Annotated in this window: 89 protein-coding genes and 1 tRNA gene (1 of these 90 only partly in view); 35 read left to right on the top strand and 55 right to left on the bottom strand. The window is 59.3% G+C overall.

Annotated elements, in window-relative coordinates; all coding sequences use genetic code 11:
- On the top strand, positions 1–446 hold the final stretch of the coding sequence (locus GGR28_RS17750; RefSeq protein WP_183497172.1) for a hypothetical protein. The gene continues 1,222 nt to the left of window position 1, outside the view; only the last 446 of its 1,668 coding nucleotides appear in the window; its start codon lies beyond the left edge, outside the window; its stop codon occupies positions 444–446.
- A 1-nt stretch (position 447) separates the two neighbouring features.
- Here the strand turns inward: GGR28_RS17750 and GGR28_RS17745 are convergent, their stop codons facing one another.
- The 4 genes from GGR28_RS17745 to GGR28_RS17730 form a co-directional block, all read right to left on the bottom strand.
- Entirely contained in the window at positions 448–1,173 is a 726-nt protein-coding gene (locus GGR28_RS17745) for a DoxX family protein (RefSeq protein ID WP_183497171.1), read from the bottom strand.
- Between the two features lie 101 nt (positions 1,174–1,274).
- Positions 1,275–3,113: an arylsulfatase gene (locus GGR28_RS17740; RefSeq protein ID WP_183497170.1), complete on the bottom strand. Its 1,839-nt coding sequence runs from the start codon at positions 3,111–3,113 to the stop codon at positions 1,275–1,277.
- Between the two features lie 185 nt (positions 3,114–3,298).
- Positions 3,299–4,150 (bottom strand): phosphatase PAP2 family protein, encoded by an 852-nt coding sequence (locus GGR28_RS17735; RefSeq protein ID WP_183497169.1) that lies wholly within the window; start codon positions 4,148–4,150, stop codon positions 3,299–3,301.
- A 209-nt stretch (positions 4,151–4,359) separates the two neighbouring features.
- Positions 4,360–5,727: a Gfo/Idh/MocA family protein gene (locus GGR28_RS17730; RefSeq protein ID WP_183497168.1), complete on the bottom strand. Its 1,368-nt coding sequence runs from the start codon at positions 5,725–5,727 to the stop codon at positions 4,360–4,362.
- Between the two features lie 272 nt (positions 5,728–5,999).
- Between GGR28_RS17730 and GGR28_RS17725 the strand changes: the two genes are divergently transcribed.
- Both GGR28_RS17725 and GGR28_RS17720 read left to right on the top strand, forming a co-directional pair.
- Positions 6,000–7,043, top strand: coding sequence for an alpha/beta fold hydrolase (locus tag GGR28_RS17725; RefSeq protein ID WP_183497167.1), 1,044 nt, complete (start codon positions 6,000–6,002; stop codon positions 7,041–7,043).
- Positions 7,044–7,210: 167 nt separating this feature from the next.
- Entirely contained in the window at positions 7,211–8,101 is an 891-nt protein-coding gene (locus tag GGR28_RS17720; protein WP_183497166.1) for a hypothetical protein, read from the top strand.
- A gap of 4 nt (positions 8,102–8,105) precedes the next feature.
- On the opposite strand, the gene GGR28_RS17715 is transcribed toward GGR28_RS17720, so the two are convergent.
- From GGR28_RS17715 to GGR28_RS17695, 5 genes are all read right to left on the bottom strand, one after another.
- A complete protein-coding gene (locus GGR28_RS17715; RefSeq protein ID WP_183497165.1) occupies positions 8,106–10,715 on the bottom strand; it encodes a CHAT domain-containing protein in 2,610 nt (869 codons plus the stop codon).
- A 232-nt stretch (positions 10,716–10,947) separates the two neighbouring features.
- Positions 10,948–11,967, bottom strand: a complete 1,020-nt coding sequence (locus GGR28_RS17710) for an SGNH/GDSL hydrolase family protein (RefSeq protein WP_183497164.1) — start codon at positions 11,965–11,967, stop codon at positions 10,948–10,950.
- Positions 11,968–11,976: 9 nt separating this feature from the next.
- Complete coding sequence (locus tag GGR28_RS17705) at positions 11,977–13,113, bottom strand: trypsin-like peptidase domain-containing protein (protein WP_183497163.1); 1,137 nt, start codon at positions 13,111–13,113, stop codon at positions 11,977–11,979.
- Between the two features lie 6 nt (positions 13,114–13,119).
- Positions 13,120–14,280 carry a hypothetical protein gene (locus GGR28_RS17700; RefSeq protein ID WP_183497162.1) on the bottom strand — a complete coding sequence of 387 codons (1,161 nt, stop codon included), beginning with the start codon at positions 14,278–14,280 and terminating at the stop codon, positions 13,120–13,122.
- A 7-nt stretch (positions 14,281–14,287) separates the two neighbouring features.
- Positions 14,288–15,043: a hypothetical protein gene (locus GGR28_RS17695; RefSeq protein ID WP_183497161.1), complete on the bottom strand. Its 756-nt coding sequence runs from the start codon at positions 15,041–15,043 to the stop codon at positions 14,288–14,290.
- A 267-nt stretch (positions 15,044–15,310) separates the two neighbouring features.
- Here GGR28_RS17695 and hflX point away from each other — a divergent pair, with 267 nt between their 5' ends.
- The 3 genes from hflX to GGR28_RS17680 all read left to right on the top strand — a co-directional run bounded on the left by hflX (position 15,311) and on the right by GGR28_RS17680 (position 18,784).
- Positions 15,311–16,522, top strand: coding sequence for a GTPase HflX (hflX, locus tag GGR28_RS17690; RefSeq protein WP_183497160.1), 1,212 nt, complete (start codon positions 15,311–15,313; stop codon positions 16,520–16,522).
- Positions 16,523–16,694: 172 nt separating this feature from the next.
- On the top strand, positions 16,695–17,816 hold the full coding sequence (locus GGR28_RS17685) for an aminopeptidase (RefSeq protein ID WP_183497159.1): 1,122 nt from the start codon (positions 16,695–16,697) through the stop codon (positions 17,814–17,816).
- Between the two features lie 176 nt (positions 17,817–17,992).
- The gene (locus GGR28_RS17680; protein WP_183497158.1) at positions 17,993–18,784 is read left to right on the top strand and encodes a hypothetical protein; all 792 of its coding nucleotides are present in this window, start codon (positions 17,993–17,995) and stop codon (positions 18,782–18,784) included.
- Between the two features lie 22 nt (positions 18,785–18,806).
- On the opposite strand, the gene GGR28_RS17675 is transcribed toward GGR28_RS17680, so the two are convergent.
- Positions 18,807–20,021 carry a Pycsar system effector family protein gene (locus tag GGR28_RS17675; RefSeq protein ID WP_183497157.1) on the bottom strand — a complete coding sequence of 405 codons (1,215 nt, stop codon included), beginning with the start codon at positions 20,019–20,021 and terminating at the stop codon, positions 18,807–18,809.
- A 118-nt stretch (positions 20,022–20,139) separates the two neighbouring features.
- On the opposite strand from GGR28_RS17675, the gene GGR28_RS17670 reads away from it, so the two are divergent.
- The gene (locus GGR28_RS17670) at positions 20,140–21,681 is read left to right on the top strand and encodes a hypothetical protein (RefSeq protein WP_183497156.1); all 1,542 of its coding nucleotides are present in this window, start codon (positions 20,140–20,142) and stop codon (positions 21,679–21,681) included.
- Positions 21,682–21,684: 3 nt separating this feature from the next.
- Complete coding sequence (locus tag GGR28_RS17665) at positions 21,685–23,055, top strand: DUF5723 family protein (RefSeq protein WP_183497155.1); 1,371 nt, start codon at positions 21,685–21,687, stop codon at positions 23,053–23,055.
- Here the strand turns inward: GGR28_RS17665 and mscL are convergent.
- The 6 genes from mscL to GGR28_RS18915 all read right to left on the bottom strand — a co-directional run bounded on the left by mscL (position 22,994) and on the right by GGR28_RS18915 (position 29,379).
- Positions 22,994–23,452, bottom strand: coding sequence for a large conductance mechanosensitive channel protein MscL (mscL, locus tag GGR28_RS17660; RefSeq protein WP_183497154.1), 459 nt, complete (start codon positions 23,450–23,452; stop codon positions 22,994–22,996). The genes GGR28_RS17665 and mscL overlap by 62 nt on opposite strands.
- A gap of 12 nt (positions 23,453–23,464) precedes the next feature.
- Positions 23,465–24,442: a hypothetical protein gene (locus GGR28_RS17655; RefSeq protein WP_183497153.1), complete on the bottom strand. Its 978-nt coding sequence runs from the start codon at positions 24,440–24,442 to the stop codon at positions 23,465–23,467.
- Positions 24,442–26,172 carry a BatD family protein gene (locus GGR28_RS17650; protein ID WP_183497152.1) on the bottom strand — a complete coding sequence of 577 codons (1,731 nt, stop codon included), beginning with the start codon at positions 26,170–26,172 and terminating at the stop codon, positions 24,442–24,444. The genes GGR28_RS17655 and GGR28_RS17650 overlap by 1 nt, the downstream gene beginning before the upstream one ends.
- The gene (locus GGR28_RS17645; RefSeq protein ID WP_183497151.1) at positions 26,172–26,957 is read right to left on the bottom strand and encodes a tetratricopeptide repeat protein; all 786 of its coding nucleotides are present in this window, start codon (positions 26,955–26,957) and stop codon (positions 26,172–26,174) included. The genes GGR28_RS17650 and GGR28_RS17645 overlap by 1 nt, the downstream gene beginning before the upstream one ends.
- A gap of 56 nt (positions 26,958–27,013) precedes the next feature.
- Positions 27,014–27,778, bottom strand: coding sequence for an alpha/beta fold hydrolase (locus GGR28_RS17640; protein WP_183497150.1), 765 nt, complete (start codon positions 27,776–27,778; stop codon positions 27,014–27,016).
- A gap of 209 nt (positions 27,779–27,987) precedes the next feature.
- Positions 27,988–29,379, bottom strand: coding sequence for a mechanosensitive ion channel family protein (locus GGR28_RS18915; RefSeq protein ID WP_221233935.1), 1,392 nt, complete (start codon positions 29,377–29,379; stop codon positions 27,988–27,990).
- 84 nt (positions 29,380–29,463) lie between these two features.
- On the opposite strand from GGR28_RS18915, the gene ade reads away from it, so the two are divergent.
- Positions 29,464–31,107 carry an adenine deaminase gene (gene ade / locus GGR28_RS17630; protein ID WP_183497149.1) on the top strand — a complete coding sequence of 548 codons (1,644 nt, stop codon included), beginning with the start codon at positions 29,464–29,466 and terminating at the stop codon, positions 31,105–31,107.
- A gap of 92 nt (positions 31,108–31,199) precedes the next feature.
- Here the strand turns inward: ade and GGR28_RS17625 are convergent, their stop codons facing one another.
- From GGR28_RS17625 to GGR28_RS17605, 5 genes are all read right to left on the bottom strand, one after another.
- The gene (locus GGR28_RS17625; RefSeq protein ID WP_221233934.1) at positions 31,200–32,303 is read right to left on the bottom strand and encodes an alpha/beta hydrolase; all 1,104 of its coding nucleotides are present in this window, start codon (positions 32,301–32,303) and stop codon (positions 31,200–31,202) included.
- A 74-nt stretch (positions 32,304–32,377) separates the two neighbouring features.
- The gene (locus GGR28_RS17620) at positions 32,378–33,508 is read right to left on the bottom strand and encodes a cupin domain-containing carboxymuconolactone decarboxylase family protein (protein ID WP_183497148.1); all 1,131 of its coding nucleotides are present in this window, start codon (positions 33,506–33,508) and stop codon (positions 32,378–32,380) included.
- 72 nt (positions 33,509–33,580) lie between these two features.
- Positions 33,581–34,489: a helix-turn-helix domain-containing protein gene (locus GGR28_RS17615; RefSeq protein ID WP_183497147.1), complete on the bottom strand. Its 909-nt coding sequence runs from the start codon at positions 34,487–34,489 to the stop codon at positions 33,581–33,583.
- Between the two features lie 543 nt (positions 34,490–35,032).
- Positions 35,033–35,809, bottom strand: coding sequence for a hypothetical protein (locus tag GGR28_RS17610; RefSeq protein WP_183497146.1), 777 nt, complete (start codon positions 35,807–35,809; stop codon positions 35,033–35,035).
- Between the two features lie 552 nt (positions 35,810–36,361).
- Positions 36,362–36,439 (bottom strand) — tRNA-Val (locus tag GGR28_RS17605).
- A gap of 98 nt (positions 36,440–36,537) precedes the next feature.
- On the opposite strand from GGR28_RS17605, the gene GGR28_RS17600 reads away from it, so the two are divergent.
- The 3 genes from GGR28_RS17600 to GGR28_RS17590 all read left to right on the top strand — a co-directional run bounded on the left by GGR28_RS17600 (position 36,538) and on the right by GGR28_RS17590 (position 39,955).
- Positions 36,538–38,610, top strand: coding sequence for a TonB-dependent receptor (locus GGR28_RS17600; protein ID WP_183497145.1), 2,073 nt, complete (start codon positions 36,538–36,540; stop codon positions 38,608–38,610).
- Between the two features lie 82 nt (positions 38,611–38,692).
- On the top strand, positions 38,693–39,178 hold the full coding sequence (locus GGR28_RS17595; protein ID WP_183497144.1) for a hypothetical protein: 486 nt from the start codon (positions 38,693–38,695) through the stop codon (positions 39,176–39,178).
- A gap of 3 nt (positions 39,179–39,181) precedes the next feature.
- Entirely contained in the window at positions 39,182–39,955 is a 774-nt protein-coding gene (locus GGR28_RS17590) for an SDR family NAD(P)-dependent oxidoreductase (protein ID WP_183497143.1), read from the top strand.
- Positions 39,956–39,980: 25 nt separating this feature from the next.
- On the opposite strand, the gene lptB is transcribed toward GGR28_RS17590, so the two are convergent.
- Both lptB and GGR28_RS17580 read right to left on the bottom strand, forming a co-directional pair.
- On the bottom strand, positions 39,981–40,721 hold the full coding sequence (gene lptB, locus GGR28_RS17585; RefSeq protein WP_183497142.1) for an LPS export ABC transporter ATP-binding protein: 741 nt from the start codon (positions 40,719–40,721) through the stop codon (positions 39,981–39,983).
- Positions 40,722–40,730: 9 nt separating this feature from the next.
- On the bottom strand, positions 40,731–41,876 hold the full coding sequence (locus GGR28_RS17580; protein ID WP_183497141.1) for a S1C family serine protease: 1,146 nt from the start codon (positions 41,874–41,876) through the stop codon (positions 40,731–40,733).
- A gap of 107 nt (positions 41,877–41,983) precedes the next feature.
- Here GGR28_RS17580 and GGR28_RS17575 point away from each other — a divergent pair, with 107 nt between their 5' ends.
- Positions 41,984–42,571, top strand: a complete 588-nt coding sequence (locus GGR28_RS17575; RefSeq protein WP_183497140.1) for a hypothetical protein — start codon at positions 41,984–41,986, stop codon at positions 42,569–42,571.
- On the opposite strand, the gene GGR28_RS17570 is transcribed toward GGR28_RS17575, so the two are convergent.
- The 7 genes from GGR28_RS17570 to GGR28_RS17540 form a co-directional block, all read right to left on the bottom strand.
- Entirely contained in the window at positions 42,568–43,950 is a 1,383-nt protein-coding gene (locus GGR28_RS17570) for a glycosyl hydrolase 53 family protein (RefSeq protein WP_183497139.1), read from the bottom strand. The genes GGR28_RS17575 and GGR28_RS17570 overlap by 4 nt on opposite strands.
- A 36-nt stretch (positions 43,951–43,986) precedes the next feature.
- Positions 43,987–45,666, bottom strand: a complete 1,680-nt coding sequence (locus tag GGR28_RS17565; RefSeq protein ID WP_183497138.1) for an FG-GAP-like repeat-containing protein — start codon at positions 45,664–45,666, stop codon at positions 43,987–43,989.
- Positions 45,667–45,729: 63 nt separating this feature from the next.
- Positions 45,730–47,601, bottom strand: coding sequence for a SusF/SusE family outer membrane protein (locus GGR28_RS17560; RefSeq protein WP_183497137.1), 1,872 nt, complete (start codon positions 47,599–47,601; stop codon positions 45,730–45,732).
- 12 nt (positions 47,602–47,613) lie between these two features.
- A complete protein-coding gene (locus tag GGR28_RS17555) occupies positions 47,614–49,182 on the bottom strand; it encodes a RagB/SusD family nutrient uptake outer membrane protein (protein WP_183497136.1) in 1,569 nt (522 codons plus the stop codon).
- A 49-nt stretch (positions 49,183–49,231) separates the two neighbouring features.
- A complete protein-coding gene (locus GGR28_RS17550; RefSeq protein WP_183497135.1) occupies positions 49,232–52,198 on the bottom strand; it encodes a SusC/RagA family TonB-linked outer membrane protein in 2,967 nt (988 codons plus the stop codon).
- A 176-nt stretch (positions 52,199–52,374) separates the two neighbouring features.
- Complete coding sequence (locus tag GGR28_RS17545) at positions 52,375–54,342, bottom strand: stage II sporulation protein M (RefSeq protein ID WP_183497134.1); 1,968 nt, start codon at positions 54,340–54,342, stop codon at positions 52,375–52,377.
- 10 nt (positions 54,343–54,352) lie between these two features.
- A complete protein-coding gene (locus GGR28_RS17540; protein ID WP_183497133.1) occupies positions 54,353–54,991 on the bottom strand; it encodes a hypothetical protein in 639 nt (212 codons plus the stop codon).
- 163 nt (positions 54,992–55,154) lie between these two features.
- Here GGR28_RS17540 and GGR28_RS17535 point away from each other — a divergent pair, with 163 nt between their 5' ends.
- The 5 genes from GGR28_RS17535 to GGR28_RS17515 are packed head-to-tail and all read left to right on the top strand — an operon-like array spanning position 55,155 to position 59,885.
- Positions 55,155–55,388: a FeoA family protein gene (locus GGR28_RS17535; protein ID WP_183497132.1), complete on the top strand. Its 234-nt coding sequence runs from the start codon at positions 55,155–55,157 to the stop codon at positions 55,386–55,388.
- Positions 55,370–57,505 (top strand): ferrous iron transport protein B, encoded by a 2,136-nt coding sequence (gene feoB / locus GGR28_RS17530; RefSeq protein WP_183497131.1) that lies wholly within the window; start codon positions 55,370–55,372, stop codon positions 57,503–57,505. The genes GGR28_RS17535 and feoB overlap by 19 nt, the downstream gene beginning before the upstream one ends.
- 49 nt (positions 57,506–57,554) lie before the next feature.
- Entirely contained in the window at positions 57,555–58,412 is an 858-nt protein-coding gene (locus GGR28_RS17525) for a DUF4271 domain-containing protein (RefSeq protein WP_183497130.1), read from the top strand.
- Between the two features lie 42 nt (positions 58,413–58,454).
- Positions 58,455–59,234, top strand: coding sequence for a uroporphyrinogen-III synthase (locus GGR28_RS17520; RefSeq protein WP_183497129.1), 780 nt, complete (start codon positions 58,455–58,457; stop codon positions 59,232–59,234).
- Positions 59,235–59,885 carry an NUDIX hydrolase gene (locus GGR28_RS17515; protein ID WP_183497128.1) on the top strand — a complete coding sequence of 217 codons (651 nt, stop codon included), beginning with the start codon at positions 59,235–59,237 and terminating at the stop codon, positions 59,883–59,885.
- Positions 59,886–60,205: 320 nt separating this feature from the next.
- Here the strand turns inward: GGR28_RS17515 and GGR28_RS17510 are convergent, their stop codons facing one another.
- From GGR28_RS17510 to GGR28_RS17495, 4 genes are all read right to left on the bottom strand, one after another.
- On the bottom strand, positions 60,206–60,421 hold the full coding sequence (locus GGR28_RS17510; protein ID WP_183497127.1) for a hypothetical protein: 216 nt from the start codon (positions 60,419–60,421) through the stop codon (positions 60,206–60,208).
- 351 nt (positions 60,422–60,772) lie between these two features.
- Positions 60,773–61,462, bottom strand: a complete 690-nt coding sequence (locus tag GGR28_RS17505) for a rhomboid family intramembrane serine protease (protein ID WP_183497126.1) — start codon at positions 61,460–61,462, stop codon at positions 60,773–60,775.
- Positions 61,463–61,524: 62 nt separating this feature from the next.
- Positions 61,525–61,911 (bottom strand): hypothetical protein, encoded by a 387-nt coding sequence (locus tag GGR28_RS17500; protein WP_183497125.1) that lies wholly within the window; start codon positions 61,909–61,911, stop codon positions 61,525–61,527.
- Between the two features lie 14 nt (positions 61,912–61,925).
- Positions 61,926–63,380 carry a hypothetical protein gene (locus tag GGR28_RS17495; protein WP_183497124.1) on the bottom strand — a complete coding sequence of 485 codons (1,455 nt, stop codon included), beginning with the start codon at positions 63,378–63,380 and terminating at the stop codon, positions 61,926–61,928.
- 174 nt (positions 63,381–63,554) lie between these two features.
- On the opposite strand from GGR28_RS17495, the gene GGR28_RS17490 reads away from it, so the two are divergent.
- The 7 genes from GGR28_RS17490 (at position 63,555) to GGR28_RS17460 (ending at position 74,884) form a co-directional block, all read left to right on the top strand.
- Positions 63,555–64,430 carry a hypothetical protein gene (locus GGR28_RS17490; protein ID WP_183497123.1) on the top strand — a complete coding sequence of 292 codons (876 nt, stop codon included), beginning with the start codon at positions 63,555–63,557 and terminating at the stop codon, positions 64,428–64,430.
- A 94-nt stretch (positions 64,431–64,524) separates the two neighbouring features.
- Positions 64,525–67,032 carry a TonB-dependent receptor domain-containing protein gene (locus tag GGR28_RS17485; protein WP_183497122.1) on the top strand — a complete coding sequence of 836 codons (2,508 nt, stop codon included), beginning with the start codon at positions 64,525–64,527 and terminating at the stop codon, positions 67,030–67,032.
- 657 nt (positions 67,033–67,689) lie between these two features.
- Positions 67,690–70,236: a M14 metallopeptidase family protein gene (locus GGR28_RS17480; protein WP_183497121.1), complete on the top strand. Its 2,547-nt coding sequence runs from the start codon at positions 67,690–67,692 to the stop codon at positions 70,234–70,236.
- 78 nt (positions 70,237–70,314) lie between these two features.
- Positions 70,315–72,801, top strand: coding sequence for a transglycosylase domain-containing protein (locus tag GGR28_RS17475; RefSeq protein WP_183497120.1), 2,487 nt, complete (start codon positions 70,315–70,317; stop codon positions 72,799–72,801).
- Between the two features lie 55 nt (positions 72,802–72,856).
- The gene (locus tag GGR28_RS17470; protein ID WP_183497119.1) at positions 72,857–73,513 is read left to right on the top strand and encodes a DUF1440 domain-containing protein; all 657 of its coding nucleotides are present in this window, start codon (positions 72,857–72,859) and stop codon (positions 73,511–73,513) included.
- Positions 73,514–73,540: 27 nt separating this feature from the next.
- The gene (gene rsmI / locus GGR28_RS17465; RefSeq protein ID WP_183497118.1) at positions 73,541–74,206 is read left to right on the top strand and encodes a 16S rRNA (cytidine(1402)-2'-O)-methyltransferase; all 666 of its coding nucleotides are present in this window, start codon (positions 73,541–73,543) and stop codon (positions 74,204–74,206) included.
- A 54-nt stretch (positions 74,207–74,260) separates the two neighbouring features.
- Positions 74,261–74,884 carry a hypothetical protein gene (locus tag GGR28_RS17460; RefSeq protein ID WP_183497117.1) on the top strand — a complete coding sequence of 208 codons (624 nt, stop codon included), beginning with the start codon at positions 74,261–74,263 and terminating at the stop codon, positions 74,882–74,884.
- An 879-nt stretch (positions 74,885–75,763) separates the two neighbouring features.
- Here the strand turns inward: GGR28_RS17460 and hemB are convergent.
- On the bottom strand, positions 75,764–76,762 hold the full coding sequence (gene hemB / locus GGR28_RS17455; RefSeq protein ID WP_183497116.1) for a porphobilinogen synthase: 999 nt from the start codon (positions 76,760–76,762) through the stop codon (positions 75,764–75,766).
- 55 nt (positions 76,763–76,817) lie between these two features.
- A complete protein-coding gene (locus tag GGR28_RS17450) occupies positions 76,818–79,073 on the bottom strand; it encodes a hypothetical protein (RefSeq protein ID WP_183497115.1) in 2,256 nt (751 codons plus the stop codon).
- Positions 79,074–79,274: 201 nt separating this feature from the next.
- On the opposite strand from GGR28_RS17450, the gene GGR28_RS17445 reads away from it, so the two are divergent.
- Together GGR28_RS17445 and GGR28_RS17440 are read left to right on the top strand one after the other, a co-directional pair.
- Positions 79,275–81,488 carry a patatin-like phospholipase family protein gene (locus tag GGR28_RS17445; protein ID WP_183497114.1) on the top strand — a complete coding sequence of 738 codons (2,214 nt, stop codon included), beginning with the start codon at positions 79,275–79,277 and terminating at the stop codon, positions 81,486–81,488.
- An 18-nt stretch (positions 81,489–81,506) separates the two neighbouring features.
- Entirely contained in the window at positions 81,507–82,328 is an 822-nt protein-coding gene (locus GGR28_RS17440; RefSeq protein ID WP_183497113.1) for an SDR family NAD(P)-dependent oxidoreductase, read from the top strand.
- Here the strand turns inward: GGR28_RS17440 and GGR28_RS17435 are convergent.
- The 11 genes from GGR28_RS17435 to GGR28_RS17385 form a co-directional block, all read right to left on the bottom strand.
- Positions 82,325–83,014: an endonuclease III domain-containing protein gene (locus GGR28_RS17435; RefSeq protein WP_183497112.1), complete on the bottom strand. Its 690-nt coding sequence runs from the start codon at positions 83,012–83,014 to the stop codon at positions 82,325–82,327. The two genes, GGR28_RS17440 and GGR28_RS17435, sit on opposite strands and share 4 nt — an antisense overlap.
- A gap of 34 nt (positions 83,015–83,048) precedes the next feature.
- Positions 83,049–85,298: a M56 family metallopeptidase gene (locus GGR28_RS17430; RefSeq protein WP_183497111.1), complete on the bottom strand. Its 2,250-nt coding sequence runs from the start codon at positions 85,296–85,298 to the stop codon at positions 83,049–83,051.
- Positions 85,295–85,657 (bottom strand): BlaI/MecI/CopY family transcriptional regulator, encoded by a 363-nt coding sequence (locus GGR28_RS17425; RefSeq protein ID WP_183497110.1) that lies wholly within the window; start codon positions 85,655–85,657, stop codon positions 85,295–85,297. Before GGR28_RS17425 ends, GGR28_RS17430 begins: the two co-directional genes overlap by 4 nt.
- A gap of 73 nt (positions 85,658–85,730) precedes the next feature.
- Positions 85,731–87,005, bottom strand: a complete 1,275-nt coding sequence (locus tag GGR28_RS17420; RefSeq protein WP_183497109.1) for a sensor histidine kinase — start codon at positions 87,003–87,005, stop codon at positions 85,731–85,733.
- A gap of 31 nt (positions 87,006–87,036) precedes the next feature.
- A complete protein-coding gene (locus GGR28_RS17415; protein ID WP_319936746.1) occupies positions 87,037–88,359 on the bottom strand; it encodes a sigma-54-dependent transcriptional regulator in 1,323 nt (440 codons plus the stop codon).
- A gap of 91 nt (positions 88,360–88,450) precedes the next feature.
- Positions 88,451–89,632 carry an ABC transporter permease gene (locus GGR28_RS17410; RefSeq protein ID WP_183497108.1) on the bottom strand — a complete coding sequence of 394 codons (1,182 nt, stop codon included), beginning with the start codon at positions 89,630–89,632 and terminating at the stop codon, positions 88,451–88,453.
- A gap of 11 nt (positions 89,633–89,643) precedes the next feature.
- Complete coding sequence (locus tag GGR28_RS17405; RefSeq protein ID WP_183497107.1) at positions 89,644–90,972, bottom strand: ABC transporter permease; 1,329 nt, start codon at positions 90,970–90,972, stop codon at positions 89,644–89,646.
- A gap of 40 nt (positions 90,973–91,012) precedes the next feature.
- Positions 91,013–91,678, bottom strand: coding sequence for an ABC transporter ATP-binding protein (locus GGR28_RS17400; protein WP_183497106.1), 666 nt, complete (start codon positions 91,676–91,678; stop codon positions 91,013–91,015).
- Between the two features lie 101 nt (positions 91,679–91,779).
- Positions 91,780–93,282 carry a TolC family protein gene (locus GGR28_RS17395; RefSeq protein WP_183497105.1) on the bottom strand — a complete coding sequence of 501 codons (1,503 nt, stop codon included), beginning with the start codon at positions 93,280–93,282 and terminating at the stop codon, positions 91,780–91,782.
- Positions 93,279–94,550, bottom strand: coding sequence for an efflux RND transporter periplasmic adaptor subunit (locus tag GGR28_RS17390; protein WP_246416821.1), 1,272 nt, complete (start codon positions 94,548–94,550; stop codon positions 93,279–93,281). Before GGR28_RS17390 ends, GGR28_RS17395 begins: the two co-directional genes overlap by 4 nt.
- Positions 94,551–94,664: 114 nt before the next feature.
- The gene (locus GGR28_RS17385) at positions 94,665–95,027 is read right to left on the bottom strand and encodes a DUF2237 family protein (RefSeq protein WP_183497104.1); all 363 of its coding nucleotides are present in this window, start codon (positions 95,025–95,027) and stop codon (positions 94,665–94,667) included.
- Positions 95,028–95,148: 121 nt separating this feature from the next.
- On the opposite strand from GGR28_RS17385, the gene GGR28_RS17380 reads away from it, so the two are divergent.
- Complete coding sequence (locus tag GGR28_RS17380) at positions 95,149–96,915, top strand: ABC transporter ATP-binding protein (protein ID WP_183497103.1); 1,767 nt, start codon at positions 95,149–95,151, stop codon at positions 96,913–96,915.
- 77 nt (positions 96,916–96,992) lie between these two features.
- Positions 96,993–98,942 (top strand): SulP family inorganic anion transporter, encoded by a 1,950-nt coding sequence (locus GGR28_RS17375; protein ID WP_183497102.1) that lies wholly within the window; start codon positions 96,993–96,995, stop codon positions 98,940–98,942.
- Positions 98,943–99,136: 194 nt separating this feature from the next.
- On the opposite strand, the gene GGR28_RS17370 is transcribed toward GGR28_RS17375, so the two are convergent.
- From GGR28_RS17370 to GGR28_RS17335, 8 genes are all read right to left on the bottom strand, one after another.
- Complete coding sequence (locus tag GGR28_RS17370) at positions 99,137–100,786, bottom strand: S41 family peptidase (protein WP_221233933.1); 1,650 nt, start codon at positions 100,784–100,786, stop codon at positions 99,137–99,139.
- A gap of 78 nt (positions 100,787–100,864) precedes the next feature.
- Entirely contained in the window at positions 100,865–101,473 is a 609-nt protein-coding gene (locus GGR28_RS17365; RefSeq protein ID WP_183497101.1) for a flavin reductase family protein, read from the bottom strand.
- A 178-nt stretch (positions 101,474–101,651) separates the two neighbouring features.
- A complete protein-coding gene (locus GGR28_RS17360; RefSeq protein ID WP_183497100.1) occupies positions 101,652–102,485 on the bottom strand; it encodes an SDR family oxidoreductase in 834 nt (277 codons plus the stop codon).
- Positions 102,486–102,580: 95 nt separating this feature from the next.
- Positions 102,581–103,420 carry an SDR family oxidoreductase gene (locus GGR28_RS17355; protein ID WP_183497099.1) on the bottom strand — a complete coding sequence of 280 codons (840 nt, stop codon included), beginning with the start codon at positions 103,418–103,420 and terminating at the stop codon, positions 102,581–102,583.
- Positions 103,421–103,501: 81 nt separating this feature from the next.
- Positions 103,502–104,887 carry a DUF819 family protein gene (locus GGR28_RS17350; RefSeq protein ID WP_183497098.1) on the bottom strand — a complete coding sequence of 462 codons (1,386 nt, stop codon included), beginning with the start codon at positions 104,885–104,887 and terminating at the stop codon, positions 103,502–103,504.
- A 143-nt stretch (positions 104,888–105,030) separates the two neighbouring features.
- Entirely contained in the window at positions 105,031–106,671 is a 1,641-nt protein-coding gene (locus GGR28_RS17345; RefSeq protein ID WP_183497097.1) for an NAD+ synthase, read from the bottom strand.
- Between the two features lie 346 nt (positions 106,672–107,017).
- On the bottom strand, positions 107,018–107,884 hold the full coding sequence (locus tag GGR28_RS17340; RefSeq protein ID WP_183497096.1) for a DUF58 domain-containing protein: 867 nt from the start codon (positions 107,882–107,884) through the stop codon (positions 107,018–107,020).
- 140 nt (positions 107,885–108,024) lie between these two features.
- Complete coding sequence (locus GGR28_RS17335) at positions 108,025–108,507, bottom strand: hypothetical protein (protein WP_183497095.1); 483 nt, start codon at positions 108,505–108,507, stop codon at positions 108,025–108,027.
- A gap of 742 nt (positions 108,508–109,249) precedes the next feature.
- Here GGR28_RS17335 and GGR28_RS17330 point away from each other — a divergent pair.
- From GGR28_RS17330 to GGR28_RS17305, 6 genes are all read left to right on the top strand, one after another.
- Positions 109,250–110,008 carry a DUF6090 family protein gene (locus GGR28_RS17330; RefSeq protein ID WP_183497094.1) on the top strand — a complete coding sequence of 253 codons (759 nt, stop codon included), beginning with the start codon at positions 109,250–109,252 and terminating at the stop codon, positions 110,006–110,008.
- Between the two features lie 84 nt (positions 110,009–110,092).
- Entirely contained in the window at positions 110,093–110,473 is a 381-nt protein-coding gene (locus tag GGR28_RS17325; protein WP_183497093.1) for a DUF2200 domain-containing protein, read from the top strand.
- Between the two features lie 438 nt (positions 110,474–110,911).
- Complete coding sequence (locus GGR28_RS17320) at positions 110,912–111,523, top strand: YceI family protein (protein ID WP_183497092.1); 612 nt, start codon at positions 110,912–110,914, stop codon at positions 111,521–111,523.
- Between the two features lie 32 nt (positions 111,524–111,555).
- Positions 111,556–112,827: a hypothetical protein gene (locus tag GGR28_RS17315; RefSeq protein WP_183497091.1), complete on the top strand. Its 1,272-nt coding sequence runs from the start codon at positions 111,556–111,558 to the stop codon at positions 112,825–112,827.
- A 248-nt stretch (positions 112,828–113,075) separates the two neighbouring features.
- Positions 113,076–113,849, top strand: a complete 774-nt coding sequence (locus tag GGR28_RS17310) for a hypothetical protein (RefSeq protein ID WP_221233932.1) — start codon at positions 113,076–113,078, stop codon at positions 113,847–113,849.
- 35 nt (positions 113,850–113,884) lie between these two features.
- Positions 113,885–115,102 carry a DUF3500 domain-containing protein gene (locus GGR28_RS17305; RefSeq protein WP_183497090.1) on the top strand — a complete coding sequence of 406 codons (1,218 nt, stop codon included), beginning with the start codon at positions 113,885–113,887 and terminating at the stop codon, positions 115,100–115,102.
- Positions 115,103–115,343 lie beyond the last annotated feature (241 nt).

Here is a 115,343-nt window from a genome sequence, read left to right as displayed (position 1 = left end):
TTGCCGACTACCGCGACAACGTCGATCCCAGTATGGAGGCTATCCTGGATTACGGCGGTGAGATTGCCATCCTCGACCCCATGGCCTACTTGACCGAGCTGTTCGAGGCGGGAAAGATAGAAGAGTTGACTATCGAAGCACGCCGCCTTGCTGAAGATCCCCATTACCGCTACTATTCCTTCGAGCGCAAGTTCGACCGGGCCGGCTACAGCCTGCTCGGGCAGGGACAAATGGACGCCGCCCTGTTCGTTTTTTCCCTCAACACCGATTTGTTTCCGGACTCCTCCAACGCCTGGCTCAGTCTCGCAGACGCTTACCGGAAGGCCGGTAACGCAGAAAAGGCTGTCAGTTGCTACGAGAAAGTCATCACGATGGACCCCGCAGGAGTGGCTGGCGAAAAGGCACGTTCGAAGCTGTCGGAGCTAAGGAGTAAATCAGGTGAGTAGCTTACCCTGGCTTCAACCCTTTCTCGTACGCATCCATGCATTCGCCCAGTGAGCGACCCTCCGTATGGATACAGTCGCAAAAGGTGAGGCAATACTGCGCGTCAACCGTACGGTCACACTGGGCCCGGCAGTCATCGAGCCGATTCATCGGCATTAGGGCGTAATTCAGAGTTGCGAAGACCGTAGCCACTACCGAAAACACGGCGATCACCACCGCAGCCACGAAACGAACCGGAAAGCGGTAAGTCTGCTCTTCCCGGGGGGGCACCAGGGCAGCAGCCGCAGCATAATTCCACGGAAAAATCAGGCGGATCTTATGGTAATCCCAGCACAGGAGGTACAGGTTAGCCAGCAACATAAGCGGTGCCGTGAGCATTGACCCCTGAAAGCGCACGGAAAGCGACAGCACCAGAATATTTAAAATGATCGGCAGGTAGATGAAGGCTCCGAGCAGCGCTGTCCGGGGGATCAGCAAGAGTACCGCCGCCGTCACCTGCATCACCCCGACGAAGGTGTAGTAATAGCCCGTAAGGAAAAAGGCGTCGAGGAAGTGGCCCAGCGGGTGATTCACCGTCAGATCGGTAAACCGTTCCCCCAAAATTTTTACCATGCCCGAAGGAATGAAGCCGGCCGCTAAAGCAATGCGGTTGAATACGGCAAAGAAGTGTAGCCACCGATTTTGCCTTACCCGGTAGTGCAACCGGTCGAGTCGTTCCGCTAATCTCATAGCCGTAAAGGTATAGCACGGCTAATTTAAAAAGAACTTTATTTTATAAAGTTATGAAGTAAAACAGGATGGCGGCGGCGCGCGGGAGCAATGAAGGTTACTTAATTCTCCACCCTTTCTACGTAGACGTAGAATGCATTGGTACGTTGCCCACCGGCCAGGTCGAAGTACGCCAGTAGCTCCGTTTCACCAGCGGCTACGTCGGCTTCTATCGTAGCAGCGGGTGAAGATTGGTCCACATCGGTCGTATAAGTCCGTTCCCCAATCTTTAGGTATGCCTTCTCGATATTCAGGGCGTTTCCGTTTATCCGGGCATCCGTGTATGCTGTGGGGGGTATGCTGTCGTGAATGGCGGCTCCGAGTGCTAGTCCACTTTCTACCGGCCAGCGGTGCAGCCTGAAACGATACTTGCCCTTCTCGGTGAATTTCACGGCGTAAGGGCCGGGACCGGTCGGCTCACCCCGACGGATCAGCGTCTGGTTCCACGCAGAATATCCCTCATTAATGCGCGCATCGTGAGTGGTAATTACGTCCGTTCCTTCCCTTCCGAGTTCAATCACCGAGAGCTTGGTTTCCGCGATTACGTTTGTCCACCAGCTGTCGTAGAAATCGTTCATGCGTTGCACGCGGTCGGGATAGGCAGTGGCTACGTCGGTCGATTGCCCGGGATCCTCGCTCACTTCGTAAAGTTCCTTTCCGTTGATGAGGCGCCAGTCGCCTTCCATAACACAACTGTTCTTTCCTTTTTCCGGCCAGGGGACGCGCTGGGTATCGGTGACCAGAAGCCGGTCCGGAGCTTCGTTGTTTCCTAGTAGGTACCCGCTGATGTCGGTACCGTCCATAACCTTTGTGGACTGGTACGTTTGTCCCGTGAGGGAGACCAGGGTCGGCAGCACATCGACGTGTGCGGTAAGGGCGGGAAGCTCCCGGGCGTCGGTTAGCCCCCCAGCGGGCCACCGAACGATGAAGGGAACCCGGTGGCCTCCCTCGTACTCACTGCCCTTCGTGCCCCGCATTTCGGCGTTGTAGCCTATGACCTGATCGGTCCGCTTATTCACTTGGTAACCGGCTGCGGTACCGTTATCGGTAGTGAAAATCACGATGGTGTTGTCGGCGATACCTAGTTCGTCCAGTTGTCGCAGCAGACGGGCAAAATTGTCGTCGATGTTGGTGATCATGCCGTAGAACCGCTTTTGGGTATCGGTGATCCGATCCTCATCCGCATAGCGGTTGTAATAGGCTTCGGGTACGTTGTAGGGACTATGGGGAGCGTTCAGGCTCAGATAGCAGAGGAAGGGCTCGTCCTTTTCGTCCGAGATAAACTGTATCGCCTCGTCGAACCACACATCGGTGCAGTAGCCGGATTGTTGTTCCGGGGTGCCGTTACGGAAGTAGGTGTCGTCGAAATAATCGTTGTTCCAGTAGTCAGGCGTCTGTCCTACCCCGCCGCCGCCGTGGTAGAAGGCTACGTCAAAACCACGATCTTGGGGCAGGAAGGGATGGTTATCGCCTAAGTGCCACTTGCCAAACATACCGGTGGCATAGCCCCTTGCCCGGAATACGTCGGCCAGCGTCGTTTCGTCCTCGTTGAGCATGGACGCACCCAGGATGGTGTGCCAGACGCCGTTGCGGTTACAATTTCGGCCGGTAAGGAGGCCGGCCCGGGTGGGGGCGCAGGTGGTTCCGACGTGGTAGTTGGTCAGACTGACCGATTCCATTGCAAAGCGATCGATCGCAGGCGTCTGGATGATCGGGTTGCCGGTGTGGCCCAGATCGCCGTAGCCCTGGTCGTCGGTAATGACGATGATGACGTTGGGCTTATCCGGCTGGCTGGCTTGGCCGGTAGGCTTCTTAGCGCAGGTAGAGACAAAAAGAAGGAGAAGCAAAACGGCGAACGCGCTAAAGCTTGCGGACGGCGACCTCGAGGAAGGGATGAGCATGGGTTGAAATTACATTTATAGTTCACCCAAAGTAAGGATACCGGATAGTCCCAGGAATTGAATAACCATATACGGCAGGGAAAGTGTCAGATGTAGCGTACGGTAACCCGGTAGCCCCCCCCCCGGTCCACCATTTCGAATCGCCGACCGGGTGACCCGGTCCGACGGCTTAAGCGGTCGGACGGCTAAAACGTGAGAGTAACACCGGCCACACCCGCGTCGCCCGTAAAGCCCCCACTAAGACCCAGGGAAGAACGGTGCTTTTCTTGCCAGCGTTTATGGATGTGGGGGGTTAGGACGCCAACTGCCGCGCCGATACCGAATCCGACCAATGTATCGGAGGGGAAGTGACGGAGGGCACGTACGCGTTGTACTGCTACATAAAGGGGAGGTATGCTGGCTGCGCCGTAGAGAAGGGCACGCTGGCCGCCGGTCCAGTGGGGGTGGTAGTCGGAAAGCACCTTGGCCACGAAAAAGGTGCCCGTGGCGGTAGTACTGACGTGGCCGCTAAAGAAGCCATTCAGGTCCTTGCCGGGGGCGCTGCCGTCGTCGAACGAATCCGGGTAGTAGGCGGAAGGTCGCGCGCGATCGATCACGCTCGGACCGATCGGCGTAGCAGCGTACAGCAAGCCGTTCAGAGCCTGGGCCTGGACGTACATCGTAGTGATGTCAAACCAGTCTTTGCGTATAGTGGGGTGCAGAAACAGGGCGAAGGGAAGTCCGATTCCCGCATAGAAACCTATGTCGCTGGCTCCGCTCGCCCCGGATATCCGGTTGGTGTTGTCCGGGAATATCCACCGGTCGTAACCCGGGACGTCCCCGCGATCCAGGGCATTGGCGTCAAATCGATCCTTTCCATTGATCTTTTGAAAAGCGTAGATCGTCACTCCTAGTCCTACTGCTGCGGCACCGAGTTCCGGCAGCGGCTTCACCCGGTAAATTTTCTCGGTGGGCTCATCTCCTCCGGAACTGGGTTGCGCGAAGGCGGTCAGCGACAGTAAAAACAGTGCGATAAAGAGGAAAAAGTAACGTGCCATAGGTTCGGGGTTCTTGCCCAGGTACTACCCCGTCCAAACTAGATATGTTTAATTGCAATACGGGAGACTTCAACAGCCGCAACGAACAGGTTCCGACCCGCTACTTACCTCCGCTATCCGCACCGATACAGGGCAATGCCGTCGGGCGCAAATCGGTTGTTCAGGACTTCATCACGCTGAAGGTATACGGCATCGGTCAGCGGGAACGATCACTTCATGCCCACCGGATCCCAGTCCACTACCCTACGCTCGAAGTAGCTTACGTTAGCGAGCAGAGAGGGGGCGGCGGCGCGGAAGCCAAATGCTCCGTCCTCTACGACCTGGCCATCGTTACGAATAGCTTCGAACCAGTTGGCAAAGTGGTGAACGTGCTCGCTGTACCCTTCCGGACTGCGGTAGCTCCACTCCGCGGGGCCGACCACCGCCGGCGGAAGCAAAGGATATTCGGAGCGGTACCACTCCTCAAATTCCTTACGGGTAGCTTCGGGAAAGGTCGTATACGTATCCCAACCGCCGTAGCCGGGGGCCGCGGAAAGGGTTTTGCGCCGTAGGGTGAGACTGTTGCCCCCAACCTCCAGGCTACCTTCGGTACCGACAAAGCGAATCCGCGAACCGCCGCCGCCGCCGTCTACGAAATTGACGCGCAACTGCATGTTAAACGCCGGATGCCCCTCCTGCTCGCCGTAGTCGCAATTGGCGATAAAGACGTCGGGGACGTCCCGGCCATCCTTCCAGTAGCGAAGTCCTCCAGTAGCATAGATGCGCTCTGGACCTAGGGAATCAAGTATCCGGTGAGAACCGGAAAAAAGGTGAACGAAGAGATCGCCCGCTACGCCCGTCCCGTAGTCTTGGTAATTACGCCAGCGGAAGAAGCGCTCGGCATCGAAGGGACGGTCACCGGTATCCTTGAGGAAGGTCTCCCAATCCACGGTGGCGGGCGAGGCATCCCGCGGGATCGAGTACTGCCAGGCCCCAAGGGCACTAAAGCGATCGTTGAAGGTTTCGACCAGGACGAGCTGACCAAGGTCCCCGCGGCGGTAGATTTCCCGGGCCTGCTCGGTCAGGATGGAACTTACCCGCTGGCTGCCTACGATCAAGATGCCCGGATTGCGGCGTTCCGCAGCGAGTACCGCCTGTCCTTCATCAATCCGCTGCACCAACGGCTTTTCGCAGTACACGTGCTTTCCGGCGTCGAGCGCCTCAATAGTAATGGTATCGTGCCAGTGGTCGGGCGTTGCTACAATTACGGCATCTACGTCGGTGCGGGCTAATACTTCCCGATAATCGCGGGTAAGAAAAATATCGGAGCCGTACACTTCCCTCGCCCGCTCCAGGTGGCCGGTGTAGAGATCGCAACCGGCGACCAGCTTAACTCCCGGATGCTGGAGGGCCGCCGCTAGGTCGCCAAACCCCTGAATCCCCAGCCCGATACAGGCCAGGTTGATTTGCTCGTTCGCTCCAAACGACACCCGCGGATTTGCCAGGGTGTGGGCCGCCGCTGATTCAGAGAGCAGTGGGCCGGCAAGCAATCCAGCCGAGAGTTGACGTAGGAAATGGCGGCGGGAGCGGGAGGACATAAGCTGGGAAGTTTTTTGACTGATCGTCCCGCAAGTAACGTCACTGTACCGAAACCCGCCGTACTAAAGCACCAATCACGCTGATAATCCGGCGGCAGAGCGCAGGAGCAATCAACACCCCGTCCACCCTTTCAAATCGCCGACCGGGTCACCCCGTCCGACCGCTTAAGCCGTCGGACGGGTAAGACCGGTGCAACCGCCGCCCGGATCGCTCGTCCATTTAACTAAACCAAAATGACGGTACCAGCGCGTGCCCTGCTAAACACCCTAAAATGATTCGATCTCTACCCCTCCTCGCATTATTCTCCTGTTTCCTGCTTCCCACTACCCCACTTGCCGCCCAGTCCACCACCGCCCCGGAACAGTGGTACAACTTTACTGACGACGGCCACCAAATGTTTGTCTACGAGGTGGGCCAGGGTCCGGATACCATCGTGGTCCTGCACGGCGGGTGGGGGGCCGAGCACAGCTACCTGCTGGAGCCTCTCGCTCCGCTGGCCGACCGTTACCGCCTTGTTTTTTATGACCAACGCGGCTCCTTGCGTTCCCCCGCCCCCGATTCCACCATTCGCATCGACCGGCTGGTGGAAGACCTCGATGACCTGCGCCGCTCCCTCCAGCTGGCACAACTCACGCTGGTTACCCACTCGATGGGTGCTGCCCTGGCGTATGCTTACCTGGCCAAATACCCCGAGCGAGTGCGCGCATTGGTCATGAGTGGAGCGGTACACCCCGTACCGTTCAAAAGCGTGCCGGATATGGAGTACGTCCGCGAGGTGTGGCCCCAAGCGGACTCGCTGGAACTGGCCGAAACAAGCAATGAGGTTTACAAGAGCATGCGAATTCGGGCCGTAGAGCAAATGCGCGCCGAAGGAATGGTTCCCGATTCCCTGGCCGATGCGGACCCACTGACCACCTTCCGCACCCTATTTGCCGGCAGTACCGACCGCGAATACACCCGCCGCTGGCGCATCTTCTTTACGGCCGTCAACTCCTGCGACGTCGGCAACTGGCGAAATACGAAAGGAGGCATGGCCTTCTACAGTCAGGCCGTCGCCGACGCCATCCTGGCCGACACCGCCTATGCCGACCAACAAGCCGGTTTCTGGCCCGCCCTGAAAAATTTTGCCGGCCCCGTCCGCGTCATTTACGGCACGTGCGACTACGTCGACCCCGGGGCCGCCATCTGGCAGCGCACCGTTGCCCACCTCAACGACGGGGAGCTGTATGTCGTGGAGGGCGCCGGCCACGGGATTTGGAGCAGCCATGCAAAGGAATATGCGCGAGTGATAAGGGAGGCTTTAGGGGATTTCTAAACATAGAAATCAATGTTATTGAGTGGTGTTGATTGCTCCTGCGCCCCCGCCCAAAGTCAAGCAACGCATGCGAAAATCCGTTGGAGGCGGGTTACCTTAAAGGGGCGGGAGTACTAACCTTTTCGGGGGAGGTCAATTATTTTACCACTGAGAGAACACTTGACACCATGGACGATAGTTCACCCCCCGCCGCTACGGAGATCGATAAGCGCGAAACCTTTACGCTTACCAAACCCGTTAACCCCGGACTTCCCATCGATCACTCCGCATTGGAAGAGCTGCACCTGGGGCCCATTCCCTGCATAAGGGTGCGCGCGGCACCCAACCAGGATTTAGACCCCACCCAGAAGCCCGGCACCGAGCGGGTATTCAACGGTAGAATGACCGTGATCAACCTGCCGAAGGGATTCTCCCGCATCGATTCACTCGCCTGGAATGAGGACATGCAGTCCCACTACGGCAAGAAACAGGCCGACGGCAAGCTCGTGCACACCCCCCTGGTAACGGGAGCGCAACACTCCCACTTCTTTTTCTGGCTCTACGACCTGCAACACGGTCCCGCGGACGAAGCGGACAAATTCTCGACGGCCGCCCCAGACTTCTGCCACCATGCCAGAGAGGACGATCCGCCAGGAATTGTGTTCTGGGACGGAAGGGACAATGCCTGCGATCGCATGTTTATAGTGGATTCGGCCGATACCGTAGAGTCGGGTCCGGTCGGTGTACCCTTCGTGTGCGCTTACGATTATTACCCGAATACCGTTTATAAAACGGAACTGCGGGATTTGCTGCGGGACAAGTATTTTCGGAGAATTCCATCATCCGGAAACGGTGAACCGACCAAAGAAGAGGTCGAACGGCGTTCCGAAGCCCCCCTCAAGATGTTGGCAACCGTAATCCCCGGGCGGGGCATCGTATGGCTCCCCCTCGTGGAGGGAAAAGAAAATAAGGCTGCATACGACAAGCTGACTGGCGGAGGCACGGTAGTCATCTACCGCCTGCAGTTTCTGGACGGGCCGAATATCCTGATCGGAAAGTTGGACGACACCCCCTGGTAAGCTCCTACCCCACCACCAATCCCGCCCAGGCCCCCGGCCAGACCCACCGGTCCCCCTTATCCCCTCGGGCAAAGGCACGTTGTGCCCGGGCAAGCGCCCCCGCCGGTGCGCAGCCGTCGAACATGTGTTCGTAGAATGCTTCGATCACACCCGCCGTAGCTGCCGCGGGTACATCGTACAGCGAAGCGACGACATCCGGTACGCCGGCTCGGTGAAAGCTGCGCCGCAGGCTGTACGTGCCTTCCCAGCGTTGCGCTACTCCGCGGGAAGTGGAGCAGGCGGCCAGCACCACCAGTCGGGCCGGCAGTACCTGCCGGCCAATGGCGATCCCATCGAGGCTGTCTGAAGTATTGAGGTATAAGTAGTTGTCGAGGAGGCGGTTTGCACTGCTGCTCGCGTGTACACCGAGGTGCAGCCAGTCGTAGTCGGCGGCGTCCGCTAGAAAGGTGGTACTCGTGCATTCCTCCGCCTGATAGTGTCTTCCGGACGGGCTCGTGCCCTTCAGGACCATTTCCGCAGTGATACCCAAATAGCCCCGCAGATCGGGGTGCGTCCACGCACCGACCACGGCCTGCCGCGGAGACAAACGGCGCTCCCTCAACCTGGTGTACTGCTGCTCGGCCCGCCAGCCGTCGATGTACCGGATATCGTGTTTGCGGACGAGGTAGGGAAGGGCGTGGTACGCATTCGCCGGTCCGGAATTTCTCGCGTCGATCAGTGCGGCGAAAGGCAACCCAACCAGGCTAGCGCTGGGCGATAGGATCAACTCCTTCCGTTTTGCCAGGAGTTGGGACACCGGTCCGAGCAGCGACTGGTAGAGGGAAAAGGACAATCGCACGTACTCCTCGACCGCCGGTACGCGCTGGTGATCCGCCAGGGTGGTGGTGAACACCGCCACTGAATCTTTTAGCGGGGGTAGGGGGAGCAGGTATACGGCACTCGTATCCCGATCGGCGTAAAGCACGTAGACCGTACTGTCCGTCTCGGCAAACTCCAGCAGCGCCTGATTGGTCGTTAGTTGGTGTCGGGCGTCAGCCAGGGTAGGAATGGATCCGTCTACCGTTGCGCGCTGCGCGGCCGCCGACGCTAAGACCGCCAGTTGCTGACTTAGGGCGTCGCGCTGCTTACGCAGCCGCGCGAAGCGCTCCGCTTCATATGGGGAAAGGTCCATCTTCGCCGAATAGGTTTCCCGAATTCGCTGCATGTCCTCTTCCAGTGCACGCAGTCGTCCGGCTGGGCCACGCCTGTCTTCGTCAAGGGAAACCCCCACGGCTTCCACTAATTCCCGCGTGAGCAGGATGGATTTTCCGAGTTCTATGGTCCTGAAGATGGCGTTATGGTACTCCGCCGGCAACTTAATACGGCCACCAATACGCTCGCTTACATCCAGCGCAGAGGCGATCAGCCGGTCACCCAGCACGATGTTCTTGTTTAGTACCGACTGCTCGTTCATTCCACGAAATGACTGCTCGTACTGCTCGACGGAACGAAGGGCCAGGGCAAAGGCTAGCTCAGCGTGTTCGGGCGCATCCGAGCTATTGTACCACTGATGGAGCAGTTCCGCCGTGCCGCTGATGAAATGAATGCAGCTTCCGCGACGGTCGCACTGGTAGAATTCATCCGGACTTTCGGGAATAACCCCTTCCGGACAGCAGCTTCTGCGCACCATATCGTCAATCAGATATCGAAGGGCCTCGTGGTACTCCCCCCGATATGTACTGGAGGTGCCGAGCACGTAGCGTGCCTCCGAAGTGCGCTTGGCCAGAAACAAGGGCTCGTGTTCGAGCACCCGACGGTAGTAGTATTCGCTGCTGTCCTTGCGGTCGCTCCGTCGGTACCAGAAGGCAAGGACACGGTCGGTGAAGCCGAAATCGGGTGAACCGGCCTGAATGTTTTGTCGGAGCGTATCCACTAACTTTTCAATTAACGGATCGTTGGACCGGTCGCGGGCGAGCAAAAGAATATGCTGTTCCCGCGCGTAATTTTCCCAGGGCGACCGCAGGTATGCCAGCAGATTTATAGCCTCCCGGTACCGTTCGCTACTCAGGTCCCAGACTGCGTCCCCCTGCCCGGAGTCCCTGGCAAACGAGTCGCCGTGTTTCTTGATGGCCCTCGCTTCGATGGTGAGCAACAATCCGTAAAGCAGCGACCGTTCGTGCCCCGCCCGCACCAATAACTGTCGTCCTAAGCGGGTATGTAGTTGCATGTCTATCCAAGTCCAGTCTTCCCAACCGTTGTAGGCATGGCAGAGCAGTTGGCGGGCCCGGAGGGTATCGGGTGAACGTTCGGTAAGTAGCGATTCCGCCCGCCGTGTGTAGTAATCCACCGAGTCCACAAACACGAAGTGCTGGAAGTGAAGCTGTGCCAGATACTGGTACACCTCCGCCCGCGCATCGTTGGCTACGGAATCCTGGTGTCGGTCCACCAGCGTGCGCAACCGTCGGGCACGGTCCAGTGCGGACGAAAGCTGCATCGTCCGGTAATCCGCCCTTACGCTGTCCATACCCACTTTTAGGTACTTCGCGGTGGCGGTATCCGGGGCGGGCGGGGTAGGATCTTTGCACCCAATGAGGCACAATCCCAACAGGAAGATCACGTAGTATAGGGATTGCATATTCGAGCGCTTATTCGAATATAGCACCTTTTGCGGCGGCGCGCAGGAGCAGGCAACTTCAATTTAACGATGTTTTCCTCCGCGACGTCGGCAACATCTTGTTGGCTGAGCACTACTTGTTTGATACATCCTATTCGGGGCATTTCGGCCGTCCTGTTCGGGGTCGATCTGAGCTACCCACCACCCCCGTCCACCAGTTCAATCCGCCGACCGGGTCCCCCCGTCCGACGCCTTAAGCGGTCGGACGGGGGGATGCCGGGACAAGGATTTCGTCCAGCTTAGTGATAAATTTATCGGCAACCAGGCGGAAGCCGTGATCGTTGGGGTGGATCTCATCGTGCCAGAAGCGCTCGTCCTGGGGGACCGTGCCCCGCAGGTTGATGAAGTGCACGTTTTCGTAAGGTGCGCTAAGGTCCTCAAGGGATTGGTTGAACCGGTCCATAATAGTGCGGATGAGCGCCTTGCGATCTTTGTCGAGCTTGAGACCGCCGGTGGTGATCATCGGTTTGCCGATCCACTTGCCGTCGGTTCGCGGCATGATGTAATCGTAGCCGTGGAGCACGACCTGCAGGGAGGGAAAATTCTTGGTCAGTACCTCCAGAATACCTTCGTAGTAAGTCTTGATCACTTTGATCTCCGTAAGCCAGGTTGTTTTCAAGAAGGATTGGATATCGTCCGCACTCCCCTTGCGTACCATGCTGGGAAATACTTCGAAAAAATCGTTGCCTCCCCCGCTGAGAATAAAGGCCTGCGGCTGATGCTCCTCGATGGCCTCGATGTACTCGCTCAGGTGAAAGATGTTGCGGATGACATCGCCGGCCCCGCCCAGACTCTTCACGGCATAACGGGAATCTTCGATCAGGTAGTCGACCACGTCCTTCACCTCCTTCGAGATGGTAATGCCAAGGCGTTTCAGTCGGGGATACTGAAACCAGGAATCTCCCTCCGTTACGATCACGATTCGATCCGCCTCTCCCCGCCGCTGATCAAAGAGCCGGTCGCGGTCCCGCCGGGCGAGGGAATTGGCCTTATTAAGCAGCTTCTCCACGATGTTGATGAGGGGTGCGCCCTCCGTGACTCCTTCGGTACCCGCAGCCCCTGCTTCAATTACCTGAACGTGGCTCTTCAATCGGTATTCCCCGGTGAAGGGTCCGGTGGGGAGATATTCGAAGTAGTTGTTCAGGGCTTCCGCCTGCGTATTGCTGTCCTCCAGCAGGGCTTCCAGTTCCTGGATGGTGATCGGGTTCTTCATGGCCGGGAATTATTGGGGGAGTGAGAAATTGTAGCGCTTAAGGTCTTCCAGGATATACTTGATCCGTATTCCCCGGTTAGACGGTGCGATGGTACCCGTATCGTTGATCTGTAGTCCGCCTTCGAAGGACTGTTCGTTTCTTCCGGCGTGGTGCAGGGCTACGACCTTCCAGTGTTTGTTGAACACCGGCGAGCCGCTGGACCCCTCCTGGGTATCGGTAGTGTAGAATAAGTACTTGCCCCATATACTGATGATGTTATCCGGCAGGGCCATTTTCATGTACTTCCCCAGGGGGTGCTGAATGACCGTCACCTTCTCGTCCACCTGAGGGTCGAAGAAGGTTTCCAGTTGTACGTGGCCCCAGTCGGAGAGGGGGTTATCGTTGGTGTCGGCAACCTTGACCAGCGTGTAGTCGAGTTCGTTCTTCTGGCTGGTGATGAATACGGCGGAGGGGTCGAGGCGGTAGTACGTCTGCTGGAGCACGTTGTTATGTATATCCGTCTTGTAATTGAAGACCACCCTGGTATTAGCGGCCGTATCGCGATCGGGGATGACGTGGTGGTTGGTCATCAGTAATCCTCCCTTCAGCAGGAATCCGGTTCCACTGGCTCCCGCCGCGGTCTCGATCTTGCATACCGTCTTGGACTGTTCCATCGCCCCCTGCACCCAGCTTATGATATCGATCAGATCGTCGCCCTTCACAATCTTCTCCAGTCCCTCGCGATTTGGGACGAGAATGTCGTACGCTGCATGTCCCCCGGATTGTGGCGCGTCGGGCAGGGTCACGGGTTGAGACCCACCGATCACCGACCGGCTGCGCTTCGGGGGTTTCAACTTTTCCACCGATCGCGCGAGGGTGACGGCCGAGATAAGGGGCTCCTTTTCCTCTACTTCGGTAAATAGCCGGGGCAGTTCTTCCCGCTCCGGGTATTCCTGTATCGCGATCTGTACGATGTCCCTGACCTTGCTCCGTTTATTCGCCTCCTTCAGGATGTTGTGCCAGTTTACCTGGGCTTTATCGCTGAAGGCGATGGACCCGGAAGGTATGCCCGCCATGTCCACCAGCATCTTGCCCTCCTCCTTTTCCGGATAAAGCTCGGTGAGGGTTCCCCTCAGTTCGGTAAGTTTTGTGCTCCAGCTTGTCATATCGCTTTATTTGGTTAATCCGTACTTGGCCAAAATGTCCACCAGGACATCTTCTTTATCGTCCTTGATCACCCTATCCAGGAAGTTTGCCGATTCATCGAATACCCGCCGCCCGCCGTACCAGGAGTTTACGCGGATGTCGATATCGTCTGACACGGTTTTCAGGTCATCGATATCGAGGAAATTGTCAATAAATATTTTGATCTCATCGAGGGTGCGCTGATTGAATCGTTCGTGCTTTATCCGCTCCACCAGGAGATTGAGGTGGGAACCGGCGGCGGCGTTCTCCCTTCTCAATTCCTCCGGCGATTGAAACAGGACGTCGTTCTCATCCAGGAGCGGATTGTTGACGAAGGGCTCGATGAGGTAGTGGCCGTGACGTCCTTTCATATACCGGTATTCTCCGAGAAACGCCCTGATCTGGTTACGGAAGTCGGGGTCCGAGGAATCGACCGTAACGAAAACGAAGTCGTAAAAAAGGGAGCCTTCCAACTCGTACTCCATAATGGTGAACGGGTGGTAGATCGTCGGGTAAGTATTCCCATTTATCCTGAGCTGGTCCGGATGATCGATAACCAGGTATCCCTTGGGTATTCCGCGCATCGAGAAGAAGCGTTTGGCCCAGGAAGCATCCATTTTTTTCCAGTACGCATGCAGTAGTTCTATTCGCTTACCCTCCCCCAATTTATGGTGCTGCCAAACCTCCTCGTGAACGAGCACGGGTATGCCCACCGAAGCGTTGTTCGAGGTGCTAACGCTGGCAATGCGCCAGTTCTCCAGCGTGGGCGGAATCTGTAGGGTCCCGATTCCGCCGAGGATCTTCTGCGACTTACCGGGCGGGCTGTAGTGGGTCCACCGATCGGTGACATATTCCTTGTGGACGTCCAGCAGCTTTTTGAAGTGCTGGGCCTGGGGGTGAAAATAGAGTCCGGGAACCCGGGCTACGTGCTCGGACAGGGTGACATCTTCCAGCGTAAACTGCTTGTCCCACGTCCCCTCAATATCATTCAGGACAACGTTCCAGAAATGCTCGTCCGAATAGGCACCCACGGCGTACCGCGAGGAGTCGTTCGCGGTGTGGGAACAGTCGTTTACCACGTCGCTCAGGGCGTAGTTTTCCAGGGTTTCGATCACGCGGGCGGTGGTGTAGGCGGTTTGCAGGGACATGATCGGCCTAGTTTGGATTCAGTAATTGGCCCAGCATGGTGACGAGCTTTTGCTTGACTTGCTGCTCGTTGTCCGTCAGCAGCTTGAGTACCTTGCCGGTATTGACCATGGCGGGATTGGTTTCCACAATTGTCATACTCGCTCCGATCAAACAATGGTTCCTTTCCAGCGGGATGGGGGACGAGTAGAGATTCCATTCCGAAAGGTCGTTGTCCGTGAAGCTCACCGACTGCACCGTCACTGGCTGCAGGGGATATTCGATCAGCTCGGTTCCCTGCAGGAAGTTCAGGGTCAGCTGAATGGTGTAGTCAAACACATCGCTCCAGTCGCTGGGCTTGGCGTGGGAATAGTTCAGGTTGATGAGGGCGAGTTGGTAGGCGAAGGTGCCGGTTCCGCGGATGAACACCGGCTCAAAGTGAATGCGCAGGGCTTCCGTTTTTTTATTTTCCGGATAAATAAAGCTGGCGTAGGTGATTTTCGGTACACGGTAGCTTCCCGCTTCCAGGTTGGTTGCCCGTTGGTGGGTTTCGTGTACGAAGCGTTCCTGCCGTTTGCGTAGTTGATCCTGGAGAAACCGATATCCTAAGGCGACGCCTCCCTCAATGGCCGCCGCCGGGATAACGAACGATTCTTCCTCCGGATCGTCGTGCGGAATAACGATCGTGGAATTTTCGAATACGATCTTGCTGAAGGCTTTGCGGAAAGTGATCTGCTCTCCGGTAGGGCGATACGCTACAAATCGGTTGTCGGCCTGGAAGAACATCAGATTTTCCGGTTTGAGTGAAACCGTCGTTCCGCCATACGGGCAGACCAAGGCTCAGGGGGTGATAGATTTTCAATATAGGACTTACAACATCAATGTGCCAGCCATTCCGCTTCGCTTTATCCCGAATTTTCTACTTACCCGGTAATGCACCGAAAAAACGGGCCGTTACGCCGTTCGGGAATGAATGATGTAAGGTCCGTGCCTGCTCCCGCGCGCCGCCGCCAAACGAAACTTCCCCCGCCGCCCGCCGGTTACCTACCTTATATGGCAAACGAATGGAACGTCGGGCAGAAGGAGTCCGGACTAAAGGAAGAGACGGAGTACGCGGTCGTAGTGGGCGTAGTACAGCGCGGGCAAACCGAAGAACAGGTCACGGAATACCTGGACGAGCTGGAGTTTTTGGCGGAGACCGCAGGAGCAAAGACCGTCAAACGCTTCGTGCAGAAGCTCGACCATCCCGATAATCGCACCTTCGTGGGAAGCGGTAAGGCGAAGGAAATCGCCGACTACGTAGACCAGCACGAAGACGTATCGATGGTGATCTTCGACGACGACCTCAGCGGCAAGCAGGTGAACATCCTGGAAGAAGAGATGAAGGTGAAGATCATCGACCGCTCGACCCTTATCCTGGACATTTTCGCCCGCCGCGCCCAGTCGGCCCAGGCCAAAACCCAGGTCGAACTGGCCCAGATGCAGTACCTCCTGCCCCGACTGCGTGGCCTGTGGACTCACCTTGAGCGGCAGCGTGGTGGTATCGGCATGCGGGGACCCGGTGAAACGGAGATCGAAACCGACCGCCGGATCGTGCGCGACAAGATCAGCAAACTCAAAAAGGACCTCGCGAAGATCGACAAGCAGGCCGAAACCCGCCGCAAGGGCCGCGATGCCATGGTGCGCGTAGCGCTGGTGGGGTACACGAACGTGGGCAAGTCGACCCTCATGAACCTGCTCACCAAGAGCGACGTATTCGCCGAGAACAAGCTCTTTGCTACCCTCGACACCACGGTGCGTAAGGTAGCCTACGAAGGCATTCCCTTCCTGCTCACCGATACGGTCGGCTTCATCCGTAAGTTGCCGCATCACCTGATCGAGTCGTTCCGCTCCACCCTCGACGAGGTAAAGGAGAGCGACATTCTCCTGCACGTGGTCGACGTAGCCCACCCGCAGTACGACGACCAGATCCGCACCGTACAGACCCTGCTGAAGGAAATGAATTGCCAGGACAAGCCGACCCTGCTCGTCTTCAACAAGATCGACCTCTTCCGCGAACGCAACTACGACATGTACCTCGACCAGGACGGCCGGGAAGAAGTAGAGACCGACCTCACCAAGGGCCTACAGGCGGAGTTCGGACAGGAAGCCCTGCTCCTCAGCGCAGAGACCAAGGAAAACCTGGATGTCCTCCGACAGCGGCTTACCGAACTGGTTAAGGAGGAGTATCAACAGACGTACCCGTACGTGGCTAAGCAGTGGTAGCTAACGGTTCGTTAGTCGTGGAGTTCGTTAGTCGTTTAGTCGCTTGGTGAGTTGCTGGAGGGGATGTTCGTGGTGATTTATGGCAGGAGTAGTTACTAATTGCCATATTTGATATCCAATAGCTCCCCCTAACCGACTAACGCACTAACGCATTAACCGACTAAAGAACCAAATGCCTACCCCCCACCCCGACTACCTCTCCCGCTACGCCCACCTCCTCGTCAACTACTGCGTAAACCTCCAACCGGGCGAGCGGCTTTTCGTGAGTTCGACCACGCTGGCTGAACCCCTCATAACCGCCATCTACCGGGAGGCGCTGAAGGCCGGGGGACACTGCGAGTTTTCCCTTAGCACCCGCGGAAGAAGTGAGGCCCTCAGGGAATACGGCAGCCCCGATCAATTCGCTTACGTGCCCACGCTGTACGAACGGGCGATGAATGAATTTGAGGCCTACATCAATGTAATGGGCCCCTTCGACCTGCGCCAGCCGCCGGCGGCACCCGAGCTGGAGGCGGCGCGGCGGGAAGCCCTTCGCCCGCTCCACGATACCTACTTTGCCCGTACCGCCGACCGCCGGCTGAAGCGCAGTATGTGCATCTACCCCACCCCGGCGCTGGCCCGGGAAGCGGGTATGACGGAGGAAGAGTACACCGACTTCGTTTTTCGGGCCTGCAAGTTGGACCAGGACGATCCGCGCGCCGCCTGGCTGGATGTGCGCGAACGGCAACAGGCGATCGTAGATCACCTCAACGGCTGCACCACCTTCCGTTACGTCAACGACCGTAGCGACATTTCCTTTACCACCAACGGCCGCAGGTGGATCAACAGCGACGGGCAGACGAATATGCCCAGCGGAGAGGTGTACACCAGCCCGGAAGAGGATAGCGTCAACGGCACCATCTATTTCGATTACCCCGCCATCCGCAACGGGGAGGAGGTCAGGGGCGTAACCCTGGAGGTGAAGGACGGCGAGATTCAGAGCTGGAAGGCGGAAAGCGGCCAGAAGACCCTCGACGAGACCTTCGAAATCGAGGGGACCCGTCGCTTCGGGGAGGCGGCCATCGGCACGAATTACGACATCGATCGCTTCAGCAAGCAGATCCTCTTCGACGAGAAGATCGGCGGTACCGTACACATGGCCATCGGTCAGAGCTACGCCCAGGCCGGTGGAAAGAACGAGAGCTCCGTACATTGGGACATGATCGCGAATATGCGCGATGGCGGAAAAGTCTACGCCGATGACCAAATTATTTACGAAAATGGGCGTTTCCTGATCGATCGATTAGGTAAATAGCGTTCGGAACTTATCTTAAGCGATAGATTCCCTTTTGTTGCGGGTGCGCAGGTCCCGTGAGAATGGGCGAGTGCCGGGTTCACTCAACCTAAAAAGCGTTATCTTTGATACTGGCTTGCTTTTGAATTCTGTTCTGCATACCGAAACCCCATTTTACACTGCATTAACCTTGAGCCGTGAACGAGAACATCGCATTTTTAGAACTTAAGTACGGGAATATTTACGGCGGATATCCAAACTTTTACGCGATCAGCGAGATAGCACTGCTGGTCTTCGAACGCGGGTCGAACAAGATCTTCCTCGAAAGCTGGATCAACCAGGCTAACGTCGATATCGTAGACGTTTACGCCGAAACTGACGATCTGGGCCACACGGTGCGCCGGGTGCGGGAAGTACTCAACATGCGCACCAATCGCCGCTACCCCTACCACGACGACTTTCGGCTCAGCGAGCACGACCTCCAGTTTGCCTTCCGCAACCTACGCTCCACCAAGAACGCTATCCGCAATTTTCTTAACAAGAACCTGCACAAGTACCGCTTCCAGGACATGATCGTGTTCGACGGCCGCCGCGACATCTTTCTCTGTGAGCGCAGTGGCGTCCGCTTCGATTACACCAACATCATCGACATTCAGAAGGACCTGAACCGGGAAACCGACTACCTCTTCAGCCTCAATAAGTTGGCGAAGGTGATCAATTTCAACACCGACCGTTCTTACCTCCGCTCCAACAACCTGGAGTACTGGCTGCACCCCATCGCCGCCCGCCAGATCATTCCCGGTACCGCCGCCTTCGATGCCGCCCGCCTGCTGATGGTTTTCAATGAATACACGATGTGCCACGATGATTTCCTCATCAAAGCCGCCATTCTGCTCAATAAGGTCAGTAAGCGTAAAGAAGAGGAAAAAGCCGCTCAGCTCGAAGCAGAGGAAGAAACCCAGGATCAGGAAAACGGAAATCAGGAATAAGCTCCGTTTAGTAAGGCGATGCCTATCGGAAGAAAACGATCGCAATAACCAACAGGGTGCTCACGGCCAGTCCGATCAGAAATATGGTGTACGCAATCCGCAACAGACCGTACTTGCGGTCGATGGTGCTGCCCAACCCGTGTAGATCGCTCAGCAAGTTGCCGTAAAGGGCGTCGGGCTCCAGGAGGGTGGTCTCCATCCGTCGGATAAACTCCTCCCGGTCGAGATTGCTCACCGTGCCGTAAAAGGCCAGGTTGTCTTCCTCCCCCTGTCGGCGATTGGGCCGGGAAGCCAGCAGGGCGTAAACGAGACTTACGAGAGCGCAGGCAATAAAAATCACTACCGGCAGCAGGATTTCGGGTCGCGACTGCGCCCAGTTGCGGTAGCTCACAAAAGTGATCAGGGCACCGATCAGCAGGGCATTCACGCTGACCATGATGGCGGCCTTCTGGTCGGCCATCTGCTTGAGCTGGATCAGGTTGCGAAAGACGGTGCGGAAATAAGTCTGGGTCGCCTGCCGCGTTGGTCCGTCCTCGATGCCACTCAGGCTGTGTCTTACGTTCTCCCCGTCCGTTTCTTCGAGGGGCCGGCGCGGCTCCTTCTTTTCCAGGCGATCGACTAGCTTCTGCAGGTCCAGCAGCACGGCACTGTGGGTGTGCTGGTAGCGCCGGCGCAGTTCTCCATCGCGAAAGCGTGCCTGTCGCAGTTCGTTGAGGTAGTGCGAGAGGGCATCGGTCCGGTTCATGCTGCGGCGGGGTCCGAGCCCGGTATCCAGGGCGTAGCGGTTTTCTAGCCAGGTAAGCTCGGCTCCTTCTGAACCGCTGAGTAGTCGCTGGGCCAGTTGGGCATCGTAGAGCACGTCGGCTACTTCGGCACGCAGGCCGGAACTGCCCTCCGGCAAAACGGTGGTCAGCGTTAATTGCAGGTTCAGGTAGTCGGGGCCCGTCCAGTCGCGAAATTCCTGAGCAACCGCGTTCCAGCCCCGTAACTCACTGCCGGGACCCCAGTAGCGGCAGGCTTCGAGTAGGGCGACGGTGCGGGCCAGGTGGGGCAGATCGGGGGAAACACCCGGTCGGCGCAGGGCGATTTCCAGCGAATGTGCGGCCAGCGACAAGGCCCAGCTGTCGTTATGCAATACGAGGGAGCGGGGCAGACGTTCATAGGAGGTCAGCATGAACCGCTCCGCCTGGTCGGCCAGGTGGCTGAGGTGGAGTGCGCTGAATCGTCCAGTGGTCATGAAGCTGGTTTAAGGTTTGGCCGGGTGATTTGATCGAAGGTAACCTCACCCGAATGGAATGCCAAACGAACCCGACTTATTATCCAAATCCCCGGGACCCCAAAGAATCTACCTGCGTATGCGCGAAATTATACTCCTTTTTCTCTGTTGCGCTCTCTTTTCCGGCTGCGCCGACGGACTGGAAGTCATCCTCCAACCGGACGGGGTGCGCCACCGCGCCGAGTACGCCGTACCACTGGTCGACAGCCGCACCACCCTGGGTGACCTGGTGGGGCAGGTAGACGATCGGGTGAGACTGACCGTCGACCCCGATGGCCTGCTCCGCTTCATTTACTCCGATACGGTACCGGCCGTGACGAGTGAATCGGTATTCTCGGAACTGGAACTGCTGGGACGGGGCATCCCCCTGTCGATCACGCAACGGCGACAGGCCCTTGCCTTCCCGCTACCCCGTGAGATTGCACTCGACGAACTGCGCGTAAAGGGTGGACAATTCACTTACAGCCTGCCCAATATCCACGACCAACCGGTGCGAATCGAATTGAGGATTCCGAACGCCACCCGCAACGGAGGGCCACTGCGCGTCACGGGCCTGCTGCCCGCCTACAGCGGTAGTGGTGATCCGCCCACCCTCAGCAATACCGATGACCCACTGGATATTTCCGGTTACGCATTCGATTTTTCTGCCGATTCGCTGGTGATCGAATATTCCGTCGATGACCTGGGCGGCAACCCCCTGGATCCCGCAAAGAACACGATCGCCGTGCTCACCAATCTCGAATTTTCGTACCTCGAAGGCTACTTCGGCCGGTCGCCCTACCCCGGCATCAGCGACGTACTGGAGATCGATTTTTTCGAACACTACCTGAGCGGAGAGGTCGCCTTTGTTGACCCGCTGATCCGCATCAATGTGCGCAACGGCTTCGGAATACCCTCCCGTGCTGTGGTAGATGAGCTGTACATCATCACGGCCGACGGCGAACGCGTAGAGGTCACCGGTGAGGTGGTGACCGATGGCTTCCCCTTCAATTATCCCAGAACGGAGGGTGGCAATGCCTACACCACCTATCTGGTCGACAAAAACAACAGCAACGTACTCCAATTGCTGGGCACGAAACCCGTAGCCCTCCACTACCGCATCGGTGCCCTCCTGAACCCTGATGCCGACCCCGACGTAGTGGGCTACCTTGCTGACACCAGTACCTACTCAGCTACCCTGGACGTGGAACTACCGCTGTACGGATCAGCGCGGGACTTTCAGGTTCGCGACACCTTCCCCATCAACCTGGGTGAGAGCTACGGTGAGGTGACGGAAGTTTCCTTTCGCATTACCACCGACAACGAACTGCCCTTTGACCTTTCACTCACCGGCATCTTCGTCGATTCTCTGGGCAACGCCCTCGCGGACCTTACCGATGGTGAGCTACTCGTCGTCGAGGCCAGTGCGGTGGATGCCGGGGGAAATTCTACCGAAGTAAAACAAACCACCAGCGACGTGACGTTTACCGGAGCGCAACTGGAACAACTACGCCGCGCGAACCGATTGCTCCTCAACACCACATTTGCGACGACCGACAACGGCACCGAGAACGTCCGAGTCACCAACGAACAGGAGCTCCGGGTGCGCATCGGGGCCCGGCTGACCGTAAACAACCAATAGCTCATGGGACGATCATTCTACCTCTCCGGAAGTACCCTGGTGGCTCTGCTGGTCTTATCCGCAAGTGTACTGCACGCACAGAACCTCACCGCTCCCCTACTTTCGGGCAGCTGGCAGTCGACCTACCACAACCCGGCCATGGTACATTTTCTGCCCACGGGCACGACGGTAGGCCTCCCCGGTCTAGCGAACGACCTACGGCTGGAAAACTTACAGTATCGAGACATCTTCGCCCGGGAAAACGGACAACGCATTCTCCAACTCGATTCCTGGTCGCTCCTCGCCAACGAGGAAAACGGTGTACAGGACGTGTACTCCATCGAGACGCTGGGACTGGCCGTACGGACCGGCCGATTTGGTCTGAGTGGGTACCACCGCCTGCGGGTTCAGGGCGACGCGGCTTACCCCAAATCGCTCGTCGACCTGTTCGCCCTTGGAAATGTGCCCTTCATCGGCAGGACGGTAGACATCGCGCCCCGCGGAGAAGTGGTGAGTTTTCAGGAGCTTGGTCTGGGATTGAGCTACGCCGTATCCGACAAGGTGGCCATCGCGGGTAGGGTGAAGTACCTGGCCGGAGTCTCGAGTATCCAGATCGGCGAAGGCAGCAGCCTCGACCTCACAACGGACGCAGCCAACTTCGGCTTAACCCTGGAGCAGGACCTGGCGCTAAATACCGTCCGCGCCATCAGCTACGAACAACTTAATCGTATCGGACTGATCTACAACCCCAGCCGGCTTCATTCCGAAGATCTATTTACTTCCAATAACGGAATGGCCTTCGACCTTGGTGTAGCGGTCAACCTCGACCGGTTGCGGCTCAACGCATCCGCCACCGACCTGGGGGCCGCGATCGACTGGCAGGAGAACATCACCGGCCTACGCTTTCGTGGTAGCCGAACCTTCAGCGGGCTTGATTTACTGAACGACCTCCTGCGCGATTCCGTCTCCTTCGAAGAGGCGGTCGATAGCCTCACCCTGACGTTTGAACCGGAGCAAACCGGCACGGCTTACCGTTCCGAGATCGGCGCATCGTACTACCTGGGGGGTGAATACGACGTGACGGACCGCTTTACGGCCGGAGCCATGGTGGTGCTCGAAAACCGGCTGGGCGACACCGTCCCCGCTTTCGCACTGGTGGGCCGGTACACGGTACTGGACTGGCTCCGTCTGGGCGTCAACCTCAATCACCGAACGGGCATACGCACCAATATCGGTCTACACCTTTACGCCAGTCCGGGGCGCTTCAGGCTCTTCGCATCTTCCGATAAATTCATTACCCTGATCTCTACCGGCAACAGCGCCCTGGCGGGAATCAGGCTGGGGGCCGCTCTGATGCTGGGACCGACCCGTTCATCTTCATCATTTCTTCCTTGATGTCGGTCAGCAACTGAATATCCTTAGGCGTCGGTACGGTTTTGTTCCCTGTATCTTCGGCCTTGTCGCGGAGGGAGTTGATGAACCGAATCACGACGAATAGCGTAAAGGCGATGATGAGAAAATCGATCATGGCCTCCAGAAAAAGCCCGTAGCCGATCACGGCACCCGGATCGACCACCTCACCGGCATCGTTCGTGACCGGCTCCTTAAGTACCCACTGTAGGTCGGCCAACTCAATACCCGCGGTGAGGTAACCGAGGGGCGGAGTGATGATCTGTTTTACCAGTACGTCGACGATCTTATTGAAGGCCGCCCCGATGACTACCCCGACCGCCAGGTCGATCATGTTACCCTTGACGGCAAACTTCTTGAATTCTTGAAAAAGTCCAGCCATGTAAAGCGCTAATTAATCGGTTATCGCCACGGTAAGTAAGATCAGCGCCGCGGCAAAATATAAAAGGTGATAAAACTCGGCCCGTGCCGGGGGCTGCCTGCCTATCCAAAGTCCCAGCAACAAGCCCAACGGCGGTACCACGACCTGAACATCGGCCACCCGCAACCCCACCGCGCAAACCGCTACCGGAAGGGAAAACAGCAGTACCCAGTACAGAAACGACACGTTTTTGCTGCCCTCGATGTTCAGCATCAGGCGCGATCGGTTGCTGGTCATAACCACGATCAAAAGGGGCAGGACCAGCATACCGGCTCCCAAAAGATCATACGGGCCGGCGGGCACCACCCGCCCGAAGTTGAAGCCCGCCAGCTGGCTTTCGTAAAATACCCGAAGGTCGCCGATCAGGTAAGCCGTTGTGGCCGCCAGAACATAGGCGAGTAAGGTGCCGACCAGCAACTGAGAAATGGTGCGCAGGTTGGTCGTACCCAAGATGCTGATGCCCACGATAAAGGCAAGAATGAAAATCAGGTAACTCGGATGCAGGAGGGAAGCCAGCCCCAGCCAGAATCCGGCATTGAACCGCGCCACCTCGTTGGCCCTTCCTTTGTACGTACCGCCCAGACTCCCCACGGCCAGCATCAGAAATAAGTGACTGAATTGCAGAGGATCGAAGTAGTGAAATGCCGGAGAAAGCCCCCACAACAGCACCACACACACGCCGGGAAACTGAGTCACCGTACGGGAAATTCTGAATCGATCCGCAAAGTTGTTCGCCACAATCCCCGTCACCGCAATCAGCAAGGGCGGAACGAGTATCGGCAGCAAACCACCGGTTCCCACCACGGTCCGCAGCAAGCCACCGTAGTAGCTGTCCGGCCCGCTCTCCACCGGCTCACCCCCCAGAACGAAAAGGGGCAATTGCAGCACCAGCGCGTAGACGAACAGCAGCAGGCTCGCGTAAGATTGGTTCGTACGAAAGAGAGATAACATCATTTCAGTTGCCGCTCCGTCTCGGTGATTAGTTCGACCGCCGTTGCGTAGGTGTCCTCAAGATCAGCGGCTGAATCCTGCCCCGCATACAGCGCCATTTCGCACCGCCCCAGGAGCAGATCGTAGCGCTCGGTGAGTCCGGCATCCGCCCCGCGCTCGGCCAGTACCTGGCGAATAGTGCCGCGACTCAGGTCGGCCACGCGCAGGGAAAAACGGTCGCGCAGGTAAGTAAGCAGTGCGCCCTCTACGGCATCGTAAAAGGGGCGCGGCTCCCGTTTTTCTAAATGCACTTTGGCGTCCCGCAGGCGGGCCGCAGCCACCCGCCCCGCCCGCTCCCGCAGCACGATCGCCGGATCTCGGGAGTCGCGGTGAGTGCGGTAACGGGTGAACCCGATTACCCCCCCACCGATCAGCAGCGGCAGGAGCACCAACCCCCAGAAGAGCGGCGGGGATGCCGGGTCATCGTCGTACCGCCGACCGGGTGTTAGGGGCGGGGCGGGGCGCAGGGCGAGGACTTCTTCCTCCGCTACGGCAGCCGTGTCAATGGTGTAGGTTTTCTGTCCGCTTCCCCCCTCTACCGCTACGGTAAAGGTCTTGGGAGTAAGGGACACGTACTGCTGGCTGTCGGTATCAAAGTACGTCAGCGTGGGGGCAATTTCGAACGTACCGCCCCGCTTTGGTACCAGCTGGTACTCGAAGGTCTTGCGGCCGAACATTCCCGAGGGGCTGTCCAGGAATTCCTCCCGCGTTACTCGTGGGTCGTAAATGTTCCAGTTCTGTCCGTCAACGGGTACGGGTGCCTCCAGTCGCTGCACGTCACCCTGCCCCGTTACCTGCATTACGATCTGGAGGGCATCGTCGGTCGTCATCTTGTTGCGGTCGAGCTGTACGTCGACCTGGTAGGAGCCCACCCCACCACTGAAGTCGGTCGGCCGGGGTTGCGGGAGCTCGCTTACCTCGATGTACACCGTATCGGAGTTCACGGGAATTTGCTCCGTGAAGCGGCGGGAAAAACTGCTGTTGCTGCGCATCCGCACGGCACCGATGACCATGCGGTAAGGATCGATGGCGAGGGTACCGCTCTTGATGGGGAAAAGGGCCAGACTGGCGAGCGTCCGGCGTTGGTATTCGCGCCCGTTCTCGATCACGTTTGCCGGGGCGGCATCGAAGCGGCGGCGGGGCCGGGCGAAGAAGCCGTCCAGGTCCGGCTCCCGCACCATATTGCGGGAGATGGGATTGACCGATGCGTAAAGGTTGAGGTTCAGTATGATCTGCTGCCCTACGTAGGCGCGGTCGGTGGACACTTCGGCGCGCAAGAAATTCTCCGGTGCCGCACCGATGGCGTCGGCATCGGCCTCCAGCACCACTACCTTTTCGGCGTTGGCCCGGTAGGTTCGCCCGGCAGCCCGAACGGTCGCCGGACCCACGGTGAGCGTACCCGTCCGCTTCGGTTGCAGCATCCACGAAAAGGTCATCTGGCTCGTTGCCACCCCGTTCAGGATGGTCGTGCCGATGGAGCGGTTCGGCCCCTGCAGTACCTCGAAGTCGCTGAAGTCGGGAGGAGTAAGTTGCTCTCCCTGGGCATTGCGCAAGGTCAGGTTGTACGCCACGGTACTGTTGAGCAGCATCCGCTCCTTGCTCAGCTCCGCGGTGAAGGTGATGTCCTGGTGTTGGGCACCCAGCACGGCAAGCCACAGCAACAGCGGTATGGTCAACAGCTTCCCCCTCATCACCAATCTTTGCTTCCCGTACAGCCCTCCCGGTTACCCTGCCGCAGGCGACTGAGGGTTCGTTTCTCCTCCTCGGCGGCAATCCCGAGTTGGCGTTCGGCTTCCTCCTGGCTCATTTGCGGATTGCCGTCGGGGTTCGCATCGGGCTGGCCACCACTTTCGTTGCGGGTTTCTTCCCCCGTTTGCTCCTGCGGTTCCCCGTCCTGCGGCGGTTGGTCGCTGGGTTGTTGCTGCCCGCCTTCGCTCCCCTCCCCGTCCTGTTGCTGCTGCTGTTGTTGCTGTCCGTCCTGCTCCTGTTCCTGACCCTCCTGGTCTTGGTCCTGTTGCTGCTGTTGCTGTTGTTGTTGCACCTCCCGGATCGCCTTGGTGAGGTTGTACTTCGTTTCCTGATCGTCGGGGTTGATCCGCAGGCTTTGTTTGTACGCCTCCACGGCTTGCTGGTAATCTTCCTGGCGGTAGTAGCTGTCGCCCAGGTTGCGGTAAGCGCGGGAGCGCACGTCGGGGTCGTCGGCCAGACCGGCAGCTTCCTCGTAGCGTTTGGCGGCCTCGGCGTATTCCCCGTTTTCGTAGAGGGCGTTGCCGAGGTTATAGTTGCCCTTCGCACTGTTCTCCTCGCCGATCGCGGCGCTGTATTCTTTCTCGGCCTGAGTATAGTTTTTATCCCGGTATGCCTGGTCTCCCCGGCGCAGGGCCCGGTGGCTGGACTGGCCGTTCAGGCTTTCCATTAGGGCGGGTGCGCAGGAGCAGAGCACTACGAGAAGAGCAAGGTAAATACGGTGACGCATCGGGGGCCAAGTTACGGGATTAACACGTAGCGGCGACTTCGGTCGCCACGCTGCCGCTACTTAAGAAAGCCACGCACCAGTTCCTCTAACTCCCGGGGCCGTTCTGCGTGCACCCAGTGGCCTGCTCCCTCCACCGTCGCCAGTTTGGCCCCCGGAAAGAAGTCCAGAATGCCCGGCCAGTCGTCGTCGGTTACGTAGCCGCTCTTCCCCCCACGGATGAAGAGGGCCGGCCCGGTAAAGCTTTGCCCCATCGTCCCAACCGGTGCGATCAGGTTCTCGTAGTCCCGGTCGAGCACGGCCAGGTTCATCCGCCAGCGGAAGCCGGCCTCGTCGGCACGGGCCAGGTTCTTCAGCAGGAACATCCTCACCCCCGCATCTTCCATATGGGGCTTCATCCGTTCGTCCGCATCGCGCCGGTCCTCGAGGGTCGCCGGATCGAGCGCATGTAGGGCTGCAAACACATCGGCATGACCGTGTCCGTACTGCCGGGGCGCCATATCCACCACCACCAGTTTAGTGACCAAGGTAGGGTAAGACAGTGCAGCCTGCATCGCTACTTTCCCCCCCATACTGTGGCCCAGCATGTAACACGCATCGATACCCTGCCCCTCCAAAAACTCGGCTACGTCATGCGCCATCAGCGGGTAGGTCATCTCGTCGGCGTGGGGCGAACGGCCGTGGTTGCGTAGGTCGACCAGAACCACGGTAAAGTGCTCGGCCCACTTGCGCGCCAGCGTCTGCCAGTTATCGAGATTCCCGAACAGCCCGTGTAAAATGACGAGCGGCGGCCCGGACCCGAAGGTTTTATGGTTGAGTTGCATACTATAAGGTCGAGGCGTCACACGCCGAGTAATCTAATCAGGCAGTTGTACACCCTAAGCCTATCCAGGGTTCACGAATCTCGTTGCCGATACCGCACCCCATGATGATGCAGGCAATCCGTGGTTAAAAAACCAGCGCCGCGTTTTACTATCGCCGCCGGAGGCAGCTTTGTGCTTTCGCCCCGATAGCTATCGAGGGAGGCAGCCTCCTACAGCTTTTCCTTGCCACTCCGAATCCACAAATCCCGCTGCGGGAAAGGAATCTCCACGCCCTTCTCCCGGAATGCCTTATCGATCGCAAAACGCACGTCGCTCTTCACGTCCTCGATCCGCAGCAGATCGCGCGACCAAAACAGCACCTCAAAATTAAGACTGGAGTCGCCAAATTCCAGAAAGCGTACGATGGGTTTGGGCGTCTGCAGGATGCGCGGATGATCGGCCGTTACCTGCTGTAGTATCTCCTTGACCAGCTCGGTATCCGACCCGTAGGCTACCCCCACCCCCACGTGAAACCGGGCCTTGCGCTCGACGTGGCTCCAGTTCACGACGTTCTCGCCGATAAGTTTGGAGTTGGGAACGAAGATGATGATGTCATCCCGGGTTTCGATGGTCGCCGTACGCGCACCAATCTTGCGCACCGTCCCCACCTGGTGGTCGGTGATCTCCACCACGTCGCCCACCATCACCCCCCGCTCAAACAGAATGATGATGCCGCAAATGAGGTCGTTGAAGGTCTGCTGCAGCCCAATGCCGATGCCAACCAGGAGCGCCGCCGCACCGGTCCAGAGCACCAGCAGGTTGAAGCCCGCCGCCTGCAACACCAGCAGCACGCCCACCACGTAAACGAAGTAGGTGATCAGGCGATTGATGGCATACTGGCTACCTACGTCCACCTTAGACCGGCGGTAGTACGTGCCCAGTATGAGGTTGGTAATCGTCATCAGTAGCAAGCGCAGGAAGAGGAAGATGCCGATGGCGAAAACAATGTTGCCTACCGTGATGGTACTCACCCCCGCGTCGCCGGGATCGTTGAACCAGTAGAGGACGTAGCTCCCCAACCCGGTATCGCGCAGCACCACCAGTATCGCCAGCGTGTACATAAAGGGCCGCACGGCGCGGAACCGGTCGGCAGCCGCCTGCTCGTTGGTAAGCGACTGGGCCGTTGCCGTATTCGATAGGTGCATGCGGTGGTAGCGCTGCACGAGCAACTCCTCGATGAGAATGTCGAGAACGTTCGCTACGATAAAGGCCAGCAGCGCTTTGACAATGGTACTGATCCGCACGGTGAGGTACACCGGCGGCCCGTCCTCCGTAGACGCCTGCTGAATGGCCTCGTCGATGAAGGTGATGTCGATATCGAGGATGCGCAGCACGGCAATAATGAGCAGACTGACCAGCGAAAACCGGACCACCGCACGCACCCGGGTACGGTTTTTCTCCGAAACGTTCTCACGGCCGTAATACCAGGGAAGCGTTTGCCGGAGCACGATGAATTGTGCACCCAGCAGCACGAAAGTCGCTACTGCAATCAGCAGCAACTGATAGCCACTCACGCTAAAGCCGTTGTAGTCCAGCAAAATTATCTCCCGAAGTCTGTTCATTCCTTTCTGACTAACCCGACTTTACCCGCCGGGTTTGCAACCCCCGCCCCGGCAATCCGTTCCGCTGTCAAAAGCTGAAGGAGTATGCAGGAGATCAAGGGACGCTACGTCGACATCGACGCCCGCGAAATTTACGGCGCGGTAGTGACAATCAACGAAGCCGGCCGCATCGAACGTATCGACCGCGACCCCGAACGCGACCGCCGGGGATGGTTCATCCTACCCGGCTTCATCGACGCCCACGTCCACATCGAGTCGAGCATGCTCCTGCCCGTCGAGTTTGCTAAGCTCGCCGCCGTACACGGTACCATCGCCACCGTGAGCGACCCCCACGAGATCGCCAACGTAATGGGGATGGCCGGCGTGGAGTACATGATCGACAACGCCCGCCACACCCCGCTTTCCATCAATTTCGGCGCGCCCTCCTGCGTACCGGCCACTTCGGCGGAAACCGCGGGTGCCGTGCTCAATAGCCAGAGCGTAGCGGATCTGGTGAAACGCCCCGAGATTCTCTACCTCAGCGAAGTGATGAACTACCCCGGAGTACTCCACGGCGACCCCGAACTACTGGCCAAGATCGCAGCGACCCAGGCGGTCGGCAAACCGATCGACGGCCACGCCCCCGGACTGCGCGGCTCCGAAGCCGCCGCTTACGCCGCCGCCGGCATCACCACCGACCACGAGTGCACCACCGCCGCCGAAGCGCGTGACAAACTGGCCGCCGGCATGAAGATCCTCATCCGCGAGGGCAGCGCCGCCCGTAACTACGCCGCCCTGGAAGAACTCATCGACGAGTTTCCCGACCGCCTCATGTTCTGCACCGATGACAGTCACCCCGACGATCTCATGGCCGGTCACATTAACCGACTGGTGATCCGGGCGGTCCGGGGAGGGCACGACGTGTTCGACGTACTCCGCATCGCCTGCCGCAATCCGGTCGACCACTACGGCCTCAACATTGGAAAGCTACAAGTCGGGGACCGGGCCGATTTTATCCAGGTCGACGACCTCCGCCATTTCGGCATCATGGCCACCTGGGTCAACGGACAAAAGATCGCCGAAGCCGGTGCTCACCTGATGTCCGACTACCGCCCGGAACCCATCAACCACTTCAACTGCAGCCCCAAAAAGCCGGAAGACTTCCTGGCGGCACCGGGCCCCGCGGGCGGAAAGATTCGCGTCATCGAAGTCACCGACGGCGAGATCACGACCGGCTCCCTGGAATTGACGCCCGTCCTCGATGACAATGGCCGCCCGGTCTCCGCCCCGGAGCGCGACCTGCTGAAGATCGTCGTGGTCAACCGCTATCACGATGCACCGCCCGCCATCGGCTTCGTCACGGGCATGAAACTACAGCGCGGTGCCATCGCCAGCAGCGTCGCCCACGACAGCCACAACATCGTAGCGGTGGGCATCGACGACGAAGCCATCTGCCGCATGGTGAATGCCGTCATCGCGGAAAAGGGCGGCATTGCCGCGGGCCGCCACGAGTACCTCGAAGTCCTTTCCCTCCCCGTCGCCGGCATTATGAGCCTAGATACCGGTCCCCGGGTCGCCGCCCGCTACGGTGAGATCAGCGGCTTCGTGCGCCGCAAGCTGCGCTGCGGCCTGGAAGCCCCCTTCATGACCCTCTCTTTCCTGGCCCTCCTCGTCATCCCCAAACTCAAGCTCAGCGACCGAGGCCTCTTCGACGGCGAGCGGTTTCAGGCGGTGGATCTGTGGGTGTAGTCGTCGGCCGACCGAGGCACGACGCTCGTCCGCCGACTAGGGGTAGGGAAAAGTCAATTTTAAATTTTCAATTTAAAATTGCCGACGAGTACCTAATCCAGCCCTTTCTCCTTCAACCAGTTACTCAGCAATTCCGCTACCGCCAAATTATTTAGATCCGACATGGGAAAGTGGGTGTTTCCCGTCAGCCCCACCTCCGGGAGGTGAACGAGGGTGACGTCTCCGCCGCGCCGGTTTACGACGTCGCGCCAGGCCTTTGCCATGGTGAGGGAGGCGCGCCACTGGTCCTGTCCCGGATTTTCGACCGGCTGGTTGGGAATGTTGTCGCCGTAATAGATCACGATCGGGATCTCCGTGAGTCGCCGAAACTCCTCTAGCGACACCGCACTCGCCCGCAGGGCACCCCTCACATAAGGAATGGGCTCCGGCACCTCCCCTTCGGGAAACACGAAGCCGCTGCCCGGCTCGTAGGATGCGATGGCCATAATGTTGTCGTTCTTCAGGGCGGTCAGCCAGCCCATCCCCCCGCTGTGCGAATGGGTGACGAGTATTCCCGGTCCGATCGTGTCGAAGAGAGCCGACACCGCCTTGGTGTTCAGTTCAATGTTCAGCGGGCCCGTATCCGGAGTCATCTGGCGGTAGAACTGATCCAGTGCCGCGGGTTCGGGGGAGAACTGTACACCTGGGTAAAGCTCCGAACCAACCCCCAAGCGGAAAATGCCGAACCACAACTGGTCGTTCGTTGCCGCGCTGATGGTGGTCGGCTCCGTACTGCGCCCCGCCTGGCCGCGTCGGGGCTGGTCCAGGAGATATACCGGATACCGCTGGCGCAAGAAAATATTTTGAAAGCCCTCCCGGCCATCGGGCGTCGTCTGCCACGTCTTCATGGACTGCCCGTACCCGTGCCAGAACACCAGCGGCAGAGGCCGTGCATCCACCGGGATTTGGTAGAATACGAACGCATGATCGCCGTGGAGCGTCTGTCCGGCAGTACTCTGATCGGCAGGACTGAACGCTCCATCAGCAATGGAATCGAAGGTACCCGGAGTCGAAATGACCGTACCCCCCGCCGTAAAACTGCCCTGACGCTCCAGCACGATCACATTCTCCCTGCTAATAACGCAGGACGATAGCGCGAAGGCTACACACAACGCGAGCAACACTTGCCGGAAATAAGAACTGGTGAATTGCATCATTTCAAATTTTGCTGTGGCCCCCGTCCGACGGCTCGCAGCGCAGCGAAGGCCGTCGGACGGGTATGCCAAAATGTTTACTGCTCAGAAACTCCGTCCAGCACCCGCTCCGCCCGCACTCCAGCTTCCGACCCGACGCTCGCACTTACCGCCCGCAGCACCTTCCGCAATTGGCTCTCCGTGATGCTCAGGTTCATCGCAATGCCCAAATGGCCCCGCAGCATCGGCTCTACTCCGGCCAGACTCGCCAGCGCACTGATGGTGACGATCTCCCGCTCTTGGTACGTAAGCACGTCACGCTCGAAGATATCGGCGAAGAGGTGCTCCTTCAAAAATACGTCAATGGCGGGAGCAAAGTCACCGTAATCCGAGCGCCCTTCGAGCGAGCGGCCGATCAGTTCTTCCAGTACGGCCTTACCACGGTCGTACTTCGGCATTGTGGTGTCGATGTTGCTCGCTTCCCGTCCGACCTCGTCGGTGATTCCCCATTGTTCGCGGTTTTCCACGGCGGCCATTAGGGTACGGATGCCCTGAATGCTGCGGGGAAAGCCGGTGTAGGCGTAGAGGTGAATGAGCACTTCCTTACACTCATTGACCGTCATTCCGGCATCGAGGGCATCGCCCAGGGCGGACTGCAGCCGCTCCAGGTCGCCGATCGCGGTAAGGGAGGCAATGGTGGCGATGTGGCGGTAACGGGTTTCAATAGCCTGCGCCTCGCTTAATTCTTCCCGTTCTACCGGGATGCCGAGGCGGTACTCCTCGTCGGTGACGGGTGCCCCCCAGATCACCCGGCCGTCGGGGTGCTCTTTGGTCATTGCCAACTGTACGAACCAGTGGTCGTTGGCGGCCCCGTGCCAGTGGTCGATGTTGGGCGGGCACTGTACGGTCTGCCCCTTGCGCAACACGCGAACCGCCTCCCCGCGCTGCTGGTAGTAGCCTACCCCATCAAGCACCAGCAGCGACTGTCCGGCGGGGTGGCTGTGCCAGTTGCTGCGCGACTTAGGCTCGAAGGTCACGTTCCCCACGGCCACGGGCCGGTCGCCATCCTCCACCGTCAGTAAGCGTTCCACCCAAGCCGTACCGGTAAAGTTGCCGCCGCTGATCCGCTGCCCAAGGGGGAACACGGAATCGACGGTGTCGCTCGGCACCTGAGCGCGCAGGCAGGCGCAGCACGTGATGAAGGATAAAGTGAGAAGGAATTTTAGCATAGCTGTACAGTATTAAAGGGCCCGCTTTTATGAAATTTCACCGCACCTGCGGCCCCGCCCGCGAAAAAGCAGTTATCCCGCTCGGTAAGCTGAAGGCGTTTGCCCCACGTGTTGTTTGAACAACCGACTGAAGTGCTGGGGGTACTTGAAGCCCAGCTCGTAGGCGATCTCACTGACCGATTTGTCCGGGTTGAAGGCCTTAATTTTGGCCAGGTCGATGATCTTTCCCTGGATGTATTCCTGGGCCGTTTTGCCGGTTTCCTTTTTGATCAGGTCGCCGAAGTAGTTGGCGGAAAGGTGAAGCTCCTCGGCGAAATAGGCTACCGTGGGCAGGCCGAATTCACGGGGTTTATCGGTGGCGTAATAATCATTCAACAGGCCCTCAAATTTTTCCAGAATGCCCAGCTTTACGGTGTCGCGGGTGATGAACTGGCGGTCGTAAAAGCGTTCGCTGTAGCCCAGGAACAGGTCGATGGTAGAGGCGATCAGCTTCTTGCTGTGCTTATCTACGTTCTGCTGCAGCTCATACTGGATCTTGGCAAGGCAGTCCAGTACGATTCCCCGCTCCCGCTTCGAAAGGTGGAGGGCTTCGTGGGAGCGATAGCCGAAGAAACTGTAGCGCGACATATTCGCGGCCAACGGGGTACCCACCAGAAAGTCGGGGTGGAAAACCAGGGCGTGCCCGCTCGGCTGGTAAACTTCTCCGTCGGATTCGATGTCCACCACCTGCCCGGGAGCGACGAACACGAGGGTACCTTCCTGGTAGTCGTAGTAGTTCCGACCGTACTTTAGGTCGCCGCACTTCACCTGCTTCAGGAAGATGGCGTAAATGCCGAAGTGCAGGCGCACCGTCCCCTCTTCTCCCCACGAACGCGGATTGGCCCGCGAAAAGTCGATCACGCTGATGAGCGGGTGCAGCGTCTCGTGGTTGTTGAGGTCGTTGTAATCACTCACGTAATCAAAGCGGTGGATGCGTGACATGGGGGGCGGATTTACTAATTGATCAGTACGCACATTTCGGCGGGGACGCAGGAGCGGGGTCCATTGGAAAAAGAAGCAGTGCGCTGTACATACAAAGGTCGGGGAGAAAAGTCGCTATGCACCTACCTGGATTACGGGTTGGTAGCCCAGGTTTACGGTTTGGCCCCTCGTCGGCCGACGAGGGGTCGTCGGCCGACCGAGGCACGAGGCTCGTCCGCCGACTAAACTGATAAGCCATAGAAAACTGTATTCATCTCCCAGGCCACAACTCGGCGGACGAGCTTGGGCTCGGCCGACGAGGGGTCGTCGGCCGACCGAGGCACGAGGCTCGTCCGCCGACTAAACTGATAAGCTCTAGAAAACCGTATTCATCTCCCAGGCCACGACTCGGCGGACGAGCTCAGGCTCGGCCGACGAGGGGTCGTCGGCCGACCGAGGCACGAGGCTCGTCCGCCGACTACACTGATAAGACTAGAAAACCGTATTCATCTCCCAGGCCACGACTCGGCGGACGAGCTTAGGCTCGGCCGACGAGGTGGCCAATTATAAGGGTCCCTCCACCCGCCGGTACTGTCCGCCGAAGTCGTACTCCGCCACTACGTTCCAGATCCACTTTCGTTCCGGGGCAATTTCCGTGCGAAGGCTGCGGTTGACGAGACCGCTCAGGGCAAACGGCAGACCTGGTTTGTGGATGCGCCACGCGCCGGCTACGTAAGTGCCGTCCAGGTCGTCGGTACGCAAGTAGTAAAATTGGGGAAAGAGGCTGAGGCGCAGGTTGCTCGCTAGGGGGATGTCGGTCACGGAGGCATTGAACTGTACGAAGTTGCTGGTCTTGATTCCCGCATCGAAGCCTTCCCCGTGCAGGTAATACATGCCTACCGCTAATCGATCGGTGATTTGGTAGCTCGGTACGATCTCGGAGGCGAGGTAACGGCGGGTTTCGATCACCTCACGTTCGTCGCCCCCTACATTGGCCATAACCGTGCGGAAGTTAATGGCCGGGTGAGCTCCCAGGCGCAGGGCGAAGCGGTTACCCCTCACTGCTTGGTAGCGGGCCCAGAAGAGCATCGACCAAGGTTTACCTTCCAGCGCCAACCGGAGGTCTGGCTCAAAGGTGAATCGACTACCGCCCATACGCAGGTTGAGGATCGCTGCCGGCTTATCGAGCGAGAAGGATGGGATGATGGAGATGCCGTTGTGGGTCACGCTGATGCGGCCGGATAAGGTGCGTTCTTCCGCCGAAGTGTCCACGCTTTGCGAGTGCAGGCGGGCGACGGAGGCGGTGAACAGCAGGAAAAAACAGAACGGAATGAAGCGCATGGGGACCGGTACCTTGATTACCGGACAAAGGTATTAGGATCCTTAGGCCTGCCGGCTACCCCGATTCCGGTTGTGCTAACCAGGATTACTGGTGTGTCGTCGGCCGACCGAGGCACGAGGCTCGTCCGCCGACTAAACTGATAAGCTCTAGAAAACCGTATTCATCTCCCAGCCACGACTCGGCGGACGAGCTCAGGCTCGGCCGACGAGGTGGCTGTCGTCGGCCGACCGAGGCATGAGGCTCGTCCGCCGACTAAACTGATAAGCTCTAGAAAACCGTATTCATCTTCCAAGCCACGACTCGGCGGACGAGCTTAGGCTCGGCCGACGAGGTGGCTGGCGTCGGCCGACCGAGGCACGAGGCTCGTCCGCCGACTAAACCGGAAAGCAAAAGAGCCGCGTTCATTCCCCAGCCACGACTCGGCGGACGAGCTCAGGCTCGGCCGACGAGGTGGCCGGCGGCCAAAAAAAAAGCCCGATCGTTTCCGATTGGGCTTTTTGGTCGCTGCCGGAGGCAGCATTGTACTTCCGCGGCCTAAGGCCGCTTTGTACTGGTGGGCAGTGAGGGGCTCGAACCCCCGACCCCCTCGGTGTAAACGAGGTGCTCTGAACCAACTGAGCTAACCGCCCTTTCCTTTAAGGGACCGCAAATATACAATCGCCTCCGCGAATCCTGCAAGCGGCGGCGGAAGATTTGGTAATTTTGCCGGCCCCACTCGCTTAGATTTATGATACGCTCCCTTCTCTTTGTCCCTGCCGTGCTACTTACCGCAGGACTGCTCGCCCAGGACAGCCTCTCCTTCGGAGGCATCGACCTGCCGGGCGCCGAAGTGCGGGCCAGCTACCGGAAGGTGAGTCCGCTGGCGCAGGCCTTTACGATCGAGGAGGTACGGCGACTACCGGCAACCTTCTACGATCCCGCGCGCCTCATTGCCCTGCTGCCCGGTACGGTACAGACCAACGATCAGGCCAATCACCTCAGCGTGCGCGGCAACTCTCCGAACGCCAACCTGTGGCGCCTCAACGGACTGGCCATCGCCAATCCCAATCACACCTCCAATGCGGGCACCTTCTACGACTTCCCCACCCTCGGCGGCGGCGGGGTGAACGCGCTGAGCGCCCAGGTGCTTGACAACTCTGCCTTCGTCGCCGCCGGGCTGCCCACTCGCTACGGCAACGCCACGGGGGGCACCTTCGACCTACGCCTGCGACCGGGCAGTAAGGAACGGAGGCAGCACCAGTTGCAGGCCAGTTTCATCGGCTTCGATGCCGCCACGGAAGGCCCGTTGGGGCGCAACGGTCAAACCAGCTACCTCGTTAACGGGCGCTACAGCTTTACCGGATTACTGGCAAACGCGGGGGTCGATTTCGGGGGCGAAGCCATCGGCTTCTCCGATCTGAACGTTCACCTGCACCACCAACTTCCCACCGGAGAGCTTAGCGTATTCGGCGTGCTGGGTACGAGCTCGAATACCTTCACTCCCGACCCCGAAGAGGCAGCAACCGAACAGAAGGAACTTTTCGACATCGACTACACCAACGATATCGGCATCGGCGGCGTCAGTTACCGGACCCGGTTGCCGATCGGGGAAGTGAACGCGGGCGTAGGCTATTCCCGGACCACGGCACAGCGCTTACAGCAGTTTACCCAGGGAGGTGGCCGGAACGCCTACCACCAGTCGCAACTTAACCGGCTCAGCGCCCACCTGGACCTCGAAAGAGTCATCACCACCAACTTATCCCTGAGCGGAGGGGTAGAGGTACTGGCCGACGGCTACCAGCAGACGCTTAACTTTTACGATCGCGACACCCTCACCAACGGCAGCGCGCTCCAACCCACCGTAACGAGCATTGCCCCCCACCTGCAGGGCACCTATATTTTCGGAGCGTTCGACCTTGATCTGGGGATACGCCTGGTGCACTACGGTGAGTCCAGCCTGCTCGACGAATGGATTGCCGAGCCCCGCCTGCGCCTGCGCCGGCGGTGGGAGGATCAGCGCATCGTCGTCGTAGCGGAGCGCACGAGTCAAACTCCCTACGCGGGACTCCTGCTCGGCGCAACGGCGATGGACCGTTTCGTTCCCGTCAACAATCAGCTGAGCCTGGCTTACGGTCGCAGCATCGGTCCGGTAAGTGCCCTGATATCTACCTATTTCCAGTATTCCCCGGAAGAATACGCAGCGGAGGTAGGTGACTTCCTACTGAGCGCAAACAACTTCCTCGAGTTCGACCCCTCCTTTTCCTTTCGGGAGCGCACCGCTACCCGTCGGTATGGGGTGGAAATCGAGGTCGGCGGCGGCAAGCGGCAGGAAGGATGGTACTACCGGGGAAGTTCTTCGGTCTTTCGGGCGGAGACGCAGCAGACCGGCGGCAACTGGGCCAAAGACCGCTACAGCAGCGACGTTGCGGCTAAACTCGTGCTCGGCAGGGAATGGGCCGGTGAGAACCGGCGACAGCGCGACCGCACCTACGGCCTGAACCTGGCCCTGATCGCCCACGGCGGTGAACGCTCCGGTATCGTCACCGGTATTTACTCCGGCACCGTGAATCCTTACTTTGCGGCACCAGACTACCGCCAGGGCTTTATCAACTCCAACGGCACGTACTTCCGGCCGGACCTGCGGCTGTACCGCACGATCAGGGGCGAAAAAACAACCAAGACCCTGGCGTTGGACCTGCAAAATGTCGCCGGAATTTCCAACACCGCCCTACGGTATTACGATGTAGTCATTGCCGGACCGAACGAACGCCAGGCCCTCGGCCTCATTCCGGTACTGAGCTACCGGGTGTTCTGGCGGTAAGCTTCTTCCGAATTGCTCCGCTCCTGCGTCCCCGCCCAAATAGTGGCGGGGGCAGCATACCTTTAACGTATAACTTAGCCCAATGAAACTCTTTACTTCCCTGCTTCTTCTTTTACTGCTCAACGCCTGCGGAAGCGGGGACAGTGCCGCCGAACGGGCCTCCGAAGATGCCACCCTCGCCGCTCAGGAGGCTGCCTACCAGTCGATGATGGACGGCCACGATCGCGTAATGCCTCTGATGGGCAAAATCACCCAGGCGCAACGGACCATCACCGAACAGCTCGCCGCCGGTGGAGTAACCGAAGAATACCGCGACCTGCTCCTGGCCGCCAACGAGCAACTGGAGGACGCCAACGATGGCATGATGAACTGGATGAACGGCATCCGCCCGCTCGACGAACTCCGCGCCGAAATGAAGGCAGACAACATGATGGAACACGTGAAGGAACAAACGGCAAGTATCGCTCAGATCGAAGCTGATATGAAGGCCAGTCTGGCCAATGCCGAACGCATCCTCAACGACGAAATACACGACCACGGCGACGGCACCGACCACGAACACAAGTAAACCGTGACGACCAGAATACGCACCCGCTTCGACCTCACCGACCGCGTCGCCATCGTAACCGGTTCCTCGAAGGGGATCGGGGAAGCCATGGCCCGTGGACTCGCGGAATTCGGCGCAAAGGTGATCGTGAGCTCCCGTAGCCAGGAAGCCGTTGACGAAGTTGCCGCCACTTACCGGGAAGACGGCCTCGAAGCCACCGGCATCGCCTGCCACGTCGGCGACCCGGCCGCCCGCCAGCAGCTCATCGATCGAACAATCGCCACCTACGGCCGACTCGATATCCTGATCAACAACGCGGCCACTAATCCGTACTACGGACCGGTAGAGGGCCTGACCGCCGCCGCCTACCAGAAGACGATGGACGTCAACCTCACCGCCGCCCTGGAGTTGAGCAACCTTGCCCTACCCCACCTGCGCGCCTCCGGCAAGGGATCCGTCATTCACATTAGTTCCATCGAGGGCCTCCACGCCAACGCCAATTTCGCGGCCTACAATATTTCTAAGGCGGGGATCATCATGCTGGGCAAAAGCCAGGCAACGGAGTGGGCGGCGGACAACATTCGCGTGAACGTCATCTGCCCCGGCCTCGTCAAGACCAAGCTCAGCCGCGCCCTCTGGGAGGACGAACGCGCCGAAGCCCAGTGGAAAAACGCCATCCCCCTCAACCGCATGGCTACCCCCGACGAGCTTGCCGGTCTGGCCGTTTACCTCGCGAGCGACGCCGCCAGCTACGTGACGGGAACAGTGGTGGTCGCCGATGGCGGAATGCTAGGGTAGCAATTTTAAATTTTAAATTGAAAATTCAAACGTCCATGACCTTGCGCCGCAGCACGAAATTCTTGCCCAGGTACACCTTGCGGACCATCTCGTCGGCGGCCAGTTCCTCGGCGGTGCCGGCTTTGAGGATGTTGCCCTCGAACATGAGGTAGGCGCGGTCGGTGATGCTGAGGGTTTCCTGCACGTTGTGGTCGGTGATGAGGATGCCGATGTTCTTGGTCTTCAGTTTGGCGACGATGTACTGAATGTCCTCCACGGCAATGGGGTCGATGCCGGCAAAGGGTTCGTCGAGGAGGATGAAACTGGGGTCGGTGGCCAGGGCCCGGGCGATCTCGGTGCGCCGCCGCTCCCCCCCACTTAGGGTATCGCCGTGGCTTTTACGCACCTTGTGCAGGCTAAATTCGTCCAGTAGGCTCTCCAATTTTTCGGCACGCTCGTGCTTATTGAGCTTCGTCATCTCCAATACGGCGGAGATGTTGTCTTCTACGCTGAGCTTACGAAATACGGAGGGCTCCTGGGGCAGGTAGCCGATGCCGCGCTGGGCGCGCTTGTACATCGGCAGGTTGGTGATGTCTTCGTTGTCGAGGTAGACCCGCCCTTCGTTGGGCTTGATGAAGCCGACCGTCATGTAGAACGTGGTGGTCTTTCCGGCGCCGTTGGGACCGAGCAGACCCACGATGTCGCCGCGGTCTACGTGGATGCTGACGCCCTTGACGACCGTGCGGTTGCCGTATTTCTTCACCAGGTTTTCGCTCTTGAGGCGCATGTAGTCGATTTAGTTGCCCGCGGGCTGAAGGTTAATGCGTAGTTGCCGGGTTTTATTCTCGCGCACTACGGTAAGTAATAATTGATCGCCGGGGCGGGCCCGTCCGATGATCTCGGTCAGTTCGGGCAGATCACGGATGTCGCGACCGTCGACCGTTATGATCAGGTCGTTTCGCTGAAGCCCCCCTACCGCCGCCGCCCCACCGGGCAGGACAGCCTCCACGAGTACGCCTTCGCTGCGGTTGCGTAGTCCCAGTCGCTCGATGTCGGCCGCGGTCAGGGTGGAAATTTCCACTCCGAGCAGGGCCCGACGGTAGCTGCCGTAAGTTATGATGTCGTCGGCGATGCGGCGCACCAGGTTGATCGGTATGGCAAAACTATAGCCCTGGAAACGCCCCGTGCGGGAGGCGATCGCGGTATTGATGCCCAGCAGGCGCCCTTCGGCGTCGACGAGTGGCCCGCCGCTGTTGCCGGGATTGACGGCCGCGTCCGTCTGAATAAAACTCTCGATCGCGTCCAGTTCCCGCAGGATGCTCAGGTTTCTTCCCTTCGCACTGACGATGCCGGCGGTGACGGTACTGGTGAGTCCGAGCGGGCTGCCCACGGCCAGTACCCACTGTCCGGGCTCGGCGAGATCGGAGTCGGCGCTTTCCAGGTAGGGAAGGTCACGGGCGTCGATCTTCAGTACGGCCAGGTCGCTCTTGGGCTCGGTGCCGACGATCTCGGCGGCGTACCGGCGGCGGTCGGCGGTGGTAACCACGATGCGGTCGGCGGCCTGCACTACGTGATAGTTGGTAATGATGTATCCGTCGGCGGAATAGATCACCCCCGATCCCTCCCCGCCCAGGGCGCCCGTCGCTTCCTCCCGGCCGAAGAGCGCCTTGACGGTGGCGCGGTCCCGGCCCGTGACCCGAGCATCAACGTGTACGACGGCCGGGGTGGCCCGCCGGGCAGCGGGGCGCAGATCCAGGGTGGCCGTCGGCAGGGGGGGCAGCGGGCTTGTCGGGATTACCGATTCCGACCAATACAGCTCGTTTTCGGAGGTGCCGGTGGTGATATAGTCTGCAGGTTGTTCACGCTCCGTTAGCCACACCACCGCCAGGGCGGCCACCACGCCACCGCCGAGTGCGGAAATAAAGAAGTACCGGAATTTCATCGATAAGTGAACAGAAGTTACCCTTCATTTGGTTACCGCTTCCCCTACTTTCGGACAACTAAGCTATTTTCACGGACGTTAACACCCCGCATCCCGCCCTATCATCCTTGAACGCCCAACAACTCACCGCCCTTTTAAACCCCGAGACGAGCCTGGAAGCCAGCTTCCTACGGGATGAAGAATACTTGCGAGGCCTGATCTGGGGCGTTCCGCGCTACGGCCACCCGGAAGGCACGATCTGGCGACACATCATCGAGATCAACCAGAACATCGACGCCCTGCCGATCGATCCCGAAACCCGCCGCAAACTCCGCATCATCTCCTTCGTGCACGACACCTTCAAGCACGTAGAGCACCGCGGAAACCCGCGCGACTGGTCAAAGCACCACTCCGTCTACGCCCGGAATTTTCTGGCCCGCTACGTCGACGACCCCCTGCTCCTTAATGTAGTCGAACTCCACGACGAGGCCTACTACTGCTGGCGGCTTGCTCACCTGTACGGCAAACTATCGGAAGCCGAAGAGCGGCTGGAAGCCCTGCGCGAACGGGTAGGAGAATACTGGCAGCTGTACTACCTTTTCTTTAAGTGCGACACGAGTACCGGCGACAAAAATCCCGCCCCGCTGCTGTGGTTCGAGCGACACGTGAAGGACATCGAGGTGGTCCGATTCGAGCGGGGGCAAACGGCGATCTAGCGCTGCCCACTAGCCATCAGCTTGCGCGTTACCCACCTTCCATCGTCCAGTTTCAGCCGAATGACGTAAGTGCCGGGAGCCAGTCGCCCGGTGTACACCGTGAAGGCCACACCGGTTGTTTTCGTTTCACCCGCCGCCACTTGCGCGCCCCGCATATCGAGCAGTCGCCACTCCCGCACCGGCAGGTCACTTTCGATGCGTAAACTGTCTGCCCTCAGTGGATTAGGGAAAAAGTTGATGCCCAGGGCCTCGTTTTCTTCCAAGCGAGTGTCCACGGTGGCGTCCTGGCCCAGCCAGTCGAAAGCCGGCAGCGCCTTACTTTCGTAATCGAACCAGGAAGCGTTTTCGTAGGAAGACCCCTGCCCCCACGCGTCGCACATCTCACTGGTGATCCAGGCCGGCTCCCAGTAAAAGATGGCCGTCCCGCCGGCCGCGCAGATCGCTTCGTTGAGGGCCAGTAGGAAATCGCGTTGCCCGCTTGGGGTCGGCGGGTAGCTGCTCACCTCGCCGTTGCCGGCCAGGAAGTTGTTGTAGTCGTCCGATCCGCCAGTGTTGTTGTGGCTGAAGCCGGTTTCGAAAACCATCACCTCCTTGCCGTAGGTTTCGATCAGGTGACCGACCAGTTCGCCCATTTCCCCGATCGTCGTCCGGGGATTAAAGTGGGGATAGTACGATAGCCCGATCACGTCGAAGTCCGTCACTCCGGCGTCGGTAAATTCCTTCACCCCCGCCCTGGCGTAGCCCTCCGTGAGGTGAATGGCCGAGCGGATGGTGGTCCCGTGGGTGGTGTTGAACTCGCGGACGGCCCGCAGCCCGGCATTAAATTTCGCGGCATCATCCGCCCACTCGAAGCCGTTAGTACGGACCGTGGCATCGACGAAGCCGTTGTCCGTTTCGTTTCCTACTGCCACAATGACCGGATCGGTGCCCTGTGCGTGCAGCAATTCCAGGGTCCGGTAGGTGTAGTGATAGATGCTGTCGAGCAGGGTTTGGCCGCTAAGTCCGTCCCACGCCTGCGGCCGTTCCTGCTTGCCGGGGTCCACGAAGTAGTCCCCGTAGTGGATTGCCAGATTCAGTCCCATGCCGCTGCTGTCGATTTTTCGGGCGGCGAGCAGCACGTCTTCCCGCCCCCCGCTGGTGATGGGTTCGCCGCAGTCGCTTTGGTTGTTCTCGGGGGTGTGCCAGAGCCGGATGCGCACCATTTCCGCCCCGCGTTCGGCAAAGTATTGGTAAGGATCCACCCGTACCCCAGCCGTATCGTAGTAGATCCCACCCGCCTGCTCGATGGCGTTCACGTAGGAGAGATCGACGCCCTGCATACACTGCCCCGTCAGGAGCGACGTAAAACACAGGAGGGGCAGCAAGAAAAACGGTTTCATAAGGACAATTTTGCGGGGCCGCGAGTGCAGCGTAGGTTACGGAAAGCGGTAGCTTATGGTAAGTACGATGGGGTGCATTCCCCGAAACCCGACCAAGTGATAGATTCCGGGGGCAGTGCCTTCGGGTAGGTCGAAGTGCGCGTGCTCCCCCGCCTGAGTGTTAATCAGTTGCCCGGTAGCGGAATAGACCCGGACATCCCGCAGCGGGACGGTAAAATTCAGCCGCCCGCTCGTGGGATTTGGGTACACCCCGACCGAAGGCCGAAAAGCTACGGGCAGGCTAGTGGTTTTACCAGCCGTTGCGGGTAACCGGTACTTCCGGTCCGCAGCCAGATCGTAGTAGCGGTCCCGCCTACCGGACGGCCAGTCGAGCACCAGACTATCTACCCGCGCGGCACTACCCAACCCGAAGTGAACGGTTCCGTTGTGCTGGCTGGCGAAGCTCCCGCCCGCCCTTACTTCAGCTACGTATGCTTGGCTCCCTACCCAGCAAGTGATCCGGGTACCGAGGGCAGTCGGTTCACCTACTTCGGCGACGACGGATACCGCAAGCCAGTGGTTTCCGGCATCCGTAGCATTCAGAAAAAGCTGGCTGCCCTGACCACTGTTTCCGACAAACAGGTCGGGCAGGCCGTCGCCGTTGAAGTCGGCCGTGGCGGTCCCGTATGCACTGCGGGCGCTGTTGATCGCGGCGGTAGGCAATGCTGCCGGGATGAAGGTGCCGTCGCCCACGTTCCGGTAGAGTACGTTATTGAATCGCTCGCCCCCGATGGTGAAGCCGGTTTCGTTGGCGACGTACAGGTCGGGCAGTCCGTCGTTGTCGAAGTCCAGAAAGGCGGTGCCCCACCCCATTCCCAGATCGTTGGTGCGGCTACCGAAACCCACCTCCCGGAAGGTGCCGTCGCCCTGATTTTCGAGCAGGAAGTTTTCGTAGAGGTTAGTGATGTAGAGGTCAAAGTCCCCGTCCAGGTCGTAGTCGGCCGCGTCTACCCCCATCCCATCGCCCACCACGCCGGCTCCGCTCGCTTCGCTTACATCCGTAAATGTGCCGCCGTCGTTGCGCAGCAACACGTTGGTTTGCAGGCCGTCCCGCACCAGGTAAAGATCCGGGTCGCCGTCGAGGTCATAGTCGAATGCCAGACTCCCCATGCTCAGGCCCGACTGCGCGGCACCCGCGGCCCCGCCCACTTCCACGAAGGTCAGGTTGCCGAGATTGCGGTACAGGCGGTTGGGGGAACCGAGGCAGGTAAAGTAGATGTCCGGCCGGCCGTCGCCGTCGAAATCCAGCAGGACGCCCGACTGGATCCGGGCATCGAGTTCAATCCCCGAGCCGGGCGTAACGTCCGTGAAGGTGGTTCCGTCGTTGCGGAATATTCGGCTGGGGACGTCGCGATTGCCCAGCACCACGTCCTGGTCGCCGTCTTGGTCCAGATCGGCCCATAGGGTGGTTTGGGTAGGACCGGCAGTAGCTAGTGGGGTACGGTGACCGACTTCCGTGAAGTGTGCCCGCCCATCGTTCTGAAAAAGGCGGTTCGGCCCGTCCAGTACGCTGAGAAAAAGATCGGGATGCCCGTCGCCGTTCGGGTCGCAGACCGACACCCCCCGCACCCGCGCCACCACCTCGATCCCGGCATCCCGGGTAGCATCACGGAAGGGCTCCTGGCCCCGGAGCGACCAGCCGATACACAGGCAGCAGAATGAAATGAGGAGGCGCATGGGGAAACAAAAAACGGGCACGCATCTGAAGAAACGTGCCCGTGTGGTCTGGTTTACCACGGCTTACTCGAAGCTGTACGCCAGGGTGTTTACGTTGAATTTGACGGTGTAGGTACCGGCGGTAACGGGAATGTCCCCGCCCTTGAAGGTGGCGGTGCCGGAGGGGAAGTCGCTGCCGCCCCAGTCGTAGTCCCACGCATCGTTGGCCCGGAACTTCGCTGCTCCGGCGGTGAGCGTGACCTCGCCCTTCACCTCACCCATTACATCCGGATTGAGCGTCAGATCCGTATCCGCATCCCAGCCACCGGGAGTAGAATCACCGATCAAACCGATGGTAGCCGGAGCGAAGGAATACTCACCGGAAACGGGGTCGAGCGTAACGAGGTAGATGCCCGCGGTAACCGGAATGTCGGCGCCGCCCTGGGTGCCGGTGCCGGAGGGGAAGTCGCTGCCGCCCCAGTTGACGTCCCAGTTGCCGTCGGCGCGGAACTTCGCGTTGCCGTTGCCGAGTCCGATGAGTGCCGACCAGGTGCCGTCGTCGTTTTTCGTGAAGGGGGTATCGTTGTCCCAGCCGCCGGGAGTAGCGTCGCCCACGAGGCCAATGCTGCCGATGCCGGAATCTACCACGAAGGAGTAGGTCAGGTTAGTGATGTCGAGGGTGACCTTGTAGGTACCCGCAGTGACGGGGATGTCGCCACCTCCGACCACGGCCGTACCGGTGGGGAATTCGGTGCCGCCCCAGCTGAGATCCCAAGCGTCGTTGGCGCGGAATTTCACGGTGCCGTCGATCAGTTCGATGGTGGTGGTGTAGACGCCGTTGCCTTCGTCGGTCATGTCGGTGTCGGAGTCCCAACCGGTGGGGGTAGCATCACCGAGGATGCCCACGCTTTCCGGTGCCGCGGCGCGGAGGAAGGTAAGTTCGTAGGCCAGCGAGCGGTCGTTGAAGTCGATGCGGTAGTACCCTTCGGTGGCGGTAGCGGGCAGGACGATGTTGCTGCCGTAGCGTTCGGCCGTGCCGTCGTTCTCGTCGTCGCCGTAGTTGATCCCCTGGAAGTCGGGCATCTCGGCCATTTTGAACTGGTCACCCGGGGCAAGCAGTACTTCATCCAGTACCCAGCGGTTGTCGTCGACCAATTGAAACTGGTACTCACCACCCTGGAAGGTGTTGAAGGTACCGAGCAGGTAGAGGCTCATGGAGTTGGAGGCGTAGCTAACGGCCGGCATGACGCTGTAGCTCAGCGTCTGGTCGTTGAAGCGGATGTTGACCAGTCCGGTGTTGCCGCAGTTGGTGTCGCCGTTGCCGCCGTCGGCGAAGTTGGAGACCATGAAACCGTTGCACTGGGCGTCGCCCCAGTCTTCATCGCACCAGTCGGCGCAGTTTTTGAGTTTCCAGGCTTCGCCCTGCAGGTCTACGTTCTGGATCTCCCAGATGTGATCGGACACCAACGTGAGCGCATCGGCACCCCAGCCGTTGAAGCCACCAGCGATGAAGATGTTGTCATGGTTGGCGGGGTACGGCAGGTTACTGATCTCGAAGGAGAAATCCTGGGTCGTGGTTTGTCCCTTCGTATCGGTGACGCTGATGGACATATTGTACACCCCTACACCGAGGCTGGCGGCGTTGAAGGTCGATCCTTCGATGACGACCGAGTCCTGGATGCCGCTGAGTGGTTGGTCGGCGGTGGCGAGCACGTTCATCGCGGAGTCCATGAGGGTTACCGTAGCGGACTGCAGGGGCGAGATGCTGCCATCGGCGAAGACGACGCGCACGTCAAAATCTCCTGCGACTACCCGGCCGTTGGCGGAGGGAGTGGAAGAAAGGATGGCCGGCGGAAAGTCGGTATTGGCGGCGATGTCGATTTCCTCGCGTTCACAGCCGGTAAGGGCTACCATCAGCAGGAGGAACAGCCAGCTCGTTAATTGCTTCGTTTGCATGGTGGTTTGGTTTTAGTAGCCTTCGGTCTGGCGGAGGTTAGGGTTGGAGAGAATCTCGGAGGAGGGGATGGGGTACAGATTATAGATAGCCGATGTAGTGCGGCCTTCGGGTATGCCACCCTTCCAGGGCCAGACGCCGTTGGTGGAGAAGGAGTCGAAGCGAATAAGGTCGGTACGGCGGTGGGCTTCCCAGTAGAGTTCGCGGGCGCGTTCGTCGAGGATGAAGTCGAGCGTCAGGTCGGCGTCGGTAATGTTGCCGGCCGTGCCGTTGTAGGCCCGCTCGCGCAGCGCATTGACCAGTTCGAGGGCCCGGTCCCGGCTACCGCCGCCACCGCGCAGCACGCTTTCGGCGTACATGAGGTAGGCATCGCCGAGGCGGAACATGGGGAAGTCGGTATCGGCAAAGCGGGGGTCGCTGCCCACTACGCCATCGCTCGTCACGTTGGTGTACTTCGGTACGGCGTAGCCCTGGGTAAATTCGGAGATGTTGTCGATTTCGAGGCTCTGGCCGTCGGTGTAGAAAATGGCGCGCTCGTCGGCTTCACCCGTTACGTCGGGGAATTTGTTGACCAGGGCCTTCGTCGTGCGCAGTCCGAACCAGCCGCCGTTGATGCCGTAGTCTTCGGGATTCATGCTGCCGCCGACGGGGGCGTGGGTCAGGTAGGTAAGGCCACCAAATCCCTGGGTGTTGTCCCCGTCGAAGGTGATGGTCCAGATGAGTTCGTTCGAGGTATGGTTGTCCGCCTTGAACAGGTCGGCGTACTCTTCCTCCAGGCTATATGCACCGGAGTCGATGATTTTTTCCAGTGCCGCTACGGCTTCACCGTTGCGCTCCTGGCCGGTGTACACTTCGGCATTCTGGTAGAGTTTGGCCTGGAGCATGTAGAGGGCTCCGCGGTCGGCCCGTCCGTATTCCGCCGCCCCGATGGCCGGCAGTTGGTTCTCGATGGCGGACAGCTCCGACTCGATGAAGGCGAACACCTCGGCGCGCGATCGCTGGGCGGGCGGGCTGCCGCCGATTCCATCCTCCTCGGTATAGAAGATCACGTCGCCGAACATGTCGATCCCGTGCCAGTATGAGAGGGCGCGCAGGAAGCGGGCTTCGGCACGAAAGCCTTCCACCGTTGGCCGGAATCCTTCCCGGATGCCGCGTGAGTCCAACCGCTCGGGGGTGGTCTCGCGCAGGAACTCGTTGGCGATGCTCACCTGGAAGAAGATGCGGTAGTAGATGGCCCGGATGAACTGGTTGTCGCTGGTCCAGGACTGGTAGATGAGCTCGGGCAGGCCGGCGTCGCCCCAGGCAATCACGGAGGACTCCGTAGGCAGCTCCTGGAGTTGCCAGTACTGCCGCAGGTAGTTGGAGAAACCCTCGTCGAGGCTGGCGATGTCGGAAGCGCCGGCGGGTCCCTGCTGACCGGTCACGGAAAGTCCGGCATAAATGCGGGCGAGAAATGACTCGTAGTTCTCTTCCTCACTCAGGACCGCATTGGGGTCGGCCTTGTCCTGGGGCAGCAACTCGAGGTCGGTACAGGCCGAAAGAGCGAGTCCGAGGAAAAGCAGCAAAAGTGCTCGGTATTGCATAATTTTTATGGTTGTCGCCCGGGGCGGGGCGGTTGGTTTGTTGATTTGGTTACAGGCCGATGCGGGCACCGAGGGTGTAGATGCGGGCGCGGGGGAAGGGGGAGTTATCAATGCCGTTGCCCTCCGGATCGTTGCCGCTGTAGTTGGTCAGGATGAAGAGGTTCTGGGCGGTTGCGTACACCCGGAGGTTGAGGGCGTTATTGGCGAGCTGACCGAAGTCATAGCTTGCCGTCAGGTTGTCCAGGCGCAGGAAGCTGCCGCTTTCCAGGTAGTAATCGCTGAAGTACTGCGGGCGGTCAAAGCGGGTGTACACAGCACTGGCGTGTACGTTGCTTACGTAGTTGGCGCCAAGGTCGATGCGGGAGAGGTTGCCGCCGTTGGAGGCGGCGTTGTTGTACACGTAGTTGCCGAGGTTGCCACGTAGGGTGAAACCCAGGTTCAGTTTGCCGTAGCGGGCGTTGGCGGTGAAGCCGAGCAGCACGTCGGGCATGGGGGCCTCGTTGATGGTGAGGTCCTGGTCGTTGAGTACGCCGTCGCCGTTGAGGTCCTCGTAGATGTCGAGGTTGTTGGCTACGCCGTCTTCGTTGTAGTCTACGCCGTCGCGGAGGGGCCGTCCGTCCGCGCCGTACTTCTGCTGGTAGAGGTAGAAGGAGTAGGGGGTGGCGCCGACGCGCAGGAGCTGTACGGTGTTACCCACCCCTCCGGCGATGCCGCCGGTTTGAATATCGGCACTGCCGCTGCCGGACAGGCGGGTGATCTCCGTCTGCTGGAAGCTGACGTTGCCGGTTACGTCCAGACCGAATTTCGCCTGATCGACGATGACGCCATTCAGCGTGAGTTCCACGCCCTGATTTTCCAGTGCGCCGATATTGGTGGTGACGCGGTCGGAGAGGTTGGTTCCCGCCGGAACGTTGACCGTAAAGATCAGGTCGTCGGTGGTTTTTTGGTAATACTCCACGATACCGCTCAGTCGGTTGTTGAAGAAGCCGAAGTCGAGGCCGACGTTAATGCTGGAGGTTTCCTCCCACTTCAGGCTTTCGTCGTACGCATTGGGACGGATGGTGGATACGAAGCGATCACCGAACTGGTACTGGGTCCGCTGGTCGCTGTACTGGTACACGGGCAGGTAGAGGTAGTCACCGAAATCCTGGTTGCCGGTTACGCCGTAGCCGACGCGCAGCTTGAGCTCCGAGAAGGTATTGTTCAGGCCGGCAGCAAAGTCTTCCTGCAGGATGCGCCAGGCGAGGGCGGCGGAGGGGAAGAGTCCCCAACGGTTGCTGGGTCCGAAGCGGCTGGATCCGTCGCGGCGCAGGGAGGCGGTGAAGAGGTAGCGCTCATCGATGTTGTAGTTGAGGCGACCGAAGAAGGAGATCAGGCGGTTTTCCACGACGCTGTTGTAAGCGAAGATGTCTTCCGCTACTCCGGGGTTGGCGGTGCCAAAGGCATCGGTGGTAAGATTTTGTCCCTGGATGGAGGGACCTTCGAAGTTAAAATCCTGGTAGGAGTAGCCGACCTGCAGGCTGGCGGTCTGGTTGCCGAATTCCTTGGCGTAGGTCAGGTAGGTATCGAACAGCTTGCTGGTGCGCAGGGCGTTGTTGATGTTGAACTCACCGACGAAGCCGTTGGTGGCCAGGGTAGCGAAGGTGGTGGGAACGAAGCGATTGCTCTCGCCGCTGTTCACGTCGAAGCCGAGGACGGCCTTATAGCTGAGGCCGGGGATGAGGTCGTCAAACTTGTATTCCAGGTCGAGGTTGCCGATGCCCCGGTAGGTTTTGCCGGTGTTGCTAATCTGCTCGGTAGCGCTTACCGGGTTGCGGGGAGCCAGGGAGTTGCCGTACTCGAAGAAGCCGGCGTAGGCCGTGTTGTCGGCATCGTAGATGGGTTGGGTGGGATCGAAATCCAGGGCGGCGTTGATGACGCCGGGGTCGAATACGTTGTTCTCGTTGGCACCCTTGATGCTGGCGCCCACGATGAGCTTGTCGCTGAAGAGCTTCTGGGTGAAGTTGAGGTTGAGGCTGATGCGCTCGGTCTCGGCTCCGCGCAGGACGCCCTCCAGTTGCTGGTAGCCGGCGGAGACCCGGTAGGTGTTCGTTTCACCGCCACCGCTGATGCTGAGGTTCTGTTGGGTGCCGTAGCCGGTCTGGGTAAGCTCGTCGAACCAGTTGGTGGAAGTATTGCCGAGAATCCCGAGGCGTTCGGGAGCGGCGAAGGTGACCACGTTACGGAAGGCCTCCGCGTCGAGATTCTGCTGGCGGTTGATCACGCTGGAGACCGTGCCTTCCGCGCGGTAGCTGATCGAGGGGGCGCCTGAACTGCCCTTCTTGGTGGTAATAAGGATGACACCGTTAGCGCCCCGCGAACCGTATATGGCGGCCGCAGAGGCATCCTTCAGTACGGTCATGGACGCGATGTCGTCGGGGTTGAGGAAGTTCAGGGGACTACGCCCTCCGGCAACGCCGTCGTTCGCAAGGGGCACGCCGTCGATCACGTAGAGGGGGTCGTTGCTGGCGTTGATGGAGGTACCGCCCCGGATGCGTACCGTGGGTCCTTCGCCGGGATTGCCGCTGCCGCTGCTGATGTTGACGCCGGCCACCTTGCCCGCGATCAGGTTGGTGGGGGAAACGATGGCACCCTGGTTGAAGGATTCGTTGTCGATGGTGTTGACGGAGCCGGTGAGGTCCGACTTCTTCACCGCGCCGTAGCCTACCACCACTACCTCATCGAGCAATTGACCGGGCTGGATGGCCAGATCGATGGTGGTGCGACCGTTGATGTTCTCGATCACGGTGGGGTAGCCGGTGTAGCTGAACTGCAACTGGGTCACGCCTTCGGGAACCTCCAGGGAGTAAACTCCGTCGAAGTCGGTGATGGTACCGGTCGATGTTCCTACGGCCAGAATACTGGCGCCGATGAGGGGCTCGCCGGACTCCTGGTCGGTGATGGTACCGGCGACGGTCGTTTGTGCCTGCACTAAAGCGGTGAAGCAGACGAGTGCGACCACGAGTAATCGATGCATAGTCGGGCGATTAAGTAGTTTCATATAGAATTTTGGCGAAGCGGAACCTAAAATATCCGCATTTTCAGTTGAGGGCCGCAAATATCCATAAAATAAGTGTGGCCCCCACACCTTTGCTTGTTAATGTTCCGCGCACGGCTATTTCCACATTTCATTGCACCCGCGTCCCCGCCCCCCTACTCCCGCTCCATGCCGCGAAGCCGGCGCTTCCTCCCCAATTTTTGGATTGATTGCCGGAGTTCTGCCGCAGTCTCAATCTCCTGTAGGGTGCCGAGTGAAGCGGCAAAGGCCACCACCCAGCTGCAGAAAACGAGCACGAAAAGGAAGTAATAGCAGAACGCCTGCAACACCACGTTGCGGGCGTCGATGGTGGAGGCATCCGTGTACACGATCCAATCCAGAAAGGCGAAAAAGAACTGGCCGATCACCGTATCGAGTAGGTAGATGAGGGGGAAGGCCACCAAAATGATGAGGAAAAACAGCCCGTAACTCACGGCCAGATTGGTATACGTCATCCGGAAAACCCCCGCCGGCGAGGGTCCGCCGATGTACCCGCTCACGCCCAGCGTAACCAGAAAAGGGAAGGTGAGAAAAACCACCAGGGCCACGGCGGCACCACTAAAACTCAGCCCCAGCGCCAGCAACCCGCATACGGCCAGCAACCGCAATTCACGTGCGGACGACCGGGCAGTCGGCACCAGGTCGGTGTACCGGTACAGTAGATCCAGGGCCAGCCGGAACATCCCGTAGAAGCCCAGTGCCACCAGTACGCTGAAGGAAAGGGCCCGCCCCCGCCCGAAGGAAGCCGTGAGTTCGTAGAAGTTCTCGAAATCGCCGAAGAGGTAGGCCACGAACTGGTAGCGATACTCCGCCGGCCCGCCGAAGGAAAAGGACAGCAGGCAGTAGACCAGGGCCAGCAGCAGCGCTCCGCTAAGCAGCCGACCCAAATTATTTCGCAGCACGGCGAAGGTCAGGGAGAGTTGCTCGCCGGTAGAGCGAATGGTCCAGAACTTCCGCGGCCGGGATTCCACTACTGACACCCGCCCGGCAGGCAAGGACGGCTCCCCCCGCTTCGCCACCGTGCGCGGATACACGATGTAGTACCAGCCCACAAAGAGAAAACAGAACAGGATGAACGCAAAGCGCAGGCCGTCGGGCAGATCGGTTTGCCGGGTCACGTAGCCCTCCAGAAAACCGGCAACGATGAAGAGGGGCACGGTGCCCAGCATGATCTTGATGCCCGCCCGGGCCGAGCGTCCGAAGGCCTGAAGGCGGGTAAGCGTATCGGGAAAGAGCAACCCGCTGCCCATGGTGATCCCCGCCCCACCGGCGATGACGATGCTGCTAATTTCGAGCGCGCCGTGGATCCAGATGGTGAGCAGGCTTTCCCGGAATACGTCGCTGCCCGAAGCGAGGTAAAAGGCGGTCGCGAACACTCTCTCCAGTCCGTCCCCGCCCGCCGTAAGCAGCCAGCTCAGTCCGCGCAGCAGCCAGCCGGTGGCTGGATCGAGTTCGGGAGCACTATAGTCGCCCCGGGCGTAGAAGAAGTACTGGAACACCCCCAGCATTACGCCGTTGCGGACCAGCATCACAATGCTGCCCACGCAGAAGAAGGCCCCCACCACGAAGGTGAGCAGGGCGACAAAAAGATTATTGAGGGTGATGTGCAGCGCCATGCCGAACTCGTCCTGCGATCCGTAGACCGCCATCGGGTCGCCATCGGCGATGTTGGCCTCGGTCATGCGTACGTAGTCGGCCCCAAGAATCATCTCCGCGAAGTCGGGATCGATACGGTAACTCAGGATCCCGATCAGCATCGAGAGCAGGAAGACCGCCAGTGCGATGGCCAGGGGCAGACGGTTGTGGTAGACGGTGCGGGGCAGCTCGTCGGTCCAGAACGTGAGGAAACGACTCAACTCCCCCCGGCGGCCGCGGTAGATCCGCAGAAAGGTGCGCTGCGCCAGCCCGTTGAGATAGACCCGGACGGACCGGTTGGGGAAAAAGGTGCGGGAGATCGACAGGTCGTCGGTGGTGTGCACGTACAACTCACTGAGCAATTCCGGATCCTGGTCGGAACGTTTGAGGGCTTCCTCGTAGCGTTCCCACTTGTCCTTGTTCCGCTCGATGAAGTCGGTCTCCCGCACGGTGGGCTGCTTAGTTTTGTCCGCTCATGCGGATGGCTTCCTGCACGTCGATGCGCTGGCCGTCGTTCATGGCGACGACGAAGGCATCCTTCACGCCCATCTTCTTGAGGCGGTCGCGGAGGTTAGCGGCATTCTGGTAGGTGCGGAAGCGGCTCACGACGACTTTCTGCATGCCGTTCTGGTCGGTCAGGTCGAGGGCGTCGCCGGTGGCCATGTCCGAGTTCACCTTATTCTGTTGCTGGGCGTAGGCACCGAGTTGCACCTGGAAGACTACCCCCTTTACCTGGGCGGCGGGCTGGTCGGTGATCATCTCGTCGGGCTGGCGGGCGGCTTCCATGGCGGCCAGTTCCTGGCGCAGTTGCTGGATCTCCTGGTAAGCCTGCTCGGCGGAGGCTTCGGCGGTGGAGAGCTGGTTCTGCATCTCGCCGCTCTGGCTTTCGAAGCCCGTAAGCTGCTGCCGCAGGTTCGCCATCTCTTCCTGGCTGCGCTCGCAGTCCTCGACAAAATCGCGCAGGGCGGCGGGGTTTTCGCGGTATTCGGCGGCGCGGGCATTCCAGTCGGTGCCGTCTTCTCCCACGACGGGCGCGATCTTGGGTGAACAGCCGGCCAGCAGTACGGCGGCAAGGAAAAGAAACGATGCGTTTTTCATGGTTCTAAGTTTGGGGCAAAACTACGGTACCGGAACCACATCGATCGATGCCCATTTGCGCGGCCGCCGGATGCGGAAGCGGGAAACTATTTTATTTAGACTATGTATAGACAGTGATCGATTACGTATCTTCGCCCCGTATTCACGTACCAACCCAACGCTCATGCCCTTCACCCTTCCCGCTGCCGCATCGTTGTTCAAGCCCGGTCAGTCCGGCACCATTGAGCGCTTTACGAACGAGCATCTGGCGGGCAAGCTACTGGACATTGGCGTACGCCCCGGCTCCCGTCTTCGGGTGGTGCGAAAATCCCCCTTCGGCGGCAGTTGGTACGTAAAGATTGACCGACAGTGTCTGGCGTTGCGAAAGAAAGAGCTGGCATGCATCATGGTCAAATAAAGGCCACCCCCGTCGTCGGCCTGGTAGGCAACCCCAACAGCGGAAAATCCTCCCTCTTCAATATACTCACCGGTCTGCGGCAACGGATCGGCAACTTCCCCGGCGTAACGGTAGAGAAGAAAGCCGGCATGCTCCGACTGCCCGGACTACCCACCGTGGAGCTGATTGACTTCCCCGGGGCCTACAGCTGCTATCCCACCAGCCTCGACGAGCGCCTGGTCGTGCAGGAACTCACCAACCCCGCCGGCGACCTGTTCCCGGATGCCATCGTGTACGTGGCCGACATCACCAAGCTCGATAAGCACCTGCTGCTCTTTACCCAGCTCAGGGACCTGGACCTGCCCATGATTCTGGTGCTCAACATGGCCGACCTGATGGAAAGCGACGGCCTGACGGTGGATATTCCCCGCCTCAGCAAGGAACTCGGCGTACCCGTACTACCGGTCAGTAGCCGGGACCACCGGGGCATCACGGAGCTGAAGGCCGCCATCACCGACCTGCTGCGGGCCCCGGATGCTTTCCGTCCCCGCCAACCCTTCTACGAACCCGGTGCCAGTGCCCGCGACGTCCTGGGCGAACTGCGCCGCGAACTGCCCGCCCGCAACGATTACCACGCCCTGCTGCTCACCCACCACGCCCCCTGGCTGAAGCACATTCCCGAGCGTACCCGCCACAAGGTGCAGACCGCCCGCGTCCGTCACGGCTTCCACAGCCTGCGCGCCCAGGTGGAGGAAACGATGGACCGCTACAATAGCTTTGAGCCCATCGTGAAGTCGACCGTGCGCCACGCCGGTGACACGAACTCCTACAGCGACCGGATCGACAACATCGTTACCCACCCCATTTTCGGCCCGATCATCTTCGTCGTGCTGATGCTGCTGCTCTTTCAGGCGCTCTTCGCGTGGGCGAGCGTGCCGATGGACCTCATCGAACTCACCTTCGGCACCCTCGGAGAGACGATTCGGACCACCCTTTCCGAGGGTTGGTTCACGGACATGCTGGTGGATGGCATCATCGCCGGACTGGGCGGTGTGCTGGTTTTCGTACCGCAAATTGCCATTCTGTTTTTCTTCATTGCCATCCTGGAGGAGGTCGGTTACCTGGCGCGGGCCGCCTACATGTTCGACAGCCTGATGCAGCGGTTCGGCCTTAATGGTCGCTCGGTGGTGGCCCTGATCAGTGGCCACGCCTGTGCCATTCCGGCCATCATGAGCACGCGCACGATCGCCAACTGGAAGGAGCGGCTGCTCACGATTCTGGTCACGCCGCTTACGTCCTGTTCGGCCCGAATTCCCGTCTACGTCATCCTGATTTCCTTCGCCGTTCCGCAGGTCACCTACCTCGACGGGCTCATTGGTCTGCAGGGGCTTGCCTTTGCCGGACTTTATTTTCTGGGTATCGCCAGTGCCATGCTTTCGGCCCTGGCCTTCAAGCTGCTGCTGCACACCCCCGACCGGAGCTTCCTGATGCTCGAACTGCCGGATTACCGTACGCCGGTGTGGCGCAACGTTACCACCACGGTGTGGCAAAAGTCGAAGACCTTCGTACTCGAAGCCGGCAAGATCATCCTGCTCATCAGCATCGTCCTGTGGGCCGCATCTACTTACGGCCCCGCGCGTGACATGGCTGCCGCCGAAGCGCAGGTGGAGGAAACGGCGGTGGCGCAGGAGCTGACTGAAGCCGAAGCAGCTGACCTGCTGGCCTCCGAACGGCTGGAAGCGAGCTATGCGGGTCACCTCGGCAAGTTTATCGAGCCCGTCATTCGCCCCCTGGGCTACGACTGGAAGATTGGGATCGCGCTGCTGACCAGTTTTGCCGCCCGCGAGGTATTTGTGGGTACCATGGCTACCATTTACAGCGTGGGCAGCTCCGACGATGAGTTTCGTATCCGCGAGCGCATGGCCGAGGAGCGCAATCCGGTCACGGGCGAACCGACATACAACCGGGCTACCGCCTGGAGCCTGCTCATTTTCTACGTTTTTGCGATGATGTGCATGTCTACCCTGGCCGTCACCAAGCGGGAGACCAACAGCTGGAAGTGGCCGGCCATTCAGTTCACCTTTATGACGGTCATCGCCTACGTGGGTGCCATGGTAGTGTACCAATTGCTGGCGTAACCCTCCACGCGCTTCAGGCCGTACCTTTGCCCTTCTGACCTTTCGAATCTTGCGGCATTTCCTCACCATTTTGTGGCTGATCGTACTCCTTCCGGCACTCGCGGGGCAGTCGGGGCAAAACCCCTTCGAGCTTACGGACCGGCTGGCCGAGGAGGATCGCACCGCACCGCCCGACAGTTCGGTCAACCCCTTCGACGTTCACCAGGAGGACGCACCGGCCAGTGTGCGTTTGCAACCCGTAGCAAGCGGAGCTGAACCGCGGGGTGGGCGGGGCGTCATATTTATTCACCTACTGCTCCTGCTTACCATGGCAAGCCTTTACGTGCTGTTTCGTGGGTTGCTGCGGCAGTGCATCTCGGCCATCTTTAACGACAACGTGATGACGCAGCTGTACCGACGGCGTTCCGGAGGGCAGGTCAGGGCGCTTTGGTTGTGTTACACCTTCTTTTTGTTGTCGGCTGGCTTCTATTTATATCTATTTGCCGCGGAGTATGGAGTGGGGCTCGGGATGGGTATTTGGGGGAGCTGGCTCACCTTAAGCCTGATCGTGGCATCGGCGGTCGGACTTAAATTCGTGGTACTAATGCTACTGGGCCGTATTTACTCGTTGCGCAAGGAATTAAGCCGGTATGCCTTTGCCCTGATGGTGTTTTCCATCCTTACCGGTTTGTTGTTGGTCCCCGTAAATCTACTGATTAGCTATGCGCCGGTGCCGTGGCGCCCTTACTTCCTGTACGGAGGATTTGGGATACTGGTGCTCATCTATTTACTGCACCTATTGCGGGGCCTGTTCATTGCCAACCGATATGTGGGCAGTAGACCGCTGCATTTTTTGTTATATATTTGCACCATCGAAATTGCTCCTCTGCTCCTATTATACCACTATCTGAGCAACACATTTAACTAAGCGGAGGATCCCTAAAAGACTCACTGATTACAATCGACACCTATGGCGGCTGAAAGTCAATCCCCACAGGAAGGGTACAAACCCATACGTACCATCCTGGTCTCCCAGCCAGAGCCCGAGCGGAGCCCGTTCGCCAAACTGGAGGAGAAATACGACCTTAAAATCGACTGGCGCCCCTTCATCGAGGTGAAAGGACTGTCGGAAAAGGAATTTCGGAAAGAACGGATACGTCCCGACGAGTTCACGGCCATCATCTTTACCTCTAAGCTGGCCATCGAGCACTTCTTCCGACTCTGCAAGGCGTTGCGTATCGAAATGAGCCAGGATACGAAGTACTACTGCATGACCGAGGCAATTGCCAATTACCTGCAGAAATTCATCGTTTACCGCAAGCGCAAGGTGTTCTACGGCCAGCGGACCATCCAGGATCTGGCTCCTACCCTCAAAAAGCACCGGAGCAAGGAGAAATTTCTCCTCCCCACCGGCAACCTCGGCTCCGAGTTCGTGGCCCAGTACCTCGACGAGAACAATTTCGACTGGACGCCCGCCCTCATGTACCTCACGGTGTCCGCCGACCTGAGTGACCTCACCAGCGTATTCTACGACGTGATCATCTTCTACAGTCCACTCGGCATTGACTCTCTCTACGAGAACTTCCCCGACTTCAAGCAACGGGACACCCGCCTTGCCGTTGCCGGCCGCAAGACCACCGCTGCCGTCGAAAAACACGGCCTGACCGTCAATATCGCCCCCGATCCCCCCAAAGTGCCCAGCATGGGCATGGCCCTGGAGAACTACCTGAAGAAGTCCAACAAAAAGTAGATGGCGGCTGCCGCAGCGGGTACCGACTACCTCGATCGAATCCGTAAAGGCCTCTCTACCGGACAATTGCCTGGATACCCGGCCCAGGAGATCATGGGCCACGCACTCCGCCAGGAATATTCCCAGGCACCGGATACCGCCCGCTCAGCCTCCGTCCTCGCGTTGATTTATCCCGTTCGGGATGAAATGAAGCTGCTCTTCATCCAACGGACTAGTCCTCCCGGCGACCGCCACGGCGGACAAATTTCCTTTCCTGGCGGGGCAGCGGACGCTAGCGATGTCAGTCCCGCCGCTACCGCCCTCCGCGAAGCCCACGAGGAGGTCGGCATTGACCCCGACGCAGTCGAACTCATCGGCGAACTGACTCCCCTATACATTCCCATCAGCAACTACCTGGTCAATCCCTTCGTAGGCTACCTCCCCCATCGCCCGACGCTGGTGCCGCAGGCGAGTGAAGTGGAACGCATTCTGGAGTTGCCCCTGGCCGGATTTTTTGCCAACGATGCCGTAGCCTTCCACGACAAAAGGCTCTTCAACGGAATGATCCTGAAGGAGGTTCCCCACTGGGTTGTCGCCGGCGAAGCGGTGTGGGGCGCGACGGCCATGATCGTTGGCGAGTTGGTTGAATTAGGTCGTCGGCCGACCGGGTAAGACGTCGTCGGCCGACCGAGGCACGTCGTCGGCCGACCGAGGCACGAGGCTCGTCCGCCGACTAGCTAGTAGGGTAATTCAGCAGTTGCTTGTGATGATGCTTGTTCAGGGCCCGACTCGGCGGACGAGCGCAGGCTCGGCCGACGAGGGGCCAGTCGTCGGCCGACCGAGGTACGAGGCTCATCCGCCGACTGAGCCGGGGGGATTTACAATATACCGTTTCCGATGTACCATGTACCATTTGGCTACCGCACGGGAATGCACACCCCGTAGGGCCCGACTCGGCGGACGAGCTTAGGCTCGGCCGACGAGGGGCCCGACTACGCAAACCCCCGAAACACCTCCCCCAGCTGGATAAATTCCTCCTCGATCATCGCCCGCCATTTTTCCTGTTCGGTGGCGTGCTCGGAGGCCGGCACTCCTTCTACTTCCTCCCGCAGTTCCTGGACTACTTCGAAGAAGAGCTCGGGTTCACGGATGAGGAGCGCGCGCATGGCGGACTTAAGTTCTTCGCGGGTGAGGTGAGAGGTGGGCATGGCAGACCAATTGGTATTTGTCTAAGTTAATAATCCACTGGAAAATAGGAAGGTTGTGTCAATACAATCCCTATAAAGTCTCATGGTCGAGTTACCACAAACCTCTCCGGCGACTGACTCAATCACATATTTAGTACTTCGTAATTTAGGCCAAAGCCTTAAATACCGTCACTTGTTTCGCTTGTTTTCAGCCGTTTAGCCATGCCGGATAATTGTTACACCAGGAACGCACGCCGCTTTTTGGAAGTCGCCTTCCATCCCGTAGCGCGGCCGGAGGCCGCATTTTGCCTGCGCGGTCTGAGACCGCGTTGTACTTGCGCCCCGATAGCTATCGGGTGAGGCCGCACTGTACTAGAAGGTAATGTCGTCGCCCGAGGCGTAGCCGTCGGAGTGGCGGGGAATGTAGTGGGTGGCCCGGAAGTAGAATCCCGCCAGCACCCCGAAGACGAAGCCGCCGATGTGGGCCCACCACGCGATGCCCGTGCCGGCACTATCCTGCAGACTGGCAAAGCCGGCCGACGACTGCTGGTAAAACCAGAATCCCAGGAACAAAAAGGCCGGTACCGTGATGCGAAAAAAGAAAAAATACCCCCGCACGTTGGAACGGGGAAAGAGCACGATGTAGGCACCCATCACCGCCGAAAGCGCCCCGCTGGCACCCACCGCGGGGATCGGACTGCCGCTGTTGAAGTAGATGTGGCACAAACCCGCCGCCAGTCCGCCCAGCAGGTAGAAAACGATGAACTTAGGGCTTCCGATCGTCGCTTCGATGTTGTCGGAAAAAATCCAGAGGTACAGCATGTTCCCGAGTAAGTGCAGCCACCCACCGTGCAAAAACATACTCGTGATGAGGGTGGCGTACCCACTGCCCGACTGAATGCGCTCAGGAATCGTACCCCACATATAAACAAACTCCTGGCCGGCCTCCATTCCCAGACTATACTGGTAAGCAAAGACCAAAACGTTGAGGGCAATCAGGCCGTACGAAAAGTGGGGCCGGTGGCCGCCGCGAACCTGGTCATCACCAATGGGAAAGAACATAGGGATTTACAATTTACCATTTACGGATGTACCATATGCCATTCGCTACCGCACGGCTCCGGCTACCGCTCGCCCGTTACTAAGCGTACGATCAATTGATACGGCTTAGGTTCCTCAACGGCGGCATCGGGATAGGGTTCGAGGCGGAGGACCTGAATGGTACCCCCATCCGTCATCATCACCCCCTCGCCATCCACCACGATCGACTCAGACTCGAAGGTCCCATTGCGAAGTACCCGCACGGCAACGACCGCCCGACCCGCCTGGATACACTGTACACCGGCAGGACAACGGCTATCCTCCACCACCTCAACGAAGGTGAGCAGCTCGGGAGATTTCTTCCGGACCGCCGACTCACCGCTAAGCAAGCTCACGGTCTCGTCGACGCCTAGCAGGTGGACGCCTTCGGCAAGCCGGGGGCTACATCCGAGTGTGAGAAGACATAGCAAGGGAAGGAGCACCTTCATCGGGCACCGTAGGTCATCTTCACGAGCCGCAAGCGGTTGCGATGCTCGCTGGGTAGCACGAGCTCATTGCTGGCTACCTGCACTCCGTCGCGGAAGCGAAGCCGAAGATCGAGGTCGCGGGTATGGAACAGGCTGTTGCGGTCAAACTCCCCACGGCCGTTGAGTACATACTCACTGACCGTATTCTCGAACCGGATCTCGTCGTTGAAGAGAAACCGCAGCCGGCTCGGACTTTCCAGAATGAAGAAACTGGAGTACACGCCGTTGTCGTCCTGGCTGTACTGCTTCTTGTGCATAATATTGCTCCAGTGGGGCGTGCCGTCGGGATTTACGGCGAAGACCACGATCTCATCGAAGTGGTAATCGACCAGCGGCCGACCGCCGTAGGTATTGAGGAGCTGGTTCTGGGCGGCGGCACCCCGTCGCTGCAACCGCCGGTCGCGTTCGGTGATCATGATCATGCCCCCGTCGCGGCGCAGTACGGCATTGCGCACGGTAAGGTCGTTGATCCCCGGATTGCGTTTGCTGTACTTCTTGCCCTCGACGTTTTTGACCAGGTTGAGGGGGAACTCCTGAAATCGTGGGCGCAGCAATTCCCGGGGGTTATCGGGGTTGATCCATAAGTAAAAATAGCCTTCGGCCCGGATGAAATCCTTGGTCGAATAAAGCCCTCCGGCCGTTAACCGCCGGTTCATATTGTCGTAGCGAAAAAAGACGTCGTAGGTGAGGCTGTCGCCCAGGTTTACGTCGATCATCCCCGTCTGCCCGCCGTCGGCCCGGTGGGTGTACACTTCGTAACGGTGCTTCTTGCGTTTGCTCTTGAAGTTGTCGCGCTCCACGACGAAGTACATGTCCCCACGGTTGCTGATTTCAGCCTGGAGGAAGTCCTCATTGTAGAAGAATTTTTCCGGCTCTACCTCTTTGTCGTAGAGCAGCACCATGCTGTCTAGGTCGATGCCGAGATAGCGGGCCTTGCTCTGTTGTTCCACGAGCAGCATCAGCAGCTTCGACTCGTCCTCCGATTTGAAGATTTCGTCTTCGGGGGAACTGACGAATAGCCCGAAGTCGACGAGGGTCACGCTATCCTGTAGGTTACCGGCCGGATTGTAGCGATCGAGCTGCAGGTGATTGCGGCCCCGCTCGCGGAAGAGGTACAGCAAGTGAAATCCGCTGCCGTCCTGGTCGGAAATCGCCTCCAGCATACGGATGTTACGCCCCCGCAGTTCCAGGTCCTTCTCCCACACTTCGTTCATGCTGCGGCCGTAGGCAGTGAGTAGGTGTTTGTTCTCCCGATCCTGGAGCAGCAATACCTGGCCGCCGAGCTTACCCACCAGGGTATATTCGGTATCGTTGCGCATCGGAATCTCCTCGCTGACGGTCAGTACCTGAGCGAAGACCGCGCCGGGGCAGCAGGTGAGAAGAAAGGCAAAACAGCAGAGGAGTACACGCATGGAGAGTAACGGTTGCGTCGGAGGAATCAACTAAAGATAAGACGGCTAACCGGGGAGGGAAGTTTTAGCGGGAGGATTGCATATGGAAGCTGAATGGAATCCTGGAATTTCATAATTTACGTGTTATGACACGATTAAGCTTACTTTTTCTTCTCTCTCCTTATTTGTCCAGGGGTGCATGGACAGGGTTTCGGCTGGTGGAACGATCGCCACGACTGGGACGGCGTATCGCCCTGGCAAAATTACCTGATCCTATCCCCCGCCTTTATGGGTCCTAATGCCCTGCCCGTACCGCACCTGCGCAACGGATCCATTCGGCAGCGACCGGAGTTCAGCCTGGCGGCCGAGGGTCACTTCAGCCGGGGCGACGATACCCAGAACATCTACGCCGAGCTCTTTCTGCCCCTGTTTTCCGACCGCGTGGGCTTGCGCGTTTCCAGCGTGCCGCTCGAGCATTACCGCATGACGCCGGAAACCCGCGACTTGCGACGCGCCCGGGATTACGACGCCCGGGGGACGGCGTACGGTGACATTTACCTCGGCACCCACATTCAATTGCTGCGCGATCGTGCCGGGCTACCGGACTTGCTCCTGACCGTCAATGTGCGCACCGCTTCCGGTACCCGCTTGTCGGCGGCACGCTTCACCGATACCCCGGGCTACTTTTTCGACCTCTCCGTGGGCAAAAGTTTCGCGCTTGCGGAGGAGAAACTTAGCGTCAGACCATTCGCTTTGGTGGGCTTCTACGTCTGGCAAACATACCACCGGAACAACCCCCAGAACGACGCCTTCCTCTACGGACTCGGTGCGGAGGTCGCCTACGGAAAGTTTGAACTGCGCACCGGAATGGGCGGCTATAGCGGATATAGAGGGGATGGGGACCACCCCCTGGTTTACCGAATCCAGTTGGCGACCCGTCGGAATATGCCCCTCGATTACGTACTGCGCTTTCAGCAGGGCCTGCACGATTTTCCCTTTTCCTCCCTACGGATAGGCATCGTATGGCGACCCGAAAGGAAGAAAGGCCCCGCAAAAACCATTTCGCACTAAAGTATGGACGGGAGTATACCTCATTGAGACGGAAGGCAACCCGGACTGCCCACGGCACGGTGTACCTTCGGATACCCGAAACCCGTACCCGTAAATGCGCGCCCTATTATTTGCCTGCTGCCTTCCGTGGCTTTGCTTTGCCCAGTCCGGGATTTCCCTTACCGGCACCGTACTCGACGAGGATGGCGCGGGCGTGGAGTACGCCACCGTCAGCCTGCTGCAGGCTTCCGATTCGTCGTTGCTGGTGGGCGGGGTCGCGGGTGCCGGGGGAATCTGGCAATTGCAAACAACTTCGGTAGGCGAATCCGTGCTGCTGCGGGCCAGTTTTCTGGGCTACGAAGCGACGTACTCTCCGGTGTTTACCGTGGAACGCCGCTCTTCCGCCGTTGCACTGCACCTGCGCACCGCCGCCCAGGTCCTTGCGGAAGTTGAAGTGACGGGCAGGAAGCTGACCGATCTGCACCGGGTCGATAAGCAGGTTTTCGACGCCGCACAATTCAGCAATGCACGGGGCGGAACGGCCACCGACGTACTGCGCAACCTACCGGCCGTAAGCGTGGCGGCCGACGGGACCATCTCCGTACGGGGGACCGACGGCTTCCAACTGGTGATCGACGGCAAACCCACCCAGGGTGATCCCCTCACCATTCTGGCCCAATTACCGGCCAATGCCATCGAATCGGTCGAGTTCATCACCTCCCCCTCGGCGAAGTACGACCCCGACGGCAAGGGCGGCATCCTCAACATCAAAACCCGCCGCGGCAGCCTCAACGGATGGGCCGTGACCGCCAACGCCAACCTCGGTCTGCCCAGCGTACAACCCTACGGCAATGCCGAGCGGCCCCACCGCTACGGCGCCGACGTAACGGCCGGGTACCGCGGCAGCGACTGGGAGTACACCCTGGGCCTCGATTACCGCCGCGACGACCTCGATGGCCAGCGCATCGGCTACGTCAATACATACCGCAACGGCATTCTCACCGAATTCCCCTCGGCGGGCGAACGCAGCTTCGAGCGGGAAAACTACTCGGCCCGCCTGGCCGTCACCCACGACCTTAGCCCGAATCAGCGCCTCAACGCCGGATTCTACGCCGGTAAGCGGACCCAGTACCGTACGGCTGATATTCTCTACACCAACCAGCGGCGGACACGGGTGGCCACGGAGAACTTCCCCGGTCCGGAAGCCTACTACGATCGCTATCTGGCCACCGGCGACGTGCTCCAGAGCGGCGAAATACTGAGTAACGCCACCTTCTACAACGAAAATTTGCGGGTACGCCGGGGCGATTTCTACATTGCTTCCCTCGATTACAAACTCGCCCTACCCGACAAAAGCGTGCTTGCCCTGAGTGGACTCTACGAACGCACCGTCCTCGGCGGACCTTCCGACAACCGCATCCTCTCCTGGCCCGATCTGCGGGACACCATACAGCTACAGTACAACGACAACGACAATCCGCTCGACGGCATCCGCCTCCAGGCCGATTACGAACGGCAACTCGGCGAGCTCAAGTGGGAAAGCGGCTATCAGTACCGCTACCTGAAGCACCCGGGCGACTTCGTGTACCTGGATAAGGACTTCGAAACCGGTGAGTTTGTCGTGAATCCGGAGTTTACGAACGGCATTCTGCTGCGGCGGGACATCCATTCCGTCTACAGCCAGGTCAGCGGCGCGGGCGACCGCCTCCAGTACAGTGCCGGACTGCGGCTGGAGTACTTCGACCGCCGCGTCGGGCTCGACCGGCCGGATGCTACCTACCGCCTCGACCGCCTCAACCTCTTTCCCTCCGCCAACCTGAAGTATCAGCTCCGCGAGGGCCTGGCCCTGAAGGCCGGCTACAGTCGCCGGATCGAGCGCACCACCACCTTCAAAATGACGCCCTTCCCCGAGCGGGAGCACAACGAGACCCTCGAACAGGGCGATGCCGAACTACTTCCTGAGCTGAGCGACATTGTCGAGGTAGGCCTGACCGGCAACTGGGGCGACAACTCCGCCTTCGCGAACCTTTACTACCGCCAGGTCAGTGACGTCATCAATCGCGTCAATACCGTTTACAACGACACCATCCTCAACCGGATCTATACCAATGCCGGGGATGCGCGTGCCTACGGTCTGGAACTAGGTACCACCCTCTACCCTACTCCGGCGTGGCGGGTGTACCTGAGTGGCAACGTCTACAACTACCGCATCGAGGGGCGGCTCTTCGACGCTCCGGTAAATACCGCGACGACCGTGTACTCCATCAGCGCCAATACCGACCTTTCCTTCACCAAGACCTTCAGTGGTCAACTCGGCCTCGACTACCTCAGCGATCGGGTGACGGCACAGGGGGTGGACAGTCGTTTCTTCAATCCTTACCTCTCGCTGCGCAAGGAGTTTCCCAAGCAGCGCCTTTCTATCCTCTTCCAGTGGCAAAACATCGACCTCGGCCTCTGGGACGCCAACGAGCAGCGCATCACTACCCAGCAGAGCGACTTCTTTACGACCACGAATTACGTCTATGAGGTGGATGTTCTGCGGCTGGCGGTGAGCTACCAGTTTACGCAGGTGAAGCGGGAGCGGAAGTTGCTGGAGAGTGAGTTTGGGGGGCGGGAGTTTTAAAGGCGGATTTGCTTTGTGGCTTTGCTCGCTGCGCTCGAGAGAGTTTTTTAACGCAGATTGTAAACGGATTCGCTGCGCTCGGGCACGGATTTTCGCGGATTTGCTTGACGGCTCTGCTCGCTGCGCTCGTGGGGATTTTTAACGCAGATTGACCGCAGATTCGCTGCGCTCGGGCACAGATTATCGCGGATTTTTGCTCCGCTGTGGCAGGTGTTAGGAGGTTTAAGGCAGATTTGTTTGACGGCTCTGCTCGCTGCGCTCGTGGGGATTTTTAACGCAGATTGACCGCGGATTCGCTGTGCTTAGGCACGGATTTTCGCGGATTTTGCTCCGCTGTTGCGTGCGTTGAATGGTCAAAAAAACGTACTGGCACGTTGCCGCAAAAAATCCGTGAAAATCTGCGACTTAAATCTGTTTCAATCCGTGTTGAAAACCTACCACCCCCTAGTGCGCCAGCACATTTGCCGCAAAAAATCCGTGAAAATCTGCGACCTAAATCTGTTCCAATCCGTGTTAAAAATCCGCCACCCCCTAGTGCGCCAGCACTTTTGCCGCAAAAAATCCGCGGAAATCTGCGACCTAAATCTATTTCAATCCGTGTTGAAAATCCCTCACCCCCCCATTAAGTAACTTAGCGCCGCCAACATCCCCCACCAAATGCGCTTGCTTCTTTTCCTTTTATACTTCGCCGTAGGACCCTTACCCCACGCCTCGTGGGCTCCCGCGCTCCGCGCCCAAATCACCACCCCCGACGAATTTCTGCCCCACCAGCTCGGTGAGACCTTTACCCCCCATCACCTGCTGGTCGATTACTACCAACTGGTAGCCGGCGAAAGCCCCCGGGTGACCCTGGAACAGTACGGCTCCACCAACGAAGATCGCCCCCTGCTGCTCGCTACCGTAAGCACGCCGGAAAACCTGGCCCGCATCGACGCGATCCGCGAGAACAACCTGCGCCGCACCGGTCTGCTCGACGGGGCCACCGACCCAGCCCTTAACAATATTGCCATCGTATGGCTCTCCTTCAGCGTGCACGGCAACGAAGCGTCCGGATCGGAAGCCAGCATGGGCGTGCTCTATGACCTGGCCAACCCCGATAATGCCGAAACCAGTAAGTGGCTGGAAAACACTGTGGTGCTCCTCGACCCCAGCGAGAATCCCGACGGCTACAACCGCTACACCAACTGGTACCGGCAGATGGCTAACCGCTTCGTCGAAGCCGACGGCGCCACCCGCGAGCACCAGGAGCCCTGGCCGGGCGGGCGCACGAACCACTATATGTTTGACCTCAACCGCGACTGGGCCTGGCAAACGCAGGTCGAAAGCCGGCACCGCATCATCAAGTACCACCAGTGGATGCCCCAAATTCACGCCGACCTCCACGAGCAGGGCTACACCTCGCCGTACTACTTCGCGCCCGCAGCGGCCCCCTTCCATGAGTACATCACCGACTGGCAGGGCAACTTCCAGACCGAGATCGGCCAGAACCACGCCCGCTACTTCGACCAGAACGGCTGGCTGTACTTTACCCGCGAACGCTTCGACCTGCTCTACCCGAGTTATGGCGATACCTACCCCACCTTCAACGGCGCCATCGGGATGACCTACGAGCAGGGCGGCGGCAGCCGGGGCGGACGGGCCATCGAACTTCCCACCGGCGACACCCTCACCCTATACGACCGCGTCGCCCACCACCGCGCAACGGCCATTAGCACCGTCGAGATCGCCTCCCGCGAGGCGGAACGCCTCACTAGTGAGTTTGCCAATTACTTCGCGAATTCCTACCGCAACCCGCAGGGAGCTTACAAGACTTACGTGATCAGCGGCAGCAACTCCCCCGGTAAACTCCGCGCCCTCACCACCCTGCTCGACCGCAACGGCATCCGCTACAGCCGGGCAACCGAATCCAAGGACTACACCGGCTTCGATTACGGCAGCGGACGGAGCGGCAAATCACGGATCGCAACCGGCGATCTCGTAATCTCCGCCCACCAGCCCCGCGCGGTACTTACCCAGGTGCTCTTCGATCCCTCTTCCGTCGTGGAGGATTCGGTGACCTACGACATCACGGCCTGGTCGATTCCCGCCGCTTACGGATTGGAAACCCGCGCCAGCACCGACCGCATCCAGCTCTCTACCGAGCCCTTTACGTTGCCCGCCTATACCAATCCGCTAGCTAGCGTGGATATCGAGACCGCCTACGCCTTCGCCTTGCCCTGGGAGGGGATGAACAGCGCCCGCTACCTCGCCGCCCTGCTGCGGGCCGGCATTCAGGTGCGCACGGCCGAAAAAGATTTCACCTTCGGCGAGCAGCGTTTTCCGGCGGGAACGATGATCGTCAACCGTGGCGACAACCGGGTGACCCCCGACTTCGCTGAGAAACTGCGTCGCCTCACCGACGAGTACGAAGCCGAACTGACCGTACTCAAGACCGGCTTCAGCGCCAACGTCGGCGGTGATCTGGGCAGCAGCAACTATGCCCTGATCAAGGCACCAAAGGTGGCTACCCTCTCCGGAGAAGGCATTTACAGCAATGAATTTGGCCAGGTCTGGTACTACTTCGAGCAAGATTTGGAGTATCCCATCAGCATCTTCCACCGGGAGGATGTAGAGGATGTCTTCACCGGCGACTACGACGTGCTCGTACTGCCCGAGGGCCGCTATTCCTTCTCCGACGACGAGCTTTCCTCCATGACCGATTGGGTACGCAGCGGCGGCAAGCTCATCGCCATCGGTGCCGCCAACGGTAGCCTGGCCGGGCAGGAAGGTTTCGGCCTTACGAACAAAGAAACCAAGGACACCCTCTCCGACGAAGCTAAGCAGGAGAAATTACTCCTCCCCTACGCCGGCCAGGAGCGTCGCTTCATCGCCGGCTACATCCCCGGTGCCATCATCGACGTGGAAATGGACAATACCCATCCGCTCAGTTTCGGGATTGGCGAGCGCTATTCCTCTCTCAAAGTGAGCGACGACGCCTATGCTTACCTCGAAAACGGCTGGAACGTAGGACGTATTCGGACGGGGGCGCAGGTGCAAGGGTTCGTGGGCAACGAAGCATACAGTAAGATCCAGGAAACCCTCAACTTCGGCGTGGAACCGATGCAGCGCGGAGAGGTGATCTACCTCGTTGACAATCCCCTCTACCGGGCCTTCTGGGAAAATGGTAAGTTTCTCTTCGCTAACGCACTCTTTCAGGTGCAGTAAGTTTTATATAACACCGGGGGGAGGACGGACGTAGACGGTTTCGGTCTGATTTGTCGTTTGCCCTAGATATAACTCCGTATGGCGAAATCCCGCTCCAAAAAATTGCAGCAGTCCCTCGACCGCTTCGTGAAGCAGACGCGTAAGTTCATCAAGACATCGTCCTGGCAGAAGCTCGCCCTGACCGGACTGGCCATTCCCGTGGTCATCGTCGTGGTCCTGTTCATATTCCTCTACCTCGGCGTGCTGCTGGGCGCCTACGGCCACCTCCCCAATGAAGCGGAATTAGCTACCATCGAAAACGACGACGCCTCCTCGGTTTACGCCTCCGACGGCGTGCTGCTCGGCAAATATTACGAGATCAATCGGGTGAGCGTGCCGGCGGAGGACATCAGTCCGCACGTCACCAAGGCCCTCGTCGCTACCGAAGACAGCCGCTTTTTCGAGCACCAGGGCATCGACCTGCGGGCCCTGTTCCGGGTAGCGATACGCACCGTGCTGATGGGCGACCGCAGCGGTGGGGGCGGCAGCACCATCAGTCAGCAGTTGGCCAAACAACTCTACCCGCGCCGGCAGTACAGCCGCTTCGGTATGCTGAAGGTGAAGCTGCGCGAAATGATCATCGCCAGTCGGCTCGAGGACGTGTACACCAAACAGGAACTGCTCAACCTCTATCTCAATACCGTCCCCTTCGGAGAGAATGCCTACGGCATCGAAGTCGCCGCTAACCGCTTCTTCGGCAAACCGGCGGCTAAGCTTAAATTGGAAGAAGCGGCCGTGCTCGTCGGCCTTTTGAAGGCCAATACCACCTACAGTCCGCGCAATCACCCCGACAAGAGCGTCGGTCGCCGCAACGTCGTGCTCGACCTCATGGCCAAGAACGGAAGCATCCCGGCCACCGTATCCGACAGCGTATCCGAACTGCCCCTTACGCTCAACTACCGCCGCGACAACGATCGCATCGGCTCCGCCCCCCACTTCCGCCAGCGTCTCCGGGCCGACGTGCAAGAAGCACTAAGTGACCTGTCCCACCCCAGCGGCCGCCCCTACGACGTCGACCGCGACGGCCTGCGCATCTACGTATCCCTCCACTCCAAGATCCAGCAACTGGCCGAAGAAGCCGTCCTCGAACAACTCCCCCGCATCCAGCAGAACCTGGCCGACGACTGGAAGTCCCGCAAGCAAGCCCCCTGGGAGGACGCCTTCACCAGCGTCCTGAAGCGCAGTACCCATTACCGGGTCTTGAAACAGCGGGGACTGGACGAAGCACAAATCCTGGAGGAACTCCGCAAGCCCCGCCGGATGACCATCTACGACGGACGCCAGTCGGCCCCCGTCGACACACTAATGCGCCCCATCGACAGCCTGCGCCATTACTTTACCCTCATGAATGCCGGACTGCTAGCGACCGATCCGACCACCGGCACCGTCCTGGCCTGGGTGGGCGGCGTCGACTACCAGTACGTGCAGTACGATCACGTGAACAGCCGCCGGCAGGTGGGCTCTACGATCAAGCCGGTCATCTACGCTACGGCCCTCCAGGAAGGCGTGCTCCCCTGCGAATACACCTCCGCCGAACAAGTGACCTACGCTCAGTTCAACGGCTACCGGCCCGGCAACCCCGGTGACCGTTACGAGGGGGCCTACTCCATGCGCGGAGGACTCGCCAAGTCCGTCAATACGGTCGCCGTAAGCATGGCGGTCCGCAGCGGCCTATCTAACGTAGCCAGGCAGATCAACGCAATGGGTGTGGAAAAGGAAGTACAGTCTATCCCCAGCATCGCCCTCGGTACCGTGGAGGCCAACTTGGTAGAGATGAACACCGTCTACAGCGCCTTCGCCAACGGGGGCCGCCGCCCCACGGGCATCCACTATCTCGATCGCATCGAGGACAGCAACGGTAACGTCCTCGTCGAATTCGACCGCCCCACCGAAACCCGGCAGGTGATGGACGAGCAGACCGCCAAGATCGCCACTTACCTCATGGCTGGCGTCGTAAACGGAGGCACCGCGGCCCGCTTGCGCTCCACCTACGGCATCCAGGGCGCACTGGCCGGCAAGACGGGCACTACCCAGGACCAGTCGGATGGCTGGTTTCTCGGCTTCACGCCGAAAATGGTCGTGGGTACCTGGGTGGGCGCCGAATACCCCGCGGTTCACTTCCGCACCCTTAGCCGGGGTTCGGCTACTGCTACGGCCCTACCCGTGTGGGGCACCTTCATGCGCAAGGTGCAGCAGACCAAGGGGCTCGAAGAATTCCGCGGCGGCGGCTTTCCTTCCCTCGACGAGATGACCCTCGCCCTGCTCGACTGCCCGGATTATCTAGACGAGCTCCCCATCTTCGCCGACCTGAACCTGAGCGAGGAAGTAGCCCGGGCCCTGGGCCGCTTCGACCAGTCGGAGATCCGGGAGAAAGTAGAGGATAAGCGCCAGCGCAACAATGAGTCGGCCGCCGAGTACGCTGCCCGCATCGCCCGGGAACTGGAAAAGGACGACCGAAAAGAAGAACGGCGCGAAGACCGCAAGAAATCCTGGGTCAAGCGCCTCTTCGGAAAGAAGAACGACTGATCCCTGCCCTCGAACCTGGTGCCCCCGACATCCGTTGAACCAAGAAAACCAACATATGTCATTCCTCGATAAGATTATCGACTCCGTAAAGGACATCGATCTCACGCCAGTAGAAAAGTACGCTTCCAGCGCCTACGACTCCGCAGCCAGCACCGCCAAGGACGCTGAGCGCTACGCCGTTGGCGCCTACCACGGAGCCGGTGACTACTTCGAGCGTACCCGTACCCACGGCGAGCCCGACTATGTCCGCGGTTTTGTAGCCGGCATGATCGGCGGCCTCGTCGGTACCGGCATCAAAATGATCGTCGATCGCTCCCTGCCCACCGCACAGCCACAGGAGGAGCACGACGCCCGCCTGCAGATTGTCGAAGGTGCCGAAGAAGTGACCAACACCGATCTCAACCGCAACAAAGAGGAAACCGCCCAGCAGGCGATTAACTTCGCTTTTGGTGCCCTCGTCGGTGGTATATACGGTGTGATCACCGAGGCAGCCCCCGCCGTACAGGCCCCCGCCGGTGTTCCCTTTGGTGCCGCCCTGTGGACCCTGGCCCACAAAGTCGCCCTGCCCGCCCTCGGTCTTGCCCCCAATCCGCTTAAGCAAGACCTCAGCCTCCAGGCCGGTCAGCTCGGTAGCCATATGGCCTACGGTGCCACGGTAGAGATGGTACGCCGCAGCGTCCGTCACGCCATGGACCAAGAAGATTTGCTGTAGTCGGCTCGCGCGGCGACCTTTGTCACCGTGCTTTACCTGATCCCTACCCCCATCGGCAACCGGGAAGACATCACCCAGCGGGCCCTGCGCCTGCTCGCTGAAGTCGACCTGATCCTCGCCGAAGACACCCGTACCTCGCGGCCGTTAATGCTACACTACGGCATCGATACTCCCCTACGGGCCTACCACGCCCACAACGAGCACGCGCTCGTGGAACAACTCGTCACGGAGCTGAAAGCCGGCTCCACCTACGCCCTGATCACTGACGCCGGCACCCCCGGCATCAGCGATCCGGGCTTTCTTTTGGTCCGTGCCTGCCGCGAAGCCGGCGTAGAAGTCAGTTGCCTGCCCGGCCCCGCTGCCTTCGTTCCCGCCCTCGCTGCCAGCGGAATCCCCTGCGATCGCTTCCACTTCGAAGGCTTCCTCCCCCACAAGAAGGGTCGCCAGACCCGGCTCATCTTTCTGGCGGAATTACCTAATACCTTCGTCCTCTACGAAAGCCCCCACCGCATCGCCAAGCTCCTGGGTCAGCTCGAAGAACACTGTGGCCCCGAGCGGCAAGCTTGCGTCGCCCGCGAGATTTCCAAAATGTACGAAGAGATCACTACCGCCCCCCTCTCCGAACTAAAGGCCAACTTTGCCGCGCGCGGCAAAGTCAAGGGCGAAATTGTCGTCGTCGTCGCCGGCAAATAATTCGTCGGCCGACCAAGCGCAGCGCGGCTCGTCCGACGAATAAACCACCAACCAATGCTCACCACCCCCCTCCTCGCCCACGGCATCACCCATCTCACCGACGCCCGCTACTTCGCCGCCTGGCACCCCGACTACCTCTGCTTCCCCCTCGGGGAGGGTGGACTCTCCCTCGATTATTTCCTCGCCATCCGCGAATGGGTCGAAGGCCCCGTTTGCGTAGCGGAACTGGGCGGGGACGCAGGTACGGTGCATACGGCAGAGGAGCTTCACACCTCCGGTATCACCCACGTAATGCTTGACTACGGCACGGATCCTACCAGCTTTCGTGAAGCCGGCATACAGGTCCTCACCCGAATGCCCGTCGCCGGCTACCAATCCGCCCTCGACATCGCCGACCAACTAAACGAAGTCTCCGGCCCCATCCTTCTGGACTTCACCGCCGGCGGCATCACCTGGAGCGACCTCACCGACGGACACCCCTTCTCCCCCGGCATGCTCAAGGAAATGACCGGCGACCGGCAAATTTTCCTACGCATCGACCTCACCCCCGATGAAGCCCACGCCGCCACCGAAACCGTCTACGGCCTCGCCCTCAGCGGCAGCAGCGAAGAAAAAGTAGGCTACAAAAGCTTCGACGACCTCGACGACCTACTGGAAGCCCTCGAAGAAGAAATTTAAGCCACCAAAAAAAGGTTGAGGCTTTCTAAGCCGACCCTTATACGGTAAGGATCATAAAATCCGCGCAAATCTGTGCCCGAGCGCAGCGAATCTGCAGTCAATCTGTGTTTAAAAAAATCTCACGAGCGAAGCGAGGGGGCCGCGGCGCGGCTTTTTTTCAACACGGATTAAAACAGATTTAGGTCGCAGATTTTCACGGATTTTTTGTAGCAAACGTGCTTGCGCACGCTCCGCAAATTTCATGCACACGACAGCGGAGCTAATCCGCGAGAATCGGTGCCTAAGCGCAGCGCCTCCGTTAAAATCTGTGTTTAAATAAATCTCACGAGCGGAGCGAACAGGCCTAAGCGAGGGGGCCGCGGCGCGGCTTTTTTTCAACACGGATTAAGGCAGATTTAGATCGCAGATTTTCACGGATTTTTTGCGGCAACGTGCCAGTGCATTTCAACGATTCGACGCATGCAACAGCGGAGCGAATCCGCGAGAATCGGTGCCTAAGCGCAGCGCCTCCGTTAAAATCTGTGTTTAAGAAAATCTCATGAGCGAAGCGAGGGGGCCGCGGCGCGGCTTTTTTTTAACACGGATTAAGGCAGATTTAGGTCGCAGATTTTCACGGATTTTTGCGGCAAACGTGCCAGTGCATTTCCTCAACGATTCGACGCTTGCAACAGCGGAGCCAAATCTGTGTCCGAGCGCAGCGAATCCGCGTCCCATCCGTGGTGACAGCTCCGCGTGCAACGCCTCGACCTTAATCTGCGAAAAAATCTGCGCCCTCCGCGTAATCCGCGGTGCAAAATTCTCGGGCCAGAGGCCACCCGACCTGAGTGAAACCGAATCCGTGTCAAATCCGCGGCCATCCGTGGTGAAAAAAGTTTCGGATCAAAGGCCACTCGACCTCACCTGCCACCGCGCAAAATCCTTCGCGAAGTAAGAAATGATCACATCCGCCCCCGCCCGTCGAATGCTCAGCAGCGCCTCCGAGGCCGCCTGCTGGTAGTCGAGCCACCCACGTTCCGCCGCAGCCAGCAACATGGCACATTCACCGGAGACATGATAGGCCGCAATCGGCAGGGTATGGGCCTCGTGCAGGCGGTAAATGATGTCGAGGTAGTTCAGGGCGGGTTTCACCATGAGGTAGTCGGCACCCTCAGCTGCGTCGAGCGCAGCCTCCCGCAGTGCCTCGCGGGCGTTGGCAGGGTCCATCTGGTAGGTCTTCTTGTCGGAGGGAACGTCCTGTAGCTGGCGGGGCGCACTGTCGAGGGCATCCCGAAAGGGCCCGTAAAAGGCACTCGCATACTTCGCTGAATACGACATAATGGCCGTATCCATCAGGCCCTCCTTATCGAGCGCGCGCCGGATGCTACCCACCCGGCCGTCCATCATATCGCTCGGACCGATGACATCGAAACCGGCACAGGCCTGGGCCACCGACATCGCATCGAGCAGTTTGAGCGTCTCGTCGTTGTCAATTTTTCCGTTGATCACGACCCCATCGTGGCCGTCGGTGCTGTAGGGGTCGAGGGCGGCATCGGAGATCAGGCAAACCTCCGGGAAGCGGTCCTTAATGGCCCGGGCGGCGTGGAGATAAAAGTTCTGCTCGGCGGTGGCGTAGGTCCCCGTCTTGTCCTTGTGCTCCTCCGGTACGGCCGGAAACATCATAAAGCTCTGGAGGCCCACGGTCAGGCAATCCTCGATTTCCCGCAGCACTTCATCGATGCCCAGGCGGAAGGTGCCCGGCAGACTCGGGATCGGCAAACGCGCCCTGGCGTCCGGCATCAGAAAGATGGGCTGCACGAGGTGACCGGCATTCAGCTCCGTCTCCCTAACCAGATTGCGCACGGCGGCGGAAGAACGATTGCGACGGGGACGGGAAAGCATATGGTCAAGGGGTTTGGGAAGAAGAACCGGCCAGCCGCGGGACGGTTTAAACCCCCTATCGCCCCACGAACCACGCAAAGGTTTTGCACTCGGCGATCAGCTCGTCGTAGAAGTCGGTATCGGCGTAAGAATCGCGCAGTAAGCGGAAATAACTGAAGGGCCTTGCCCCTCCCGGCCGACCCTGCGCGTAGTACTCGTTGCGCTCCGTTTTGGCGGCGTAGTAGGCGGCCAGAGCGGCGGCTTCCCGGTCCGGGGCGCGACGCAGGGCCCGCTCGAAGTAGTAGCGCGGTTGGTCCATGGCAAAGTTCTCCTGGTTGCCCAGGGGCGCGTCGGGGTGGGAGAACACCCGGTCGGGGGTACGGGCGGCGGCGGCGCGGGCGGCGCTACTGCCGGAGCGAAAGGCATCGGCGAAGGACCAGTTGTAGCTGAAGTAGCTTAGGTTGTACAGGGCCAGCCCGATGTTGAAGTAGTTGCGCGCGGCGATGGTATCGTTGGTCGTGCGGTCGGCCTGTTCCTCCAGCTCGTCGAGCCGCTCGAGCAGTTGGAGCTTGTTGTAAGTGGGCCGACCAGTAGGCGGGGAGAAGTTTACGCGATCGTTTAACTGCTGAATGAAGGGGGCGAACCTCCCGTACCCATCCATTCGCTCCGCCGGGATGCGCCGGTAGATCTCAATGGCCGTTTTCCACTGTCCGCGCTGCACGTAGTCGTTGCCGATGAGGTTATTGATGTCGTCCGTAGCGTAGGGACCGATCCGGTCGCGCAGCAGGGCCCGGTCGAAGCGATTCCGGTTGAGGCTATCGGCCATCCGTTCCAGTGACCGCAGGGCATCGATGGAGGGATTCTTCTGGATCGCATCGAAGCCGTACCGCAGCAAATTGGCCTTGGGGATACGCCCGGTACGCCGGTAGGCAGCCTCCAGTTTGTCGTTGACCAGGCGGCGGAAATCGGGATGCTCGCTGCGCAGTTCGGAGTCCGTCAGTAAGTCGTAGTAGCGAAGTTCCGTGGAGTCCGTCACCCGACTCAGCTCCAGTACGTCAATGACGTCGCCGAGAATGGCCAGCTGCTGCCGTATGGTATCGTTTTCGGTGCTGCCCTTCAGCCGGGCGAAGGTCTCTTCGGCAAAGAAGTAATCCCCGGCCAGCATCTCCAGCACCCCGCGGGCCAACAGCCAGAAGTCGAGGTTGGCGCTCTTCCGCTCCTCGATAATCCGGTTCACGAAGGCCTGCAGATCGATCAGCCGCTCCCCCGCCCCGGCGCGTGGGGTATAGTGGCCCCGGCGAAAGTCAGCCCCCAGCAGGTCGCGCTCCAGCTCCTGCAACTCGCGCATGGTGAGCAGTTCGAGGGAGTGATTGTTGGGCTCGTAGCGGTAGATGTCGCGCATTTCCTCCAACACCACCGCCCGCCCGTTGTGGGCCCGCAGTACGTGCAGCATGGCGCGTTCGTGGTCGTTCTGGCACAGCAGCAGGGCTTCCCGCCACTGCGCGTCGGTCTGGATCTTAAAGCTCAGGTAAGCGCTCTCCCGCCGGCTCGGACTCCGTTCGAAAACGCGACTGAATACATAGGCCGATTCAGCCATTTGCCCCAGCGATTGCATCGCCCCCGCCCGGTGCCCCTCGATCCAGTCGTAAATCAGGCTGGGATCGGCGTTGACCTTCGGCATGAGGTAACCGTAAAGCTCGAGCACGTAGTCGTACTCCCGCAGGTAGTGCGCCAGACGGATCAACTGGTAAGCATACCGCAGGCGCACGTAATGGCTCTCCGTCCGCGGAAACACCTCCAGTCCTTCCTCCAGCAAACCTTCCATTTCCGCCCGGTTTAGCGTCCGCTGCTCGAAGGCATCCGCCGCCGCCGTCACGAAGGGCTCACACCGCTTGGCGAAGATCAGGTAGTCAAGCACCTCCACACAATTAGCCTCCAGCAAGTGACGCGCAAACCCATTCGCCTGCAGGGCCGGGGGCAGGTCGGCGGTGCGGGCCTCCGGATCGTTCAGGAGCTGCCGCAGCCGTTGCAGCAGGTTCAGGTTGTTGTCGTAAACGATGGCCTCGATCTCCTCCAGCGCGGCCTGGTCGCAAAATCGCTCGTACCATTCCTCTACGTTAAGGCTGCGCTGCAGATTGGCGGGCTGGGTGAGCCGGTCGCGGTACACCTCCCCGAAGTGCAAAAAGAAGGGCGCCAGTTCCGAATCGTAGCCCACCACCCGCGGATTTAAAAAACGATAGGCGTAGGAGGAGGGGGCGGGGCCGCAGGTGCAGTGCAAACCCAGCGGAACAAGCAAACCAAACACCAGCAAAATAGCCGTACGGAAAAGCATTTCGGCAAGATAGACAGGCCACTGTAAAAAATCCGCGCCCAATCCGCGGCCCTCCGCGGAATCCGCGTTCAACCCTTCTTCGCGTAGCGATCCCTACAATACGGACCCTCCCCCCTGAGTTACACTTACCTTGCCCCGCGGTGCCTACCCACCGGCATCACCACTCACCGTACTATTGTACTCTCGCTAGTTTTCACCCGTATGCCCACCAAACTTACCCTGCTCCTTCTGGTACTTCTCAGCACCTGCGTCCGCGCCCAGACGGAAGACGTGAAGGTGGGTCTGGTACTGAGCGGCGGGGGAGCCAAGGGCTACGCCCACATCGGAGCCCTGCGCGTGATCGAAGAATCCGGCGTGCGGGTCGACTACATCGGCGGCACCAGCATGGGGGCGATCGTGGGCGGACTCTACGCCGCCGGCTACAGCGCCGACCAGCTGGAACAACTGCTGAGAAGCATCGACATCCTTAGCGAACTGCAGGACGCCGTGGCCCGCGAAGACCGGACCATCTACGAAAAAATATACAACGAAAAGTACCTGCTCTCCATCTCGATGCAGGACTTCGGCATCCAGCTGCCCACGGCCCTCTCCGACGGACAGCGGGTGCACGACCTGTTTGCCAATTGGACGGCCGACGTGGGCCACATCCGCGACTTCGACAAGCTACCTATACCCTTCCTCGCCGTAGCCACCGACCTCGAAACCGGCGACGACGTCGTGATCGAAACCGGGATGCTCGCCGAAGCCATGCGGGCCAGCGCGGCCCTGCCCGGTGTACTCAGTCCGTACGAACTCAACGGCCGGCTGCTCACCGACGGCGGCGTTTCCAACAACTATCCCGCCGAGGAAGTGAAGGCGAAGGGGATGGATTACATCCTCGGTATCAGCGTCGAGGCCGACCCCCTCAAGGCCGGCGACATCAAGAGTGTGGGCGACCTGATCATGCAGATCGCCTTTTTCCAGGCCAACCGCCGCAATCTGGAACAGTACGAAGTGACCGACCTGGACATTAAGCCGCAGCTGGACGGCTTCTCGGTGCTCAGCTTCAGCGACATCGATACCCTCATTAACGCCGGCTATCTGGCCGCCCTGGAGATGAAGCCGCAACTGGATTCGCTCGCCGCCCGCCAGCAAAACGTGACCACGACCCGCGATACGTCCGACGCGCGCATTCCGCAGTTCCTCAACGTACGGCGGGTCAACATCACCGGCAACGACGAACTGTCCGACCGCCAGGTGCTGAGCTTTTTCGAGGATATGCTGCCGGGGCGGATCAGCTGGGAGGATTTTCGCCACGGGCTTACCGCCCTCCACGTCACGGGTCGCTACGCCAACATCAACTACCGCTGGCAATTTACCGACGACGCCCAGGATGAAGTCGACCTCGATCTAACCTTCGAACAGCAACCGGCCTTCGGTCAGCAACTGCGGCTCGGCCTGCACTACGACCAGGAGTACCGCGCCAACCTGCTGATCAACCTTACCCTTTACGACCTCCTTATCGATAACACCATCACCAGCCTCGACCTTATTGCCGGTAACCGACTGCGCTACCGTTTCGACTACCGCATCAATCGCATCAACGGTTCGGCCTTCGGACTGCGCAGTCGCCTCGATTATGCCGACGTGGGGTTCGACGTGCAGGAAACCCAGAACGAGGGACTGGGCATCGTTTTCGACCGCCTCGATTTTCGCTTCTCCGACCTGAACGCCGAATTGTACTGGGACGTAAGGCAGACGCAGAACAGCTTCACCGGCATGTCCGCCGGCTTTAAGTACTACTCGACCACTTCGGATCAATTGGCCTCGGCGGATACCTCCGGACTGTTCTCCCTCAGCAACGATATGTTCTTCGTCCCCAAGGTCTACTTCCTCTACGACAAGCTCAACAAAACCCACTTCCCCCTGCGCGGATTCAAGCTCAACGCCGAGGCGCGGGCCATCCGGGAACTGTCGGGCAACGACGACGGCTGGGCCTTTAACGCCGACATTGACTTCACGGCCATGCTGCAACTCGGGGAGAAGCAGGCCATCGGGCTGGAAGCTACCGCCGGTGGCTTTCTGGATGCTACCAGTCTGCCCTACCGCTACTACCTCGGCAGCAACAACCGCAAGCTGATGAACAACTTCAAGCCCTTCCCGAGCATCGACCTGGGGGAAGCTTCCGGCAGTAATCTGGTGATGGCCGAGTTGTTCTTGCGGCAGCGACTGTTTACTAATCATTACCTCCACCTCGGCGCCCGCACGGCGCGCATCGGCAATCCGGAGGCATTTCCCAGTTCCATCAGTGCCGACTGGATCACGGCGGGTGTCCTGGGCTACGGCATCGACTCGCCCCTGGGCCCCATCGAACTTACCTACGGCTACGGCACCGAGGGCGGGAAGCTGTACTTCAACCTGGGTCATTGGTTCTGACCGGCTTACCTTGTCGGTATGAAGGATTTTCACGACAAAGTGGTGGTCATTACCGGCGCAGGCTCCGGCATCGGTCGGGAGCTGGCCCGCCAATTCGCGGTGCGCGGGGCCGTACTCTCCCTCAACGACCGAAACCTGGATGCCCTGGAGGAAACCTGGAATGCGCTTCCCGTAAACTCCCGCGGACTATGCCGCGCCTTCGACGTCGGCGACCGGGAAAGCATGGATGATTTCGCCCGGGAGACCCGCCAGTCGCTGGGCCGCGTCGATGTCGTGATCAACAACGCCGGCATGAGCGTACGCCAGCAACCCGCCGTGAACATCGCCATGGAGGACTACGAAAAAACCCTGAGTGTCAACCTGTGGGGCGTGGTCTACGGCTCGCTTGCCTTTCTGCCCCACCTGCGGGAGCGGGATGAGGCTAGTCTGGTCAACGTCAGCAGCGTATTCGGCCTCTTCGGCTTTCCGGGTACAGCACCCTACAACATCAGCAAGTTCGCGGTGCGCGGCTTCACGGAAACCCTCCGCGTGGAGTTCGGAAAGCTGCTGCACATTTGCTGCGTTCACCCGGGCGGGATCGCCACCAACATCCACCGCAACGTGGAGATCGAAGACGAACGGGAGCGCGACCGCTTCATCCGCAATTTCGAAAAACAGGCCAGAACCACCGCGGCGGAGGCGGCTGCGCAAATCATTAAGGCCATCGAAAGGAAGAAGACCCGCCTGCTCATCGGCCGCGATGCCTACTGGATCGATAAATTCGCGCGCCTGCTGCCGGGCAGCTACGAACGGGTACTGGCCCGCTGGTACAAGCCGGAAAAGTTTCTGGGGGGAAATTAGGTCGGCTTGCCGTTCTTATGTTGGTAGTAGCGGCACCGTTCGCTGACCACGCACTGTCCGCACTTGGGATGGGAGTAGGTGCACACCCGTTGCCCGTGCTTGAAGAGCAGCTTGTGAAAGTTGAGCAGCTCATCCGCGCTTTCCGGCAGCATTTCCAGTAGGGCACCGTGACTTTTGGCCTGGGTGATCTTCTCCGGCAGGATGCCGTAGCGGGTGCTGACGCGGTGTACGTGGGTATCGACCGGCAGCACCGGCTTACGCAGGGAGAACAGCAGCACGAAGGTGGCCGTTTTGAAGCCCACGCCCGGCAGTTTCATGAGCAGTTCCTGGGCTTCGTCGACTGGCATGTCGGCCAGGAAGTCTAAATTGGGCGATCCGTATTCCTCAATGACGTGGGTAAGGATTTCCTTGATGCGGGGGGCCTTGATCTCGGGCCAGCGGCTGGTCTGAATGCACTGCTCGATCCCGTCGACCGTGGCACCCGCGACCCCGGCCCAGTCGCCGTAGGTTTCCAGCAGCTTTTCGTAGGCGGCCCGCTCGTCGGCGTAGTTGGTCCGCTGGCTCAGAATGGTGGCGATCAGCTGGTCAATGGCCGTTTTGGTGCTGTAGCGGGTCTGGCGTCCGTAGGTTTCCTGCAGGGTGGAAACGAGGTAGTGGAGGTCGGTATCGGGTTGGAGGGCGGGCATTACCCTGCTAAAAGTTATCCCACCCCCCGGATGTTTAGCGGCGGGAGTGCCGCATGATCTTGTAGTCGATCATATCGCGTAGGCTGTCCCCCTCTCGGCGGTTTTCGCGCACGAATTCCGGACTGACACCATGGATACGCAGGTCGATCAGCGTGCGGAAGGGGATGTCTTCGTAACCCAGATCGGCGTAGGAAGCCGCGAAGTCGGGGGTCACGCCGTGAATGCGGGCGTCGATAAAGTCGCGGGTATCCAGGTCCGTATACCCCAGGTCGCGCAGACCGCGCACCAGTCCGGGAGTGACGCTGTGAATACTGAAGTCCTGAATCTCCCGCAGACCATCAAACTCGAGGCCGAGGTCCATCATTTCCTTCGCCTTCCGGGCACTGACGCCGTGAATTTTAGCCGAGACGATGTCCTGTGCCCCAAGTCCTTCGAAGCCCAGGGAAGCGAGCTCCGCTACGTACTCCGCATCGACCTTATGTATCGCGAGCTGAATAAACTCGTCGAAGTGTAGGTTATCGAAGCCTAGGCCCGCCATTTCCTTCACGAAGTCGGTATCGAGGCCGTGAATTTTGGCCTGGATCACCTGGTCGAGGTCGAGTCCCCTAAATCCGGCAGCTACCAATTCGTCGATGTACGCCTTATCGATACTGAAGATGCGCAACTGCACGATCTTTTCCAGACCGGGGGTGTCGAATCCCGCGGCCGTCAGGTACCGACCGACCTCGGCAAGCGATGCCTGATCGATGCTAAAGACGGCGACCTGCACCAGTTCATCGTGGCTGGGATCGTAAGCTTTACGCAGGTACGTCAGGTAATCGGCCGTGATGTCGGTGAAGAAAAAATGGATCAGTTCGCGGTTGTCGAAGGTGCCGAAGCCCTGGTCCGCTACCGTCCGCACAAAGCCGGCGGCGGGCGCAAACTCAAAGGTGCCGACGCCCTCATCACCGTCGAACATACCCCGGAAGGTCATCGTGCCGGACTCGCGGGTCAGCGAAAATTCTCCGATCCGGTCGCGGGGCAGTTCACCCAGGGCGGCGGTGGGGAAACAGCGTTCCGAATTGGAGTTGTAGTAGCCGTTATTGTTCCGGACCACGAAGGCGAAGCACACGCGGTCGCCGTCGATTTCGGCGGTCCAGCTGCGGCGGGTTTCCGTTCCTTCGGCGGGTGCCGGCGGAGCCGGGGCGGGGGGTGGCGGCGGGGGCGCGGGTGCGGAGGGGGGTGCCGGGAGGGGTGCCGGCGCCGGATTGGGGGCCGGTGCCGGAGCCGGGGTGGGTGCCGGGGGAGCCGGGGGTGGAGCAGGCGCCTCGGGTGGTGCCGGGGGCTGCTGCGCTACCGCATTGAAGGAGGTCAGGGAAAAAAGAAGCAGCAGGGGGAGGGCGAGGTACTTCCAGCCGGAGCGGGAGGAGGATCTTTTTGCTTTCATCATAATAATGCGTTGTTCGAGGCTGTGATTGTAGTGGGTTACGAGACTGCGGGACCGTACCGGCGCGGCCACCCGCAGCAGGCTTAGTTGGTAGTGTACGGGGTCGGTCCCGTGGCGGAGCACCTGGGCATCCGTGAGGTATTCCAGGTTATCCTCGATCGCCCGGCGGTACCACCAGGCAAAGGGGTTGCACCACTGCACCACGAGGAGCAGTTCGGCAAGCAGGAGGTCGAAGCCGTGGCCCTGTCGGAGGTGTACCCGCTCGTGATCGAGGATGCAGTCGAGGGTGGCGCGGTCGTAGTTTCCGGGATTGAGGTACACGCGGTTCCAGAAGGAGTACGGACCTTCCTCTCCGTCCAACTCGACGATGCGAAGGTCACCCAGGCGGTACCCCGGCCGGCCGATCGTTTTTCCAATCAATAAAGCCAACTGGAATAAGAGACGGAGACCGAAGAGCAGCACCCCACCGAGGTAGGCGTACCACACCCACTGAGTCGCAACGACTTCAGTCGTCAAGCTGCCTACAACATTCGATGCCTCATCAGTAGCGACGACTTCAGTCGTCACGCTGCCGGTACGTTCTTGCAGCAGGTCGACTGAAGTCAACGCTACGGGTAAGTCAGCTAAAACCGGTAGGGCGGGCAGCGGGTCGACTGAAGTCGACGCTACGACTGAAGTCGACGCTACGCGGAGCGAAAGCGCGGCCGGCACCGTCACCAGGGGCAGGAGAAAACTGGCCGCTATGCTTCCGATCAGCAGCCACCGATTAAGGGTAAAGTAAGTTTCGCTGCGCAGCACGAAGTGGTAGTACAGGGCGCAGATCGCGAGCAGCGTGCCGGCGTGGAGAAGGTAGTTCATGCGTCCTGGCTTTTGATGAGTTTGACCAGTCGTTCGAGCTCATTGGTGTCGAGCTGTTGCTCCCGGGCGAAGTAGTTGACCAGCTTCATGGGCGAGTTGTCGAAGAAGCGCTTTACGACGTCGTCCACCGCCTTTTTCTGGTAGTCTTCTTCCGCAACGACGGGAAAAAAGCGGTAGGCGTTGCCTATTTTCTCGTGGGCGACGAATCCCTTTTCCTCCAGGATCTTCACCATGGTCGAAACGGTGTTGTAGTGCGGCTTCGGCTCCGGCAGTTCCTCGATGATCTCCTTTACGAAGGCGCGCTCCAGCTTCCACAGCACTTGCATCAGTTGCGCCTCGCGCTTGGCTAATCGTTGCATAACTACTAATTGATTAGTACGAAGATAGTACTAACGGATTAGTATTACAACTAATTCATTAGTATTCCTTCGTTTATCTCGGGAAGGTGGCGGTAAAGTGGGTCCAGCCCCCGGCGTCGGTGTGCAGCCGGTAGGTGGCTCCGTGGCCCTCCAGAATATCGCGGGAGAGGGTTAGGCCGACGCCCTGTCCGGTGATCTTGGTGCTGAAGAAGGGCGAGAAGAGCTTATGGGCAACCCCGGGGGAAACACCCGGCCCGTCGTCCGAGATGGTGAACCCCGGCGGGCTGGCCTGGCTGCTCAGAATGATGCGCCCTCCGGCGGATATGCTCTCCCGTGCGTTGGTCAGGGCATTGATAACCACCTGCTCGAGCTGTCCGGCATCGGCACTTACCCATACCGGACGGGAAGACAGTTCGTAGGAAAGGGCGATGTCGTGTTCCTTCAGCATCTGCTGCACGACCCCGCCCGCGGAACGCAGCAATTCGTTCAGATCGGTGCGGGTTTTTTGCGGGGCCGGAAGGCGCACCACGCGGGCGAAATTGCGCATGAAGCCGGTCAGGTTTTCGGCCCGGTGAATGGCGGGCGGCAGGTATTCGTTCGTCAGGTCGGGAAGCATAGGATCCCCATCGCCGGCAATTTCCAGCAGGGAGCGCAGCAGGGATACGATGGCGGCATTCGAGTTATTGACCTCGTGGGCCATCATCCGGATCACCTTGCCGTACGCCTCCTTTTCGGCCAGTAGCAGATCGGCGGTCACGTCCTGTAGCACTACGAATCCGCGTTCGAACCCCCGATCGATGAAGGTGGCGTACTCCCCGTGGATGCGGCGGTTGTCGGCCGTAGTGAAGACCCGCTTCTCCCCCACCCCGAGGCGCAAAGCCGGCTCCAGGACCGAACGCTCAAAATCAGGATCGGCCTCCCGCCGCTGACTTACCCAGGGATTGGCCGACTCTACCCCCCCGTCAAAATCGAGTATGACGATCCCCACTTCCGCCGCGCCGACGAGCCGGTCCAGAAATTCTTCCCGCTGCCTGCCGGTCACCCGTTCCGTTCGCAGCTGGTCGATCATGCGGTTGTAAACCTGTCCGAGCCGGTCCATTTCCGGGCTACCCGTCGGCCGCATCTTTACCGAAAAATCCTGATCGGCCAGCGCCCCCACGCCCCGGCTCAGCAAATTTAGGGGAGCTACTAGTACTTCATAGAGCCGGTACCCGAGGTAAGCCGAAAGCAGCAGGACCATCTCCGCCAGCAACAGTACCGGTCCCCGCCCGATCACGAAGTACGCCATCACTCCGATCAGGAGGTGCAGCACGGTGAGGTACGCGATGTACTTAGTGGGAGCGGACAAGGGAGGAATTTAAAATTTTAAATGTGGAATTTTAAATTTTAAATTTCTCGATCCGCCGGTACAGTGCCGCTCGCGTCAGCCCCAGTTCGCGGGCCGTGGCGGTGATCTCTCCGGCGTTGCGGGCAAGGGCGGCGCGGATCATTTTGATTTCCATTTGCTCCAGGGTGATGCCGGAGGGGGCAAAGTTGGAAAGGCTTGCGGAGGGGCCGCTAGATTGTTGCTCCAGTTGCCCCGCGTCGATGGCGTCAACCGGAGACAAAATCACGGTACGCTCGATGAGATTTTGCAGCTGGCGAATATTTCCCGGGAAGGGCTGTCGGCGTAGCCAGGATACGGCTTCCGGGTTCAACTTCAGTTTCGGGCGGTCGTAACGGCGGCGGGCGCTGGTAAGGAAGTGATCGGCCAGGCGGGCGATGTCACCGGGGCGCTCGTGGAGGGCGGGAAGGTGCAGGTGGATGAGGTTGATTCGGTAGAGCAGATCCTCCCGAAAGGTGCCGGCGGCGACCATACTGGCCAGGTTGCGGCTGGTGGCGCTGATGATGCGGACGTCGGTCGGACGGGGCTTACTTTCACCGAGGCGCTCGTACTGGCGTTCCTGTAGTACTCGCAGCAATTTTACCTGGGCGGCCGGGGCCAGGTCACCGATCTCGTCGAGAAAAAGCGTGCCCCCCTCGGCCAGTTCGAAGCGCCCCTTGCGGTCGCTGCGGGCATCGGTAAAGGCACCGGCCTTGTGTCCGAACAGTTCGGATTCGAAGAGGCCCTCCGGTACTCCCCCCAGGTTTACGGCAACGAAGGGGCCTTCCGCCCGCTGACTGGCACCGTGGATCGCCTCGGCCACCAGTTCTTTTCCGGTGCCGCTCTCTCCGGTGATCAGCACGGAAGCCTGGGTGCCGGCCACGCGTTTGGCCTGATCGATGACGGCGTGTAGGGCCGGCGATTCACCAATGATTGCGCCAAAGGGGTCGGCTGTTTTGGTGGCTTTCACTGCACCTGCGACCCCGCCCTTGTCCAACTGCGTTTTGATGGCGTTGAGCAGCTCGTGGTTATCCCAGGGTTTGGCGATGAAATCGCGGGCTCCGGCCTTCATGCCCTCCACCGCCAGCTGTACCGTAGCCCAGCCGGTCATCTGAATGACGGGTAGATCGGGCTGTGCCGCCAGCAACTCACCAAGTAGCTTCATTCCGCCGCGCCCGCTGGTCTCGATGGTGAAGTTGAGGTCGAGCAGCACCAGATCGGGCCGAAACTCGCTCACCGTCGCCAGCGCTTCCCCCGGATAGTGGATGCACCGCACGGTATAGCCGGCCCGCTTGAGCAGAAGCTCGAGGCTGGTGCAGACGGTGCGGTCGTCGTCGATGATGAGGAGGCGCAGAAATTGAAAATTTTAAATGTGAAATTTTAAATTTTAAATTTAGCGGGGATGCTCGCTACGCTCGTTGGCTCGTGAATTACTCTTCGTGGAGGACGAGGGCTGGGTGGAGGCGGGCGGCCTGCCGGCTGGGAAGGAGGGCGCAGACCGTAACGATGAGCAAGATAGTGGCGATGGCGGCTACGATGCCGAAGTAGAAGAACTTGGGCGGGATGGGGAGGAGCTCGAGGAGGGGGACCTGTACCGCGAAGAAAGTGCCGAGGAGTAGTCCGGCAACGGTGATAATGAGGATCTCTCCGACGAACTGAGCAGTGACCTCGCCGGGCGTGGCGCCCATGGCCTTGCGGAGGCCGATCTCGGCGCGGCGGCGGTTGATCTGGGTGAAGAGCACGCCGAAGAGGCCCAGGGCGATGTTGATGAGCAGGAAGGTGGAGATGATGAGCAGGATGACCAGGGGAATGACCACGGGTCGGTTGGCCTTGATGCGGTCCTCCGCCATGTTCCAGATCACGACGTCGGTATTTTTGGTGAGGGCGGTCACCAGGTTGTAGATGGGCTCTTCGACCGCCGCGGTCTGGCCGGGTGCGGTGCGGATGATCATTTGCTCGAAGGGGGGGCGATCGCCGGAGTAGAAACCGGATTGGGGGTAGAAGGTCAGGGGCTCGTTCTCCGCGAAATTGCTGGCGTACTTGAAGTCTTCGACCACGCCGATCACCTGGCGGTCGCCACTGAGGATAATGATGGAGTCCAGGAGGGTTTCGGCATTCGGGTAGTATTCATCCATAAATTTACCGTTCACCACGATCGGCGGGTACTTGGCATTGTCGTCCCGCTTTTCGAACCAGCGCCCCTCCCGGAATTTGAGTTCCATGGTTTCGGCGAAGTGCTCGTCGGCAAACAGCATGCGGGTGAAGAGTTGGAAGCCATTGTCGTCGTTGCCCGTACCCCAGTTGTTGCCCCCGAAGGGATTGACGGGACCGAGGAAGCTGACGGCCTCCACTCCGGGGACTGTTCTCACCTCCCGAACGATCCGCTCCTGCAAACCGAGTACCGCGAGGGAGTCCATATCGTCGTCGATATCCAGTCTCAGGCCGATGCTGTTCTCGTAGCTGAAGCCGAGGGGAGAGCTGTACCGGTCGTAGTTGTAAAACGCGAAGGCGTACACTCCGAACAAAACGATAAAGGCCAGGATGATTTCCAGAAAGATGAGGCCGTTCGCGCGGCGCTTGTTCCACATCAGTTTGATCAAGTGACTAAGCATGGTTGATTGATTTAGCGCAGTGCGGTTCCGATATTGGTACGGCTCATCCGGAGGGCGGGCAGCAGGCCCGACAGCAGTCCGAAGAGTACGATGACGACGATGAAGTAGAAAAATACTTTGAAGGAAAAGGACAGCCGAACGATCCCGATCAGGTCGTTGGCGTTGACCGCCCGAATGACGAAGAACGCCAGGATCAGACCGATCGCCCCACCGATGAAGGTGAGCACCAGGTTCTCGAAAATAAATTGGTAAAGTATATCGGCGCTTCTGGCACCAAATGCCTTGCGCACGGCGATCTCCGATTTGCGCTCGTACACCCGGCTGACGTTCAGGTTGATCAGGTTGATCAGCGGCAACGCCAGAAAGAGAAACAGCAGCAAAAAGAGGGGGATGAAGAACATCATTTTCGCCAGATCATAGTCCCGTTCCTGCATGATCCCACCGGCAAAAACCTCGGTAGCGGTGCCGGGATAAAGCGCGATCTCCTCGTAATCTTCCTCCGGAGGCATCACGAAGTTCTCGGCCAGGAACTCGAGCTGTTTTTTTATGCTTTCCCGTTTGCCCGGCGAGGTGGCCAGAAATACCGCGCTGAACGATCCTTCTAGTGTTTTAGCATCCAGTGCCCTACGATCCATGGTAGTAACCGGCAGGTACACATCGCCCTGAATGGTGGGATCGTCCTTAAGCGGTCGGGCGACGATTCCCCCTACGCGGTACGTGCGATCGCCCAGGGTCACTTCCCGACCGATCACGTCGTCACTCGCCTCACCGAAATACTCGGTGGCCGCCTTATCCGTCAGTACGGCGATCTGGTTGCCCCCATCTACATCGTCCTTGCCGTAGGGAAGACCGTGCAGGAAATTAAAGTCGAAGACATTCCAGTAATTGCCGTCGGTATAGTAAGTCCGGAAGGTCACCTTACGCCCGTCGAGGTATCCATCTACGAAACTGCTCGGCGAAAAGGCGGTTGCCTCCGACACGTCCGATAGACCGTGGAGGTACTCCGTAATAAAATGGTAGCTCATGGAGCCATCCGAGTTGTTCGAGCCAATCTCCTCGGTGTCGAAGGTCGAGTCGTACCGCATCGTACCGTCGTCCATCAGTACGCTGTCGATCGTGTAGATCGTGTCGTAAAACTGCGTGTAGCGAGACAGCGCAGGCAGAAACACCATTCGGTCCACCTCCGACATCGGCTTATTCGCTCCGAACAGGGCATCCCCCATCGAGGTGATCAGCATCAAGATCATGAGGGTAAAGCTGATCCCGAACAGACTGATGAAGGTATAGAACGGCTTACGGCGCAGCACCTTGAGGGCGAGGAGTAAATAATTCTTAATCATGGCGGTAAAAATTTAAAATTTAAAATTTGACATTTTAAATTCAACTCACCCGTTCGCCATCGCTAAGCCGTACGAGCCGGTGGGTCCGTTTGGCCATGCGTTCGTCGTGGGTGACCATCACGATGGTGGTGCCGAGGTCCTTGTTGAGCCGGGTCAGGATGTCCATGATCTCGCCGCCCATGTGGCTATCCAGGTTCCCGGTGGGCTCATCGGCCAGGATGATGTTGGGTTTACCGACGATGGCCCGGGCGATGGCGACCCGCTGTTTCTGTCCGCCCGACAGCTGATTGGGAAAGTGAGTAGCACGATTGCTCAACCCCACACGGGCCAGTGCCTCCAGTGCCAGTCGCCGCCGTTCCTTGCCTCCCAATTTCCGGTACAGCAGCGGCAGTTCGACGTTATCTACCACCGACAGGTCGTTGATCAGGTGAAAGCTCTGAAAGATGAACCCCAACTGCTCGTTCCGAAAGCGCGCTACCTTGCTTCCGTTGTAATCCGTGACTTCCCGGCCGGCCAGTACCACCGTCCCCTCGCTCGGCTCGTCGATCAATCCCATAATATTCAGCAGGGTCGATTTGCCGCAGCCGGAGGGCCCCATAATGCTCAGAAATTCACCCGCCGGCACACTCAGGTTCATATGCTGCAGGGCCAGCGTCTCGATGGTGTCGGTACGGTAGGATTTGGAGATGTTGTTGAGTTCGATCATTGGAAAAAGGATTAAGGGACTGAAGGATGGAAGGACTGAAGGGAGGAGGGATTGAAGGGGGGAAGGATTGAGGGTTTGAAGGCCTTCACTCCCTCACTCCTTCATTCCCTCTCTCCATCACTCCTGTACAGAGGCTTATCGTTTACAAAGTCCCACAGCGTCAGCCGTTCCAGACTAGCGTAGGTGAGCCAGTAGGCGCGGAGGGTCGAGGCGTAGGAGCGGGTATTCTGGTCGCGGTTTTGCTGGGCGAAGGTGAGGTCAGTGAGGGGGATGGCGCCGAGGGTGTAGCTTTCCTGGCTGATCGTGAAGCGTTCTTCGGCGAGGTCGCGGATGCGGGTGGCGAGCACGAGCTCTTCGCGCACGGTGCGCCACTGATCGAGGAGCTGAGTGAGTTGGCTTTGGAGGTTCAGTTCCGTTCGTTGTCCGAGCTGTTGGGCCAGGGCGACTTCCGTGGCGGATCGTTTGTTGAGGGCGCGGCGTTCTCCCCAATCGACCAGGGGTACGGCGAAGGTGAGGCTTACGATGCGCTCGCTCTGGGGGTCGCTGTAGATCGGGTCGAGCTCGTCGGCGTTGCGGATGAGGCCGATGCTGGCGTCGAGGTCGAGGCGGGGGCCGTAGTCGCGCTTGATCCGGTCCGCTTCGCGCTGGGCGGTCAGGATTTGGCGGGAGATCTCGAGTAGTTCGGGGCGGGCGGCGAGTTGCTCGGTGGCGCGCGCGGCGGTGATCTCGAGGTCGGTGAGGGAGGCGGTGGTCTCCGGGGCGGCGGGTTGCAGCATTTGTCCCGTATAGGCTTGTCCCAGGAATTGCAGGATGGCGGCGGAGGCGGCCCCGACCAGTCGTTCGGCCCGCAGGAGGTTCTGTTCGGCGCTGGCCTGTTCGAGTTCGAGCTGCACCAGGTCGCCCCGGTTGATCTTTCCGAGTCGGTAGCGTTCTTCGGCGATGGCAAAGAGGGTGAGGTTGGCCTCCCGGTTGGTTTCGGCGATGCGGCGTTCCTGGTCGGCATTTACGAGATCGAAGAAGAGGACGGTTGCGTCCAGGGCGGCGTCGGCGCGGGCGGCGGCGAGGGCCCGGTCGCTCACCGTGACTTGCAGGGGCAGCAGGCGGCGGTCCCACTTCCAGGGGTTGAAGGCCAGGATGGGCTGCCGGAAGGTGAGGCGTATTGGGGAGCCGTTGTAGCGTTTGGCGTTCAGGGCGAAGTTGTCGGTGCGCTGGAGGCGGGTTTCCACTCCGATGAGGCCGCCGGTTGCCGCGATGCGCTGGTTGGCCAGTAAGGAGACGGAGGAGTTGTTCAGTTCGATCTCGCGGAAGGCGATCGTGCCGTCGTCCTGCGTCACTTCGGTGGAGGTACGGAAGTAGTTGGGGAGGCTGACGGCCAGGTCGAGGCGGGGTTTGAGGCCGGCTTCGTAGGCCCGCAGGTCCAGCGCGGCGGCTTCGGCTTGCTGGTCGGCGATCAGTACGTTTTCGGCCCGTTCGGCGGCTTCCCGCTGCAGCTCGCTCAGCGTAATCGTTTGGGCGGGGACGCGGGTGCAGGGCAAAAGGAGGACAAGCGCTATGCCCGGCACCCCAAAAACCGCCCGCAAAAAGTTCTTTCCTACCCGCATCATTCTTCCAGTTTAAAGGAGGTGACCCGTTCCAGCTCGTCGCTGGCGGAAATGATGATGCGGTCGCCGGGGCGGAGGCCATCGGTGATTTCTACGAAGTCGCCGTTGCGCATCCCGATCTGCACTTCCCGGCGGACGGCCTCCCCTCCCTCCACGACGAAGATCGACTGCAATCTCCCGCCCCGGAAGGCCGGTCCGTTTTTGACCCTTACTACGTCGTCGACGCGGTTGGTAATGACGTACAATTCAGCGCGGAGGTTGGGCCGTAGGTCGGCGTGGCTGGGCTCGTCCAGCTCGACCCGGAACCGCACGAGGTTGTCGGTCACTTCGGGGAGAATGGCGGTCACCCTTCCCGACAGGCGGGTGGTGGGGGTCCGCACTTCTACCGGAAGCCCAACGGCAAGCTGGTCGGCGTACCGGTCCGATGCGCTGCCCTCTACCTTGTAACGACCCAGGTCGGCGATACGGACCAGCGCGGTGCCTTCGGTTACCTGTTGCCCGATGTTCTCGTTCACCCAGGTGATTACACCGGCCCGCGGCGCGCGCACCTCCGTCTCCCGGAGGCGGCGGCTCAACTGGCTCACCTCTTTTTCTTCCATGCCTACCTCCAACTGGAGTTGGCGTTTACGGCCGGCGAGGCTGTTGTGGCTGTAGGCGAGTTGATTGTCGAGCTTTTTCGATTCCAGTTCGCTGATCTGGACGGCGAGCTCGGCGGCTTCCACTTCCTCCTGGGTGGCCCCACCGACACCGAGCAGGCGGCGCGCATCGGCGAGTTGGGCCCGGGCGGCGGAAAGTTCCAGTTTTTTGATCTCGGCGTTATAGGTAAGCTCCTGCAGATCGCGCTCGTACTCCAGTCCGAGCAGGCCGATGCTGTTTTCCTTTACGGCGAGCTGGTCGCGGCGACCGTCGAGTTGCAGCTGGACGTAGTCGCGGTCGAGCTTCATTAACAGTTCGCCGGCGGCGACTTCGGTCCCCGCGGTCCGCAGTACCTCATCGATCGTCGTAGCTACGGGGGAGTTGATTTGCTCCTCAAATGCGGGAAGGACCAGTGCGGTAGCATTCACCGTGTTGACCACCTCGCCCCGTTCGACCGTAGCGATGCGCAGGGTATCTTCATCCGCGGAGGGACGCAGCGACCGTAGTCCGAACCAAGCCAGCAGCCCGACCCCCACGGCACCCGCAGCCCAGCGAAGGAAGGTGTTGCGGCGGCGGCGGTTGATCTCTTTTGTGTCGATGCTTCGATCCATGCCTACCCCAATAGCAGGAAGCATGCCACAAATTACGGCTCTTGAATATCAGCCACCTACGAATGAAACAGTTTGCGATGTGTTCGGTATCGAACACCGTCCGTCCGGGTCCGGACGCTACCGGGCACCACATCTCGCTTAGTGATTGACCAGTTTGTGCTCAAGCAGGGCTTCGAAGGAGATGTACTTCAGGGCGGCTTCGTGGGTGGACTCGAGTTTCACGGCTGGTGCCATCCCGGCATCGAAGGCCTCTTTCCAGCGCAGCGCGCAGAGGCACCAGCCGTCGCCGGGCTTCAGTCCGGGAAAGTCATAGGCGGGGATCGGGGTACTCAGGTCGTTGCCCCTTGATTTGCTGAAGGTCAGGAATTCTTCCGTCATCACGGCGCACACGACGTGTCGGCCAGTGTCCGTCGGTCCGGTCGCGCACGACCCATCGCGGTAGTAACCGGTCATCGGATCGGTGCAGCAGGACTGGAGGGGGGTTCCGAGTACGTTCTTCATACGGGTATAACGGGTCGTGCCGCCGCTGGTTTGACCGAAATTGGATTGCTCCCGCGCGCCCGCCCATAAAAACTTGTTGCCCAAAGCGACCCAAAAAGCCGGCCACGTGTTACACCACTTCATGGCCACCAAAGAAGAGAAGCAAAAATTCGACCTGTACCTCCTCTGGCGGGTTCTTGCGCTGGCTAAGCCATATAAGAAGGTTGCCATTCTGGCCATTACGCTGGCCGTGGTGCTGGCCCCGCTTTCCATCGCACGTCCCCGCCTGATCCAGAAGATGGTCGACGATTACGTTTTCGTAGGCGATACCAGCGGACTCACCTTCTGGGCCCTCGTAATCGCCGGTCTGCTTATTCTGGAAGCCCTTTGTCGTTACTCCTTCGTATACAGCTCCAACTGGCTGGGGCAGTCGGTCATTCGGGACCTGCGGGTGAAGGTATTCAGCCACATCAACAGCCTGCGCCTCAGTTACTTTGATAAGACGCCCATCGGGACCTCCACGACCCGCACGATCAACGACATTCAGTCGATCAACAGCATCTTCGCCGAGGGGGTGATCACCATTCTGGCCGACCTGATGTCGATCTTCGCCGTGCTCGCCATCATGCTCACCACCAGTTGGCGGCTGACCCTGATCTGCCTGACGACCATGCCCTTCCTGATGCTGGCCAGCTACATCTTTAAGGAAGCCGTGAAACGGTCTTACCAGCAGGTGCGCACCCAAATTCAGAAGATGAACGCTTTTCTGCAGGAGCGCATTACGGGGATGCGCATCGTGCAGATGTTCAATGCCGAACGGGCGGAAGCCCGCAAATTTGCGGACATCAACAAGGACTACCGCAAGGCCAACATCGACGCCATCCTGTATTATGCCATCTTCTTTCCGACGGTAGACATCATCGCCGCGGCCAGCCTGGCCCTGATGGTCTGGTGGGGAGCACAGGACGTAGCTCGAGCCGGCGGCGTGACATTGGGAGCCCTGGTCGCCTTCCCGATTTACATCAACATGCTCTTCCGCCCGATCCGGGTACTGGCCGATAAGTTCAACACGCTGCAGATGGGCCTGGTGGCCTCCGAGCGGGTCTTCAAGGTGATCGACCGTGACGACCAGATCGAGAATACGGGTACGTTGAAGCCGGAAAGCCTAACTGGAGAGGTAGAATTTAAGAACGTCTGGTTCGCCTACACTGGCATTGACTGGATCCTCAAGGACCTCAGTTTCAAGCTCAGGAGCGGAGAAACGCTGGCCATCGTGGGCAGCACCGGCTCCGGCAAGACGACGATCACCAACGTGATCAACCGCTTCTACGAATACCAGAAGGGGGAAATCTGTATCGACGGTCACGACCTGCGTGAATACGAGCTTACCTCCCTACGCAGCCGGATGGCGATGGTCCTGCAGGATGTTTTCCTCTTTACCGGCACGGTCTTCGAAAACATTACCCTGCGCGATCCGGAAATTAGTCGGGAGCGGGTGATCGAAGCCGCCAAGCTCATCGGTGCCCACGAATTTATTGAGCGACTTCCCGGCAGCTACGACTACGACGTGATGGAACGTGGTGCTACCCTGAGCATGGGTCAGCGGCAGTTGATCTCCTTCGTACGGGCGCTGGTCTTCGATCCGGATATTCTCATTCTCGATGAGGCGACCAGCAGTGTAGATCCCGAAACCGAGGGTGTCATTCAGCACGCCATTGAAAAATTGATCGATCGGCGGACCAGCATCGTGATTGCCCACCGCCTGAGCACCATTCGTAACGCGGACAACATTATGGTACTCGAAAAGGGAGAGATCAAAGAAATCGGCCCCCACGAAGAGCTCCTGCAGAATGAGGAGGGGCGCTACCGGGAACTGTACGAAATGCAGTTTTTAGAGGCAGCCGAATAAGATTTTTCTAATTTTGGCATAAACAACTTTAATTTTTTCCGTTTACAAAGCTTGCTTCCCTTTACTAAAAGAGCATAATGACCAATCCCTTTACCTTCGATTTTTCTAACCTTCGTGGCGACTTTTTTGGCGGACTCACGGCGGGTATCGTCGCCCTCCCCCTCGCATTAGCTTTCGGTGCCCAGACGGCACTCGGCCCCATGGCGGGCCTCTACGGTGCTATTGCCATCGCCATCCTTGCCGCCCTCTTCGGTGGTACGGCCACCCAGGTTAGTGGTCCTACCGCACCCATGACGGTGGTGTCATCGGCCATTATCGCCAACGCGATCGTCGAATCGGGCGCGGAGACCGTGCAGGAGGCATTGCCCCTCATTCTCGCCACCTTCTTTCTGGCCGGCCTGATCGAAATGCTCTTCGGCGTCATTAAACTGGGCAGGTACATAAAGTACATACCCTATCCGGTGGTCTCCGGCTTCATGAGCGGTATCGGGGTGATCATTATAATAACTCAGATCTTCCCCGCCCTGGGGTACAACCCGGGCAACGACGAAGAATTGATCGTGGATCGGATGCCCCACGCCGAGGAACAGATCCTCGAGAAGATCATCCGGGAGGAGGAAGCCGACGGCGCGCTTAAGGGCGTGATGGACGCCACGGTCATCGCGGAAACGAACCGAAGATTTTCCCAGGTAACGAACGAGGAAATCCGCACCGAAGCCACGCGCCTGGCCAGACGTCGCGCTAGCGGTACGGTGGGCACCATCAGCAACGTTCACCGGCCGTTCTCGACTCCCGGAGGCATCAACTGGTTCAACGTCATACTCGCCGTAGGTACCATCATCATCATTTACGGCTTTAAGCGAATAACGTCAATCATCCCGTCCAGCCTGGCGGCACTGATCGTCATGACGCTGGTGGCCTACTTCTTTATGCCCGGAAAGGTGCCGGTGATCGGTGCGGTGGAAGAAGGGCTGCCCCCCTTCTATTTTGACTTCTTCGGTCAATTTGCCAATACGAGTATGCTGATGCGCATCATCGAATTTGCCTTCACTCTCGCTGCTCTTGGTGCCATTGACTCCCTGCTGACCTCCGTCGTAGCCGACAACATCACCAAAACCAAGCACGACCCGGATCAGGAACTCATCGGTCAGGGCATCGGCAACATGGCCGCAGCCTTCATCGGTGGACTGCCGGGTGCCGGTGCGACCATGCGGACGGTGATCAACGTCCAGTCGGGCGGTAAAACCAAGATCTCCGGTATGATCGCCGGTATCTTCCTATTGCTGGTACTCCTAGGCATCAGTGGCATTGTCGCCTACATCCCCAATGGTGTACTGGCGGGCATTCTCATCACCGTAGGCATTGGCATCATCGACTACAAGGGCTTCCGCCACCTGCGCAGCGTACCCAAGGGCGACTCGGTCGTTATGATCCTGGTTCTGCTGCTGACGGTATTCGTAGGACTGCTCGAGGCCGTAGCCATCGGCATGGTCCTGGCCGCCGTACTCTTCATGAAGAAGACCGCCGACACGGTCGAAGCGGGTGCCAGCAGTTCCAGCCTGGAAGAATTCAGTCGGGAAAAGCCATGGGCGGACGAGGGTAACCTCATTCAGCGCATTGGCGACCGGGTGTTCATCAAGCACCTCGAAGGGCCGCTGTTCTTCGGCTTCGTTTCCTCCTTCCAGACCATGATTCAGAATCTACCCACCGTGGAAGTGGTGATCATCCGACTCGGTCGCGTACCCTACATCGACCAGTCGGGCCTCTACGCGTTGGAGGATGCCATTCTCGACATGCACAGTCGCGGAATTGCCGTCGTATTCACCGGCATGAACGCCCAGTTGCGGGACATGATGGAGCGCATCAACCTCGTTCCCGGTCTCGTGCCGCCGGAGCACTGCTTTGAGACCTTCGCGGAGGCACGTGCCTGGCTCAGCAAGCGCCTCGAAGCGGGCAACCTTGATGAGGTTTCCACCGAGCAGATAAACAGCAAGCCGGTGATCGGAGAGAATATCGATGAGATGTAGCCTGCGTTCGGGTAACTAACGTCTGCCCTTTTCGAGTTGCTCCACGTCGTTCGGGTCGCGTAGGCGGCCCGCGGCGGCTCGTTTTGCAGCGAGATCAGTCGTCCGGCAGGCGAGTGCCGTAGCCCGTAAGCCGCATTGTTGTCCGCCTCCGCAAAGGAGAGCATTCTGAGGATCGTGCGATCCAGGCGATCCCTCTACTTCGTCAGCAACTGGTCGTAGCGTGCCCGGTCGTTAAGCACCGCGATGGCTTCCTGTACTTCCTTGTCGTTGCGGAGCCCCATCTGCACCTGACCGCGCTGGTAGTAGTAGCGCCCGGCAATTTCCTTTTCGATAATGCCGGTGATCTCCGTCTTCAGGCTCTCAATTGCAGCAGCCTGTTCGCGGTCTACCTTTTCCTGGATCGCGGATAAATCTGCGGTAATATCGTAGCCCTCTTCCTGCGCGCTCTCGGCGGCCTTTTCCAGGAACTCCTCCGCTTTGGAGGTAAAACTGAAGTCGGCGCGATTGAGGAAGGCCTCAAATTTGTCCCAGTCCTTGAAGTGGAAATCCGCAACCGAGTCAATCGTCGGGTGATCGCGCACCCAGTCGTTCACGAAATCGAAGATGATGTAATCCTCGAGCAGGCCCTGGGCTACGTTGTTCTTACCCAGCACGTCCACCTCGATATCGGGGGCAACCCCACCGCTGCCCAGTACCGGTCGGCCGGCACGCGTTTGGTACTCCGCCCGTTCGTTGTCGGGAATGTCGAAGGGCTTTCCGTCGCGGTACTCGATGGCCTGAATGCAGCGCTGGGAGGGAATGTAGTACTTAGCCGTAGTGATCTTCACCCGACTTCCGTAGCCGGTTTCCATAATGTTCTGCACCAGTCCCTTGCCGTAGCTCCGCTGACCGATCAGCACGCCGCGATCGAGGTCCTGCAGGGCACCCGATACGATCTCGGAAGCCGAGGCCGAGCGGCCGTTGATGAGCACGGCTACGGGAAGCTCGGTATCGAGGGGATTGCCCTTGGTCGCATAGCTGCGGTCCCAGTCGCGGACCTTTCCCTTCGTCGTTACGATCGCTTCTCCCTTGGGCACAAAAATGTTGACAATGTCAACGGCCTCGTTCAGCAGTCCGCCGCCGTTGCCGCGCAGGTCAAGCACCACGCCGGTCATGTTGGGATTTTCGGCCCGCAATTGGGTCACGGCATCGCGTACGTTTTTGGCGGCCTGCTGGGTAAAAGTAGTCAGGGCTACGTAGCCCACGTTTTGCTCCAACATTCCGAAGTAGGGCACATTGGGGATGTCTACATCACCACGCACGAGTTCGAGTTCCTGGTTACCGACTCCGGGGCGGTCCACGGTCAACTTCATAACGGTACCGGGGAAGCCGCGCATGATCTCCTCGAGTTGCTCGCGGTTGTACTGGGCGGTTTCGCGGCCGTCGACCTGCAACAGGCGGTCCCCGGTTTTGAGGCCGGCGGCGTCGGCGGGCTGGTTGCGGTAGAGGGTCAGGATGGTCGGCAGTCCGTCAATGTATTCGATCTCGGCACCGATGCCCTGGTACTGTCCGCTCTGCCGCAGCCGGGCGGTTTCCACGTCGGTCTCACTGATGTAGTTGGTATAGGGATCCAGAGAGCCGACCATTGCTTCGATGCCGGTCCGCATTAGCTTATTCGGTTCGATCTCATCCACGTAGTAGGTATTCACCTCTTTATACACGTTCGTGTACACTTCGATGGCCTTCATGATCTCGAAGTATTTATCGTTGATCGGACTGACCGTAGCCGCCGTGAGCCCCACCAAAAGGATGGCACTTCCGATAAGTATCGGGCCCTTGCCCAGTATTTTTTTCCTTAGTGACATCTGTTCGATTTTGCAATACCCTAAGTTAACGATTAGCAGGCAAACAAGATTTTAGGCGGGAACGCAGGAGCAATGAACTTACGGACGAGCGTAGGGCAACCGTTCCGCACCCGTAGTCCGGTGGTAAGTATCCAGGCCGGTCACCGCAAGCGTCTGCAGCAATGCGTGGTTTACGTGCCCGCTTTCTTCCACCGCTTCGTCCGGCACGAAGATCTCCCGCACCCGACCGACAATGAACAGCGTATCGTTCGCGGCAATGTGGTGTTCCTCCTCGAAGGTCAGCCCGATGCGCACCCGGCTTTCCTGCACGTAGGGGGCCGGACAGTTTTCGCTGTAGAGAGGAGTCAGGCTGGTCGCGGCAAATTCCGATTCCCCTAGGGGAAAATTCGCGCTTGTCCGGTGAGCAGCCTCCAGAAATTCCGGGTGCAGTGTGTTGAGGGTAAACCACCCCTGTGCCTTCAAGTGGTGGTAGGTGTGGCGGGGCACCGTCAGTGGCCGCAGGTGAAAGCCGAGCAGGGCCGGGCTCGCCCCCAGGTGCACCACCGAGCTGAATACGCCAAGGTTTTCGGTACCGCGGTGCCCCTTTGTTCCAATCAAGTGCACGCCGCGCGGGCCGGGCAGGGTGTTGTAGAAGTTGCGGCGGAAGTTGCGGTCGCGGGAGGAGAGGGATTCGGGAGTGATGTGCATAGTACGATGCTGCCTCCGGCAGCGATGTGGGAAGCAGCCTCCGGCTGCGCTGTAAAACGCTGCCTCCGGCAGCGACAGTACGAAGCAGCCTCCGGCTGCGCTTGAATTCAAGGATATAAGCGCAAGGAAGGTTGTTTGGTTTGCGCGGCCAGAGGCCGCATCGTACGGAGGCCGCATTTTACCGGACACGCTTGGTGAAGAAGCGATCCTGCACCCGTTTCGGCGCGTGGCGGATCAGCTTGGCCAGCCACCGCTTTTTCATGATCAGCACGTGGGCGCGGGGGACCTTATCGGTGAGTGCCGCATAGATGGCGTCGGCAACCAACTGAGGCTCCACACCACCCCGTTCGGCAGCCTGGGTATAGGGAGCCAGTTGGGGGATCAGGTGGCTGTACCGGTTGTCCTCGAAGCCCGAGGTTTGCTCCCGCCCCTTGGCCCAGATGGGCGTCTTGGTGGGCCCGGGAGCTACGCTAACCACGTCGATGCCGAAGGGCATGAGCTCGCGACGCAGTCCGTCGGTAAGCGCTTCGACGGCAAACTTAGAACTCGAATAAAAGGCCATAAAGGGGGAAGTCAGGTAGCCGCTCACGCTGCTGACGTTGACGATGCGGGGATGATGGCCTGCGTCGCGGGCGGCGTGGAGGAGCGGCAAGCTTTCCTGGCAGACGGAGATCAAGCCGAAAACGTTCACGTCGAACTGGCGGCGGTACTCCGCTTCGTCGGTTGTTTCGATGGGGCCGGGCACGGCCACTCCCGCGTTGTTGACCACTCCGACGAGGTGGTGACCCTCGTCCGTTATACGCTGAATACCGGCCCGGATGGCTTCGCGGTCGCGTACATCGAAGTGGAGTTCGGTGAACTGCGGGTGGTGGGCTAAGTCGTTCGACTCATCCTCACTCAGTGGAGACCTGACGCTGCCGTAGACACGGAAGCCGCGGCGGAGAAGGTCCCGGGCGGTGACGAGGCCGATGCCGGTGGAGACGCCGGTGATGAGGATGCTTTTGTGGTTCATAGGGAGAGTCGCGGTCGGAGACCGCATTTTGCTTTCGCGGCCTGAGGCCGCATTGTACTATTGCCCCGATAGCTATCGGGGGAGGCCGCATTGTACTAGTAGCGGCGGTTTTCGGCCAGTCGTTTGACGAAGAAGCGGTCCTGAAAGCGTTTGGGAGTTAGTTTGAGTAGTTTGGCCATCCAGCCCTTTTTCATGACCAGGACGGCCGGTTGGGGTTTTTGGGCCGTCAGGGCTTCGTAGATGGCGGCGGCTACGACTTCCGTTTCCACGCCGTCGGCCTCGGCGGCTTCGGTGTAGGGGCCGAGCTTTTCGAGCATGTGGCTGTAGCGGTTGTCCCGAAAGGCTTCGGTTTGATCGCGGCCCTTTGACCAGATGGGGGTCTTTACCGGTCCCGGGGCAACGCTGATCACGTCGATGCCGTAGGCAAGCAGCTCGCGACGGAGCCCGTCGGTCAGGGCCTCTACGGCAAATTTGGAGGCGGAGTAGATCGTAGTAAAGGGGGAGGTCAGGTAACCGCTCACACTGCCGATATTGACGATGCGTGGATGAAAGCCGGCCTCCCTGGACGCATGTAAGAGCGGCAGGGTCTCCTGACAGACGGCGATCAGGCCGAACACGTTCACTTCGAACTGCCGACGATACTCCTCCTCACTGACGGTCTCTACCGGACCCGATATGGCGACACCGGCATTGTTTACCAGTCCCACGAGGCGATTGCCGTCGTCCCGAATGCGCTGGATACCGGCCCGGATGGCCGCGCGATCGCGAACGTCAAAGTGCAGTACCGTGAAGCCCGGCTCTTTCGTGAGTTCCGCTGGACCCGCGCCCCGCCGCACGCTTCCGTATACGTGAAAACCGCGTTTGAGGAGGTAACTGGCGGTGGTGAGGCCGATGCCGGAAGAGACGCCGGTGACGAGGATGCTGTCTTTAGTCATTGCTTTTTGGTATAGCCGTCCGACGGTCCGCGCCCGGACGGTTTGGAACCGTCTAGGCACTTGAACCGTCGGACGGCGGGATCAGGAAACCGAGATTTCCATGAGGTAGGAACACAGCAGCGCCCCATAAGTGCCCAGGGCATAACCGATGACCGCCATGATGGCCCCGACCGGCGCGAGTACGGGGTTAAATGCACTCGCCACCACCGGCGCACTAGCCGCTCCACCGACGTTGGCCTGACTGCCCACCGCAACGAAAAAGAAGGGCGCCTTGATGAGGTAGGCAGTGACCAACAACACGGTAATATGCACCACCATCCAGATCAGACCGATCGCGAACAGGCCTAAATTATCGAGTACGTCGCCGATGTTCATCTGCATACCGATGGTGGCCACCAGGATGTAGATGAAGATGCCGCCCCACTTGCTGGCACCCACGCCTTCCAGTCGTCGTGCCCGCGTGAAGCTGAGCAGGAAGCCGATGGTGGTGGCAAGGACGACCATCCAGAAGAAGCCAGAGGTGAGGGTATTCAGGCGCAATGCCTCGAGGGTTTCTTCGAACTGACCGAAGAAGGGTCCCAGCAAATCCGCGCCAAAGTGAGCCAATGCTACTCCCCCGAAGGCAACTCCGAGCAACTGGTACAGGTCGATGCTCGTAGGAATGCGGCGCACCTGGTCGGCGTAGTCTTCCATCTTCTTGACGAGCTGGTCGATGGCCGAGTTGTCCGCTCCGATGAACCGATCGATCCGCTTCGCACGTCCGGCACCGAAGAGTAGGAAGGCCAGCCAGATGTTGGCGACCAGTACATCGACCACGATCATTTGCCCGAAAATTCCGGGAGGTACTTCATTGATGATCTGCATGGCCGCCTGATTGGCCCCACCGCCGATCCAGGAGCCGGCAATGGTGCTCAGTCCGCGCCACAGTAAGTCCGGATCGATGTCAATCAAACCCGGAAAGAAGTAAGTAACCACCAGCAGCGCAATCGGACCGCCCAGTACGATTCCCACCGTAGCCGCCAGAAACATCACGATGGCCCGGTACCCCAGATTGATGATGCCGGGAATATCAATATTGAGGCAGAGCATGATCAAACTCGCCGGCAGGAGGTAGCGACTCGCCATGAAATATAATGCGCTGTGCCCCGTATACTCGCTAAAGTCATTCGGATCCAGTCCCTGCGCTTCGATGTACCGATTGATCTCCCCGAACGACAGCCCCTCCGGCAACGCCACTCCCTGTTCCGCCAGCGCGTCGATCACTCCGTATTCGTACCAGTCATAGGCAATGATCCCCAGGGGCCAGTTCAGCAGGGCCGGCAAAAAGTAGCACAGCAACAGGGCCGGCACGTAAGTATAAAAGGTCTTCCAGAAGGGCCGCTCGCTGTTCGCCGTCGTGAAGACCAGGGCAAGGAGGGTAAGCAAGATGCCGAAGACGACCGCGTCGTTGGTGATGAGGGGTTCCAAGGGGACAGGGGTTGAGGGGGGCGAAGGATTGAGGGGTCGAGGGATGGAGGGATTGAAGGATGGAGGGATTGAAGGTAGGAAGGATTGAGGAACGGACACCCCTTCACTCCTTCATTCCCTCACTCCCTCATTCCCTTCACCCCTTAACTCAAGTACTTCGCTACAATCGGGAACCGCCGCCCCATCCCGAAGGCCTTCTTACTTACCCGGAGTACGGGAGCGGTTTGGTGACGCTTGAATTCGTTGATGTTGACCAGGCGTAGGGCTTTCTGTACCAGGAGCGGATCAGCACCGGCCTCGATGATGTCCTGGGGGCTCTGGTGGAGTTCGATGTACTGGTAGAGGACGGCGTCGAGTTCCGGGTAGGGAGGGAGGCTGTCGCTGTCGAGTTGATCGGGGCGCAGTTCGGCGCTGGGGGGCTTGGTGATGATGTTGTCGGGAATGACCTCACCGTCCTTGTTGATGAAGCGGGCCAGTTCGAAGCACTCGGTTTTGTAGACGTCGCCGATCACGCTGAGGCCGCCGCACATATCACCGTAGAGGGTACCGTAGCCGACGGCCATTTCGCTCTTGTTGCTGGTATTGAGGAGGATGCTGCCGAACTTGTTGCTGAAGGCCATGAGGATCATACCGCGGATGCGGGCCTGGAGGTTTTCCTCGGCGAGTCCCTCTTTGTACCCGAAGAAGTGGGGCTGGAGCAGATCCATGTAGCTATGGTAGACGCTTTCGATCGGTACGATGTCGTACTGGCAACCGAGGTTTTGCGCCAGCTGGCGGGCATCGTTTACGCTGTGGTCGGAGCTGTGCTGACTGGGCATGAGCACGCAGCGGACGTTGTCGGGACCAAGGGCGCGAGCGGCCAGGACGGCTACGAGGGCGGAGTCGATGCCACCGCTCAGTCCTAAAAGCGCCCGCTTGAACCCGAGTTTACCGAAGTACTGCCGGATGCCCATCACCAGGGCGTCGTGGATCAGGGTCATCTTGTCGCGCTCCCGCTCGCCGGTCATGTCGTCGCCGTTCTTCACCTCTTCGGTGTTGTACACGCGCAGGCACTCCTCGAAGTAGGGCATCTCGTCCACCACTTCCCCCTGCTGGTTGATCACCATCGATCCACCGTCGAAGAGCACTTCCGTCTGGGCACCCACATGGTTTACGTAGTACATCGGCAGGTTGTACAAGTCTACGTTAGCCTGGAGCACCATGACGCGTTCGGCGGCGTGGTCGTAGGAGAAGGGGGAGGCCGATATGTTGATGATGAAGTCCGGGGAATGCTCCATCAGCAGGTCCATCGGATTGATCTTGTACAGCGGATTTTCGTTGCCGACGTTCCAGCTGTCTTCGCAGACGATCATGGCGATGGTCTTGTCCTGGTAGCGCACCACGTTCCACTCGGCGGCGGGTTCGAAGTAGCGGTATTCGTCGAAGATGTCGTAGGTGGGTAGCAGCGTTTTGTGCTGCACCTGCTGGATGCGGCCATTTGCGAGGAAGTAGGCGCTGTTGAAGAGGTCCTTGCCCTCCACTACGGGATTTTTCGTCGGGGAGCCCACTACGATCGCGATGCCGTCGGCGGCCTTGGCCAGTTCCTGTATGACTACGTTGGCCTTATCGATAAAGTCGTCGAACTCCAGGAAATCGCGAGGCGGGTAGCCTACCGTTGCCAATTCCGGGAATACGACAATGTCCGCTCCCTGTTGCTTGGCGCGCTCGGTATACTCGAGCATCTTCTTCAGGTTGGCGTCGAAGTTGCCGACGTGGACGTTGATTTGGGCGAGGGCTATGTTCATGGGGGGAAGGTAAGAAAGGTGGGTTTATCCTGGGGGGGTGGCCGCTGCGCGGCGGGGTTTCAATGCAGATTTAGGCAGATTTTGCTGGGGTAGGAGACCGCTGCGCGGTGAGGTTTTTAACGCAGATTTAAGCAGATTTTATTCGCAGATTGACGCGGATTTTCATTCATGCACTTGGCCGCTGCGCGGCAGTTTTTTTCATCACGGATTTGAACGGATTAGGGCACGGATTTCCACGGATTTTAATACGTGCGCAGCGAGCAAATCCGCGTGAATCTGCGACCTGAATCCGCCAAAATCTGCGTTTAACCCCCCGAGCGAAGCGAGCAATGCCGCATCAATATCCCTACCCCCTCCGCCTAAAAAACCGCAGCAACTCCTTCACGTAGTCCTCCGTCGTCTCCACACTCAGCGTATCGGCTCCACTTTGCCGGAAGGAATCACTGAAGTAGTCCATATTCTCATTGTACCAGTTGGCGTAGCGGGTGCGGACCTGCTTGCTGTCGGTGTCGATCCACTGCATGTTGCCGCTTTCGGCATCTACGGCGCGCAGGAGACCGATGGCGGGTAGTTCTCGCTCGCGGGGGTCGTACAGGTGCAGGCCTACCAGATCGTGGCGGCGGGCGGCCAGGCGCAGGGGGCGTTCGTAGCCGGTGGCCAGGTAATCGGAGACCAAGAAACAGATGCTCCGCTTTTTAACCATATTGGTGAAGTACGTCAGGGCCATCCCGATATCGGTGCCGCTGCCCTGCGGACGGGTATCAAGCAGTTCGCGGATGATGCGCAGTACGTGTCCCCTACCCTTCTTGGGAGGCAGGAACTTCTCCACCCGGTCGCTGAAGAGCAGCAGGCCCACCTTGTCGTTGTTCTGGGCGGCTGAGAAGGCCAACACCGCACAGATTTCCGTGATCAGCTCATTCTTGGGTTGCTTTACCGTGCCGAAGAAACTCGATTTGGAGATGTCCACCAGCAGCATTACGGTCAATTCCCGTTCCTCCTCGAAGACCTTTACGTAGGGTTCCCCGGAGCGGGCGGTCACGTTCCAGTCGATGTTGCGTACGTCGTCGCCGTACTGGTAGTTCCTCACCTCGCTGAACGACATACCCCTTCCCTTAAAGGCCGAATGGTACTCTCCGGAGAAGATCTGGCGGCTCAGTCCCTTCGTCTTGATCTCGATGCGGCGGACGCGCTTGAGGAGTTCGGTGGTTTCCATGGTTAGTTGGTGCCTTGGTTGGGTTGTTGCCTTTCCCTTCGTTGTGGTGCAGGGCCAAGGTACGGTACGAAGCCTTTTTGCGGTCGGCGCGCAGGAGCAAGGTAAATCGGCTAAAGCAAGCTCAAGTCCTGACCCCTTCCTTATTCTACGGTAAGCTTTTCCGTTACCCATTCCGGCACTTCGCCATCCGGACAAAGGGTCAAGTGCATCGTTTCGCCTGCCTCGGTCAGGACGATGGAGCCCGGCTCGAGTACCTCGATCGACAGTTCGGTCGTGGTGCTGGCGCCGTCGGAGGCAGTGGCGCAAGACTGCCGGCCGTGGTACACCATACCCTCGTGGGACGTGACCTCGAACGTACACCCCTGCGTTGTGGAGGTTTCTAGTCCGCGGCCGGTCCAGACCCGCGCGTCGGTAGCAACCGGATTATCACATTCCGATCCGTCGATTACGTAGAGGCCGGGCTCCAGGGCCAGCGTGTTTTCCATGGCCTCATTCCCATTGTCCGGATCGATGGTTACGGTCCTGGCACCGGAGGACTCCGCTTCGCTGCCCTCACCGGAGGAGGAACAGCCCAGCAGGCATAAGAAGGCTAGGAGGGGAACGGCGCGCAGTGAGTTCAGCATGGATAGATGGTATAAGGATCATATAACCCGGAATAGCAGGCGGAGTTTGTAAGCCGGTGCGTGGCGACATCTTCGAGACCACAACTATCATTCTGGTCGGCTGGCGATTTTTTGGATACTATCCACCTTTGTAGGGATGACCCAGCCCCGGCAAGATGCCGGGGTCTTGCGGTTCGTGGCGTCCCGCCGCGGTGTCACGGTTCGTGGCGACCCCCCGCGGTCTTGCGGTTCGTGGCGACCCCCCGCGGTCTTGCGGTTCGTGGCGACCCCCCGCGGTCTTGCGGTTCGTGGCGTCCCGCCGCGGTGTCACGGTTCGTGGCGTCTCGCCGCGGTCTCACGGTTCGTGGCGTCCCGCCGCGGTCTTGCAGTTCGTGGCGTCCCGCCGCGGTTACCATTCCACACCAAAAAGATTAGGAGGTTACAAACATCTACCGACGCGGTGTGAAAGCAAAATTCACGGCTACCCATAGCGACCGCGGCGGGACGTCACGAACCAATAGTGACCGCGGCAAGATGCCACGAACCAATAGCGACCGCGGCGGGATGCCACAAACCAATACGATCCGTAGCATCCTACCGCAGTTACGAATACCCCCCAACATTGCATTTTGGCCGAAAAAGGGCTAGCTTAATTGCATTAACGGGTGATCCCGTGTATTCCCGCTTGGTGATCGCGGTACGCTCGTGGGCGGGGATGGCAGGAGTGTAGTCATACCCTAAACCCGATCACAACGGACGAGCGATGTTCAGATTCTTTAAAAAACTACGCTTCCGGCTGGCGAAAAAGAGCAAGTTTGCGAAGTACCTGAAGTACGCGGTCGGAGAGATCGTGCTCGTCGTGGTTGGTATTCTGATCGCCCTGCAGGTGAACGACTGGAGCGAACAGAACAAAACCGCCACCTCGATCGACAACAACCTGGCCGTGCTAAAGCAAAACTTGCGGGAAGACCAGCGCCAGTTGCAGAACCTGCGACAGGAGATGATCACCAACATGCAGGCCGCCGATTCCACCCTGATGCAGATAAAAACCATCATCCCGGTAAGCGACCGGATAAAAACCTACCTGATCACCCTGATTCGGGAGTTCCAGTTTAGCCCAAATACGAATGCCGTGGAAACCATGACGCAGTCTAACGAGATTCCGTCCCTGAGTCCCGAGTTGCGTACGGCGATACTCGACTACTACGCCCTGACCGAAAGAGCAAAGGAGCGGGAACACATCTCCAATTCCAACATACAGAACGACTACCAGCATTACGTGCTCAGTCAGTACCCGCACATCATTCAGCGAGACAACCGGGAGTCCTTCATTGCTACGTACTACCAGGACGATCCGCGGCCCATATCCCCGATAGAAGCCCAGGACTTTCTCCAGGACGCCAAAATCGAGGCCCTGACGCTCGTGCGCTACTACCAGGTCGTCAACCTCAAGGAGATCTACGAAGGACTGATCCACTCAGCGAACGATATCCTAACCCTGATCGAAGAAAAGCGGCACTGACACACGGTAACTCAATGGCACACCCGTGCGAGATTTCTTACTTTAGAGTAGCTGCGGTCCGCAGGGAATTCAAAGCCATAAATTATGAAAGCAACTCCCGACCACCACGCCCGCATCGAAAAGATGACCTTCGCCTCCGTGTACCCGCACTACGTAACGAAGGTCGAAAAGAAGGGCAGAAGCCGGGAAGAACTGCACCGGGTGATCGAGTGGCTCACGGGCTACGATGAAGACCGCCTGCAAACGATCATCGACGAAAAACAAACCTTCGCCACCTTCTTCCGCAACGCCCGGCTGAACCCAAATGCCCACCTGATCCGGGGGGTGATCTGCGGCTACCGGATCGAGGAGATCGATAATCCGCTGACCCGGCAGGTGAGGTACCTGGATAAACTGGTGGACGAACTGGCTAGGGGGCGGAAGATGGATAAGATCCTGCGGAAGAACCCACCGGATGCCACCTGATCAGTAACGAGCAGCCGTCGTGACCGGCACCGTAGGACGCGTTCAATGGGAACCAATACGGTTCGGTGCATCCTGCCGCGATTAATATCCCAAATCCAGTCAAGTAAAGTCTCAGTTAAGCAAACCCAGGGCCGAGCTGAACGGCAGGCCATTAATGCGGTGCGCAACAAGATGATCCGCGTCCTTTGCACGTGTCTAAAAAAGACGTTACGTATGACAAAAAAACCCATGCAGGACTTGCGTAGACAACAGTAAACGGATTAGATGCACAATGGATAGTAGTGACCCGGCAGGATGCCGAGAACCGACCCACTTCGTGGCATCCGGTCGCGGATGCCATGTGCAACATCATCCCGGGAGCTGACGTGCGTCATAACGTCTGCGAGGGGGTGCGGGTACTTTTGGGTTAATCATTGAAAATATCAATAATCCGTCCAAATGAAACAATACCTCACCCCCCTGACGCTTCTGCTAACATTCTCCCTGTGGCTTCCGACGATCGGGTCCGCCCAGACACGCTACGAAATCACGGATGATACGGAGACCAGCATTCGGGTGCTGGGCACCTCCACCCTGCATGCCTGGGAAATGGAAACCAATACCGCTACTGGGATTGCTGAATTCGTTTTCACTTCCGGTAAAGAGCCCACCCTGGTGTCTCTTAAGCAGCTCACCTTCGCCCTGCGGGTAAAGGATCTGAAGAGTAACAACAAAGGGCTCGACAAGAACGCCTACGAAGCACTGCAGGCGGATAAGTACCCGACTATACAGTACCAGCTTTCCTCCGCTACGGTATCGCCCGAAGCCGGCACATACCAGCTTAAAACCCAGGGTAAGCTCACCATTGCGGGTACCACGAAGGACATCCAGATGGACGTCGACCTTATCGTCAACGAAAACGGTATCGTCAGCTGCGCGGGATCGTATGCGCTCAAAATGACCGATTACGGCGTGACGCCCCCCTCCTTCATGCTGGGCGTGATGAAAACCGGGGACGACCTCACCCTGGAGTTTGCGGTAGCCTACGAAAGATCCACCGGAGCTAAATGATTCACTCTACTCACCAATAAATCACAACCCTGATGAAAACTCTACTCGTATTAATCGTTTGCACACTCTCCACGGCCGTACAGGCGCAGCAGGCCGGTCTGCAGTATTTCCGTCCTAACGATCAGCGCGGACTGAATGTCTTTGAAACTCCCAAAACCGATACGGTTCCCTTTGACGGAGTAACCGTTCGCGTAGGCGGTGACTTCGCCATGCAGTTCCAGGGTGTGAACCAGCGCAACGACGCCAGTAACCTGGTGGAGCTGGGATCCAATTTCAACCTGCCTACCGCCAACCTGAAGCTCGACGTGCAACTGATCGACGGCGTGCGCATGCACCTCACCACCTACCTCTCTTCCCAACACCACCAGGAAGCGTGGGTGAAGGGCGGACACATGCAGATCGACAAACTCGATTTCATTCGGCCCGGTTTTCTGGCGGGAATCATGCAGGTCGCTACGATCAGGGTCGGACTGGATGAATTTAACTACGGAGATGCCCACTTGCGCAGAAGTGACAATGCCCGGGTCATTTTCAACCCCTTCGTAGGGAACTACATCATGGACGCCTTCTCCACTGAGGCATTCGGGGAGCTTACGCTACAACACAATGGGTTGCTGGCCGTCGTGGGAGTGACCAACGGCAAGCTCAACCAGAACGTGGTAGTAAATGACAATACGGATAACCAACTTTCCTTCTACGGCAAGGTAGGAATGGATAATCAGGTAAACGACGATTTGCGTCTCCGGCTGACGGCCTCCATTTACGCCAATCACGGCACCACTACCGGCACCTGGCTATACGGGGGCGATCGCGCGGGCAGCCGGTACTATCAGGTGCTGCATACCTTACCCGATTCTCTGGGGAGTACCCAGGGAAGCGATTTCGAAGGCCGCTACAATGCCCGCTTCGTTAAGCTGACCGCGGTGCAGATCAATCCGTTCGTCAAGTATCGGGGGCTCGAATTCTTCGGCGTCTACGAACGGGCTGCGGGCAGCAACGAACTGGAGAGCGGCAAGGAGGGTGCTTTTACGCAGCTGGCCGCGGAGGTGGTCTACCGCTTCGGTACGGACGAACGTTTCTACGTGGCCGGACGCTACAATACCGTAAGTGGTAAAACCGCGGAGAACGCCGCGGAGGAATTGCAGATCGATCGCTTCAACGTGGGCGGCGGGTGGTTTTTGTCCAAGAACATCGTCACTAAGTTGGAATACGTTAACCAGCGGTACACCGGTGGGGCGTGGACGGGCAGGTATGCGGGAGCGGAGTTTAGTGGCATCAACCTGGAGGCGGGCATCAGTTTCTGATACTGGGCCGGCTTTTGCACCAAATTTCATTGCACCTGCGACCCCGCAAACCAGACGATCGACCGGCAAATTGGGCGGATGGGAAAATCCTTTGTACTTGTTTAAACAACTTTGTCTGTAGAATTCCCTACTTTAGGGACAACACCTCCCTATATAAGTCTTAACGTATTTACCCCGGCTCGCACTGACGTGCTCAGCGAAGGGGGTTCTCACCGGTCATCCGCTCAGGGCGGGGCCACTAACACACTATGATGAAACAGACGATGATACTCTTACTGCTTTTTCTGCCGCTGCTGGCCACTGCGCAGGCCGAGGGCGAGTACTTGGTATTCGAAAATGTACAGCTGACCCCGAATCCGGCCCACATAACCGAATTCGAAGCGGGACTGGCGGCCCACAACAAGAAGTACCACGGCGAGGGTCCTTATGCCGCGCGGACGTACCTGATCGCCAACGGTCCGCGCAGCAGTAGCTACCTATGGGTAATGGGGCCCTTCCCGTGGAGTTCGCTCGACGACCGGCCGGCCCAACCGGAAGGCCACGATGCCGACTGGAACGAAAACGTGCACGCTTACCTGATGGACGGGGGCGAAGCTAGCTACCTGAAGTTTCATCCGGAACTGAGTCATTTCCCCAAGGACTTCACGGTCAACAAGCTGCTCGTGGATTTTTACGACATCAAGCGGTTCAAGTCCCAGGAAGCTCGGGAATTGATCAAACCCATCCAGAAGATGATGATGGAGAAGTTTCCGGACGATACGTACGGCATTTACACCAACGAGTTTCCGAGCACCAAGGACGGCCTGGACATGGCCTTTATCTCGTTCTTTGAAAAGTCGGCCTGGCTGGGCGAGGATCCGGGGTTTGCGGAGAAGTACAACGAAGTCCACGGCGAGGGAAGTTTCGAGAAATTCCTGACGGACTGGGAGGCCGTAACCGACGGCGTGCAAACGGAGCTGTGGACTTTCCTACCCGATCTGAGCGGCGTGAGCGGGGAAGTACCCGCTGCGGAGCGGCAGTAGCATCGCCTACATTCTACCGCCGGAATCTTCACCCGATGACGCCCCACCGATCGCTCCTGCTCCTGCTGTTCCCCTTTCTCCTGGCGAACTGTTCTACAAAACCATCGCCCGCCGCCGCCGCCGCGGAAGCGAGCCGCGCCACCCCTGCGCCACCCCTTGCGGTGTTGCGGGCGGACTCCGAACCGGAGCGGGCCGCCCTGGACGAAGCCTTCCTGGGGGTCACTACCGACGGGTCGGTGGTCCCCGGTCTGTACACCCTGCAGGCCACCGGGGTCAGCACCGCGCCTCTGGTGGAAGCAGTGCGGACATTTCGGGCGGCGCTCACTGACGAGCAGCGGGCCGCGAGCAGCTTTCCGCTGGAGGACGAGGAATGGCGTCGGTGGACCAACATCGACATCAATTACTACAAGCGCCAGGGTATCGGCCTCAACGAACTCAGTCCGGCGCAGCGGGAACTGGGCCTGAACATCCTACGTGCCGGACTGAGTCCGCAGGGCTTCCGCAAGACCGAAGAAATCCGGAAAATGGAGGGCTACCTTGGCCGCCTTACGGGGGAGTTTGAGGTTGTCGGTCCCGATTTGTACTGGTTTACCTTCATGGGGGAACCCAGCGAGACGGAACCCTGGGGGTGGCAGTTCGACGGTCATCACCTCATCATCAACTACTTCGTGGTCGGCGACCAGGTCGTGATGACGCCTACCTTTCTGGGTTCGGAGCCAAACTACATTGAGGATGGGGACGGCGCCGGTACCCGCACCTTTGCTGGGGAGGAGGAACTGGGGGTAAAGCTGTATCGATCGCTGGACAAGCGGCAACGTGCCGCCGCCACCCTGCACGACCGCAAGGAAGAAAACTACGCCCAGGCCAGTGCCTTTCGGGACAATGCCGTGGTGCCCTACGCGGGCGTGCGAGTATCGACCTTCACTTCCGCCCAGCGGGCCATCCTGAATGAACTGCTGGGGGAGTACATCAACAATATGGATGAGGGGCACGCCCGAATAAAGATGGCCGAAGTGCAGCAGCACCTTCCCGACACCTGGTTTGCCTGGGTCGGCGACGTGGAAGCTATCGGGCCTTTCTACTACCGCATCCAGAGTCCGGTGATCCTGATCGAGTTTGACCACCAGCGGCCCATTTTTTTGGAGGGCGACCTGCCCACCCGTGCGCACGTACACACGCTGGTGCGTACGCCGAATGGGAATGATTACGGGAAGGATCTGTTGGGTCAGCACTTGGCGCGGCATCCGCATTAAGCTGTATGCTATTCACCAATACGCCAGAGCGACGCTTCGCCGAAAATAGCCACCGACACGAGGCCTGCAGTGGTCCGGGGAGTAAGGCGTAGCGTCGACTTCAGTCGTCCAGCTGCGGGGGAGATTGGGCGGCCCCGCTTCCCGATCGACGGTTTCCTCTGACGGTTCTACCTTGTGTCATGTTACACCCCAACGCGACGTGAATGATTAGATTGATACTGATACTTTTGAGCTGTATACC

The sequence above is a fragment of the Neolewinella aquimaris genome, from assembly GCF_014197245.1.
Lineage (GTDB): Bacteria > Bacteroidota > Bacteroidia > Chitinophagales > Saprospiraceae > Neolewinella > Neolewinella aquimaris.
Note: the sequence above shows the minus strand (reverse complement) of the source record. Positions and strands in the feature narration are given on the sequence as shown.

Coding starts and splice junctions, on each gene's coding strand:
- GGR28_RS17745 (WP_183497171.1), bottom strand. CDS start 1,173: ATGAGATTAGCGGAACGACTCGACCGGTTGCACTACCGGGTAAGGCAA.
- GGR28_RS17740 (WP_183497170.1), bottom strand. CDS start 3,113: ATGCTCATCCCTTCCTCGAGGTCGCCGTCCGCAAGCTTTAGCGCGTTC.
- GGR28_RS17735 (WP_183497169.1), bottom strand. CDS start 4,150: ATGGCACGTTACTTTTTCCTCTTTATCGCACTGTTTTTACTGTCGCTG.
- GGR28_RS17730 (WP_183497168.1), bottom strand. CDS start 5,727: ATGTCCTCCCGCTCCCGCCGCCATTTCCTACGTCAACTCTCGGCTGGA.
- GGR28_RS17725 (WP_183497167.1), top strand. CDS start 6,000: ATGATTCGATCTCTACCCCTCCTCGCATTATTCTCCTGTTTCCTGCTT.
- GGR28_RS17720 (WP_183497166.1), top strand. CDS start 7,211: ATGGACGATAGTTCACCCCCCGCCGCTACGGAGATCGATAAGCGCGAA.
- GGR28_RS17715 (WP_183497165.1), bottom strand. CDS start 10,715: ATGCAATCCCTATACTACGTGATCTTCCTGTTGGGATTGTGCCTCATT.
- GGR28_RS17710 (WP_183497164.1), bottom strand. CDS start 11,967: ATGAAGAACCCGATCACCATCCAGGAACTGGAAGCCCTGCTGGAGGAC.
- GGR28_RS17705 (WP_183497163.1), bottom strand. CDS start 13,113: ATGACAAGCTGGAGCACAAAACTTACCGAACTGAGGGGAACCCTCACC.
- GGR28_RS17700 (WP_183497162.1), bottom strand. CDS start 14,280: ATGTCCCTGCAAACCGCCTACACCACCGCCCGCGTGATCGAAACCCTG.
- GGR28_RS17695 (WP_183497161.1), bottom strand. CDS start 15,043: ATGTTCTTCCAGGCCGACAACCGATTTGTAGCGTATCGCCCTACCGGA.
- hflX (WP_183497160.1), top strand. CDS start 15,311: ATGGCAAACGAATGGAACGTCGGGCAGAAGGAGTCCGGACTAAAGGAA.
- GGR28_RS17685 (WP_183497159.1), top strand. CDS start 16,695: ATGCCTACCCCCCACCCCGACTACCTCTCCCGCTACGCCCACCTCCTC.
- GGR28_RS17675 (WP_183497157.1), bottom strand. CDS start 20,021: ATGACCACTGGACGATTCAGCGCACTCCACCTCAGCCACCTGGCCGAC.
- GGR28_RS17670 (WP_183497156.1), top strand. CDS start 20,140: ATGCGCGAAATTATACTCCTTTTTCTCTGTTGCGCTCTCTTTTCCGGC.
- GGR28_RS17665 (WP_183497155.1), top strand. CDS start 21,685: ATGGGACGATCATTCTACCTCTCCGGAAGTACCCTGGTGGCTCTGCTG.
- mscL (WP_183497154.1), bottom strand. CDS start 23,452: ATGGCTGGACTTTTTCAAGAATTCAAGAAGTTTGCCGTCAAGGGTAAC.
- GGR28_RS17655 (WP_183497153.1), bottom strand. CDS start 24,442: ATGTTATCTCTCTTTCGTACGAACCAATCTTACGCGAGCCTGCTGCTG.
- GGR28_RS17650 (WP_183497152.1), bottom strand. CDS start 26,172: ATGAGGGGGAAGCTGTTGACCATACCGCTGTTGCTGTGGCTTGCCGTG.
- GGR28_RS17645 (WP_183497151.1), bottom strand. CDS start 26,957: ATGCGTCACCGTATTTACCTTGCTCTTCTCGTAGTGCTCTGCTCCTGC.
- GGR28_RS17640 (WP_183497150.1), bottom strand. CDS start 27,778: ATGCAACTCAACCATAAAACCTTCGGGTCCGGGCCGCCGCTCGTCATT.
- GGR28_RS18915 (WP_221233935.1), bottom strand. CDS start 29,379: ATGAACAGACTTCGGGAGATAATTTTGCTGGACTACAACGGCTTTAGC.
- ade (WP_183497149.1), top strand. CDS start 29,464: ATGCAGGAGATCAAGGGACGCTACGTCGACATCGACGCCCGCGAAATT.
- GGR28_RS17625 (WP_221233934.1), bottom strand. CDS start 32,303: ATGATGCAATTCACCAGTTCTTATTTCCGGCAAGTGTTGCTCGCGTTG.
- GGR28_RS17620 (WP_183497148.1), bottom strand. CDS start 33,508: ATGCTAAAATTCCTTCTCACTTTATCCTTCATCACGTGCTGCGCCTGC.
- GGR28_RS17615 (WP_183497147.1), bottom strand. CDS start 34,489: ATGTCACGCATCCACCGCTTTGATTACGTGAGTGATTACAACGACCTC.
- GGR28_RS17610 (WP_183497146.1), bottom strand. CDS start 35,809: ATGCGCTTCATTCCGTTCTGTTTTTTCCTGCTGTTCACCGCCTCCGTC.
- GGR28_RS17600 (WP_183497145.1), top strand. CDS start 36,538: ATGATACGCTCCCTTCTCTTTGTCCCTGCCGTGCTACTTACCGCAGGA.
- GGR28_RS17595 (WP_183497144.1), top strand. CDS start 38,693: ATGAAACTCTTTACTTCCCTGCTTCTTCTTTTACTGCTCAACGCCTGC.
- lptB (WP_183497142.1), bottom strand. CDS start 40,721: ATGCGCCTCAAGAGCGAAAACCTGGTGAAGAAATACGGCAACCGCACG.
- GGR28_RS17580 (WP_183497141.1), bottom strand. CDS start 41,876: ATGAAATTCCGGTACTTCTTTATTTCCGCACTCGGCGGTGGCGTGGTG.
- GGR28_RS17570 (WP_183497139.1), bottom strand. CDS start 43,950: ATGAAACCGTTTTTCTTGCTGCCCCTCCTGTGTTTTACGTCGCTCCTG.
- GGR28_RS17565 (WP_183497138.1), bottom strand. CDS start 45,666: ATGCGCCTCCTCATTTCATTCTGCTGCCTGTGTATCGGCTGGTCGCTC.
- GGR28_RS17560 (WP_183497137.1), bottom strand. CDS start 47,601: ATGCAAACGAAGCAATTAACGAGCTGGCTGTTCCTCCTGCTGATGGTA.
- GGR28_RS17555 (WP_183497136.1), bottom strand. CDS start 49,182: ATGCAATACCGAGCACTTTTGCTGCTTTTCCTCGGACTCGCTCTTTCG.
- GGR28_RS17550 (WP_183497135.1), bottom strand. CDS start 52,198: ATGCATCGATTACTCGTGGTCGCACTCGTCTGCTTCACCGCTTTAGTG.
- GGR28_RS17540 (WP_183497133.1), bottom strand. CDS start 54,991: ATGAAAAACGCATCGTTTCTTTTCCTTGCCGCCGTACTGCTGGCCGGC.
- GGR28_RS17535 (WP_183497132.1), top strand. CDS start 55,155: ATGCCCTTCACCCTTCCCGCTGCCGCATCGTTGTTCAAGCCCGGTCAG.
- feoB (WP_183497131.1), top strand. CDS start 55,370: ATGCATCATGGTCAAATAAAGGCCACCCCCGTCGTCGGCCTGGTAGGC.
- GGR28_RS17520 (WP_183497129.1), top strand. CDS start 58,455: ATGGCGGCTGAAAGTCAATCCCCACAGGAAGGGTACAAACCCATACGT.
- GGR28_RS17515 (WP_183497128.1), top strand. CDS start 59,235: ATGGCGGCTGCCGCAGCGGGTACCGACTACCTCGATCGAATCCGTAAA.
- GGR28_RS17510 (WP_183497127.1), bottom strand. CDS start 60,421: ATGCCCACCTCTCACCTCACCCGCGAAGAACTTAAGTCCGCCATGCGC.
- GGR28_RS17505 (WP_183497126.1), bottom strand. CDS start 61,462: ATGTTCTTTCCCATTGGTGATGACCAGGTTCGCGGCGGCCACCGGCCC.
- GGR28_RS17495 (WP_183497124.1), bottom strand. CDS start 63,380: ATGCGTGTACTCCTCTGCTGTTTTGCCTTTCTTCTCACCTGCTGCCCC.
- GGR28_RS17485 (WP_183497122.1), top strand. CDS start 64,525: ATGCGCGCCCTATTATTTGCCTGCTGCCTTCCGTGGCTTTGCTTTGCC.
- GGR28_RS17480 (WP_183497121.1), top strand. CDS start 67,690: ATGCGCTTGCTTCTTTTCCTTTTATACTTCGCCGTAGGACCCTTACCC.
- GGR28_RS17475 (WP_183497120.1), top strand. CDS start 70,315: ATGGCGAAATCCCGCTCCAAAAAATTGCAGCAGTCCCTCGACCGCTTC.
- GGR28_RS17470 (WP_183497119.1), top strand. CDS start 72,857: ATGTCATTCCTCGATAAGATTATCGACTCCGTAAAGGACATCGATCTC.
- GGR28_RS17460 (WP_183497117.1), top strand. CDS start 74,261: ATGCTCACCACCCCCCTCCTCGCCCACGGCATCACCCATCTCACCGAC.
- hemB (WP_183497116.1), bottom strand. CDS start 76,762: ATGCTTTCCCGTCCCCGTCGCAATCGTTCTTCCGCCGCCGTGCGCAAT.
- GGR28_RS17450 (WP_183497115.1), bottom strand. CDS start 79,073: ATGCTTTTCCGTACGGCTATTTTGCTGGTGTTTGGTTTGCTTGTTCCG.
- GGR28_RS17445 (WP_183497114.1), top strand. CDS start 79,275: ATGCCCACCAAACTTACCCTGCTCCTTCTGGTACTTCTCAGCACCTGC.
- GGR28_RS17440 (WP_183497113.1), top strand. CDS start 81,507: ATGAAGGATTTTCACGACAAAGTGGTGGTCATTACCGGCGCAGGCTCC.
- GGR28_RS17435 (WP_183497112.1), bottom strand. CDS start 83,014: ATGCCCGCCCTCCAACCCGATACCGACCTCCACTACCTCGTTTCCACC.
- GGR28_RS17430 (WP_183497111.1), bottom strand. CDS start 85,298: ATGAACTACCTTCTCCACGCCGGCACGCTGCTCGCGATCTGCGCCCTG.
- GGR28_RS17425 (WP_183497110.1), bottom strand. CDS start 85,657: ATGCAACGATTAGCCAAGCGCGAGGCGCAACTGATGCAAGTGCTGTGG.
- GGR28_RS17410 (WP_183497108.1), bottom strand. CDS start 89,632: ATGCTTAGTCACTTGATCAAACTGATGTGGAACAAGCGCCGCGCGAAC.
- GGR28_RS17405 (WP_183497107.1), bottom strand. CDS start 90,972: ATGATTAAGAATTATTTACTCCTCGCCCTCAAGGTGCTGCGCCGTAAG.
- GGR28_RS17400 (WP_183497106.1), bottom strand. CDS start 91,678: ATGATCGAACTCAACAACATCTCCAAATCCTACCGTACCGACACCATC.
- GGR28_RS17395 (WP_183497105.1), bottom strand. CDS start 93,282: ATGATGCGGGTAGGAAAGAACTTTTTGCGGGCGGTTTTTGGGGTGCCG.
- GGR28_RS17390 (WP_246416821.1), bottom strand. CDS start 94,550: ATGCTTCCTGCTATTGGGGTAGGCATGGATCGAAGCATCGACACAAAA.
- GGR28_RS17385 (WP_183497104.1), bottom strand. CDS start 95,027: ATGAAGAACGTACTCGGAACCCCCCTCCAGTCCTGCTGCACCGATCCG.
- GGR28_RS17380 (WP_183497103.1), top strand. CDS start 95,149: ATGGCCACCAAAGAAGAGAAGCAAAAATTCGACCTGTACCTCCTCTGG.
- GGR28_RS17375 (WP_183497102.1), top strand. CDS start 96,993: ATGACCAATCCCTTTACCTTCGATTTTTCTAACCTTCGTGGCGACTTT.
- GGR28_RS17370 (WP_221233933.1), bottom strand. CDS start 100,786: ATGTCACTAAGGAAAAAAATACTGGGCAAGGGCCCGATACTTATCGGA.
- GGR28_RS17365 (WP_183497101.1), bottom strand. CDS start 101,473: ATGCACATCACTCCCGAATCCCTCTCCTCCCGCGACCGCAACTTCCGC.
- GGR28_RS17360 (WP_183497100.1), bottom strand. CDS start 102,485: ATGAACCACAAAAGCATCCTCATCACCGGCGTCTCCACCGGCATCGGC.
- GGR28_RS17355 (WP_183497099.1), bottom strand. CDS start 103,420: ATGACTAAAGACAGCATCCTCGTCACCGGCGTCTCTTCCGGCATCGGC.
- GGR28_RS17345 (WP_183497097.1), bottom strand. CDS start 106,671: ATGAACATAGCCCTCGCCCAAATCAACGTCCACGTCGGCAACTTCGAC.
- GGR28_RS17340 (WP_183497096.1), bottom strand. CDS start 107,884: ATGGAAACCACCGAACTCCTCAAGCGCGTCCGCCGCATCGAGATCAAG.
- GGR28_RS17335 (WP_183497095.1), bottom strand. CDS start 108,507: ATGCTGAACTCACTGCGCGCCGTTCCCCTCCTAGCCTTCTTATGCCTG.
- GGR28_RS17330 (WP_183497094.1), top strand. CDS start 109,250: ATGTTCAGATTCTTTAAAAAACTACGCTTCCGGCTGGCGAAAAAGAGC.
- GGR28_RS17325 (WP_183497093.1), top strand. CDS start 110,093: ATGAAAGCAACTCCCGACCACCACGCCCGCATCGAAAAGATGACCTTC.
- GGR28_RS17320 (WP_183497092.1), top strand. CDS start 110,912: ATGAAACAATACCTCACCCCCCTGACGCTTCTGCTAACATTCTCCCTG.
- GGR28_RS17315 (WP_183497091.1), top strand. CDS start 111,556: ATGAAAACTCTACTCGTATTAATCGTTTGCACACTCTCCACGGCCGTA.
- GGR28_RS17310 (WP_221233932.1), top strand. CDS start 113,076: ATGATGAAACAGACGATGATACTCTTACTGCTTTTTCTGCCGCTGCTG.
- GGR28_RS17305 (WP_183497090.1), top strand. CDS start 113,885: ATGACGCCCCACCGATCGCTCCTGCTCCTGCTGTTCCCCTTTCTCCTG.